Source organism: Candidatus Nitrososphaera gargensis Ga9.2 (assembly GCF_000303155.1).
Lineage (GTDB): Archaea > Thermoproteota > Nitrososphaeria > Nitrososphaerales > Nitrososphaeraceae > Nitrososphaera > Nitrososphaera gargensis.
The window spans coordinates 382,046-493,969 of the sequence record NC_018719.1 but is presented as its reverse complement, the minus strand read 5'-3'; the positions used below and the strand labels follow the sequence as shown (position 1 = coordinate 493,969).

Sequence of the window (111,924 nt, the reverse complement as noted above, 5' to 3'; positions counted from 1 at the left end):
CAGCCAGTCTATAAGGGTGTCCAGCTCCTCACAGCTTATTGTCACCCTGATCGGCCCAAGGGGCGACTCCTGCTCTTCATCGATGATCACTGCAATTCCAGCGGTTGCTGCCTGCTTGTTGAGCAAAAACCACGTGCTGTCACCGGCGCGGTTGTCAAGCAGCATCCTTCGCAGCACTCCCATCGTGGATCTGGATCGCACCTGCTCGTACAGCACCGACAAGGGCTCGATCCCGGCAGCCCTGCCTATGACCCTGCTGCCGTAACGAAACTCTGGCGAGCAACTTTCTATTATCGTTTCAATCGCGTCGATGACCTTTTGCGGATCTTCAGAGGGGTTGACAGGCGCCTCGACCTTAAGCTCTACTGGTGACCCTATTGCCAGCCTTTTCAATTGCTCTTGGCCTCCTCTAGCCACTCCTTGACGATGTCGCATACACGCTGCTTCAGCTGGTTCAGCGTCAGGCCGTTGTTAGATATCGTTTCGTCTGCCAGCGCGATCGCCTCGCTTATCCCGACAGAAAGCTCGCGCTTGTCTCGGCCGGCAAACTCGTCGCTGTTTGCCGGAGCGTCTGACCTGCCCCTATCCACCAAGTGCTTAAAGCGGGTGTCCTGCGACGCGTGTATCGCCAAAAGTTTCACGTACCCGACTTGCTTTAGAACTTCGACTTCAGGTATGCTGCGTATGCCGTCAATGACAACATTACCGCGGCTGCCGTCCCTTGCCAGCTTTTGTAGGGCGAGGTGAGCCACTGCGCCCTGTCCAAGGTCCTGCCTGAGTTTGATCATCAGCTTGCCGAGGTTGACATCGGTAGGCTCAAGTCCCTGCCTTTTCGCCTCTTCTCTAACAGCGTCGCCCATGGTTACAGCCGTAAAGCCCTTTTCCTTGAGAAATGACGCGACAGTCGACTTGCCGGCACCTGGCATGCCTGTGAGACAGATGATGAGCCTCTTGGACATAGCGATTACTACTATCTGTATTATTCTGCCGATAGGTCCCAGTATGTGGCGTCCTTGAACTCTTCCTTTGGCTTGCCAAGGGCCTTCCACTCTTTGAATGACTTGGGGTATAGCTTGACATTCTGGAACCCTGCCAGCTTGAGCGCATAGTAGGTAAGGCCGGAAAGGGTGCCGACGCTTCCACAGTACGTGATTATCTCGGCGTTGTCTGTTATGCCACGGTTTTCAATGAACCTTTTCAGCTCGTCAGCCTTGCGCAAGATATTGCCATTAGAGCCCACCATCGTGTATGGGATGTTCTTTGCGCCCGGTATGTGCTCTGTCAGAAAGTTCAGCCGCTCACGCGAATCGACCAGCAATTTGCCTGGCTGCGATTTGGCCGCCTCGACATAAGAGGCGTCTGCATAGATGTCCTTGTTGATGTTGAGTGAATGCTTGGCTCTTGGAAATGCGCGCACCTGCTTTTCAGTCTCAAGCCCAAGCTCCTTCCACTGCTTGAAGGTCATCTCAAGTAGCGCAGTATTGCTGTGGCCGACGTACTGGAACGTCCACGCGACCCTTGCTGCAAGCGCGCCAAACGTGTCGTCATATACTACGACAGGCATCTTGTCCGATATTCCAAGCTCTTCCATGATGCTGACTATTTTCTCCGGTGTGTCGTTTTCAAGCACGCGTGCAAGCGGCAGCGATACCGCAGTTGGTATGTGTTCCTGCTTGTAGTCATCTTCCTTGCGCACATCTACCACGCGGACTGTCCTTTTGCGCACCAGCGAGCGCAGCGTGTCTGCGTCGCAGACTATGGAGAGCTGCGGGACAGCAGAGCCCGCAGTAGATGCTTTTGCTGTTTTTTTCTTTTTTGCCGCACCTGGCGTCAAGCTGCGCATTCTCCTCTCGCAGTCTTGGCAGAGAAACGTGAGTCGCTGCCATAGTCCATGTAGGCGTCTGGGTCCTTGTCAGGGGCTGGCAGCTGTATCACCTGCGCAAGGGCCGCCTTCATGTCTTCAAGGTTCTTTATCGCCCCTGTGCCCTTGCCCCTTGTAATGTTGACGACCCACTGGTGCAAAGTCTCGTTTCCAGACCTCTGCTGCTTGTACAGCTCGATCACTTTCAGTACCGCGTCGATTACGCGCTTTGCCGGCACGCGCATCACCGCTTTTCCAAGTTCTCCCTGCTCGCCGGCGCTTCCTCCAAAGAGCATTGTATACGTCGGGGTCATGGAGTTGTTCATCCTCGTTGCGCCGCCAAAGAATCCGATCGTGGCGATCTCATGCTGGCCGCAAGAGTTGGGGCAGCCGCTTATCTTGATGGTTGCGTCGCGCAACGAATCGTCAGTGTCAAGCTCAAGCTCGAGGAACTTGCGCTGCACTTCCTTTGCAAGCCTATGTGAGTTTGTTATTGCAAGGTTGCATGAGGTCGTACCTGAGCATCCTACTGTCGATGCAATGGTAAGCGCGCCGGGGTTTGCAAGGCCGGCGGAAGCAAGCTTTTCGTAAAAGTCGCGAAGTTCAGTGCCGCGCACGTAGCGCACCGCAAAGTTCTGCTGGGGCGTGTTCCTTGCGACGGCCTCTGCCGAATAGTCGCGGATGGCGGAAGCAAGCACCCTTAGCTGGTTTGCGGTGATGTCGCCTGCTCCAAGAGTGATAAATACCGTGAAATAGCCTTCCTGCTTTTGCGGGACTACATTTGTGTGGAGCCAGCGCTCGTACGCCGGGCTGTCCTTTGTTAATTGTTCGTTCAGCATCGGCAGCTTTGCCATCCTCGGTGCCTTTGGCAGCTGGCGCGTGTCCTCTTGTGACTTGACATCGAACAGCTGCGCTGTAGAGTAAGAAGTGGTCATCTCTACTATCGAGCGCTCCTTCAGCACCATCTTTTGGAACCTCTCCCATCCCATCTCATGCACAAGGTAGCGCATCCTGTTCCTTGCCATGTTCTCGCGGTTGCCATGCCTGTCAAACAGCCTGACAGTCGCCATGCACGTCGCAAGAACCCTGTCTTCAGGAGTGAAATCTTCAAGCAGGTGGCCTATGAAGGACGCAGCCCCAAGGCCACCGCCAAGGTATATCTTGAATCCCCGGACCTTTGTGCCGTTCTCTACTTCCCTTATAGCTGGTACAAGCCCAATGTCTGCCACCCTTACAAGGCCGTGCTGGTCGCAGCATGCAAAGTTGATCTTGAATTTGCGCGGCAGGTTCTGGCACATCGGATTACGCAAAAAGAACCTTGCTATCGCCTTCGAATAGGGAGTGGCGTCAAATGCTTCGTTTGGGCAGACGCCAGCAAAGTGGCTGCACATGACGTTTCTGACGGTATTGCCGCACGCTTCCCGGGTTGTGAGGCCGGCCTCGACAAGCCCCCTCATGACCTCGCTGACATCCTCCAGCTGCACCCAATGTAGCTGGATGTTCTGCCGGGTCGAAACGTGAGCAGACCCTATAGAGAACGCTTCAGAAAGGCTTGCAATCTTTTCGATCTGGTCTGGTGTTATTTCGCCGCCAGGCACCTTTATCCTGACCATGCTGTAGTCCATGTGAAGGCGCGAGCCGTATGCTCCATGCTGAAGACGGAAGCGCCGAAAATCATCCTCCGAAATCTTGCCCTGCCTGAATAGCTTGACCTTCTTTGCAAAGATCTCTGTCTCCTCTTCCCTGCCCCACCTTGGGTTGGGCTTGGGTGGAGAAACGCCCTTCTCAGTAGCGACCTTTGATTTCCTCATTATACGTGTAAAAAAGCCTATATCAAATCATATATTTTTTGTGGATATAGGAGATATTCGCAGCAATTCTTAGGAGCAGCGGCAATATACAGTATCTATGGGTGGGGAGAGAAGCTTTTTAATGCAACCCGCCTGTCCATGAAGGTATGGCAAAGGTCAATCCGATTCCAAAAGGCTATCATACTTTGACCCCAGGCCTTGCTGTCCGCAATGCGGACCAAGCCATCGAGTTTTACAAAAAGGCGTTTGGGGCAAAAGAGAAGGGGCGCATGCCCGGCCCAGACGGCAAGATAATGCACGCCGAGCTTCAGATCGGCGACTCTAGAATCATGCTTGGAGAAGAAAATCCTCAGATGAACCCCTCGCCGCAGTCCCTTAACGGAAGTCCCGTAGGCCTGTATATCTATGTCAGGGATGCCGACAAAGCCTTCAACCAAGCAGTCAAGGCCGGTGCCACCATGACGATGCCGATCATGGACATGTTCTGGGGCGACCGCGCAGGCATGGTAACGGATCCCTTTGGGCACAAGTGGTGGGTTGCAAGCCGCAAGCGCAACCTCTCGCCAAAGGGGCTGAAAAAGGCCGCCGAGGAATGGTTCGCCCAGCAGGCAAAACAATAGAGCAAGCTTAAAATCACCTATCGGACGGCCGGTTACTGGAAAAAATGGGCAAGAGAACGCTGGTCCGCAGAAGGGGCCGTGGAGGCAAGCAATTCCGCGCAGTCATTGTAGGCAAGATTGCGCCTGCCAAGTACCCCAATTTCAAGCTAGAAGATCATCACATTGGTAAAGTAGTTGACATTGTTCATGAAAGGGGGCGCGACGCGCCTCTGGCAAAGATACGGTTTGACGATGGAAGGTACTCCTACGTCCCGGCTCCGGACGGGACCATAGTGGGAAGCACGATCGAGGCTGGAACAGGCGCGACGGCTAGGGCCGGCAACATCATGTCACTAGAGTCGATCCCGGACGGGACCATAGTCTGCAACATTGAAAAGAACGCCGGCGACGGAGGTAAGCTGATCAAGTCGGCCGGCTCGTCCGCTGTCGTATTTGCGCACGGCACCGAGGGCGTCACGATCAAGTTCCCTTCAGGCAAGTTCCTAACACTTAACCAGAAATGCAGGGCCATGATAGGCGCAATAGCAGGCGCCGGCCGCAAGGAAAAGCCGTTTCTGAAGGCAGGGCTCCGCGCAAAATACATGCAGGCGCACGGCAGGCTCTACCCGACAGTCAGGGGCATCGCCCAGGCAGCAGTCTACCACCCGCACGGAGGCGGAAGGCACCAGCACATCGGCCGCCAGTCGTCAGTGGGCAGGACAACCCCGCCAGGGCGCAAGGTTGGCAACATCGCCCCGAGGAAGACAGGCAGGGGCAGGATCAAGGACCCCAACCAGCAAGCCTGATCCTGATCTTTTTCTCCTTTTTTGGAAAACTGCGCGTAAAGGCTATATTCTATTCCCTATTCTACGGTTTTAATCATATGAAGGCAGAGCAGTTTTCAAAGAACGTGTTGTCGCTTGATCCTGAAATCAGGTTCGCCGGCGTCATGGAAAAGTCCGGCCACCTGTATGCCAGCGTCAGAAAGAACGGCACTGAAGAATATCTGAAGGGCAGAAGCCCGGAGATCAGCCTTGCACAGTCTGCATACATTGTGGATCTGAGAAAGATGTTCACTCAGGAGCTTGGCAACTTAAAGTCCATCATTTATGACTATGAAAAGGTCAAGCTGATCAGCATGCCTGTCAAGGAGCACGTGCTTGTCATCTCTACGGAGCCAAAAGTTAACGCAGACCATCTGGTTGAGAAAGTCATAAAGTATGTCAAGTCGGTCGAAAGCGAGCTTTCGCTTTACCCTCCAAGCAACATTGTAAACGAGGAAAAGAAGGAGACCCTGCGGAACCTGCACCACTCTGGGATCTCAGAAGACTTGATAGCCGAGCAGCTTGACCTTGACATCAACACTGTCAGGATGCTAATAGCAGAAATAAAGTAATAGTAGCAGTCTTCATCCGATCCCCTTGAATTTTTCAAGCGACTTCCACATGTACCACGTGGCGATGCTGCTGTAGGGCTTCCAGAGCTGAGCAATCTCGCGCATGCGCGCCGGCGACGGCAGCTCGGCAAGCGAGTAGACCTGTTGCATGGCTTTTCGCAGGCCGAGATCCCCTACAGGTAGCACGTCCGGCCGTCCGAGGCAAAATATCAGGAACATTTCGGCTGTCCACCGACCTATGCCCTTTACCTGCACCAGCTGCTCGATCACCTGCTCGTCAGGCATTTTCGGCAGCAAGGCGAGCTTTAGCCGGTCATCTGATACCTGCGAGGAAAGATCCTTGAGGTATTCTATCTTCCTTGCAGAAAGCCCGCAAGCGCGCAGCTTGGAATCCGGGGTCGCCAAAAGTTGTGCCGGCCGGGGGAACCTGCCGTAAATCTTGACGAACCGGCCATAGATCGCGTCTGCTGCGCTGCCGGCAAGCTGCTGATATATTATTGCCTCCACCAGCGACTGGAACGGATCTTTTCGGAGCTTGATTTCGTATGCGCCCACCGACTTGATTATTGCCGCAAGGCGCGCGTCTGCAGCCGCAAGGTGCTTCAATGCTTCTGCTTCTTCTTTTGCAACCTGCTTGGCCGTCATTGCTATTATCACATCTACACCGGAAGTGAATCAAGCACAGCGTCAAAGTTAGTCCTTGTCTGGTCACGTTTGTAGGTCTTTAGCGCGGTAAGCGCCTTTTCCCTATCGGTCTGCAATGTTCTCTTTACCATTATTTCGGCTATCGCCCCGTGCAGGAATATCGACTGCGCGGCGGCAGTCACATTGCTGGTCTTTCTGGCTGTGCTTGCGCTCTCAAAATCGATTATGTACGGTCTGTCAGATACTATGATGACGTGTCGGTTTAGCCGGCTGAGCTCGCCATGGTCAAGCCCAGCCCTATCAAGGCTGTAGCATTGCTCAAGCACTAACCTTGCCATCTTGCGCAGCCTGTCTTTTGTAGCACCTTTAACCCAATCAATTATACTGTAGCCATCGACAAACTCCATCGCTATCAGGTTCTTGCTGTGACCTTCAAGGCGCGGTCCCACGCCGGCATCATTTGCCATGGTATGGAGGCGCACCTCGCCGTCCATGCTCTTTCTGTCAGCGTCCACTCTCCTTATCTTTAAGGCACAGGCCTTGCCCCCGATCTTTGCCCGGAGCACGAGTCCGACGTGCCCCTTACCGGCCACGCGAAAGCCATTGATGGTCGTCCGGCCGCCAGGCGATATTGATGTTACGCCAAGCGACTCCATCTCGGCGATGCGATCGTTGTATTCGCTTTCTGAAAAGCGTGGGTAACATATGAGCGGCATCAGCTCTGGCGACCTGATGTCCAGCTCATCCGAAAATGAGACGCTCTGTCGAGACAACCTCGCTGATAGCCTCCTTTGCAACTCCCTTGACTTTTCTGCCGCTTCCGCTATAAATTTGGAGCTTGCCTGCAATCAGGTCTTTTGCAACTCCGCTGTTCTCTGCTTTTTGCAGTAGCGACTTGGCGAACTTTCTTGCGTCTATTGCCTTCCTATCAACCAACATGGCTACTCTCATTTCTTTATCGACCCAAGTAACGAGTGGTTTTTTCTTGCCGGCAAGAAAGCGGGCAGTATCGTTTCTCCTAAAGACTTCGGGGCCCTTTTTCTTGGTGTATGGCGGCAGCGTCATCGATTCAAGCAGGAATGCCATCGCCGCAGATTTCTTTTCATCAGTGACGCACGAGCTGCGCAGCACGGCAAAATCTGCCAGCTCTAGCTGCTTTGCTACCGCGTTCACGCTCCTCTTTAGCTGCCCCCAAACAATATCGGGGCTCCGCTCTCTATGTGAGAATTCTACTACAAGGACGTTTTGAAGTAGTTTCTTCTTAGTCTCAGGGCCTCGCTGGCTTTTCTTGAAGAACTTGATCGATGGCCTGTCAAGAAACGCCCTGGCGGCCAGCATGAACCTGCCGGCGCTCTCCGGAGAAATTGCAGTCCCAAGGTTCCTTCTACTGTCCACGGGATCGATTATGACTATTGGACTGATGAAACCCTTGACTATATCCGGGTCATAGTCGCCTACTGATACAACCTGCCGCTCCTGCCAGTCTGCCGCCGCATTCAGCACGCCCTCAAACGAGCCGTATTTCAGCACGAGCACTTCTGAAACGTAGCCGCTAAAGCCGCCAGTGGAAATCTCTGCGCCATATATCCCGGTTGCCTTGAGGAATTTTTTCAAGAGCCTTGCCTGCCGCCTTTTTTCATCGTCAAAGTTCCGGCCGATGAATTCGGTATGGAAGGGCGACCGGTCTGCCGCGCTCTGCCACTTGCCCTGCTCGACGTCATAGCATGGCACGACGTTTATCCTGACATTTTTCACAAACGCCTCTACGTATGGGTGATCAGAATAGCGCATCCTCGGCCGGTGGGCTTTCAGTGCGTCCTGACCAACAGACCTGCCTAGCTCTTCAAACTTTTCAACGGCGACCGAAGGCTTGACCTTGAAGAAAATGTCAATGTCGGCATCGCCACGGAGCCAAGTGCCCTTTGCAAACGATCCACCAAACACTACACCTACTACCATGTGACTCATGTGGGCGACCTGTTTGTCTACTAGCGCCTTTGCCTCCTGTGCAACTGCGGCTATCCGGCGCTCTTCGCTAGGCGAGGGCTCGCAGAGAGGCAGTGCCTTGGCGACTATGGCGCGGACGCTGGACATACTGGTTCATTTCTTGGCTTCTACGGTATAAATGTTCGAGTAGATGGGACCCGAGGGCGAGAGGTCGCTCTTTTTGAGGTGCACCCTTTCTATGAGATCCGAGCCAAACGTCCTGCCCAGATATTTTGCGGCAATATTGTTTATCTGGACCGGCCGGCTCCTTGCTCGAAAGAGGGTCATGTGGGGCGAGAACGGCTTGTCGGCAGAAAACCCTAGCTCGCCCATTTTTGCTATCACATCGTTTGCAAGCGCGGTCAGCTTTTGCCCGCCTTCTTGATCCACCCCGACCCAAACTACTCGGGCCAACGCCGGTTTTGGGAACGCGCCGACGCCGGTATAGGTCAGCGTGAACGGCTCAAATTGTACTTCCGCTAGCTTGGATTTTATCCTGCCAACATCGCTGTCGCTCTTCTCCCCAAGAAAGATGAGAGTGAAATGAAAATTCTGGGTCTCGACTGGCTTGATGTCTCTGGTGCTCCATCCTGCAGCAGACATTATTTCATTTTGCAGTTTGGCTATCGCGCCGGCTACTGAAGCGTCTACTGCGATAAAGGTGCGCATTGTCCTAATGATCTTGGCCCTACTATTTACATGTCATGCACTACCTTTTGGTGCTCTCCCAGCTTGTCAAGGCTGTCAAATGCCTGGCGGCAAATGTCGCACACAAGTGGGTTGAGGTTTGGGTCGTGGTAGTCCAATCCTGGCTCTCCTTGGTCCATATGTGTGACATGTCGCGATATCGGATAAAGCAGTTATAGTATTGTTGGAAAATCCTCTACCCGCAGCTCTATCTTTTATTTTCCATTATTATCATTGCAAACGTTTTTGCGAAAAGTGTGCCATTACTAGTCAATGGGAAGGGCATTGGGATATTGGGCTGCCCAAGAGCAGTATTCGATGCAGGATTTGCTAAAATTTGTCACCGAGGCAGAGAAGAGTGGGTTTGCAACGACAATGACCAGCGATCATTTCCACCCTTGGTGGCACGATGGCGCATTTGGCAACTTTACGTGGATCTGGATGGCCGCCGCGGCAGAAAATACAAAGAGGATGCAGTTTGTTACAGGCGTGACTGCTCCAGTCTATCGGTATCATCCTGCCATTATCGCTCAGGCATTCGCGTCTCTTGATGTACTTTACCCGGGTCGCATTGGGCTTGGACTTGGTAGCGGAGAAGCCATGAACGAGGCCCCGCTTGGGTTTGATTGGCCGAGGGCAAGGGCGAGGCTTGCAAGGACGAAAGAAGCGATCCAGATAATCAAGGAGCTATGGGGTCAAGGTGTAGATGATGAAGGATTTGTGAATTTCAACGGAGAGTATTTTCTAATCCGCGACGCCAAGCTGTACACTCCACCCTCTACCAAGATACCCGTGTATATGGCCGCAACCGGAAAGCAGGCAGCAAAGGTTGCCGCGCAATATTCAGACGGCCTGATAACCTACTTGCCAGCAGCCGAGGCAGGCAAGGTGCTTCACATATTTGATGCGACAGCTGAAAAAGAAGGAAGGGATAAAGATTCTTTGGAAAAGATAGCGGAATACAAGGTGTCATTTTCTGAGGATTATGACGAGGCTTTCAAGTCTGCAACTTTCTGGCGAGCTACTCTCATAAAGAACGTGTTTGACTCTGACATCAGCGACCCAAGAAGCCTCCAGCAAAAAGCGGAAAGCAAAGTCCCTGATGAAAAGATCAAGCAAGCCATCCAGATAACAACTTCAATAGAGGATTGCATAAAATCTATAGAGGACTACTTTAAAGTAGGTTTTACAAGGGTCTATGTCCACAGCACGAGCCCCGACGAGATAAAATTTATCCAGATGTTCAGCAAAAAGGTAATGCCGCATTTCAGCATAGAAGCTCGCGGCAGCAGAAAAACGACGGCCACTTCTGCCTAGGCATTGTTGTTGTTGCAACTTTTTTAATCGATATGGCGCAAGCTATATGCCATGTATGCGGGTTTACAAGAAACGAACTGGATCCCGCGATCGTTCCAAGAAGCTGCCAGGAATTTGGCAAAAGAAACAGTTGAGCGCTTTGTAAAGCCTGACCAGGTAGTTGGCCTTGGAAGCGGTCCGATGGCGGCTGCCATCGTAAGGGAGATGGCAAATTTTGACAGGAAGGATACTCTTGAGTGCATCCCAACTTCATTCCAGATAAAGCTTGAAGCCGAATGCAGCGGGCTGAAATTGGTGGGGGAGAACAGGATGCCAGAAGTTGATGTTGTTTTTGATGGCGCTGACGAGATCGATGCCAGATTCAACATGATAAAGGGTGGAGGCGGTGCCCTTTCGCGAGAGAAAATAGTCCACTCTGCCGCCAAGAAGATCGTAATTGCGGCAGAATCCACAAAATTTGTGCCCACCTTCAGCTGGCCGGTTCCGATTGAAACTCACCCTTTTGCAGTTCATGTTGTCAGGAAAAAGCTAGAAGAGGTTGGCGGCAGGCCGAAAATGAGGATGCTAAGGGAAGGCTATCCATACGTTACAGAGAACGGCAACTTTATTCTAGACACAGAATTTGACTTTCCACCATCATCAGACATCAGGCGGCAGGAAGTTGAGCTCAAAAGCATCGCAGGCGTGGTTGAAGTCGGCCTCTTTACCCGGCGCGCAGACACATACTATTATTATTACAAGGCAAAAGAGGACAGCTCTTTTGAAACTATCGAGAATCCATGACCTGACCCGGACAATAAGTGAAGACATGCAGGTCTATCCGGGAGACCCACGACCAAAATTCGAACCTCATGTGACTATCAAAGAAGACGGCAAAGCCAATGTCACCAGAATCACACTTGGCTCCCATACTGGAACCCATGTTGACGCGCCGTGGCATTTTCTTCAGGACGGAAACGGAATAGACATGGAGCCTCTTGACAAATTCGTTGGCGAGGCCGCGATTATCGATGCTTCAGGCAAAAGCAGCATAACCGCCGGCGACTTTTCTTGCAACGACATCAGAAGCGGCGACATTGTGCTTATCCACACTGGCACGGGCGACCGCCCCACCGACTTTGCCTACCTTGATGTTTCTGCAGCTAAATGGATCACAGAGCATGGAGTCAGGTGTGTAGGCATTGACACCCCGAGCGTAGAAAAGTATGGAGTAAAGGACGCGCCTGTCCACAAGATGCTTCTTGCCAGCAACATCGGGATAATTGAAAACCTTGTCAATTTGGAGCAGTTTGCAGGCAGTAGGATGTTTTTTGTGTGCCTGCCCCTGCCGCTGAAGGGGATCGACGGGTCGCCTGCCAGAGCGGTCCTGTTTGATATAGTAAAATAATTTGTTGGGCACCTGTGTGATCAATGGTCATAGTAGTAAGGAACTGGAGAAACGTCCACCCGACCATAGCCCACAAGAGCGGGCTGGACTGGCGGCTGCTTGGTATGCCCGCCAAGACTAGTGGCGATATCGAAGTTGAAGTTGACCCCAAGTTTCAATGCCTAAAGACCATCACTTATGTTTCGCTTGCCAAGTTGCAGCCGACCCTGTCGTACGAGCCGCACGACCACCAAGATCATGAAGAAGTGTACTACATAATCAGCGGGTCAGGCCAGATCAAAGTGGGCGGCGAAAGCGCCCGGTTCAGGGACGGCGACGTCATTTACATACCGGAAAAGGCGGTTCATTCGATAACAAACGACGGGAGCGAGATGATAGAGTTTCTTGCCTTTGGCGGGCTTACGGGTGGTGGCTAGGAGATATATATGCGGCAGCTTGGAATAGTCGGCCTTGGCAAGATGGGTGGGAACCTCGCCATGCAGGCCCACGAAAAAAAGATAGACGTCATTGGAAAAGCGAGAAAGAGCAAGCCGGAATTGGAAAAGCAAGGGATCAGGGTAGTGACGGACTATGACTCTTTTGCAAGGCATCTGAAACAGCCAAGGGTCGTATATCTCTCCCTGCCTGCAGGCCCCACTGTAGATACTGTGCTTGACGAGCTGGCAGCCTACCTTGCAAAAGGAGACGTGGTGATGGATGGCGGCAATTCATTCTACCTAGATTCTATCGAAAGGGAGAAAAGGATGTGGGAAAAGGGCATCTATTTTCTTGACTGCGGCACAAGTGGTGGGCTGGAAGGAGCCCGATACGGTGCGTGCTTTATGGTCGGCGGCAGACAAGAAGGCGTCAGGATAGCCGAGCCCCTTTTGACTGCGTTATCCGTAAAGGACGGATACGTGCATACAGGCCAGCCGGGAAGTGGCCACTTTGTCAAGCTGGTTCATAATGGGATCGAATTTGGCATGCTGCAATCGATAGGGGAGGGCGTTGAGCTGCTACGAAAAAGCGATTTCAGGCTTGACCTACAGAAGATTTTCAAGAACTGGTCAAACGGCTCTGTCATCAGAGGGTGGCTTGTAGAGCTCATGGAGAGAGGTTTGAGAGAGCAGGGCATCGACAAGGTGGAGAGCTACGTCGAGGACACCGGTGAGGTCAACTGGCTCGTTCAAGACGCGGTTAGCAAAGAAATCCCAATACCCATAATTTCCCAAGCCGTAATGGAGCTGTTCAAGTCAAGGATGAGCGAAAGCAACGCTTACAAGGCCATAGCGTTGATGAGGCATGGCTTTGGCGGGCATCCTTTTGGAAAGGACAAGGACATAGCAGAGGAGAGGAAAACAAGCAGAGTCCACAAGGTCTAGGCAGCCTGTGCTTCTCTTTGTGCATCCTCTTTGGCTGGGATGTCCCCGGTCTGAAAATGCTCAATTAAGATGTGCTTCTGCATGTCTCCCAGGCTGCTAAACTGCTGCCCGCACGAGCGGCACCTGTATTCTGCAAATGATTCTTTCGACAATGTCTTTCAATTAGCACATATCGCAGATAAGGATTGTAACCTAAAAAAAGAAAAGAGTGCTTACTTCAATGGATGGTGAACTCCTCTGATCTCGCCGATGCCTTGAATCCATTTGTTTCAAAAGCAGAAAGATTCATGGAAACGACTGAAGATTACATTCGCCAAGGGATAAACCCCGGAGGATACTACAAGGCAATATGGTGCAGGGACGCATCATACATACTCAGAGACTGGTTCCTAGCCGGTCATGCTGAAGCCGTGATGCGTGAACTGATGTTCATCTGGTCCCACCAGATTGCAGCAGGCCGCGAGAAGATAATCTACGGCAGGGGGTCGCCAGAGATGAGATACCTTTCACAGGTAGCCACGTCAGAAACCGAAAAGAGGTTTGAAGGGGCGCTCCCTACGACCATATTTCATGGTTTTTCCGAGGTGTACGGTCAAGACCCTGACATTGATTCGACTGCATTAATGATTTCTGCCACATCGTGGATCCTGAATGCCTATCTGAAGGCCGGGCTGGTTTCGGCGCCGCAGCTGTCTTACATTACAGAGTCGCTAGAAGCGAGGATATCAAGAACAGTATCCGACCCTTCAACCGTCATAGACTTTGTACTTCCCCGGATGCTAAAGGGAGTAGACTACTTAGTAGGCCGGGACATTGATGGCGATGGGTTGCTTGAGCAGGGCCATAACGAAGACTGGATGGACACTGTGCTTAGGTCCGGAAAAATAGTCTACAGCCAGGCATGCTGGATACTTGCCCTGAGCAACCTCTCTTCTCTTCTGGCAGAGCTTGGCAAGGACGAAGACGCCAACAGGATTATGGCGCTAGCCAATAGATCGGTAAAGGCGGTAGAGGAAAAATTGTGGCTGGAAGAAGAAGGGACCTACATCGACCTGCAGGAGGAGCATCACATAGGCGGCCCCTACAAGACGCTCACACAAGATGTTGTATTTTATATGATTGCAGTCACCGAAAACACCACCAGCGACATTCTCAGCGTCCACAAAGACAGGAAAAAAGAGCCGGCAAGCCCCGAATTTACCAAGCACGCCAGCAGCACGCTGGATGCCATTAAAGCTAGGATATGGAAGGAAAAGTGGCCGCTGGTTACAGAAGTAGAGCTCAAGACCACTGGCCCATGGGTACTTCACCCAAACGAATACCACAACCACACTTTCTGGCCTTGGATCACGGGGGCAGAGATGCTTGCAAGAAGCCGGCTTCGCAGGTTTGAAGAATGCGACCACCTGCTTTCGATCCTGATCCAAGGCGAGCACAGCGATAACAACAGCATGCTTGCATTTTACGAATGGGTCGACTCAATTACCGGCAGAGGTAATGGAGCGTTCCCCTTCAGGACAGGCATCTCTTCAATAAGGCTGGCTATCATCGATATTCTGGCAAACATGCAGAGGACAATCAGTAGCCCGTAAACTCTTTAACCTTGATCCTTTCTTCTTGCACCTGAAATTCTTGCAGCAGCTCTTGCATTGCCTTGAGCATGGCCGGCGGGCCGCAGATATAGAAAATAGCGTTTGCAATCTCGTCGCTGCCAAGGTGTCTTGTAATCATTTCTTTGTTTATCCTGCCACGCTTCCCGCTCCATGATCCTACGGCGTTTTCGTCCGTGACTGTGTAGATTATCTTTAGGTTTTTTATTGTCCAGAGCCCACCTATCAAATTCCTGTTTGTACAGGATGTTGCTTTCATTCCTGTTAGAGTCAAACATCACTATCTTGAGAGGCAAGCATCTATCTGTGGCGTATTTTATCATGCTTCTAAACGGTGTGACCCCGATCCCGCCTGACAGAAATATTGCCGGCTTTGATCGTCATGCAGCACAAACTCTCTCTACGGCCCCCATGCAAGGATTTCTGTGCCATCGGTCAGCGATGCCAGCTTTTGCTTGTACAGGCTGTCCCTTATTATGGTGATTATCAAGATGTAATCCTGCTCGGTTGGCGAGGATGCAATCGTAAAGTGCCTGATTGGCCCTTTGAGATCCCCTGAAACTCCGTCTAGCTTGAAGAACGCACATACTGTCCTGCGGCATAATCCAACGGACCTCGGGCAAGCCTGAACGTCATTATGTCTGTGCCCTGCAATTTTTCTTTTGACAGCAGCTTGAGCTGAAGTTTATCGGTTGTCTTGCGCTCTTCCTCTTCATATGTAACATATATGATAAGCTGAAAAGTATTTACAATTAAATACGCTGCAAGGTGTTTGAATAAGAGTTGGCCGGAGCTGACAGTTTCGGAGTAGAGCAGGGCAAAGCGCAAGAGATCGTCGAGTGGATGAACGCTCAGGCGAAAAAGAATGGCCAAAAGTTTGAAGCAAAACTGTCAGGCTACACGATGCAGACTACCAAATTCGGAAACTTTGAAATGATAGTCTGGACCGGTGACTGGTCCGCTGCGCGCAGCATCATCCAAAAGGCAAGCGGCAAGATGCGCGCCAAGGTGATCGAGTCCGGCTACCACGAAAAGCGCGACCTCCTGTCGGCGATGTTTGGGAGCTCCTCTGAATATGGCAAGGTATATTCAAATGGCAAGCTTGTCGGCCAGATAGAGACTGTCAAGAGATCCGGGAAATGGATGGCCAAGACAGAAAGCTTTGCGTGATATGACTGACTCTCTATTTCTTGTTCTTAAAGTATGTCCTTTTCATTTCCTCTACCCATGCATCCTTTTTTTCGTACAGCTGCTTGTGCTTCCTTGGGCTGCACACAGACATTGCGTATGAGCAGAGCAGCGGAAAGTAGACAGACGAGTCGCCATAGACGATGACGTTGCCCCTATGAGAGGTCTTGATCTTGCCCCAGCTCTTGCCCTCCTGCAGCGTAGCGCCAGAGAGCCCGCCTGTGTCCGGTCGTGCGTCTGTCAGCTGTATGAGGTAGTCCTGTCCGCCCTCCTTTATCTTTAGGATCTGGTACAGTGCAGGCCCGGTCTGCTGGAAAAAGTTCTTGGGAACCCCGCCGCCAAGCTCAAGCCCGCCTGACCTATCGCTCTTCCACAGGATGGCGGCAGACTCGGCGACATCAAGTATGACGTTTGGAAACACGCCCTTGCCTTCGAACAGGAGCGGCAGCATGTTGAGGCCGATCGACGAGTCGCTTATCGCTGGCATGTACACTGGCACCTTGTGCTCGTACGCCTTGACCAGAAATGACTTTTCCGGATGCTTGGCATTTTCCTTTGCCGCCTTGCCAAGCGCGTAGGCGATATCGGCCGTGGACGCATTGGGCGGCATGTCCTTTGCCCTCCTGATCTCCTTCTGCACTATCAGGTCCTGCGCCTGGAGCGTTCCCATCTCCTTTATGTAAACGTCATAAATCCTCACAATCTGCTTTGCGTAAAGGATGTCGTCGTCAACGTCAAAATGGCCCTGCCTCACTGGCAGGTCGTAAGCGAAATGGAGGTCATGATAGACATTGGCACCGGTCGCCACGATCCAGTCTATAAAGCCCTTCTCTATCATTTCCGAGATTGTCCGGCCAAGCCCGATCGGGGTCATTGCACCTGCGAGGGTCAGGCAGACAGTCGAGTTGGTGTCTATCATGTCCTGCAGTATCTCTGCAGCTTCGGCAAGCCGGCGCGCGTTGTAGCCGGTCGAGCCGTAAAACCTGATCAGGTCTGGAACGGTCATGTTTGCAGAAACTTTTTGGGGATCAATTTTCCTGCCGGTGAATGTATGCCTGCTGTCCACTATTTTGCTACAAAGACACCTCTATTAAAAATTCACTACTGCTTACCAAGGGCGATGTTGTTTGTGCAATTCGTCGTCGTCATTATTGGTAAAGCTGGCATTGTCAGAAGTGATGATAATGTGAGATAATAGCATGACTGATGTTCTAGCGAGTAGGGAAAAATAATAAAATCAACCTGATCCTAGCCAGGACAGGGCCAGCCAATTGGAAAAGTCTTCTTTTGATATTATTATTCTAGCTGAGGATAGTGCTATGCTTGGCTACTGAACATGTCCTTCAAGTTCTCGTCACTCTAACCATACTGCTCTTTGCCGCTAAGCTCATGGCAAGATTGGTACAGAGGATGAAGCAGCCCATAGTCTTGGGAGAGATAATTGCTGGCATCATAATAGGCCCCTTTGCCATCGGCGGCCTGTTGCTCATCGACGGGCGCCCTATAGTCATGCTTGACGAAACGGTGCTCATTATTGGTGAAATCTCGGCGATCATTATTCTTTTTGTGGCAGGGATGGGAACCACTCCAAAGGAGCTCATGAAGCTCGGTGCCCCATCGTTTACAGTAGGAGCTCTCGGGGTAGTCGCTCCGTTCTTTGTAGGCTATTTCGTATTTGTCTCAATAGGCATCGAGTCGCTGCATGTGATAATTGTGGCCACGGCCCTGATAGCCACCAACATAGCCATCTCAGTCAAAGTATTGAGCGAGCTTGGAAGGCTGCAATCCAGAGAAGGCAGGCTCATCTTGGGTGCGGCAGTCGCAGACGACGTGCTGGCTATTACAGTGCTGTCCGTGGTTCTCACCATGGTCAGGACAGGAAACATCAACCCCAATATCAACGGCGTTGCCCTGTCCCTTTTGCAGATTCTTGGGATCTATGCCGCCACACTCGTAGCTTCAGTTGTTGCAATACCACGCCTCTTGAACTTGGAAATCTGGAAGCCGCATGGAAGTACAGAAGTCGCAGCGACGGCGGCCTGTTTTGCAGTTTCCGGAGCAGCATCCTTTGCAGGCCTGTCGCCAATAGTAGGCGCTTTTGCTGCCGGCATGGCAGTAACTGCCTCCAAGGCCTTCCAGCAGATAAGGCAATACGCAGAGAAACTGGACATTGTTTTTGCCCCCTCTTCTTTGCGATAATAGGTGCCAGAGTGGATCTCAGGGGAGTCAACGTCAAAGTGTTGGCCCTAGCAGGCATCACAATCGCAGTGGCAGTTGGAACAAAGCTGGTCGACTGCGGGCTTCTATCAATAATATTTCTGAAGGACAGGAGAAAAGCGATGAAAGTAGGAATAGGCATGATATCAAGGGGCGAAGTTGGACTTATAGTTGTGGCAACAGGCGCGTCTGCAGGAGTCCTATCGACCAACCTGTTCAGCACCAGGGTAATTATGGTTGCTGTGAGCACGATAATCACGCCTGTCTGGCTCAAGCTGGCATATAGAAAGGACCCGCCGCCTGAACCAGCAGTACTGGTGGAAAAAAGAGGAAGCTAAATAGATAGCAAGAAAGACTCATTAGTCTAGGCGCCCTGACAGAGCCTGCAATGGCCGGCAGAGCGAAAAAGGATAAGGAACTTTTACGCAGCCCAGTAAGAGATTACTCGATTGAACAGAATGATGATGTCAATTCCATCTTTTCCAGCATGACCCGTTCTGGAGGCTTTGAGTCACGGAACCTTGCCGATGGCGTCGATATCCTGCGCAGGATGATAGACGACAAGAGTTGCACCAAGTTCATGTCCTTTGTGGGCGCGCTGATGTCGACTGGAGCAAGAGGCATTATCCGCGACATGGTAAGAAACAAAATGTGTGATGTCATTATCACTACATGCGGCGCACTCGATCACGACATTGCAAGGGCCTACGACAAGTACTACGCCGGCGACTTTAGAATGGACGACGGGATGCTGCTTGACAAGGATATCCACAGACTTGGCAACGTGCTGGTTCCCATGGGCAACTATGGCCCGCTCATCGAAGAAAAGATCCAAAAGTGCTTGGCAGATATGTACAAGGAAGGCAAACGCAGCGTTTCGACATACGAGATAACCGACTATATCGGGAGCACGCTTGACAAGTCATCATTCCTGTACTGGGCCCACAAGAACAGAATCCCAGTGATAGTGCCCGGCATCGTTGATGGCGCCGTAGGCAGCCAGGTCTGGTTCTTTTACCAGCAGCACAAGGACTTCAAGGTGGACATCCTGAAGGACCAGAGCAAGCTATCTGACATTGTCTTTGAAGCCAAAAGGTCTGGCGCGTTCATGATAGGCGGCGGCATTTCAAAGCACCACACGCTCTGGTGGAACCAGTTCAGGGGCGGGCTTGACTATGCTGTCTACATTACCACGGCGCCTGAATGGGACGGGAGCCTGAGTGGCGCCCTTGTAGCGGAGGCGATATCGTGGGGCAAAGTGACTGCCAAGGCAAGGCAGGTTACCATCCACGGCGAGGCAACTACGCTCTTGCCATTCATATATGCCGCGCTGATCAAGGCAAAGATGTAAGGCATTTGCAGCATCGTCTTATCATTCATTGAATATTTTTTCCTAAAGGACACCAAGCGCAAAGCCTGCCGCCATTGCGGCCAGTATTACTGCACTTACCTTGGGAAGATACTTTGCATATCTGATTACTCTACGTTCTATACGCGCATATATTTTGACGGCCAGTACGGTTGTCCCAATGAGTGAAGCAGAAACTGCAGTTGCATAGGCCAGCATCAGGAAAAGGGGATTAACGCCGCCAACTGCAAGCGTAAGGATGACAAATTCTTCCTCATGCGCAAAACCCAATGCCAAGGCAAGCCCTGCCATCGCAGCCAGGGTAGGCACGAATATCTTTTCGTGCACATGCAAATGGACATGGTTGCCGGTATCTTCATGCCAGTGCAAATGCTTGTGCTCTGTGTGTCCCATGATGTCATGATGCAGATGTCCATGCTGTGATTCTACGACATCAGTACCTTTTTCCTTCCAAAAGATGTACGCCAATACTGCCAAGGCGGCTGCTACAACATAGTTGAGGTAGAGCTGTGGCACCTCCACAAATGTTGTAACAAGAATGAACGCGACCACAACAACAATAGAAGAAAAAAAGTGTGCACCAGCAATTATTCCAGAACTGATAATGCTGCTGCGCAGCGGCGCCTTGCTGCGAATAGAATACAATACTGCAACCGTCCAGCCATGCGATGGGTTCAATCCGTGCAATAGACCAAACGCGATTATACCCAGCAGAACTGGATCTTGCTGCATATTTTGAAATTAGTTGCTCTAAATAATTAATAAATTGTTACAGAATGAGATATGGTATGGAACCTACTACTGATGAGAATCAGGTCAAGCAAATGCAGCTTGTATTAAGTGCTGATTCTATAACTCTCCATGCATCCCTGATGCCCGGCGTGCTTACCACGCAAACATTTGAAGGAACTGATTGCTACGCAAAGTTCATCAATTTTTTGAAACATGTCTCTGCAAACGGGATTCCTATCAGTGCAGAAATAACCGTCCGCTAGCCAGCATAGTATTTTACACCACCAGCAATGCTACCTGCAAATGTTTATAACATTCAGTCGTGATATATTTTTCAGCTCGATAATGAATGCATTTGACAAGCACCGGAAAAGCGTAACTGCTTGGTGTGAAGATTGCGAAGGTGTTTTCGATTCAAAGTGGCTTGCTGATCTGCACAAAGAAGAAAGTGGGCATAAAGTCAGAATCACCGAGTTTTTAATAACAGGAAGAAGGTAAAAAGAAGAGACGCGAATCATTCGTCGCTATTATTGTTACCTGTTATCTTCCAGCATATCCTGAATATTATGCAGCCATACACCGCCCTTTTCGGTTATGCACCATAGCTCACGATTATCGGACCTGATCCATTGCATGTCATGCAGAAATCTAATGAAATGGCTGATGAAGTTCTCCTCGGTGCCGAGCTCTCTAGCCAACTTTTCTGCATTGCTACTCCTTTTTTCGAGTCTCTGCAGCAATTCGATGGCTTGCTGGAGTGGAGTGTAGCGTTCAAATCCAGCAGTGTTGACGCCAATTCTGACATAGCTGCTAGACATGACAGAGGGTTTTTATCATACCTGCCATAAGTAGTAAATGGTCTAATCTTATAGAAGAAGAAGAACACTTCAATTCTGAATAAAATAAGATCATGACTTACTTCAGGCATTGCAGACAAGCACTAATGCATCAGATGCGAAGCCTGTCTGCACTAGAGATTTCTCGTCAACTGTTCCAATATTTTGTTGCTATTTTATTTCGTGAGGTTCTTTTCCGCCTGATTCCTCGACCTCTTCTGAAGATGCTGCACCTTCTGACGTCTTTGTAAGATGACTGCCATGCCTCGTAGTGCCATACCCCTTTGCCTTTTGTTCATCTGTCATTTCTTTTTCTTCAGACATGGTTTGCATTGGTCCGGAGATTATTTATGAAATTCAGAGAAAAGTACTGAATTCTCAATTCAAAGTATTATCTCATGGAAGATTGGTTTTGGCTAAAGTCAGGATTCGCCCATGGCTGCGTCCCAGTCAGTCAGCCTTTCCTAATTCCACTGAATGGGGCATTCAGCACCACCTTTCTCACCGACCTTACAACTTCAAAGATCACAGACCTTACTTCGCTTGCCGTGCTGCCAAGCAACCTTATAATGATGCCATTATTATCTGGCAGAATAGATGCGCCACCAGAGAATCCTCCAACCCTCCGGATTTCTCGGCTTATTTCTTCGTAAAGTTCCAAAACTTTCTCCGTTTCCGTAAGGACATAGACGGTGCCAAAAACATCAAGCTTTTCCAATACTCCAAAGGCCCCCATGTTGCGCTTCTTGGGCTCCAAGATTGCAACATCATAGTACCTCAGGCGCTCCTTCTGGTTCTTTGCGACGGTTTTCATGTAGCAGATATCATAATCAAAATGCTCCCCTCCTGCCACCCTACCAGGAGTCACCATCTCCGAATACACCAAGGTAGCATTATCATGGACATGTAGATTTGCAATCTGGTAGAACCTTGAATTTCTGTATGGAATTATCTGGTCTGGGATATATTCAAGGTAGCAACCTTGTTCTACTGTGATATTTACGATCTGGGTCGCAAAATTCTTTTCCATCCTATATATCCTGGTGGCCCCCTGAGTAGTAAGATGAGCCATTGCCTCCCTTCTCAGCGTTATGTCCATCCTGTAGCGGTCTCCTTGCAGTATGCCGCCTGATGGGGAAATAATGTACATGTAGGCCATCGACGGGAGTGCTTCCTCCAAATATAACGCCCTTTGAGTGTAAAGAGGGACTCTGGAATACTGTTGCTTCACGGCCGTTTTGCCCGATACTTCATCTTTTTCCAGCTTCAGTATGAGGCCACCTAGTTTGCCAGCCTTCCCCACGCCTAGCTGATCAAGCGTTGATGCATATGCCAGTACCTCCGGGGGAATGCTTGACGGTACGTAATACTCTAGCTTGTTTACATCTTCCAAGGACTTTTCAGCGTCTAGCAATGGCTTTGGGTGGCGACTCAAATAAAACATCTCTGATTAGGTGCTCTGCAACTTTGGATATGCCCTCGCCTGTTTTGCAGTTTACAAATACATGGGGCTTGCTGCCTCTGACGATCTTGGCATCTCTATCCATTACAGACAGGTCAGCCCCGACAAGTGGTGCTAGATCTATCTTGTTTATCACAAGCAGGTCGCATGTTTCTATTCCAAGGCCCCTCTTTCTAGGATACTTGTCTCCGCCCGATACATCAATAATGTAAATGAAATAATCCGCCAAGGCAGGACTAAAGGTAGTGGTGATATTGTCTCCGCCGCTTTCTATCATGATCATGTCAAGGTATCCATGCTTCAATTCCATCTCCTCAACGACTGATAGGTTCATTGAAGGATCCTCTCTTACCGCTGTGTGCGGGCAGCCCCCAGTGGCCAGCCCAATGACTAGGTCCTCTGGCATGAGATGCTGCTCCTGAGCAAGGTTTCTGCGCATTCTATCCGCATCTTCCTTTGAAACCACGTCGTTTGAAATTATGCCAACCTTGTAGCCCCTTGCAGACAGAACAGGAACCACCTTTTCTATCAGCATTGTCTTGCCTGAACCGACAGGACCTCCAACGCCGACCCTTGGAATTCTAGTTTTACTCAATTTTTGGTGCCTCCACTAAATTATTAGCATTCAAGTAATAAACATTTTACTGCTCATTCTTTCATGCGTCATCTGGATGATATCAAGTTGGGGAGCAAACTGCCAGATTCCTTCTATCGATCTGTCGATATAGGACTCGACAGTCTTTGATATGATCGGCTTTAATTCGTCAATGATCCTCTGGCCGTCGAAATGCTGCAGCATCCCTAGGCGCAGCGCTGCTCCGATGATACTCACAGAAAACGAATAGAGCATCATTATGCCGGCCTTGCGTTTTGGGATGGAAAAAACGTTTGCGGCTATGGCAAGCGCGACTGGATACGTTCCATGCCCCTTGCCTTCTTTTAGTGCAGCCAGATAGCCACCAAGTAACTTGTTAGTCTGGGAAAATGAATGGATGCATCTTAGCATCTGGGTGCCCGATCTTGAAGATGCTTCTCTGATTTCTTTGACGAGCTTCATTGCATGTATCGTATTATCTACTTCCAGCAGCATGTCAAGATTACCTTTAGAAGCATGCTCGTAGGCGTTCCCAAGCGCGGTGCAGTCCGCAGGGCCTATCTGGTGTTCGAGAAATACCTTGACCAAGTCCCGAAGTTCGTCCGGACTCATTTTTTTCCTTTCGCTGTAGAATATGGCCTCCAGCCCGCTGGAGGTTGTATACATGCCTGTTGGAAAGAAAGAATCTGCAAGCTGCATCATGCCAATGTCAGCAATATCGGTCATGGTGTGTTCGTGCTCAGTGCTCATGGACATCCATTCCCTCATCAGGTTCAAAAACCATTTTCATGCTCTTTATTTCCAAGTGGTCTTCAAGTGGGGAAAAGATCTTTCTGAACATTTCAACCTCGGATTCGGCTTGGATGGGAAAGTAGATCGTCCTCCCCTGCAATTTTAGCGGCCTGTGCAGGTTGCCTATTGCGTGGCCGATTCTTGCAGGAATCTGCACAACATGGTCATCATCGTCATGCAGATTTTTCTTTATTTCTAACGATATGACGTTCTCTGGCTCAAGCTCTATTACTATCATCTGGTTGCTTGTATTCAAGAGGATATCCCCATGCCGCAGCTTTGTCCCAGAGGGCAGGGTCAGTGCAATGTCTGTTCCTTTGTTTGAGGTTTTGCGCATCCTGACACGCTGAGACTCTATCCTGTTTATCCTCACTGATTCGGCTTGTGACTTGGACAGCATTTCATCATATTTTTTTCCGAGGCTCTTGTCTCTGTAGATGTTGCCAATTATTGAATCCACTGTTATCATTGGATGGTCACTTGTTGTTGTTGCTGTTGCTCTTGCTGGCTGGCTGCTGCGCTTCTTGTCGATTGTTGGTTCTTCTTTACGGCGCTTATCAGCTCAACCAGTCTTTGTGTGTAATCGACCTTTCCATAGTGACCGTATGATGATCGCTGCACGGTCGCAAAAAGAAGCCCATCATCATCCATTCTTACTTTTGCACCGACTGCAAACTGCTCAGCTATAACACATATTGTCACTCTATGATCGGGGTAGTCCAAGTTTAGGTGCGAGGCAGGATCGACAAGGCCAGACATTGATTCAATTTTGCCTGCTTTTACAGTCACGTGCCTTACCTTGGTCGCATCTATCACATTCATCTCCTCGTCCACGTTGTTTTCTTCGACGCAGTGCCTGATCAACATCTCTTTGCCGCTCACCTCTTTGTTTCAGACAGCGCCTGCTGGCTGAGATCTTCTGCTGCAAGATTCCTATCGATTCTCAGGACTGATTTTGCAATCTCGCCTGCTGCCTGCAGCGCCATGGTTTTGACCATCAACGGATCGATTACGCCCATTTTCCACATATCGACCGGCTCGCCAGAGTTTATGTCTATTCCAAAGCCGGGTGGAGATGCCTTTGCCGCCATGACTTTCTCCAAGCCATTAAAGCCTGCATTTGTAAGTATCTGGCGCATTATGCTTTCAAGAGCCGAAGTCACAACTTCGAGTCCTACCTGCTCTAGGCCCTTGAGCCGGAGGCTTTTCACTTTTTCAACTACGTGCAATTCCGCGGCTCCACCGCCGGGAACCACCCCCTTGTTAAGAGCCGCCTCGGCTGCGTTGACGCCATCTATTGCCGCCCGCCAGCGCTCAAGGGAAGTCTCCTTGGTTGTACCTGACACAACTATGGTGACCATGTTGCGACCTGATCCGCCCTCAAGGTAGATCATGTTGTTGTCTTCATCCTCCCTTACTCTCTCTGCTGTGCCGAGTATATCCGGTCTGCTGAGATCTTCCATAACGCGGACAGGTTTGGCTCCAGTATAGCGGGAGAGATGCTCGATCTCTTCTGTTGCGATTCTGGCCGCAAAAACTCTCTTGGCAACAAGCATATCCTCAACTGCCTGGTCGACTTCCGGAGAGGCAATGAGTATTACGTTAGCCCCAGTGGCCAGCATCGCGTCTACCATCTCCTTTGATTTTTTGATCCTGTCATTCTCCATCAAGAGGATCTCCTGATACTTGTTGTTCTCTTTTATCCAAGATTCTTTTACTGGCTTCAAGTCAAGCTTGGTTATCATTACCTTTGCGTTATGGATCTCCATCGGAAGCTCTGGATCTAGCTTTTTCCTTTCAAGGACAACTCCGTTTATTATTTGATCTTCCATGCTGGTCTTGCGGATTACCATTATGGACTTGTTGAAATCATATTGTCCATTGTAGCGCGCGTTTTCCCCGACTGTCCGCAAAGCAGAAATGACAAGTTCTGCAAGCCTCTTGCCATCAAGCTTTGATGCCAGAGAAGTCCTTACTATCTGCTCCAGTTCAACATCATTGATGGATATCCGCTTTGCCTCGCTTTCCAGCAGCTGGCACGCATGTCGAACTCCGCTGTCAATGCCTTCTACTACTTTAGTAGGATGCACCCCAAGCTCCTTTACCAGCCTCTTCCCTTCCTTTATCATCTCTGCAGACATTACTACTGCAGTGGTAGTTCCATCGCCAACAAGCTGTTCCTGCCTTTCTGCAATCTCGACTATCATCCTTGCTACAGGATGTATTGCTTTTAAGGAAAGAAGAATGGTAACGCCGTCATTTGATACATGCCTGTTCATCGCCTGATCTATCAGCAACTTGTCAAGCCCCTTTGGTCCCAGAGTGGTGCGCACAGTGTCAGCAACTGCCATCACCGCGTTGGAATTTGACTCCAAGGCATTAAGTTCAACATTTTCGGCCACGGGCCGCCATACTCCAAAATTCGGATTCGACATATGCGTACTGGATCAAAGCAGATAAAGATAAAGATTCAAAATGAGAATGAAAAAGGGTACAAGCCTGCCCGTAAGGCAGGACCAGTCCCTTCCATATGTGTTGTGTTCGCTTTTTTATGCCATGAAGTATCTCTGCGCAAGCGAGAGTTCTTCTGCCGGGTCTACAGTAGCAATCTTGCCGTCAAGCTTTACTTCATAAGTCTCTGGATCGATCTCGATCTTTGGCGTTGCATCGTTCCACATCATGTCCTTTTTGCTGATGTTCCTGCAGTTCTTTACAGGCAGGACAACCTTTTCCAACCCTAGTTTCTGTGGAACGCCCAGCTCAATTGCACGCTTGGACATGAACGTGTAGGATGTCTTGTGGACTGCTTTGCCCATGGCTCCGAACATCGGCCTGTAGTACACTGGCTCTGGCGTGGGTAGCGATGCGTTGGGGTCGCCCATTATGGACCACGCTATAAAGCCTCCTTTGAGAACCATCTTAGGTTTTGCCGGGAAGAATGCCATCGGATACATCACAATGTCTGCATACTTGCCCACTTCAAGCGATCCAAGATGTTCTGATACGCCGTGCGTGATTGCGCAGTTTATGGTTGTCTTTGCAATGTACCTCCTCGCTCTAAAGTTGTCGTTATCTCCTGTCTCCTGTGGCAGCTTGCCGCGCATCTTCTTCATCTTGTCTGCAGTCTGCCATGCCCTTATGACGACTTCTCCTATCCTGCCCATTGCCTGGCTGTCAGACGAATACATGCTGATCACGCCCTCGTCATGTAGCACGTCCTCTGCCGCAATGGTTTCGGCTCTGATCCTTGATTCTGCAAAGGCGACATCTTCTGCGACTGCAGGGTTCAGGTGGTGACAGAACATTAGCATGTCTAGGTGCTCGTCTACAGTATTCTTTGTGTATGGCCTAGTCGGGTTTGTAGAAGATGGCAATGCGAATGTTTCGCCCGCTATCTTCATAATGTCTGGCGCGTGGCCTCCACCTGCCCCCTCTGTATGGTATGTATGCACCACTCTGCCGTCAATCGCGTTTATTGTATCTTCAACATATGCACACTCGTTGATTGAGTCAGTGTGAATTGCCACCTGTGTATCCGTCATATCGGCTGCTTTTAGGGATGCGTCAAGAACCGCCGCGGTGGTGCCCCAGTCTTCATGGTCCTTCAGCCCGCATGCTCCTGCCTCGATCTGTTCCAGCTGGGTTGCCAGTGAAGGGTGTGAATCGTTTCCTTTTCCCAAGAATCCCCAGTTCACAGGGGTGTCTTCTACTGCCTCCAGCATCCTGCTTATGTTGTATATACCGGGTGTGCATGTGGTAGCATTTGTCCCGTCTGCCGGTCCAGTCCCTCCGCCTATCATGTTGCAGATGCCATTGCTGATCCCATCGATGTATTGCTGAGGGGCAATCATGTGTATGTGAGTGTCAAAGTGGCCCGGCGTGCATATGGTATGTTCGCCGGCGGTTGCCTCGGTGCAAGCTGAAACAACCATGTTCGGGTTCACCTTGTCCATGGTCAGAGGGTTTCCTGCCTTTCCTATTCCCGCAATCTTGCCGTCCTTGATGCCAATGTCTGCCTTTACTATGCCCAGTACAGGATCCAAGATCACTGCATTTGTGATCAAAAAGTCCAGAGCGCCGTTCTTGTTGGTGACTCCAGAGGTCTGTGCAAGGCCGTCCCTGAGAGTCTTGCCTCCGCCAAAGACACACTCATCTCCTGGGGTTATCAGATCTTTTTCTATCTGAATGAAAAGGTCTGTATCGCCGAGCCTGACTTTATCTCCTGTTGTTGGACCAAATAGGTCGGTGTATTGCTTGCGTGTAAGTTTGAGAACCATTTTCCTCTTTTTCCCTCCTCCTATGCTCCGTTAAAGCCAAGCTGCCTGGCTTTTTCCACTGCTGCGCGCATGACTATGCTCGAATTCAGGCCGCCCATCGTCAAGCCATTGAACCCAAAGCATATCCTCTTGCCGCCAATTTCACACAGCTCCACCTCCTTGCTATCGCCCGGCTCGAACCTGACAGAAGTTCCTGCAGGAATGTTTAGCCTGTATCCAAACGCCTTTTCCCTTGGAAAATCCAAGGCCCTATTTACCTCGAAAAAGTGGGTATGCGAGCCTATCTGGCAGGGCCTATCTCCCTTGTTGCTTACAGTGATCTTGATGGTCTTCCTGTTGCTGTTGCATAGCACGGGATCCGATGACAAAACATATTCTCCGGGGATCATCTGTGCGCTTCTGACCTCCTTCTTTTTTGTAACTCTAGTAGATTTTTTTTTGAAACTTTTTCTTTCTTTACCATATTTTTCTCATCTCTTCACCTATTGGATAGGATCATGCACAGTCACCAGCTTTGTTCCATCAGGGAAAGTCGCTTCCACCTGTACTGTATGGATAAGCTCCGGGACTCCGGGCATGACATCGCTTTTCTTTAGAATAGATCTTGCAGATTGCATAAGTTCAGCCACGCTCTTGCCTTCGCGGGCGCCTTCAACTACATAGTTTGCAATATATGCCACCGTTTCAGGGTAGTTCAGCTTGACTCCTCTCTTTTTCCGCCCTTCGGCTATCTGGGACGCCGTCCAGATCCACATCTTTTCCATTTCTCTTGGTGCGAGCATCATTTTTGCATGATACCTCTTCTTTCAGATGATTGAGCGAACTATTTTAAATTTAGAAAGGCGAAATAATACAATAACATAACAGAAACACCGGTTTTGTTTTCAGTTCAAGCAGAGAATCTACAGGTTCAATAATTAGGAAATTAGCCGACATCGGCTTATTTTTTCCGGGTTTTATGTATTCCTGATGTCATTCTGAAGCTGGCAATGTGGCGGGAGTACGACGTTAACCCAGAAATGCACCTGCTCGTATGTTCCATTCTTGTTTACTGGTAGCTTGAAATCAAATCTTCGGCCCCCTGAAGCGCTGATCGCAAGAAAATTAGCCACTATTGCCCGGCCGAACATGTTTGCAACTGCCGTTTCTATGCCCTTTCTCAAGATAATCTCTTTTATTTCAGAATACCAGATCGAATCAGAATAGTTCTCGCTCTTGACCAGTTCATCTGGCGCAAGTGAGGCCTGTTTTCTTATTTTCGAGGGGTCCGGATTTTTCAGCAGGAGAAGGTACGGATAGGGCGCAAGGCCTGCCACATAACCTACATCAGCAAATTTGGTAAAAAAGCTCTTCTTTGTAATTATGATGCGGGCCGTCGTAAAATCCAGGTAAAAATTACTCGACCAGCCTCCCTTGTTCTCTGAGCTGAGCCTGAGAATAACCTCCTCGGTTCCGTTCTTTTTGCACCAATCAGTAAAAAATTTGATCTTCTCAGAGTCGGATTTGTCCCTAAAAGCATGTCTGGACTCGCTCAGGAACTGTTCAAATGTGTTAGGGTTCATGGCTAATTTTTGATCTTCACCTAATTCTGTTTTTTCGCCTCTGCAAGTTAAAAGAAGGTATAATGGGAAGGGCTGGCCGGCCCCTCCCACCATCCGATCTTAAGGCCTTGACCAGCCTAATCCTGCAGGGATGTTCTGGAATCCAGACGTTGCGAGGAGGAATATCCATGCAGTGAATACGAATGGTCCCGTCAGTGCAGGCAGTCCCCATTGTCCAAAGAACCTCTGAAGAGCAGGCATCAAGAAGCAGCACCCTATGGTTGCGAACACTGCCATCATGAAGGATTGTGGCGTGAGAGGAACGAAACTTGTAAGCGCAATCATTACCAGAACCTGATTGAAGCCATGCAGTCCCATCCGTATTTCCGCCGTGGGAAGCTTTGTAAGTATAGCCATCGCAACGCCTATTCCTGATCCCAAGAGGGCCATCAGACCTGCCAAGTAGAGCGGCGAAAACTCGTTCCATTGGGCAGTATAGCCGTTTGTCCACCAAGGCCTATCTTGAACCCCTGCTATGAAGGGAGCCAACTCAAAAGCAAGTGTCAGCCCTACAACCCAGAATACACCCGTTTTCCAGTTTTCTACGAACGTGACCTGGGAAACCCCTTTCAGTGTTGCGATCATGAACTCTTTTGGCGTCCATTTGAACGAACCAGCGTCAGATGTCATTGGATTTCCGCTGCCAGCTATGAGCTCTTCTTTTGGTGGAGGCGCTGGAGCCGGCCATATGTCGTGGCCAAATCTCTTTGTTGCATACATGAGCGCCCAAGTGGTAAATATGAACGAGGACGTAAAGCCGGGAATTGCCCATCCTGCTGCTGTGCTGCCAAGCGCAAACATGTCGCCCATCAGATGGGCAAATGCCATCCAAGAGAATGCAGTGATTGCGGCTCCAAAGACCGAAATGAAGAATGTCGCTTTGTTCGCCTTGACGAAGGGGCCTGACCAGAAAGCCATGCCAGTCAGTATCGAGTTGTACCCAAACAGACCAAATGTTACAAGCCCATAATCAGCACCTGCGAGAATTGCAACCCCTGCACCTATCAGCCCAGCCAATACCATCATCGCGCCTGCCTTTCTTGATGCCAAGAATACACCTGCGAGAATCAATATTCCAGTAATCGGCGAACTGAATAGAGGGACTTCTGCTATTCCATTGAAGAGGGTGAAGAAGAAATCTAGCGCCGGGTCACCTGTTGAATAGGTCGGAATGGCCATCAGGATGTGAATCCATGCAAGTATTGTTTAACGATTTGTAACAGAGATCAATTTATTAGCCAGCGGAATTCTTGGCGCCTCCAATTTGTTGTTCTGCTCTGGAAACGAGTCCTAAATTCCTGAACAGAAAAATGTCTATTGTTCCTTCAAAAAATAAGCCGATGTCGGCAAACTTTTTGTCGTTATTGTTGATGATGCAACTGCGGCTAGTCCACAATGGCTATCCTACATGCCGTCAGGTTTTTGCTATTTTGCTAATTAACTCATTCTTTTAAAGATATAACGGCGAGAAATCCACCGGACACAAGTCCAGTGGATGAATCGCCACCATCACATTTTTTAGGCAACAGTACCTGTAAAATAGATGTACCCGTACTACTATTACTATTACTATTACTATTACGGCTGCTATCATCACCATGACGCTCATGACTACAAGTTCCGCCTATATATCCAACAACGAAAGAACAGGAGCTTGTGTTAGAGCAGACACTTGATGGCTGCAGGTGGATGTACAACTACTTCTTCGACAAGAATATATATCAAAAGAAGATGATGCAGTTTTTACTCTAGCTGAGTTGAAAGAGCAGAGCATCCTTGGCTCCGCAATAATTACCACAGCAAGATGCTGCAGCAGATGGTATAACACATCAGGTTGCAGCAGCTGCAAGAAAGGCTGCCAAGACAGGCAGGTTTCTTACAAGGATGCTAAAACCGTTGAGGAGGGCTCACCGTAGAGTATCTAGAAGGCAGCTTGGCAGCAGCAACTACGATAAAGCAAGACACATGCTTGCCAGGCTGTATGAAAGGATAAACAGCAACAGCAACAACAACAGACGAAGGGACTTTCTACACAAGCTGTCATCATACTACAGCAGCCGCTACGATCTCATATTCTTGGAGAAATTGCGGGTAATGAACATGACCAAGAACCACCGGCTTCTTGCAAGAAAGATACTGGATGCAAGCTGGTCTCTACTTTTAAAAATATGCTGCTACAGTACAAGGCTAATCACGTCGTGGAGGTAGAGCCTGCATATTCCTCGGTTGACTGCTCAAGGCGCGGACACCCAGTACCAAAGTCAATTGCAGTACGTACGCATGCATCATGTCAAAAATGCAGAGCAGTACTTGACAGGGACTACAACGCTGCAACCAACATCCTTAAGCGAGGGCGGGAATCGCTGATGATGTTGTTGCTACTACTACTACCGGTGGAACGCCGGGAAGTTACACGCCTGTAGAGATCGTACAACAGCGGTCGCTGAAGCAGGAACAAGAAGAGGCTATCGGACAAGTCCGATAGTAGTTCACTTAAAGGATATGTAAAGAATGAAACAATAGAAACCCGTGATTAATAGCTGAATCATTCAACCACCTAAATAGAGTTGATTTTTGGGCCTCTTGAAAGCAGTATCAATGCTGCGACGCAGGTAGGCTTGCTGATTATTGGACTCGTCATAGGGCTTCACCACTCTATAGAAGCAGACCATTTGGCGGCGGTTTCCACCATGGTTACAACAGCTAACAACAAAAGCAGCAAGTTCCGGGCGCCAATGCTTGGCATCCTTTGAGGGGTCGGCCATACGACTTCTCTGTTTATTGCAGGCATATCATGGTGCTATTGCTGGCGATCAGCATTCTTGAACGGGTCAGTGGCATGATGGAGTTTGGTGTCGGCATAATGCTGGTTTTCCTTGCAATCCAAGCGCTAGCTGGCTTCAACCTTGGCCGTTTCTTGCGCGCAGTTGTGCATTAACGCAGACATGCTCACCCTCATGTCCATGAAGATGTAGGATTAGTCCACTCACATGAACATGACCACAGGTATGGCCACAAGTCATTAATTGTCGGAATGATACACGGCATGGCAGGAAGCGGCGCCCTGATGTTGGTCTTATTGTCAACCATCAACTCTGTCCCGCTTGGGATTGCACATATTGCCATATTTGGTGCTGGCTCGATAGCTGGCATGGCAGCAATGAGTACGCTTATTGGCCTGCCGCTTGCCAAGACAAAAACCGCGTTATCAGCCTGTCGCTAAAGTATATCTCCTCGGCAACTGCTCTTACAATTGGTATTGGTATAATCTATGACCTTGCGATAGTAGAAGGAGCTTTCTTTATGCCATAGCAGCATAGCATGCACATAATACTGTGCATGCATTTCTCATAACATAAAATCAGCCTAGGATCTCTTATTGTCAGATATCTATCCATCTACTTGATTAGGACCACAGGCATGGATGCCAACCTGAGAACCTTGCTACTAACATGGCCAATCTCCTTTGCGTCGCCTAGACCAGTTGTGCCCATTGCTATCAGATCCACGCCCAATTTTTCCGCCGTTTCTATGATCTTTGTTGCAGGATCGCCCAGCTTGACTATTCTTTCATACTTTACAGAGGATCTGCTCTTTGGAAGCAGGATGCTTCTCAGCATCTTTTTTCCTTGCTCTTCCATAATCGCAGCCAGTTCATCATCAACAGATTCATCATTTTCATCCATCCATTCTATTACATTCAGAATGTACACTGTAGTTGTAGCTGTTACGCTGCCGGCGTTGGCAAGAAGGTTTGTTGATGAATTCAGCGCTCTCAGTGATTGAAGGGATCCGTCCAAAGGTACGAGTATCTTCCTATTATAGGCCGCTGATCTGTTGATGCCAGTATCGCCATAATGGTTGTTGTCGGATCTATCATCATCGGCTGAAAGCCTGTAACCGGGTCTTGTGTCAATCACATGATATCCAATCCTTTGAAGAACTTTGACAATGCCTTTTCGCGACTCTATCAGAGGTAGCAGTATGATCGCTGCCGCGGCGGCGCCAGCCCACAATACCGCAACCCCGATCCATATTGAATAGACTGTCTGGGAAAATATGTACCCAGACAAATACAGTGGCATAGGCCAAGCAACTACGAGCACAAGCGTAAGAGCTACGGCAACTTTGTACCCGAATCTAGAGGACCGTAAAAGATATTCTTCGTCATTTTCATCCTCTACCAGTCGCCTTATCTTTGCATCCACGATCAATATTTTCTGCTTCATCACCCTAAAGTCGAAATTCTCTGGTTTTATCACGCTCCCAAGCAAAGTTATGGCACCACCCACAAGGATCGACGTCAGGTTGCCTGCCAAAAGTGGAATGTTCTGTCCTGTTGAATGCACAGATATTGCGCCATAAAGCGTGTAGGCAGTCAGCAGCCATACTACCAAGCCACAACACAATCCAATCAAGGCTCCAACGGTTGCAGCAACCTTGTTGGTCTTTTTCCATACGACTGCGAGGGCGATCGGGACAACAGCCGACCCTATCAACACCCCCATAGCGAGATAGACATACTGAAGGCTTGCTCCAACCTGCAACAGAACTAGGGCCAAACTCCCCATCCCCATCCCAAAAAACAAGATTGAGAGACGGGATATCCGCATCAGACTCCTTCCCGTGGCAGACGGTCTGATGTAGGTTCGATAGACATCATAGGTTATCAAAGAAGAGACAGATACGAGTTCGGCAGAGCCGGCAGACATTACAGCCGTGAATAACATTGTAAGGAGAAGAATTGCACCCACATCACCAAGGATCTGGGATGCAGCTGTAGGGGCTACCAAGCCCATGCTTATCTGCTCAGGCATCAGTGGGGCATGGATTGCAACCGCTGCAAGGCCTAGTGCAGTGGCCAACGCGAATGGGATTGCAAACCATGCAAGTCCGCCAATCAGAAATCCCTTGAACGCGGATTTGGGCGCAGCGGCAATGGCACGCTGCCAATATGCTTGATCCACAAAAACAGTGCCGAAATTTCCGACGATGTTGATGATTCCAAAGATCAGAGCTCCAGTAGAGGCCATGGTCAGGTATGAACCAGCAAAATTGCCATCGACTGGCTTGATCGCGGCAGCCTCCGTCAGCCTGTCAAACATACCCGATATTCCCCCGACCTGCGGATTTGAAAAGTAGATCACGCTAATGAAAACCAGGACTACCGCGAAAAGGAAAACTGAATTGAGATACTCTGCAAGGAATGTCGCCTTCAGCCCTCCAAAAAATGTGTAGATAATGACACCAACAGGAATGAGAAATGCCGCGATATAGATGTCAACGCCAGTAAGGGAATTCACTACCGCTGCTCCTCCCAATACAAGCATCGCAGTCACGATTGTGTTAGTCATTAACGCGAAGAACAGGAATACTTTGTGTGAATTCTTGCCAAAGCGCGCGAAAATAATTTCTGGAAATGTATGCGATGATGGAGCTTTTCGTTTGACTTCCAGTGCAAGGATTGCGAAAAGGACAACTTGAATGCTGGCGCCGGCAGCATACCAGAACGGCCCGCTTATCCCAAACTGGTAAGCTACAGTTGAAGATTGGAGAAGCGTCGCGGCCCAAGTCCACGCAGATACTACCGATGACGCGATTAGGCCTGTTTTTACAGTTCTTCCAGCAGTTGAGAACCATTCAAAAGTTTTCCTTGTTCCAAGCCATTTGGTTTCCGCTCTGACCAGCGAGGTCACTGCCAGAGCCATGACAAGTCCCACTCCGAGGAGGATAAAGTACCCTACGCCCTCCGAAAGGACTACCATTTACTATTTGAACCGGAAAGTGGCATATAAACAAGATTATCAGGCAGGGACTTGATCGATTAGTTTTACAAGTAGTATAATATTAGTTCCCAATAATACCTATAATCTACCTTGTGCATACCTAGGTACTGGTAACAGCATGCAGGATAAGATCGACGAGCTTATTCTTTCCGCATTGAGCAAGAATTCGAAGCAGGATGTCCGCGAAATCTGGGACTTTCTGCGAGACTTTGGCTTCAATCTGAGCGAAGACGAAATTGAATCTAGGATCGCAAGGCTGGAGGAAGAGGGGGTTATAACTGGATACACTATTTCAGTCAACACAAGGAAGATACCAAAACGCGTAATCCGCGTCGTACTTGTAACATTTAGGACATCGCAGCATCTTCCGAAAAGGATTGAAGGTTTGAAAAAATATCTGGCTGATGCCCCGTTTGTTTTGTTTTCGGGACGCACAAGGGGAGGATACGACTGGATATGTGTCCAATCATTCCCATCAGAGGAAATGGCCGACGAAGAGAGCGACATCTACAGGAACCTGTTTGGAGACATCATTCAATCGTACGAGGTATACGACTTTATTCCACTCAAAGACCCATCATTCCATTCCCTTGCATATACCGACAAAGAATACAAGAAATTCCTAGATGAATGGATTCCACCATTCCTTCCTCGCTAGAATCCGGGCGTCATAATAACTCCATGCTGCATTATTGCTAATGAATTGCAGCAAGGCGGCAGCAGCAACAACAACTTCTTTACTAATTTGTATCAGAGTTGATCTTGCTCTTGAACCTGATGCTTTCATCTATCATGGAATGAATGCGTAGCCTCACGCTCATGAGGAAGTCAACTAATTCTGCCCTTTGGTCCGGTTCAACAGTGGTATGCACTTCATTGATGAGGTTATCAAGTCTCGTTAATGCAATTCTTAATGTCAAAGATGTTTTCTTTGCAATCGTAAACGACTTTGAGCGGGTCCGTGACGAGATGACAAGCATATCATCATCTATGTCATCAGCCTGCCTTAATGCACTTTTTAGCTCCCTGATCTGCCTGACAGTCAGATTGTTATTGTTCATTATATGGCTTAGCAGCTTTGGTTGTTTGTCAGATGGAACTTCTGCTATCTCTATAGCCTGACTTATGTTCAGGGACTTGCTTGCAACCTTTTGCTTGATCTCCTCTGGCAATTTTAGAAGCTGTATATGGTGCGAAACATACTCCTCGCTCTTGCCTATTTTTCTAGCAAGTTCGCTGACTCCGCCCCATCCAAAGTCAATAACGTACCTTCTGAAAGCCTCGGCCTCTTCTATAGGGTCCATTGATTTTCTCTGTATGTTTTCCGTAAGCTGGATCTCGTATGCCTGCTTGTCGGATAACTCTCTTATTTTTGCAGATATGAATCTCCACCGAAGAGTTCTGCAAGCCTGGAATCGGCGATGCCCTGCGACAATTTCAAAACCGTTTGAAAAGGGCCTTATCAATATTGGTTGCAGCAGGCCGTGTTCCCGGATGCTATTTACAAGCGTTTCGAACTCTTGGTCGTTCTTTAGAAACTTGTCACGTATTGCGAACTGTGATGGTCGAATCATTTTCATTTCGATCTGTTCAACAACACTGGAATCAACAAATTCCATAGTTCCCAAATACAGGAGCGTGTACTTATCTCTTCTTCATTTATCATAATTTTTGCAGATTATGATAGAATAACATTTAACATAGTTCTATCGAGAAGGGGAATTTTCTCAAAAATACGTATTATTTTGCTTGAATGATATACCTGTTTATGGCACATATTAGCTGGAAAATGCTTCTTGATGGCTATATTTCTCGGACTGATATAGAGATCCTATACAGCTTGCCCCTGTGGGAGAACACGCCTGTCGAACTGCTACTTTTCTTGTTTCTTCGATAGTAACCGCTCCCCAAGTGCATGTATCCGGCAACCTTGTCACTCAGGGCGGTTTTCAAGCGATGGGATTGGAAATCAGCAACATAAGTTTCGCCCACAATCGCTTCTAGTTCCGGTTCGCTGCTTGTAGGAAATGGTGAAGCAGTAACATCATTATTTATCTTGTCATCATTGCGATCTCGCGTTTTCAATTGTTGCTGCCCTCCTCAGCCAAGATTATTACGAGGGTAGTAGCGTTAAGGCGCCCATCTAAAACAGGACAAGACTGTGCAGAGGTTTTTGATGTTGTTTGCTGTCGTCCTATCATCATTTTCGATGCCTTTTCTCCGCATAAAAGATTTCTTCAGGTAGAAAGAGCTCCTGTACATCCTTTGGTAAAGTTTCATGATCCAAAGATGCTCTGCCTATTGCAAAATCCTTCAAAAATTCTTCTCCAACGATTTCTGCTAGCCTTTTGATAGGATATACATACATCTCGTCGACCCAAGATGGGTAAGATGGTCTTACATATCTGTAATCCTCCGTGAGCTTGAGGGTAAAGTACCATGCCAATCCCTCCCGCAATTGATGCGTGTGGCTCTTACTTATTACGCCATGGATCAGTTCGTGGAGATAATGTCCATATTTCGCAATATCATATCTTATTACGATTTCCTGGAGTCTATAATCGGTCATTCCTACAAATTTCGTATCACTGTAAATGGATCCATCTGAAGCTTCCTTTCTTCTAGAGATTATCTGTACCTCCATTTCCCAGCTGCCGCGACAAATCAGTACATCAAATGTTGTCACAATTCCAAAGTACCTATCAATAGTATCGTTTGCAGTATCAACCAGCGTCGAGACCTTTTGAACCTCTTCGCCACTTACATCGGTCAGGAAGTTTATTATTGATCGTTGCATCATTCGTCGATGATCAGGGATCATTAAATGAAATAAATCAGACGCATAAATATCCTCCGATTTTGTTGTGAAAAATAACTAATATATGTTTATATGATATGAATACTCGAAAATAAAAATCCCAATATAAATATGCAGCTGCTATTTTCCTGTCGATGCTAGGTCAGTTCAACAGCACGAAGGGTCTCGGCGGATACACGACCAGAATTGTTGTGATTAACTAACAAACTATCCTTTGGCAAAGTCCAACAGGTTTTTAGAGAATTTTTGTTGCATCAGGTCGTTGTTGCACATTATTGCCTCTACCACCATTTTTCCTTCCTTCTTATGCATGTAAGCAATGCCGCAAGATTCAGATTATTAGGGCAGCATACGCAATGCTGCTTCTCATATCAGCAGAGCTTGGTCTAATAATGGCAGTACATTTTAAAAGGGTAAAATACACCCAAAACGTCGATGTTGGAAGGTACCAGGCCATTGTTCAGAGCAGGGTCTTTTGAGTTTCAGACAAGGCACCTGCTGGTTATCGCGGTTCTTGCTCTTGCGTTCACCTCTGCGCTCATAATGAGGTTCTACCCCGTAAAGTATGGATTTTACCTTAACGAATTCGACCCCTACTTTGACTACCGCGCTACAAAGTATATCGTAGACAACGGTCTTGACGCGTACTGGAACTGGCATGATACAATGTCATGGTACCCAGAAGGACGCGATATTCCAGCAACTTCCCAGTCAGGTCTGCATATCACCACTGCAGTCCTCTACTCTGCATTTGGTGGCGGAAGCGACTTGCTGGACTTTACCATAGTGTTCCCAGCAGTCATTGGCTCGCTTACTGTTATTGTAATCTTTGCTCTGGTAAGGGTGCTTGGCAACACTTCTGCAGGGCTCTTTTCAGCATTGCTGTTTGCATTTAGCCCTGCAATAATCCAGAGAGGCAACCTCGGGTGGTTCAAGTCCGAGCCCCTAGGCCTCTTCTTCGGGATTCTAGCCGCGTACCTGTTTATTTCAGCCATCAAGCACAAGGAGATCAAGTACGCCATACCCAAAGCGGTCGCAGGTGGTCTCATACTCGGTCTGGCAAACGCTTCATGGGGAGGAATTCAGTACTTTAGCATCCCTATCGCGATATTCTTTATCGCACTTCCGTTCTTTAGAAGGGACCTGACAATCCCGATGTATGTTGCAATCGCATTTACGGTATTCACGCTGATAAGTGCGGCGGCATTCCCAAGACCGGGCATGTCATTTGTGCTAGGCCTTCCAGGCCTTGGCATGATTGGTAGCACCATTTTCCTAGTCATTGCCCACTTTTTGAAGAGGTTCAGCCGTTCGCAGGTGCAGCTTCGCAACACTGCATTTTTGCTGATTGCCTTTGTAGCAGCTTCAGTAGGCGTGATCGCAACCGAAGCTTATCTATCTCCGAGCTTTAGGTATCTCAATGCAGTGTTTCCGTTTCTGAGCTCACAGAACGCACTTGTAGAATCAGTCGCGGAGCACTTTACCCCGACCGTAGCAGACTACTTCGTAGACTTTTCCGTCTTGATCATGTTTGCAGGGCTTGGCGCATGGCTGGCATTCAGGCGCAGAGACGACATGTCGATATTTGCGCTCATTATTGGCATCACAGGAGTCTACGTTAGCGCCACGTTCGCCAGATTGCTGGTGTTTGCGTCCTTGGGTATAATAGTTCTGGCGGGGCTTGGATTGTACGAAGTCACTCGTAGCATCATGGCTCACAGGCAAGCCACTGCCACACCATCGGTGACTCAGAGGCCAACAGCAGCTACAAGGGAGGAGAGAAGGAAGATCGAGTTTGCAGGCAGGGGCCATCCGGCCTCCGGGCAGGCGGTAAGAATAGCATACACAGTAGTCATCATTATGATGCTTTCAATTCCAATGTTCTTCCCATCTAACTCAAACTGGCTGAGCTCTGCAGACAGCCCTGCTGCAATCGCAAACGGAGGAACGGGGTTCAGGACACAGACCAACGACTGGACAGATGCTCTCAACTGGATTGAACAAAACACTGAGCCGGACGCTGTGATTGCATCATGGTGGGACTATGGATACTGGATAACTACGCTTGGCAACAGGACTACCCTGGCGGACAATGCAACAATCAACTCGACCCGCATCGAAACGATTGCAAAGATGCTCATATCTGACGAGCAAGCAGGATTAAAGATCGCCCAAGACTTGCAGGCTGATTATATCTTGGTATACACTGTTGCGCAGGTACGGTTCCTCGGCCAGACCAACAACACTGAAACTGGTGCCACAGAGCAAGTCCCCATTTACACCCTCGGCCAAGGCGGCGATGAGAGCAAGAAGCAATGGTTCATGAGAATTGGAGGCTTTGATGAAAGCAAATACATTGAGAGCGACGGGTTCACGCCTACGCCAGAGTTCTGGAACAATACGCTCCTTGGCAAGCTCTTCCCGTTTGAACCTTCATCGTATGTGCAGCTGAGCGATGGCAGGGTTGCAAGCCAGCCCCAGCCAGAATGGGAGCCGGGCCTCACAGGCCTCTATACCCAGCATATAAAGTACCCCACAGACGGCGGAAGCGACCAGCCTCTTCACCTTGTATATGCCTCGCCCAGCTTTGAAAATGAAGAAAACATCATGTTTGGAGTGTTCATTTACAAAGTGAACCATGACTATGTGCCAAATCCACAGGGTGACCCCTATGCTGAGCCAGAGCCAACTACTGCGAATATGACTACATCAAATGAGATTGCAATCATCAATACTACACAGGGACCAATCGAGATAGAATTCTTCCCCAAGGAAGCTCCAAAGCACGTTGACAACTTTATCAAGTTGGCCAATGAGGGCTTTTACGATGGAACGCTGTTCCACAGAATAGTCCCCGGGTTTGTGATACAAGGAGGCGACCCTAACACCAAGGGAGACGATAGTGACAGAAGCACTTGGGGCCAAGGAGGTCCAGGCTACACTGTGAACGCAGAATTCAACGACATCCCCCACACAAGAGGTATAGTATCCATGGCAAGAGCACAGGATCCAAACAGCGCAGGTTCGCAGTTCTTTATCGTGCTTGACGATAATGAAAATACAAGGGCGCTTGATGGAAAATACACAGTGTTTGGCAAGGTCATAAGCGGAATGGATGTTGTAGACAAGATAGCAGCGCTCCAGACAACGATGGTTGGGCAAACCCCGCAGCCAGCCAATCCAGAAGAAGCAAGAATAATATCGATAAGCATACGCGAAAGCAAATAGTAAATGATGATATTGCTCATTAGTAGGTAAAACTAAATTAGTAGGAAGAATACAGCAATATCACTGTAAGAATGACTGAAAAGCTTCCTCGTGTAATAATTAACAAGCAATTCCTACGAAAGCGTTGGCTAGATTTTAGAAACGGTCATAGTATTTACTTGGTATTCGTATTAACATTTGTAAACTTTATACTTATTGCTTATAACTTGGCTATAGAAAAGGTTCCATTTCTTAGCAATATTTTTGGTAGTCTTAGTGCCTTTACAGTTGTCTTTATTGCCATTTATGTACCAGCAGCCATGCTCATTGGCTATTGGCATAGAAGAAACCAGTATTCTGTGGAAAACGAAGCAATGTTGCAAGAAAATTGGATATCAGCATGGTTACTGAGGCATCAAATAAGGCTTATCCAAGGAAAAGTGACAACAGAGGAGACAGAAGAAGTGTTGAGATATTTAGAGAATATCATAAAGAGAGGCAAAAGAGAAGAATTACTCCATCCTAAAGAGAAGATTCCAGAATTTCAAGGTGCCTCTCAGCAACAACCCGCGAAGAATGTGTCTTAATTATCCATTCTCGGCTTTTTTTTCCCATTACAGCACGAAAATCTAGATTTTTTGCAAGTTTGAGAAGATTAGAGCATATTTCTTCTTCTGTGAAGGAGTTTAAAATTGGGGGCTCCTCACCAAACGCTCGGATAATGTAATTTTTCTTGTAAAAGATAAGCACGGGTTTTTGGCAGCACATTGCTTCAGGGGTACTAGTTCCCCAGCTACCCAAGATGAACTGATCAAGAACTATGTCTGATGCGTTGTAATACTGAATGAGTTGGTTCTTGGGAACCGGTTTTATCCATTCAATTTTATCAGATATTCCAAGAGAACTAGCCAATCTTTTACTGTTATCCTCATCAATGCTCCAGGCTACCATTATGAATTTAGAGTTTGGTACTTCCTTGACAAACTTTGCATATGCGCGTATCATTTTATCATTGCCTTTTTCATTCCATATCTGGCGTGTAGGAGAGAATAATAGAATATCGCTTTCATTTACGTATCTTGCACGTAACTCTTTTGCGTCTAACGGTCGATATTTTTCTGGGTCTATAGCAAAGGGGCAGAAAAGAATTTTGTCTTTGTCAAGATATGGTAAGCCATCTGAAATCTCGAATGTATCAGGATTCGTTATGATGATTTTTCTTGCCTTCCTATAGCCACGCCTAGCTAATTTGTCGCGGAATCCGTTACTATACGGAAAATAGCGTATCCACCCAGCATCGTATGCCACATATGGTATGCCAGAAAATTGTGAATATATCGAAAAGGGAACATGACATTCTATTATATCATATTCTCGCATCATTCTGATCAGGTTAATCCGGGATTGTATTTTTGCCATCATGTGCTTCTTGCGGGGTACCTTGTTTAGAAAATCAAAATAGCGTATCCAGCATGGAGGATTCCACATTTTTCTTGCTGCATCGCCATCTATTGAGTAAGGATCGATTTTATCAGACATGGTGCCGTCCTCCCATTCTGGTAACGCCATGCCAAAATCAGATATATTCACAGCAAGATCAACATCCACATTCATTTTTCTCAGTTCCTTAGCAACTGCATATCCATCGTTAGCCATGTTTCCCAAGATCAGAATCCGCATGTGTTTCATATTTTCATACTTCGCTTTAACATTTATTGCAGCATATTGATTTACAGAATCCAAAAATTCGATGGCTATTATTTTGTCCTATTTTCAAGTGAATATTCAACCAATCTCTTGATTCCATCTCGTACAGAGAATTTCGGTTCGAAGCCCAACTTTTTTTTGGCCTTTGAGTAGTCATATTTCATTCTGCGTATATCTCCTTTCAGTGATTCAGTAAATCTTGTTTTTGCCTTCAGACCAGTGATATCTTCAACATGGTGCAATACTTGTTTAACAGATGTTTCCGTATTTGTAGATATTAGAAAAATGTCAGCATCATCGACAGCGCTATTCATAGCTTTTATTACACCTTGCACTGCATCTGCTACGTAAATGAGGTCGCGGGTCTGCTCCCCGTCGCCATTAATAACAACCTCCTCATTATTGAGAACATTCTTGACAAAGGTTGCTACAAGAGGTCTCCAGTTCAATTTCTCATTAACTTGCTGACGCTCGCCATATACCGTTGCAAAGCGCACCACTGCGCTACGCACTCCATGTATATTGTGATATATCTTGCAATAATATTCTGAAACTAACTTGTCAGCATCATATGGCGTGGTTGGGTTATTGATCGAATTTTCATTTATTGAGTTGCTTCCGCTTGTTGAACCATATATGCCGGAATTGCTGGTAAACACTACCTTGGCTTGAAGTTCTCTCGCTAACTCCAGCACAGCTATCATGCCTTTACAATTTGTTTCGATATCTCTCATTGGATCCTTAAGGCTCGATGACCTCGGTGCAGTGGCCAGATGGAATATTCCATCAAATCTATCTTTAAAATAAGAAGATTGGAGTTGTTCTACATTTGAAATGTAAGAAGTGATGTCGCTCTTAATGCTCTTTAGATTATCAAGTTGTCCGTTGCTGAGGTTGTCTAGAACCGTTACTTCATGTCCATCCTTGAGGAGACTCTCAACAAGATGAGAGCCCACAAATCCGTAGCCGCCAGTTACTAGATATTTCAATGTAGTACGATGGGTAAGAGTCTAATGCCCGATATAACCGTTTAACAACTATAACTCGGCAGACATTCAGGTTATCTTTAGACCAATCATGCTTACAACCGCTATTAGATGCAGTTTATTGACGCCGCCCGATAATCATAAATAAATATCCATCATGTAGTTTATTTACATAGTATTTATCAGGAATTCTGCTTAGCCAGTGTACTAGTCTATTATCAAAGACTGAAAAAAGGTAAGAGCTATAGTAAAGGTATTTTTGATTTACTATACTAAAGCCGTTGTTTTGTAATGATGCAACAACCATATCTATAGGCAATGGTGCATGATGTTCGCTTGGTTTTACTTCCAATTTAGAAACATCAGGATATTGTCTAACACCCAGCTTTCTTAGACATTCATGCATTATCGCAAGTGGTTTCGTGAAGTGTAAATGATGATCGTTAGGCTCCTGTATGAAAAGATGGCCATTAGGCTTAAGGATACGCTGGGTCTCTTTGACAACGTTCTCTAAGTAAGGAAAGTGGTGGAGTGCACTGCTAACAAAGACAGCATCAAAACTTTTATCAGAATAAGGCAGATACTCCATATCTGCTTGCACGCATTGAGAACAGCGTGTTTTTGCTTTTTTCAACATATTGTATGCAAAATCCATACAATATCTGTCAAGGGTTGTGTCAGCTGATAATATGCCAGATAGGTATGCGACACCACATCCTAACTCCAAAATCCGGCCACCTTTTGTATGCCGATTAATAGTTTTGGCGAAATTCCTATACATGCATCGAGCGAAATGAGTTCTGTGATAAAGATAATCGTATATATGAGCAGTCGAATCCTCTGCAGACATATCTTGAAGTTTCCATGATGTTCCCTCCATCATACTAGCTAGGAATTTCACGATCGTTTATTTGTGTTCTTCGTAGCTATCAGCTCCGTTAACTTAACCACCATCTCTGGCCAGAAACGATACAAATCGCACTCTGTCTGCTCCCATGTGTGCAAATATATAGCATGAATGACCTGAGCCAGTTCCGCACATGTGCTGCCTATCACAGTTCTCCTTTTTCCTACATGGAAAATAATGGTCATCGAAGCTTACGTTCTGTCGTCCTTGATATTCTGTATAAACCGCTCCATCAAATTTTCTTCAGTTCAGTGCCATAGACACATGGTGTGCTGCAACCTGAGAGCCACCTGCATGCATCATTGTGTACCACATGGCGCCGTCTGTGATGAATATTGGCTTCCTGCCATACCTCCTTTGCAGCTGCTTGAAGAACCGGTAACATACAAACACAATGTTCTCTCACGAGAAACAGGTGCATCATCAAGCACACGCGTCTATGGCAGGTTCATATGCAAAAAATCCATAGCCAGTAGTAGTCACGACTGTCTCTATCTGAAGCAATGTTTCGTCTACAAATATCACCCTGACAAGGCGCTTGTCTGTCCGAAACCTGTCTGCAGCCATGTCGTCAGAGCATATATCTCTGTACCCATTTCCATACTGCAACGTGGCTCCTTCTCTTTTCGATGGGTTACAATGATTTTTGGCTGCTGCCAGCATGAAACTCCTAGAATTATTAAAATGCATAAGTACAGCGCATATCCCTGATATTATTATAACTGGGTCCCTCTTTTTCTCTGTCCTGTATCTTCTCATGCCAATGAAAAGCTATAGGACAGTCCTAGCTATACGAATTACGCTAACAGTCCCCTATCACAAGATTCAATATTAATCCTAAGGCTCTAAACGACTTAGCTTCTACCTCACCGGCACGGCTTTGTGTAAAAATTAGATAATACCTAAAGATCTGAAGCAGCTTTGACCAGCATTTTTGTCAGTATTGGATACAAATTTTCATTCCTGTAGTTGAACCTGAATTCTATTTCTTTCAGATACAGATGAAAGTCTACTACTACTGTTTCGGTACAACACCACGGTGATGGTACACATCCATGTCTTGGCATAGCTCCAGAATCCTTCAATTCCTCCATTGATGTGTGAGTGCCTTCTCCTCTAACGTACTCTTCCCGGCTATGAGCAATGACTTGATGATGCTTGCCAATCAGATTCAGTGTGGCATATGCAGTATGGTCGTCTGAATAATATATAACGAGCCTTTTCCGGTATGCTGTCGTATCAGCGGAATCAACGTCTTCTCCTTTCTCCTGTCAGATACGGGAAACGTGATAACCTTGCCATTCCTTCTTCTGTAAATGCCAAACACGAGTGTCTTTTTTCCCTCAGCGCCCCAGCCGCGTTTACAGCCCTTTCTTCGACCACCAAACATGGCTTCGTCCAGCTCTATATGGCCAGATAGCTTGCTTGATTTCCTGTAGCTCGTACAAAAGGAGAAGATATAATCGTAAATAGATCTTCTGTCGGAAGATTCGAAACACGCGTTCTATGGTGGCCAGGCTGACTGGAACATACCACATCTGATTCTCTGTAGGCAGGTAATCCAATCCAAGTACAAACAGGTAAAGAAGATGCGAAACTACGTCTAGTGGTACTCACAGTTTTCCAACGTAAGTACCGGTAAATTCACCAAAAGTGTATCTGCAACGCTTGCAGCCATATCTGTCATCACCACCTGTCAGATAGTACAGCAATCGATATGTGCATTTGGGACAGATTCTTTTACCATTCCATCTAGCATGACGAAAATAGGCCCACTTTTCTTACTGCTTGATGCTAATTCTACTGGACTGAATTTACGCATGCAGCACGCATGGCTAACCAGAAATTATCCTTTGACTGCTGCTTCAAATCTTGGGGCATTACCAAAAGTAATAATCCATAAAAATAAAGGCATGCACTCAGACAGCTATCCAAGCGTGTTTTTACGACTTTTTATACAAAGCCCACCGGCACGATAATGTCGAAAACCATATCTTACACGGTTCCCAACAGCATCTGTGATTAGAAAAGGCATCTTCTACTTAATAATAGTAGGACTTCTATTAGGATTTGTGGGATATAATTGGCTGTTATTTGCATCAGAATGGTCTGAAACTGTATTGCGAATAACAGTAGTAATATTTGTCTTGGCTCTCTTGATTATAATAGGGACTATTTTTGGGGCCATGGCATCTTCTTATCCAGCATCAAAGTCATTGGAATGATGATTTTATAGTACACTAATCAGTTGTTGATATTTTCTTGCCACTACTTCAGGCCCATGCATTCTTTTTACCCATTCTCGGCTCTTCTTTCCAACCTCTTCTCTAAATGAAGGGCTTTCTATCAGCATTTTTAAATTTCTGTAAATATCTTCGATTGAAAGTGAGTGCACGGCATACGGTTTTTCCCCCACGTATCTATCCACTCCCTCTAGATCATAGTACATAAGCAATGGTCGGCCGCACGACATTGCTTCCAATGCAGCTGTTCCCCATGGACCCCAGATCTGATGCTTGTCTGATGGTTCGGCGAACTGATCCAGAATGATATCAGCTGCATTGAAATACTCAATCAGCTTTGGCTTTGCAACTGGCGGGAACCATAACACTTTATCTACGAGCCCAAGTTCTTGGATGAGAGATTTGCTTTTTGACAGATCCTTACCCCACTCTGCTGCCCATAATTTGACGTTATCATATTCCGTTGATAATTTCTTGAGTGCTTTGAAGACTTTATCATTTCCTTTATATTCCCAGTGCTGCCTTGAAGGGTTTAAAAGAATTATTTCATTGTCCTTTGCCACCTTTCTTCTAAGCTCGATCATATCCATTGGACAGTATCTTTCATAATCTATGCTAAAAGGCATGTACAACACCCTATCCTTACCTATGTAGTCAAGTGAATCAAAAATTCTCCACATGTCAATATTTGTCACAAGTATTCGGTCGGCTTTTGCATAGCCTCTGCAGGCCAAAAAGTCAGAATACGTGTTTCCACGCGGGAATTCTCTTATCCAACCAGCTTCATAGACCAAAGTTGGGACCTTGAAAAATGGAGACATTATGGGAAATGGAACATGCAACTCTAAAATATCATAGTCAGCAATAATATCGTAAAATTGCAGACCTTCGAACCATCTTTTAAAGAGTGTCTGGCGATTTTTAAAAAGCCAAGTATCGTAATACTTTACCCATTTTGGCCTATCCCACAGCTTGCCTGCAGCAACGACAGTCTCAAAACTAAAGTTGTCTTGACTAATCTCAGGCCCAAATATGCCTTCTTCCCATTCTACGGCCGCAAACGGGTTTAAAACAGAGGATGTAATTATAAGATCTACATCCATTCCAAATTTTCTCAATGCCTTTGCAGTATTGTAGCCATTGTTGGCCATGTTTCCGATTATTCCCATTTTCAATGATCTCAAATCCTCTCAGAATTCTGGCCATTTCGAAAGTGCTCATATATTTCACTCATTAGATGTAGATCAGAGTTATCCAGAATTTCTAACATCTCAACAAGAGCATCCTGAGCTCCAAACTCCTTTGTATTGCGTTGATCTTCTAAAAAGTCAACATTGTGGTAATTTGGTCGATAAGTATTGTAATAAAAATCCAGTGAACAGGTATTTGTGAAAACATGGGAAGGATGAAAATCGTAAACATATACCGTGCTACTTTTTTGTTGTTCTCTTAGAACACTGGAATCGAATCTTAAAGACTTGCCAAATCTCATTATTTCTATATCCATCCAATAGATTGGGATCTCAAGAACTCCCGGATAAATGATGTATGGTTTGATTCCATCTTGAAATGGCATTATATAAGAAGAGTCGTATTTCAGCCCTATTTTTGGCAAAAACAAAAGCATGTCTGTGCAGACATTTAGACCATGTGACCTCATGCCTATTGCCTGTGGAAAGGTCTTCTTCAATTTTTCTGCCGTTTCAAGTGAAGTATGCCGCTGATATTTTTCCTTGTTGTATGTGGTTTCAAGGTTTGGATGTAAGGCAATTTCATGATGTCTTCCGTCGATCTCGTGTGTTGCAAAAATAGTAATTGTTGCATCATATTCGTCAAGTATATCAAGAAAATAATTCAGGATTTTTTCTGGAACCCAATCAGTATCAGCAGTGAGCGCGATCATTTACACTTAATTGTAAATCGAAGCATATATAAACAAAATTGAGAAAAACGATAACGATCCAAATTATGAAAGTTGAGCTACAGAGATTTTAGCTCGTTCAACCTTTCCCATGTCATAGTATTTAGTGTGATATTACTTCGCTAGGGCACGAGCATTTATCCCTCTAGAAGTTGACTTGTTCTGAGTAAACAGTACTTTTAATATGACATGCTTTGACTATTCCCCATTGTTAAGGGTACTTTTTTTGGGCACCCGCCAGCTGGGCTACGAAGGACTGAAGGCCATCATTGACAAGGGACATAAGGTAGTTGCAATTTGCACTGAAGATTATGCAATTACCGAAGGATATTCATATAATCATTTTCAAGAGCTTGCTGCAAAATATGGAATTCCATTCTTCAAGACTGATAAGATAAATAACGACAAATATTACGCGATTTTTAAATCGCTCAAACCTGACATTGGTGTTAGTCTCTATTGGAGGAGACTAGTAAGGGAACCGGTAGTCTCGTTGCCAAGGCTTGGCTTCATTAATGCACATCCTGCTGATCTGCCCAAGTACCGGGGTTTTGCTGCCACCAGTTGGTCAATACTTTTGGGTGATGATATCACCTGTATGTGTATTCACAAGATGGTGGACAATCCACAAGCAGATGTAGGCGATATTTACAAGAAAGGCTATGTAAAGATAGACAAGAATACGACGATCAAAACCCTGTGGGAAAAGCTGGTTCCGCTGACTATAAAATTAACACTTGAGGTAATGGATGAATTGGAAAAGGGGACAGCAAAAGCAGAGAAACAAGATGAATCAAAAGCGATTAATGCATATCCCCGGCTGCCAAGAGACGGGGAGATCAACTGGTCTCTTTCTGCAGTAGAGATCGACAGGTTGATCAGAGCTGTCACATCGCCATATCCCGGCGCGTTTACATTCTATACTGGACCTTTTGTAGAGAATGCAAGAGAAAGGTCCGATATTAGAAAAAAATTGTTCATTTGGAAAGCGCATGTCCTAGAGAACCCTCCCAAATTCGTTGGAATGCCGGGTCACGTAGTAAGGCTGAATGATGATGGGACGGTCTGGGTAACGACAGGCAATGGAATACTTGTACTTGATGAAATTCAACTCGATGGAGGCGATATTATAAAACCAACGGAGCTGCTAAAGAGCGTTCAGATCAGATTTGGTTTAGAAATAAGTGAAGAGATTATTTTACTTCATGAGAAAATCCAATCTTTAAGAGCAGAGATAGCAGAATTAAAGAGAGAAAAAGGAGTGAATAGCAATCAAGATGACTAATAATGGCAATATCAGGTCAAAGGATTTTAGAGTTATTGAGCGTCTCATCTTTTCGCTATGGATAGTACCCAACCCACTTAGATACATCATAATGAATTTGCCCAGATCAAGATTAAGAAACATAACAGGACTTGCAACCTGCATTACAATTGGAATACTGAGCCTTTTCTTCTTACTATCGCCAGAAACATCTAGTGCCGCTGCAAAAGTAGTGGTCTCGGCTATTATGGGAATATTTGTTCTACTGATAATATTTTTTCTTCTCAGACGGGTCAGATTAATGAAATAACCTATGACCGCTATATCATTGTCAATTTTCTAAATAATCTCTGCTTTTGCAGGTTTCTGATGAACTCTCTAAGCTCGGGGTCGAAATACTGGAAATAAGGGTCATCTTTCCATTTTCCTTCAAACAAGTAGTCAAATAACATGCGTAGGCTTGCGCTCTTGGATATTCCTGTTTTGTTAGTCAGAATATTCCTCACTACACGCGCAAGAACAAAAATGGGGTGATATCCTAAGCATCTCATGGCTGGTCCATATTCAATAAATTGATGACCTACACCAAATGTTCTTTTGTGCTCATACTTAAGATCGGCTAATTTTCTTATACGGTACCCCATCTGAAGTGCTTTGTACAGTATCCAAGGCTCATACCCGTAATAGGGAGGGTGTCTGTATCCTATCTGGCTAAAGAATGAGACCCTGATTAGTCTCCCAGCACCTTCCGGTAGAGAAATGAAATCGGATTGTGCCAAGCCTCTGTTGCCAGAGACCACGGCAAGTTTTGGATCTATTGACATCTCTTGTATCAATCTCTCCACATATTCTTTGGGAAGCACTACGTCGTCACTAGATATCAATAAATAATCATATTCTTTGCCAGATTTCTTTACGTAATCGCATGCGATATTCCAGTTATGGACAATTCTTCTACTGTCATAACCTTTGTCCTCCAAAGTGATTATGTGGATATTTTGGTAGCTATCCTTTAATTTGAATAAGAGGTTGGATGTCGAGTCTGTTGAACCATCATTTACTACGCAAACAAGGGACGGTTCAACACTTTGTCTCATGATTGATTCAAGTGATTCTACAATTGTCATTTCGCCATTTTTTACTGTTACAAGCGCCCAATATCTAGGACTTTTGTAGCTCAATGTCGTTTATAATCAAATTCAATAATATAGGTCTATGCCATCTAGTACGACGCAATCGCAAAGGGGTCATAATTTTTGTCTTGAATTTAGGCTCTTGCTGATAAATAGGCGATACCAAATTTCTAAAGCTAGGATAGACAGCATTTTATTGATGTAACGATGTCTTAGGTCAGAGTTCTTCTCCTCGAGTTTTCGGGTTGATATTGTTATCCAATCTTTATCAATAATTTTATTTCTAACTACTTCACTTTCCGCATTTACATATGCTGATACTATTTCTTTTGCATGTCTGTTCCATAGAGAAATCAAGTCTATAGAAAACCCTTTTTTTACAGGCTCCATCATTTTTTCATTGCCCTTATGTTTAATCAAAATCGAACGTAACGGTAGCTTCCCAATTCTCGTTCTTAGATCATACTTTTTATCTGGTGGAATATGCGTAGCAAAATCGATCATAGTGCTTGTCAGAAATATCGATTCAATCCTAATTTTTAGGAAATCTGCAAATGCGAAATTCGCTGGCAACCAATCGTAAAGCAATTTTCCGTTGAAATCAGCAAAAAAAATTTGATTCAAAGGTTCAAGATCATTACTAAAATAAGGCCTAAACAATTCATAGATCTTTTCCCATGAAAACTTGACTGCCGACCCAAACATCTTGTTTTGATCCGGGACCCAGTCGCGTTCGTGACATGACAAGTATAGCTTGACCTTTGTCTTCCATCCTTTATCTCTTGGCAATAATGAAAGAAATTTGTGATAACGAAATGTATATCCCCCAAATAATTCGTCGCCGCCATCTCCCGTATAAAAGACATTTGAATACTTTTTGCCATGCTCAAGTGGGTAAAACTGGTAGAGGTTCCATTTAGGCTTCTTCACTATCGCTATCAATTTTGGCAAGTCTGACAAAACCTCATCTAAGATTATATTATGAAAGTTGCAATCGTAAACTCTAGAGATTTCTTTTGCCTGTGAAACCTCATCTTCTTTATCGCCAAAACCAACACTTATGCAATCGATTTTGACATCTGGCAAAACAGTTCTTATCATTGCAAGGGTTAACCTAGAGTCTACACCTGCGCTCAGCGCTAGAGACACATTCTTCAACTTGAGCTCATCGTACTTGTTCAAAAGTTCTTTTTTGATTAAGTCTAAGATACTGGCTTCAACATCCTCTCCATATGAACTGTAAGGTGTAAAATCTGAAGAGATTAGAGGTTTTCTTACTGGTTTCTCAAGAGGATCGTATCTAAGGGTTAAAACTCTTGAAATGCTATCCAAATCTGATTTCATAAGGACTTTTAGCATAACTATCTTACGTATAATACTATAATATAATTTGAATTGTATTATACTATGCGAAAAATTCCCTAACTGAGGAGATATTATGCGAAAAGTCAAAGTTGATTGAATGGTTATAAAACACGCTTTGACCACTCAGACAAAAAGAATAAACGACTAGGAAACTCACAGCCTATGCTGGTTATCAATCGTTCATAGACTGTTAATCATTGAACAATGATCCATAATAGCAAATTCCCACCTTAGCTTTGAATAAAAAGAGGCCTACCTGTTTCTTCCAGAAGCTCATTAAAGCGTTGTCGATATTCCTTTGTGGGTTTGCTTCTTAACTTCATGTTACAACAAGGACACCTCAATCCCTGCCACTGCACATACGTCTGGCAAATGCTGCACCATCGGATCCATTCAAAGTACTTACCCAGATTCTGTCTATAGGTATGTCCAGTACTCTTGTTGTCCTTGTATTTCTTTGAAGCCTTGTATTGAGAGCATAGTTGATGACAACCGGGTGCCATTCATTGCTACTATTTGTCACTTTATTATAAAGTATACTTGGTTCTATAAACCCAATTATACTAAGAGTTAAGGAGAATTAGATGACCAAGACAAATACCAATACCTAGTCGTATAATTAATTAAGCGGGGACACTCCTTCAGTCAGATATTTCCTCATATCAAGATAGAAGCGCCTTGTCCGAAAGCAATGCCGCAGTATCCTCCTACTCCTCTTCTTCTTCAAATCACCAAATGATGGATAATAGTACACACACGTTGTCATGACAAGCAGGCTTGTCCTTTGACAGCTGCGGCCAGCATATGTTTCCAGTACCTGAACTCTGGCGACGCTGTTGGCATCCAGACTGGTGGTACGGTATCGGGATGTCTTTGTGATCATGGAAATATCTCTTTTACTTCCTCTGATTTGTGATGCTGTCGTGCCTTGTCCAGAAAGAGGTAGCACCTTGGAAACGTCCTGTGTGTATCTGCTTGAGAGATAGTCCAGAAAAGTATCTTCTTCATCGAACCAGTCATATATACTGCCTGAATAGTTGTTGTGTCTTCCGTCCAATCTGATGGCTCCAAACAGAGGCATGAGCGCGTGTAGAAGCCCTTCACCCTGACAACCAGCCTTGCATTTCTGTATATACATCCACCTTCTGCGCGCACGTCAAAAGTTAAGAACGATCCATATCATCTTCAGATACTCTGCCGTGAACCCGCCGGCGGGCGGTCTAGGATTTGCTTAGACTTTTTTGGAGGTCTCCTTCTTCTACCTTCAGTACCAGAGCAGTAGCCAGCCTTTCCTTTACCCCGGGTCGGATTCTGCCTTGTACAGGCGTTCCATTTCTGATATGTCAGAAGCCATGTCTCAGATGGCAGGAAGAAGCTATGATAGCTGTTCCTGTCAAAAGACGACAATCACCTCAATGTATGCCAGCATACTTGTGCTACTTGGTATAGTTCTTTCTTGGCTTGGGGTGGTTATGTATGTCAACATCTTTACCGCTTCAGAGTTATACATTTTGCCCAATGCTATTTCGACCAAGACATCATGATGGATCAATTACGTGCAAATGCCGAGATCAACTAAATAGTAGCCAAGGCTCACAATATGGGCAAGGCGGTTCAGGCGATCATTGCGAGCATAGCATATCCAATGAGGCGCAAATAAGTGTTCAATCTAGTTATTCAAAATAACCACACTGTCAGCAGCTGTATGACTATGAGAGCGATGATTAGGAGTTCTATTATCACTGCGCAGATTGTCGCAAGATTTTTGTACTGAAAAGAAGTTATGACAGCGAAATAATGTCTGCGACAATTTACACACTTACAAAGAGATCATACAACCTCATCCTGCAAAAGACAGCGAAAAAACTCACAGATGGTAAGCGGGCTCTCTTTCCTGATCAGGCGAAGATCATCAGGTGCTACCAGTGCAAAGAGCCATTGATCATTGGGAAAAAGATAGTAAGCAAGACATTCGGCTGCCAGTATCGTATTCACTATTGCATTTCATGTGCCAGGTTGCTAAAGATAATCTGAAAAACAGAGAGCGAACCTTATGTATATTTGATTATAGGTATTGTAATCCTGCATCATTATAGCTTCTGCCAGAAAATATTGTTAATATTTTAGTTGCATGATTGCATCGCCTGTGCTGCCAGTCATTCAAAGAAAAACTGCGGCAACCGACTTTTGAGAGGCTCATGAAATAGTGAAGAACTTCACAGTAACGCAAAAAGTCATTTCTTTGTCGTCCCTAGCTGGCTTACTCGCGGTTAAGGATCCGGACAGGGCATGCAGTAACAAGTTGTTTAAACTTTGTCGCGTCCTGATCGCTACCGACTATTGACCCATAATGCATCGGGATCGCCAGTTTCTTTGGCTTGATCTTTTCGTTCACTGCCCTGGCCGCTTCTTCTGCAGTCATGACGTACGTCCCCGATACAGGCACCAGCGCTACGTCCGGTTTGGTCGCGCTCATTTCAGGAATGTCGTCTGTGTCGCCCGTGTGATATATGCGCATGTTACCGCCTACAGTAAATACAAACCCCACCTTGCCGTCTTCCTTTGGATGGAACTTTTTGTTGGTATTATATGCTGCAATGACCTCTACGGGCAAGTCCTGAACAGTCAGTCTATCGCCCGGCGCGACTCCCTTTATTTCTGCGGCGCCGGCAGCCTTTAGCTGCTCAATGCATTCTTTGGCAGCCACGACAGTGGTCTTTTTGCCAATCACGTGCTTGAGGTCATCCATACTGAGGTGGTCAAAGTGGTTGTGCGAAATGAACACAATATCGGCATCGTTTTTACTGTGCTGCGCTCTTGAAAGCTGATATGGGTCGGTATAGATGGTCTTGCCACCGGCTATTATTTTAAAGCCGTCATGGCCAAGCCAGTGAAAGCTGACTCCGTTAAAGTCTAGCATACACATTATTTTAAACTACAAAAATTTATAGATTGACACCCCCTCTCCCTAAGTAGCTTCTGCCATTACATACTACCGCGATTTTTTGTAAAAATAGCCTCCATGTTAAAAGATATATGCTTCGCAATTGTAAGTTCAGACTTCATCCAACTAATCAGCAAGCAGCCAAGCTCATGAGTGCATTAGACGCATATGCAGGTGGGTCTATAACCGTTTTGTCAAACTTACAGGCAACAGAATTCTATCACGCAATGATATGAACTACATATGCTTACTGAACTAAAGGAACAAGAACCTTGGCTGAAAAATTATCATAGCAAAATGCTTCAGATGTGATCTCTACCAGATTAGCAGTATGTAAAAAGATATTGGAGCAAATGAAAAAGAAAGGATACAGAGTAAGTGGACTCAATTTTTATGATCTTGAAAACTTCAACTCCTTCACGTATATAACCAATCCGGATTCAAGATTGAGAGACATGGTAATACGGATCTGTTATGGCTGTCAAAGATAGGTTTTACATAGAGATCAGGATACATCTACAAATCTACAACATCAAACAGACAACTATCATAACAAAAAGGGTAAGAAGTGGTATGCAATTATCTGTTGCAAAGTTGTGAAACCTTTTAGATTTATTGATCCAAGAAAATTAGTGAGAATTGATGCTGGAATGATTAAATTCTGCCAAGATTCAGACAGCCATTCCATAGCGAATTCTCTCTCTATCTAAACAGGATGCTTAAGCCGTTGGGAAGAGGTATCCGTACACTATCCCGTAGAAAGAAAGATAGCCAGAACTGGAAAAAGCCAAGACCAGATTGCAGATGTTACATGAGCACATAAGGAATAAACGATTATTAGATTTCCAGCATAAAGCATCTTAGAAAGATATGACATAATCTTCCTAGAACGACTGTGAATCCTAAATATGGTAAAGAATCGTCATCTCGCATGCCATGTTTTAGATTCTGGCTGGCGGCTATTCAAAGGATTGTTAAATTACAAGTCAAAGATCGTGATAGAGGTTGAGCCGGCCCATACGTCAATTGACTGTTCAAAGTGTAGTAATAAGATACCGAAATCTTTAGCTGTTCGCATCCACAGATGCGATAGGTGTGATATAGTAATCGACGGGGATTACAATGCAAGTCTGAATATATTAAGAAAAGGTTTGCTTTTACTGCTACCGCAGAGACTGCGGGAAGTTACGCCTGTAGAGATTCCAAAGGAGTCGTTGAAGCAGGAAGAAGCTATTGAACAGATAGCAAGTTCACCTAAATCTGATTCTTTTGCTTTGGCTTTGGGTTTGCGACGATCAGCCTATCCTTGCTGAGCGTGAGCACCAATACATCACTTGCAATGAGCCTGCGGCGAAGGTTAGTATCAATAGTTGCAACAGCGCACTTGTGCTTGATGGCGTAATCAATTATCGAATCATCGACGTGTTGTGCCTTTGCTACTTTCACCATCTTGAATTTCGCCTGGGCAAGCTCGAGCGCTGTCTTGGCAAGCGTGGACCTCTTTGGGCCGGCCTTTTCAACAAGGCGCTCAAGCTCGTCTTTTACAATGTCCGGCACAAGGAAGTCAAGCCGACCAAGCTGCGACTCTATTTTATCAACCTGCTTGATAGGCTTTGAGACAAGGACCATCAAAAAGCTAGTATCGCAGAGGATGTCCATAATATTATTACACGGCTATCCCTGACCCAATGAGGCGCCACCTCTCGGCTATCCTCCTGCTGAGGGCGACCCTGCTCTTTGGCATCAGGCATACCGGCTTTTTCAGCTTTACTTCAATCTTGCTGTCCCGCACATTTGTCACTGTGCCGACACTCGCGGCCGTGCCGATGTTGAGCCTGATAGGCTCTCTTACCTTGATCGGCTCTACCTTGACCATCTCGGCAGTGCCAACGGCTGTATCAAATAGGTGTGTCTCCACTGTGATGTCTTCAACGGCTTTTGGAAGCATGCCAGGCTTGCCTACCAGCGAGCCTATGAGCGAGTCGCTCTTTGTAAACGTAGGATCTAGTTTCGTGCCTATAGCCACAAGACCACCGGGCTTGACTGCGTCGACCAAGCCGGCTCCGGTACCAAGTGTTGAAATTTGGGAGGTTATGGGCTCGTACTTACCTTTCTTTTCGTCCAAGAGCCCGGGGCGGACCTCAATTTCGTCGCCAACGTTGAACTCGCCCTGCACTAGCGCACCCCCAATGATGCCGCCCTTGACTTGTTTGATAGACGTGCCGGGCTTGTTCACATCAAATGAGCGCAGGACATGCATTATTGGCTCGACATTCTTGGTTCTCGCCGGCGTCTTGATGTTGTTTTCAATAGCCTCAATAAGTGCGTCGATGTTGAGTTTGTGCTGGGCCGATACTGGGATAATTGGAGCTTTTTCTGCAACGCTTCCCTTTACAAAGTCCTTAATCTGTTTGTAATTGTCAAGAGCCTCGTCGTACTCTGCAAGATCAGCCTTGTTCTGAACAAGCACTATCTGCTGGATACCAAGGACAGAAAGTGCAAGTAAGTGCTCCCTTGTCTGCGGCTGCGGCACCTTTTCGTTTGCCGCTACTACAAGTATCGCGCCATCCATGAGCGCTGCGCCAGAGAGCATGTTAGCCATTAGGCTTTCATGACCAGGCGAATCAACAAAACTTACCACCCGCTGGAGCTCGCTCTTGCCGCCGCAGTTGTTGCATTTTGGCTGTGTGCCGTAGGCTTCGGGGGTCGGGCATTTGGGACATTTGTAAAACGCCGCATCGGCATACCCGACCTTGATCGTGATACCCCTGCGCAGCTCTTCGCTGTGGGCGCTGGTCCAGACGCCTGTGATGGCTTCTATAAGCGTGGTCTTGCCATGGTCAACGTGGCCCGAAGTGCCGATGTTAACGCAGGGCTGGTAGCCATATTCCTTGATATACCAATCCGGCAGAGTCTCTTTCCAGTGCAATGGTAGTAACTATCGTAAAATTCTCAGGGATATTAAGGTACGGAACTGCCACTACTTCTTTTTCTTTGCCGACTCGGCGGCTGTTATTGTCTCTGGTGCTGCTGCAGCTTCAGTAGCCTGCTGCTTTTGAGGCAGAGTGCCTTCAATCAGCATGCAGTTCAGCTGGTAGATCTCCTCTGTGACCATGTTTCCCCTTACCAGCTTTCTCATCCTTGCCTCGCTTCTGTTGCCGACGCCGGTCGAGAGTAGGACATATTTCTTGACGCCACCGTGGACGTCGCCGCGCATGGGCGTGCCGGACTTGTCGCTGCCACCTGTTATCTTGAGCTTGCCACCGGCCACCCCAATTATCGAGGCATCAATGATGCTGCCTATCCTAGAGCCCACCAGTGGCTGTGCAGCCCTGTCCTTGAGCTCCTGCGAAATTGTTCTGCCTTTTGTGTCCGAGATGACCAGTTTGAACTGGGCCAAAGTAAAGTTCAGGCGCCTTCAACGTTTAATTAACCTTTGGGCACGGCATCTTCCCCACCAATATACTGATGCGTTTTTAGTCTAGGATGATGCGCAAAAATATCAATTTAAGGACATTTTAGATGCGAGAAAGTGTTTTGGCGAAATGAACCTTGAAAATAGAACTAAAAAGATCTCCTGCTGAAGATCATATTTAAGGCTTTGCTCAGGCAGGGTTTTATAGATTGCTACTTTTTACACACAAAGCCCTCAGGCAGTTTCTATCGACAGAAACAATGTTGCGGCTCTACTACTAGTCATTTTTGAAAGTAACACGTATGTGTTACTTAGTCATTACCAAACATATATGCCGCAGAACATCAAGAACTCCTTAAAATTAGCAATACTCAAAACCATCTATGAAAGTGATTCATGGATATAATGGAGTTACCTCTACAACTATGATGCACTACCTAGTTTCCAAAGGATTTTACTTTTCTCCAAGGGCCGTTGGGATGGGACTGATGCGCTATGCCAAGCGCGGATTGCTTCATAGAAAAAGGATTGGCCACGAATTCATGTATATACCAACGATAGAACGTTCGCTGCATATGAGTATTATTATTTTGGCCATCCTCCACCTCCGCAGAAAATTAGCCTGTTCCTACATCTTGTCATGTAGCATATATGCTCGCTTTTACACCATTCATCTGAAATTCAGTCCAAGGTCACAGATAACGATCGTCTTGGCAGTATAGTTGGCTTGTGCTCAATCGAGGTATTAATGTATAATAAATAAAAAATATTTCATATTCAGGCTGAAAAAGATTAAAAGCTCCAATAGCCAAGCCTATGCATTGGAAGCTGAGAAGCAAGTCATTGAGTGTCCCCGCTGCGGGTTTGAAATGAGGAACCTTACAGCATGCCACATGATCTGCCAGAACTGCGGCATGCACCTCGATTGTAGTGATAAAGGCAGTGTCTGGTAGTAGCTAGAAAGGATTCCTGTCCCAGCTTGCCTGAAAGTTGTCGGCAATATCGACTGCCTTGCCCTTCATTATCTCGATATAGTCATCATAGGTAGCAGAAAAGCCGCAATGCCCACATTTTACCTCGGACATCTCGTCGTTCACCTGCGCCTTTCTGCCACACTCTGGGCACTTTGCCTCAAGCATTGACATGATGACTTTATGCGTATTGTTAATAAATTGTTGTTTCCCTTGGATAACTGTTGACAAAGATAGGTGACGCTTACCGGAGGCTCCATGGCATGGTAACAGACAGGCCCACCAACTTTAGCTGGGTCATAGAGGGCAAGCTGGCAGGTTGTGGCCTGCCAGTATCTGAGGACGAGTTTGGGTGGGTGATCGACCAAGGGATCAGGTCTATCGTCACCGTGAGAGAAGTCCCGCTGCCGTCAGATTGGTTTAATGGGAGCGATATTGACTACCTGCATCTGGCAGTCGAAGACTTTGGCGCGCCTAGCATCGAAGAGCTCGCGCAGGCAGTCGACTTTATCGACCAGCAGATAAGCAGTGGCCGGCCCGTAATGGTTCACTGCGCCGCCGGCAAGGGCAGGACTGGCGCTGTGCTTGCTGCGTACCTTGTCAAAAAGCAGAACCTTGCCGCGGATCAGGCCATTGACATGATAAGGAACATGAGGCCCGGCTCGGTGCAGTCGATATCACAAGAAACCGCGGTGTTGATGTACGAGAAATACCTGAAGAGTAAAAAGTAATGAGCCATATATTATATCATTCTGGAATGGAATCGACCTGCATCTGGCCGCTCTGGACTTTGACTGGCAGCTTGTGGTCATCTTTGAATATGAGCGTGATTTCTCCGCTACCCTCTTCAACGCTTTGCAGCTCCTGACCCTTTGCAGTGTTGCACGCTGCCAGATCGACTACCAGATCGCCGCTGTTGACCTTGATAAACAGGTACCTGTTATCCTTGAAGATTAGCGTGAGCTCGTCCTTGGTCTTTTCAAAATCGAGCAGCTCCTGCCCCTTTATGCCGTCAAACTTTGCCATTTCAGCTATAATGGAAAAACCAGATCTATTTAGATTTACTAGTCCACGATCTCTTGATCAAGACTTTCAAGGCAGAGTGACAGCAGCTCGTTACTCCTCTTCATTATCCACTCAGGGAACTGCTCAAAGGTAAAGACGAACTGCTGCTGAAAGTTGGGCGGGATAAAGCCGCCATGCGTAATGACCTGCACGACGACATACTGCTCGTTGACCGTGGCGATTTCTTCTTCTGCAGAGTGATCCACTTCCTCGATGGTATGCCGATAAAGCACCACCGGCTTTCCAGTCCTGCTGGCTATTATCGATGCCCTGCGAAGCCGGTCCCTCAGCCTGCTCATGACCCAGCTGTCAAGGGTTACCTGTTCGTTGGTGGTCAATCAGCGTACCGTACGAAAATATCTATTTAGAATAATATGCCAAGAATTATTGACTTGTCAAGCAATAATTTTTTTACTTGTACAGTAGGTGGCAATATTTTTACACCCCTACTCCCCTGTATCCAGACAATAGAAACGAGCAATATTACATTATAGCAGCAAAATTACGCGCCAACTTGTAAAAATTATTATTCCACAGATATTCTGAATTCCCTGCCGTCAATCTCGACAGTTTTATAGTTTACCTTGTTATCTAGGGGTTCTTTTGACAGCGAGACATTTTTCACGCGCACAAGGTATGTCAGCTCGTCCTTCATGGCGGATAGGGCCGCGATCTCTTCGGCTTCAAGGCCAGCGACATACGCTGCGTCGAGGATATCTGTCGGGTTGTACTGCCTCTCTTTGCGCAGCTGCTGGAGCTGCCTTGCCAAATCTCTTATCAGACCCTTGACCATCAGGTCCTTGTCTCGAGTAGTAGAGATGAAAACCACTAGATCGCCTCTTTCAGACGACGAGTATCCTTCGGCAGCCTTGTATGCAACCTCAACATCGGACGGGGACAGCTCGACTGTTTTGCCATCGTCGTAGGTAAGTGAGTAATTGCCTGACCTGAGCGAACCGAGGAGACGCAATTTATCTATGTTTTCAAACGCCTGAACAACCTTGCCTATATCGGCCTTGACCCTTGGCGCAACGTTCTTTCTTACAAGCTCCACACTGACAGAGATCGGCATCTTGCTGTCAAGCAGGCCGGCCACCTTCTCTAGCTGTGAGCCTGTAGAGATTTCCACTAGCCTGTACTGGCCCGCGTTGAGCTGGCTCTTTAGCGCGTCTGAAACGCCCTCGATATCAAGCGACTGCAGGCCTTGGCCGCAGATAATGACTTCCCTGATCGGCCAGCGCCTCTTGAGGCCTGCAAGGTTCCTTGCAGCATTGGCAAGTGATACAATCTCTTTGATCCTATCAAATGCCGATTCGATCTTGGCATTGACAAGTTTCTCATCGCGTCTAGGCCAGCTCTCAAGCAAAACACTCTTTTTCTTACCAAAGAAGCACGTCAGGTAGAGGTACTCTGTGATAAAGGGCGATAGCGGGTGAAGCATGATGTCGATCTGCATCAATACGTGGCCGAGGACAGAATACACTGCAAGGCGCCGGTCCAGATTCTCGGCGCTGTCATCCCATATTACGTTGCGGGTAAGCGGGATGTAGGTCTGGCTGAGGTGGTTTATAATAAATTCGTCTATAGCTTTGGCACCTTCATGGAAGCGGCAGCGAGCAAAAGAGTCAGTCACCTCGGCTATCAGCCCTTGCAGCTTTGAAAGGAGCCATACTTCAGTCTGACCAAGCAGGTTATTGTCTGCAACCCATTGCAGAACGTGTTTGCCCTGATCGAACTTGTCAAATTCGCTGTTCTGCTTAAAGTAGACGTGTAGATTGTGGAGTGTGCTCAGTATCTGGTAGGACCGTGTCCTCATCTCGTCTAGGCTAAAGTTCAGCGACTCGATGGGCGATGATTTCCACATAAAGTACAGCCGCACGAGGTCGACAGGGTTGTCGCTCAAGAGTGTGCGTGCTTCGATCACGTTGCCAAGGCTCTTGCTCATCTTGTTGCCCTTTTCGTCAAGCACGTGCCCCTGAAAGAGAAATGACTGGAACGGCGCCACTCCTGCTTGGTTCATGATGACGTTTTCCATCAGGAGCGTGTACGCCCAGCCCCTTGTCTGGTCGATGCCCTCTGTCAGAAAGGTCGCAGGTATAAGGTCATGGTATTCCTCATCGGTGAGAGATGCATAAGGGGCAGCGCCGCTGTTGTGCCAGGTGTCAAGTACGAATGGCTCGCGCTGCATGGCCGCGCCGCACTTCTCACACTTGATCTTGATCCTGTCAATCCAAGGGCGGTGGAGCTCAAAATTCGGCCCGTCGGGAAGCTCGATCGCATTCTTCACGATCTCTGCCCTTGAGAAGAGGGCATCCTTGTGTCCGCACTTGGCGCATGACCACACGGGGAGTGGGGTGCCCCAGACGCGCTCGCGTGATATGCACCAAGGGTGCTGCTCCCTGATTATTTCCACAAACCTGTTCTTTGGCGGCTCGAAAAAGTACTCGACATTCTGCGCAGCCTGCAAGGGCTTGTCGCCGAGCTTTTCAATAATGTAGAAATATTCGCGCCGGGCAAGCCACACGACCTTGTGGTGCGAGCGCCAGCACGTAGGGTACTGATGCTTTATCTTGCCCAGCTTGACAGAGGCACCGGCTTCCTTCATCGCTTGCACGACCTTCATGTCGGCGTCCCTGACAAAGAGATCCTTGAACGAGCCTGCCTTTTCTGTGAAAATGACCCTGTCGTCTATTGGCACAAAGATCGGGACGTTCCTCTTTGCCGCTACCTCAAAGTCCTCCTCGCCGTTTGCCGGCGAGAGGTGCACAAGGCCGCTGCCGGTGGCGGTATCTACGAAATCTTCTGCAACCACAAAGTGGATCGAGCCGTTGCTTGCAAGTTCCGCAAGTCCGGGTATCATGTGCAACAGCGGATGGATATAGTGCTTGCCGTCAAGCTCGCTCCCCTTGACAGTCTTTTCCACCGCGTAATCTTCAATCCGCAGCTCCCTCATCAGGTCCTGCATCCTGTCGGCTCCTACTACCCACCGCTCGCCGTTGGCGCGGACATAGTTGTAATCGGCCTTTGGATTTGCCCCCACCATTTCGTCCGTGACGATCGTAAAGGGCATCGTAGTCCATACTATCATGTACGCGTCTTCGTCTGCTAGTTTTACTTTGTAGTAGAACGATGGGTCTTCGACGGTTTCATAGCCTTGGTTCACTTCAGCGTTTGAAAGGGACGTCTGGCACGACGGACAGTATGCGACTACCCTGAACCACTCTCTTAGCACCCCGCTCTCCCACGCCTTTCTCATGTACTGCCACTCCCGCTCTATGTACGAGTCCCGGAATGTCCAGTACGCCTTTTCATAGTTGAACGATATGCCAAGCAGCTTGTCAACTGCGACCCACTTTTCGTTGTAAAAGTGGATTATCTTTTTGCAGGTTTCAACTATTTTTTCTACGCCTACCTTGCTGATATTTTCTGCCTTGCTGCCAGTCAGCCCAAGCTCCTTTTCCGCCTGCAGCTCTACCGGCAGCCCCTGCGTGTCCCACCCGGCTCGAAAGATCACTTTCTTTTTTTGCAACGTGTTAAAGCGGTACCAGAGATCCTTGATTATCCTGCCGCGGAGGTGCCCCGCGTGGGGCTCACCATTCATTGTCGGCGGCCCCTCTATGTAGCCGACGAGCTCTTTGCCGGCAAGCTCGTTCTCAAGATGAGCCCTTAAATCGAGATTATCGAGATAATTGCGAACCTCGTTTTCGATCGCCTTGGCGTCGAACTTGGTGCTAAATTCCATCTATGCGAATGTCGATAGCGCGGCCTGTGTTTATATTTTTGGTCGTGTGTGCTAACAGCTCGCCATTGAAGTTTGCAAACAGTAGAGCACCAATATGATGCTGCTGCAGCAGATCTAGTCCAACCGCACAGTATATGAAGCCAGCATACACTTACCTCTTCAGTGGCAGACTACCAGAAGATGTGCGATGAAGTCCTCCATCTGGACAGATCTATACGGTATGTAGGCTTGGCCGATCATCTTGGCAGCCTGATTGCTACCGTGTACAAGCCGGGCCTTGTCCCTCTATCCACCAAGGAAGAAACAGAAGCATACACCATACAGGCCATCCAGCGCATGGGCGTCATTCAGGGAGGCCCCAAAGTTGGAAGGCTGAAATACGTGGTGGGCAGGTTTGAGAACCTCATCAGGGCGACGATCCCAGTAGTGTCTGCCGGACACGACAAGTTCTACCTTATGCTGTCCATGGATCTGGCCTCTGATCCAATCAAGGTGATTGAAAACAAGGTGCTCCCCCGCGTAGAAAAGAGCATGATGCAGATCTAGCCCAAGAATTGAATTGAACTGAACTAAAGCGCCAGTATCGCGATAAATACTGGCACAAACACTATCGCGACCGTATTGAGCAGCTTGATGACAGTGTTGAGCGCCGGCCCGGCCGTGTCCTTGTACGGGTCGCCTATGAGGTCGCCAACGACAGCAACAGCATGGGCCTCTGTCTTTTTCTTGCCCTGCATTTCGATGTACTTTTTGGCGTTGTCCCACGCGCCTCCGCTGTTTGCAAGATGGTATGCAAGGAAGAGCCCGCTAACTACTGCGCCCATCAGCACGCCTGCCACCGCAGTCGGCCCAAGAAGTATGCCAGTTATGATCGGCGCAGCCACGGTTACAAGCGCCGGCTTCCACAGCTCCCGCAGGCTTGCGCCAGTCGCAATGTCGACGCACTTTGCATAATCAGGCGTGGCCTTGCCATCAAGTATGCCGGGTATTTCCTTGAACTGCCTTCTCACCTCGTCTACCATCTTTGATGCGGACCTGCTGACCCCTGCGATAAGCTGGCTGGTTACAAAGAACGGAATGAGCCCTCCTATCAAGAGCCCTATAACGAGCCCAACATCTGACAGCGAATATTCAAACGTCATTGCTGGGAATATCTTGTCTGCCTCGTGCTGGAACGCCTGTATCATGGCAAGCGCCGCAAGTCCTGCACTGGCTATTGCAAAGCCCTTTGTGATCGCCTTGGTGGTGTTGCCAGCCGCATCTATCTTGTCGGTTATCGCGCGGTTCTCCTCGCCCATACCGGTCATTTCCACGATGCCGCCGGCGTTGTCGCTGATTGGGCCGAAAGCGTCGATGCAGAGCACGATTCCCGCAAGGCTGAGCATGGCCATCGCCGCCATCGCTGTTCCATAGATGCCCACGAGTGGATCCTGTGTTATTCCAAACGTGATGCCGTATGAAATCCCAAGCACCACCACTATTGACAGCATGAAAGGCCCGGTCGACTGCATGCCCATAATTATTCCGGCAAGTGTGTTTGAGGCATAACCCCACTTTGTCGAGTCAGAGATCTCTTTCACAGGCTTGTACTTGTAGTTGGTATAATAGTCGGTAATCCTCTGTATGACTGGCACTAGTATCACACCTACGACCGTGGTCGCAAACAGCGCGTAGGACAGCACGTTGTAGCCAAGGAAACTTGTCGTGAAGAAAAAGTTGAGCGCGATCGCTATTGCGGCGCTCACCATGAAGGCGATATCAAGCGGCTTCATGGGGTCGGATATCTTCCTTGAAGTTATTGTCATGGCGCCGATTATCGACGCGATCAGGCCCGACGCCCCGATCAGCATCGGGTATATGACAAGCGGGTTTACCTCAATGCCAATTATTGGAAGCGTTGTCAGCGCAAACCTATCGCCGCCTATTGCCTGAAGCGATGTTGGGACAATGAGCGCGCCAAGCAGCATGGCGGCAAGTATCGTGACGATGTACGATTCATAGACATCAGAGCCCATGCCTGCTGCGTCGCCTACGTTGTCGCCGACGTTATCCGCGATTGTCGCGGGGTTCCGGGGGTCGTCTTCAGGGATTCCGGCCTCTACCTTGCCCACAAGGTCGGCTCCAAGGTCTGCTGCTTTTGTGAATATGCCTCCGCCGGCCCTGATGAAAAGCGCGATCAGGCTTGCACCGATTCCGACCCCGGCTATGGTTAGAGGGTCTGGAAACACAAAGAAAAGCACGGTGATCGCGATCAGCGCCATTGCCGGCACAGACAACCCTACTGTCGCGCCACCCCTAAACGCAGCTGCAAAAGCCGGCCCCAGACCCTTGGAAGTTGCTTGCGCAGCCCTCACCGCCGCCTTGACGGTGATTCTAAGCGCAATGAGCCCTGCGAGGCCGGATAGAGCAGCGCCTACCGCAAAAGCTGCGCCGTTTGAAAAGCCAGAGGCAAAGCCGATTATTACTGCAAGTGCAACTGCCACTGGTATGACTATCTTGAACTCGCGCCTCAAGAAGGCCATCGCTCCCGTCCTGACCGCCGACGATATGCTCATCATCTTCTCGGTGCCGCTGTGCTGCCTGCCAACCCAGCCTGCAAGGCCGGCCGCGACCGCCATTGACGCTATGGATGCGCCGATAGGGAGCATGTCTTCAAAGGCCATGTTCGCTGATTGTCAATGAACTAAATATATAAAGGCTGATGCGACAATGGTCGAAACTACAAGGTGAATATTATCCAACTTGAATTGTGAACTACCCATTACTGAGCTTCATACCTCCTCAAAGCAAACTTGCTTATCCGTTTGACAAGTAGAGGCGCTCTGCTGCTTCTCAGCATAGGCCTGTTCCAGACCCAATTTCAGAATATTAATAGCTGCATTCCAGTTCCTATCAATGACTAGACCGCAGCTATGACATTCAAAGATACGTTCGTCAAGGTCAAGCTTTTCTTTAGCAACTGTCCCGCATCTTGAGCATTTCTGCGAGTACCATTTGGATTGACAAGAATAACTTGTCCGCCGCGCTTTTCTACGTTGTAGGCAGTGTATATTCGCGCAGCTCTGCCCAAGTGGCATATATATCCATTATTGCTGATGCTAGAGAATGGTTCTTGACCATGTTATTGATGTTCAGTTTTTCAAATACAATGAGCGTATATCCTTCATCTGACAACATCTTCGATGTCTTGTGTACGAAATCATCACGCTGTCTTCTTATCAGCTTTCTCCATGCTTTTGACAAGGCTATTCTTGCCTTCTCTCTACTCTTGGAATCCTTTTGTTTTGTTTTCTAGATAGGATTCTCTGTAATCGCTTGATCTTCTTTACTTGAGCTTTAAAGTCTAGTGTATTTTGAATCTTCTTTCCATCACTCAAAGTCAGCTAGTTCAGCAGACCAACATCTATTCCAACAGGCTTTTTGTTTGTACCATGATCTGTAATAGGCTTGTCAATTCCGTCATCGATAATAATTACGCAGTACCACTGATTGACATCTCGAATTATAGTACATCTCTTCAATGTTCCAACAGGAATTCTATACATCTTGATCTTAACAGCACCTAAACAGGATGGTACTGACTTGCATTCTTTGAATCTCCAACTATTACCATACTGCGGATATGTAAAAAAGAGTTTTATCCTGATGGAGGGTACGGGAACCAAAGAAAACCCACGCCTTTTCAAGGGTGGGATGAATTTGGTTCCCGTCAATGAATCTTTTCCTCTACCCCACCCCACCCCGCCCTCCCGCCAAAGTGCCTGAGACGTTAAATAATAGAAGTAGCAATAGTGCTATGTAAAAAAATAAAATGACGCTTAACTACAAGTTCCGTCTCTATCCAACGAAAGAGCAGGAGCTTCTGTTAGAGCAGACACTTGATTGCTGCAGGTGGGTGTACAACTACTTTCTCTCACTACCATCGCCAATGTCAGAATATGACATGAACTATATTCTGACTGAATTAAAAGAGCAGCACCCTTGGCTTCACAAATACTACCACTCTAAAATGTTGCAGATGGTAGCAAAGCAGGTTGCAGCAGCTAGAAAGGTCGCTGTTGGCAGGCTTTCTTACAGAAAGGATGAAGATTTCAACGCTTTTACATACAACCAGTCTGGCTTTCGGATTGAGAAAGACAAGCTCGTGCTTTCGAAGATAGGTAGTATAAAGATTGTACTACATCGTCAACCTGTCAATGTCAAGCAGGTCACTGTATGTCGCAGTAAGACGGGAAAGAAGTGGTACGCAGTTGTAGCCTGCGATGTACTGCGCAGGCCATTTTCAACGATAATCAAATACACAAAACCAGCAGTAGGCATTGATGTAGGTATAACAAAGTTCTGCCATGACTCTGACAACCATGCAGTGGAAAATCCGCAGTTCCTGACAAAGATGCTAAAGCCATTGAAAAGAGCCCATAGAAGGCTATCAAGAAGGCAGATAGGCAGCAGCAACCGGGAGAAAGCAAAGCGCATGCTAGTCAGACTGTATGAACGCATCCATAACAAGAGAAAGGACTTTCTGCACAAGCTGTCAACGTACTACAGCAGCCGCTACGACCTGATATTTTTAGAACGGCTGAAAGTAGCAAACCTCACAAGGAACCACCGTCTTGCGCGCAGAATCCTGGACGCAAGCTGGTCTACCTTCAAAAATATGCTGCAGTACAAGGCCAACCGCGTTGTAGAGGTAGAGCCAGCATACACATCGGTTGACTGCTCGAGGTGTGGACACCCAGTACCAAAGTCACTGGCTGTACGTACACATGTTTGTACAGAGTGTGGTGCTGTGCTTGACAGGGACTACAACGCTTCTCTTAACATCCTCAAGCGAGGGTTAGAATCACTGATGATGACGATGTTGTTGCTACCGGTGGAACGCCGGGAAGTTACGCCTGTAGAGATTGCAATGCAGTCGAGGAAGCAGGAAGAAGAAGCCCACGTCTTAAGACGTGGGTAGTTCACACTTCTCTTTCCGTTTGAATCTTGGATATTTGGCTAGCTTTTTGAAGAATGCCTGATACGCTTTGTCTAGCCTGAGTAATACATCTTGCAGCACTTGGCTGTGCACCTGCTTGTTATCCTGCTTTCTCAAAGGTAGAAGATACATCTGATCCCAATACCCGCAAACTCCAATCGCAGCTTCTTTCATAAAGTGAATCATTGTATAGATGTCTGCAAGTTTCAATAGTATCAGTCATCATTTTTACTTGCTGCCTTTTTGGATATAGACGAAACCAGTATGTTCTGATCATATTATGCCTTGCTCTGATGATTATGTAATTCATCGTGGGAGGTATCTAAAATATCCGGTACTGACTTTATTGTTTTTATCCTACGGCGAAAGTCGAGGTTTTCTCATAAATTATAAGAGGGATACAGGTATGCCTAAACTACTTTGCATATTCCGCATTTTGTTCATACAAAAAATCTGCCCAGTGGCACCCCTGACGAGATCAACGTAGTGATCGAGGTCCCAAAGGGCAGCAGCATAAAGTACGAGCTGGACGCTGAAACCGGCGCAGTATTTGTAGACAGGCGCCTGTTCACGACTATGGTCTACCCCTGCAACTATGGGTTCATTCCGCGCACTCTAGAAGGCGATGGCGATCCCGTCGATGTCCTTGTGCTGGGCGACTACCAGGTAGTCCCGATGTCAGTTATCAGGGCGACTCCGGTAGGCGTGCTCTTGACAGAGGACGAAGAGGGCCCTGACGCAAAGGTGATAGCGGCGCCGATTGCAAAGATAGATCCAAGTTTTGCAGGTGTCAAAGACATCGGCGACGTCCCGCGCTACATCTTGAACCAGATCGAGCACTTTTTTGAGCACTACAAGGAGCTTGAAGATGGCAAGTACGTCAAGGTAAAGGGCTGGAAGCCCCAGCAGGTGGCCAAAACAAAGATATCAGAGGCCATTGAAAGGTTCAGGGCGCAAGAAGAAAAAGTAGTTAAAGCGCCTTGAACTGGTCGCTCCACCGCATGTAGGCCCTTATCATGTCGATGCTGACGGAGGGCTTCCTGATCTTTAGGATCTCCTTAAAGTCGAGCATGTTGATCGGCCTTGGGTTGGCGCCGGCCTCCATAGCCTTGCCGCTTTCAAACAGCTCGTTGACGACTCTGAGCTGCACCGACTGGCAGATATCCTTGATGTCGCTTGCACTGTAGCCTTCGCTCACCTTGGCAAGCTCCTCGACGCGCAAAGTGCCTTCCACGTTCAGCGGTCCCGTGTACTGTGCAAAGAGGTTGGTCCTCGACGCGGTGTCCGGCAGCGTGACATAGATGCGCTTTTGGAACCTGCGCAGGAATCCCGCTTCAAGGCTCCAAGGCTTGTTGGTCGCGCCAATGACGTACAGCTGCGACTCTTTGCTCTTACCGTTGATGCCGTCCATTTCGGTCAGGAACTGGTTCTTGACGCGGACTTCGCCCCCGACTTCGCTGTTGCGTGTGCCCAGAAGCGAATCGATCTCGTCTATGAACAGAAGGACTGGCACGCCCTCGCTCTCGTTCAGGTTGCGCGCCATCTTGAACAGTTTTGAAATGTTCTTTTCAGCCTCGCCTAGCCACTTGCTCATCATCGAAGCCGCATCAACATTGATGAAGTAGCCGTCGATCTCTGCGGCTGCCGCAGCTGCAAGCAGGGTCTTGCCGCATCCCGGTGGCCCATAGAGCAGTATCCCACGTGGCCACCCAAGCGGGAACAGGTCTGCCCTCTTCATTGGGTAGACGATCGATTCTCGGATCGCCCGCTTGGCGTCTTCAAGGCCGATCACCTCGTTCCAGCTCACCTTAGGCTTTTCCTTCATGACCAGATCGTCAAAGTCCGCCTTGAGCGTCTCCACGTTGGCCGACTTGCTGCTGCCGGACGATGATGCCGCCGGCTTTGTCCCGTGCCCGTTTGAAGGCTCTTGCTTGCCGCTGCTGTTGTCTATATGGGTCGGCGGCCTTTCTTCCTCTTCAAGGCCGTGCGACATCTGGAGGGCTTTGATCCTGTTCTGGTAGGCGTTTGCTCTCTCCATGTAGACCTTGTTTAGCTTGTAATCTGGGTAGATCTGGACCAGCTTGACCAGCGCCTCTATTGCGCGCTGATACGATTGAATCGCCATCCCCCGTGACCCCTGAGAATCCAGCCGGATTGCCTCGGCTGCATACTTGCTAGCGCTATTTTCCAGTTCCTGTGGTGCGAGACTCATAATTACAGTTCAAGGCAGAATTGACTTGTGGCTTTGAATTACTTGGGTGTAAATCTATCTTGCCTAGCTAACAAAATTATTTGCACCTATGCCGGAACGCTTTCCGGCTCTTCTTCTTCCTGTTCCGGCACGGCCGCCGTTTTTTCTTCTTTTTCTTCCTTTGCCTCAATTACTGCCGCGCTGGCGTTGCCTGCCGCGATCGCTGCGACCGCTTCGGCAAGGATCGCTGGCTCTATCTCCTGCCTCAGGTCAGCCGGGAGCCCCGACGACACTTTGGAGATCGCGTCGTGCATCTCTTCCAGCGCTGCTTCGGCCGCCGGCATCATCTGCTCGATGTCATCCTTTATCTCGCTGACTGATGACGCAGCGCTGTCCATTATCATGACAAACTCCTCCAAGAAACGGGCAGACTCGATCTTTTCAGACATTTCGTGCAGGATCATCTCGCCGTTCTTGACCAGCTCAAGCACCCTGGTCAGCTCTTGACAGCTCTCTGTGCTGCCTTTTTCGTTGAGGGTAAAGTTGATCCGCGACTCGAGCCTTGAGCGCAGCATCCCCATGGCGTAGGCGTTTCGCTGGAGGCTGGCAAGCGCAGCGTTCGCTCTCTCCTTTATCGAAGCGTTGTTGCTCTTCTTGAACAGCAAATGATATGCTACTGCGGCGCAACTATGAAAAAATGAGGAAAAAGAGCAAAGTCAAAAGATGTTGGCAGTTTAGCTTTATAGCTTGCCTAGCCGGCCCAGCCATGAAGCCGGCCTAGGCAAGTTTCTGGGGTATCACCGGCAGATCGGGGATGCCGGGGAACTCGTCCTTCATCTTTTGCTCCACTACCGCAGATGCCTCTTCTATGAGGCGCACAGCCTCCTCGTTCGCAGTCTCGAAGTTGATAGTGTAACCGCCCACTTGGCCGGCATCGACCAGTATCCCGCTCAAGAGCTCAGAGATGACGCCAAGCTCGCCCTCCATCTCTGGCACGTGCGGCGTAAGGGACGACCTCAAGTTCTTTACCACCGCCATCGCCGGGCTCAGCACGATCACCAGATCGCCAAAGTCTGAAGCAGAGGACAGCCTAGCTACCAGCTTCTCAAGCGCCACCTTTGAAAGAAAGACCACCCTTGACACTTGCCTTGCCCTTGCAAGCTCTGACGACAGCACCGTCGAGTACTGGGCGTTGTTCTCCTTTATCGAAGTCACCAGCTTGCGGAATGCCTCCTCGTCCTTTGACTTGAGCACCCCGTGCAGCTCCTCAAGCCTTGAGATCTGCACCTGTATCTTTTTCTGCACCGCGTCGAGCCTCGGCTTTAGCGGACCGCCCGGCTTTGGCGGTGAAATGGTTTGATCGTCATTACTGCTGAGTATTGACTCGGATTTTACCCACCTTGAATTCATCATACTGCTGGTTGCATATGGCAGTTGAAATAATACTTGTCATGTGCCGGAAAGTTTTGTAACCGCGGTAACAGGGTCGGGCGGTAACAGCTTGACATTTTTTCGAACTTGGGCGCAATCTATTTGACCAATCGTTTTACCTTCATTTTCCTTTCTGATAGTATGGACGTGCTTACCACTACTGACAGTAATAATAATAGTAGCGATCTTCCAGACAGCCTTGAAGAATTTGGGCTTTCAAAATACGAAGCAAGGGCGTATCTTACAATGATAGGCAAAGGCTCCCTTGCGGCAAGCGAGATAGCGTACTATGCCAACCTGCCGCGTACAAAGATCTACCAGACGGTAAAAAAACTGGAAAAAAAGCGGCTGGCAGTGGTCTCGAAGCAAAAGCCGCTTATCTGCAGCGCCATCCCGCCAGAGGAGGCGTTTGCCGAGATAGTCAACCTGCATGAGCGCAGGGTAAAGAACATGAAAAAAATAGTCGACCGGCTGCAAAAGATAAATGACGAGGGCCAGCGCCCCAAGGGCTCCGAGGAGCGGCGGTACTTTATCTTAGATGCAAACTCTGCTCTGGAAAAGTTAGGTAGCCTGATAGCTGGGTCGCGCTCGTCAATAACTGCAACGCTTGACCAGTGGGGCCTAAGGTTGATCTCGCAGTGCAGGCCGTCCCTTGTCAGGGCGGTGACAGCAGGAGTGCGAGCCCGCTTTATACTCGGGCAACAGTGCATAGGCAGCGAAAGCATTTTCCAGCTGCCCGAAGGGATCGAGCTGCGGACAGGCGACGCGGCGATAAACGTAATAATAATCGACTCGACGCACATGGTGTCAGTCGACAGCAGCAACGGCAAGGCGGCACTCTTTTCCTCGACCGACTCGTTTGGGGCGCTCCAGTCAAAGAACTTTGAGGAGGCGTGGAGCAGAGCTGGCGAGGTAAAGTACCTGCTTGATACAGAGCCGGCAGTCGCCGCAAAGGCAGTCGAGCTTGCAAGGATTGTGGAAAACGGCCTATCGCTCAGGATGCTTGAATATGCTGTGGGCGGTGCGGATATGATGCCAGCCGAGCTTGTGCAAGACATTGAGGAAAGGTACGGCTTGAAGATATCGGACATGAGCGCTGCAGAGGTGATGGACCTTGTGGACTCGGCGCTAAAGATAAGCTGCCTTGGAGGGTTAAAGCATGACAGGAGCAACAACATCGTGAGCCTCCAGTCAAAGGTGGACAGCAAGCACGTACTTCCGTGGGCGCTTGTGCTCGGCTCGTACTTTAGGCGCGCCGGCAACGAGCCCCGCATCATGCAACAGGGCAAGAGCGCGCAGCTTGTGCACCTCCGATTATCGAGGCCGGTTTGACGTCAACTACCCATCGCTATAGCATGTGGGCTTGTTCCTGCTTAGGCGACTCTACACAGAGTCTCCACAGACGTGACTTTCCCATGTTGAATGGGTAGCTTTCTCAATGGAAGACCGAGCAGTTTCATCCCTCTCTGCTCGATATTGATGCCAGAGTTATGGTCGCGGTCAAGGACTGCGCCGCACCTGTTGCATTCATGGATACGCATGGCAAGCGTTTTTGGAACAAGGCTGCCGCATCTTGAGCATTCAACAGATGTATTATAAGGCTCAATCTCAACAAGTCTGTTAGCTTTGTACTCTAGCATTTGCTTGAAAGTGCCCCAGCTTGAATCCATAATGTGTCTTGCCAGATAGTGGTTCTTGTTCATATTCTGCAGCCTTAATTTTTCTATAAATAAATATCAAGTCGTAGTTTCTGCAATACCATGTTGATAGGTTATGCAAGAAATTCTTGCGCTTGTTAGCTATTCTCATATGCAGGCGCTGCAGCCAAGAAACAGCTTTTTTGTAATTCTTTGAACCTTTCTGCCTCCGCGGTACTTTCCTTTGCGCTCTTCTTAATGGCTTCAACTCCTTGCTCATGAATAATGGATTATCAATATGATTGCCATTAGAGTCGTAGGCATAGTTAGTTATTCCAACGTCAATGCCAACTGGCTTTTCATATCTGATTGTTGAATGTCTCTCAGGATTTCGCACGCTACAACAGCATACCACCTACTATCAGCTTTTGCCTTACAATAGTTACTCCTTTGATGTTAATTGGTCGCCTATGAATCCGTATCTCAATATGACCTATCTTTGCAAGCCAGAGCAAACACTTGCAAAGTTCTGATAAATGTTAAAACCAGACTGGTTGTACGTAAACGAGTGGCATTCACCGCCCTTTAACAATTGCAACCTACCAATGCCAGCGGCATGTCCTCTTTTCTTCAGTTCTTCCAGAGCATCACGCTCCTGCCACCTTTGTAGATATCATTTGAAGCATCTTGCTATGATAGTTTCAAGTATTGGCTGCTGCTCTTTTAGCTCTGTCAGGCATGGCTCATATCATTTCTGCTACGAAAGTGGTTAAGAATAAAATAGTTGTACACAATGCAGTTCACTTCTAGGACGGCTTCAAGCCTGGCTTCTTGCTCCCTTGTAGGATAGAGGCGAAACTTGAAGTTGAGCAATTATAGTTAGCAATTGTTGTCAATGGTTCCTAAAATAGGCTCGCTTTCAGAGAGCTAAGCATTTAGGTTTTCCTGCTCGCTAAGTAATAAATAGCGAGTGCACGTACTTTACCGGTAGTGCGCACAACCACGATAGTCGTAATCGTCGCTGCGGCAGCTGCCGGGATTATCGCCGGAGCGGTCCTGCTCGTCACTCCAGTTGCGCGCTCGGCTGAGCAGGCGGACAGTCCGCAAGAGATCATTATAGGCGGCGAGAAGACTCCGGATAACAGCACCGATGATGGCTACAGGCAGGTCAATGTCACCGTAAACGGCGTCAATCTGGTGGCCGATGTGGCTGAGACCAACGAGCAGAGGTCAAAGGGACTGACTGTCAAAGACACCCTTGGCGAAAACGAATCCATGCTCTTTGTGTTTGAGACATCACAAAAGTATCCATTCTGGATGCCGCCTGAAATGAAGTTTCCAATCGACATCATGTGGCTTGACAGCAACAAGACAGTAGTCTACATCGAAGAGAGCGCGCAACCCTGCGAGATCTACCCGCCTATTTCCTGCCCCAACTATGTGCCTGACGAGGACGCGCAGTATGTGCTAGAGACAGTAGCCGGCTTTGCTCGAAAATACAACGTCATTGAGGGCACGCAAGTCAAGTTTGATGATGCTTGAACAATTTTACCAGCTTCGCCATCGAGTTTATAGCAACAAAGAACACCCCCCAGGCGATAAGGGAGCTTGCCATTGATGCTTCGTAGGGCTGATTCCCAGCTTGAAGCAGCCAGTACTGCATCGCCACCTTGGTCACCGAGTATATCACCTCGGAGACGGAAAAGGCGGCAAAGAGCTTTTTTATGTCCTGCATTATCTGGCGCGAGTCGCGCCTACCGGTAGCAGGGTCGACGTACTTGCTCCGGTTGTTGATGTAGAACAACATTGCAAAAACCGGGATGTAGATCCCGTACTCTACTACAAGCGCAAGTGCAGAGTTTGCTAGGTCGTTGCTGTCATACTGCGCATACAGCTCTGACACATAGGCGCTTGCGAAAAAAGAGCCGGCACCGGCAATTATCAGGTTCCTGTTAAAGAGTATGGAATCCATGTACTTGCGAATAAAGCCGGCGGCCTTGGTCATTGGCGAATTTCTGAAGGAATCTACTGCTATTAATCATTCGTCTCTGTTTTCTTCGTCGTTTTCTTCAGCGCCTTCTTCCTCAGCAATAGCTTCTGCTTCGACCCTTTCCTGAAGCTTCTGCACCTTGCGCGCAAATACGAGGTACGTCGTATGCCCGATCATCCTCATCGACGGCCGGGTCATGCCCTCTCTTGCTTCTATGTTGCGGATCATCAGCTCTACGCAGTCAATGTCGGCATAGCCGCTCTTTTTCAGCTCTGTCGCCGTTTTTTCAATCTGGTTCATGGTCGGGCAAATGGCTACAAACGCGCCGCTGCCTTTCAGCGCATCGTGCACTTGATCAAGCACGGTCCACGGGTCTCCAAGGTCGACTATTGCAATGTCGGCGTCCCGGACATCGACTCCTTGGTGCGGGTCGTGCTGGTGCAGGGTCACGTATTGCGACATGCCGGCCTTCTCCAAGTTGCGCCTTGCTATATCCATGAATTCCGGGTTGACGTCAAAACTGTAAATGTGGCCGTCTGGCTTGACGATGCTTGCCATGAATGTCGCAAGTGCGCCGCTGCCGGTGCCGACTTCGAGCACCTTGGAGCCGTTCTTGAGGCCGGTGCGAGCGGCGATGTATCCCAGATCTTTTGGGTAGACTATTTGGGTCCGACGCTCTGACTTCATGATAAAGTCATGGATCGTGGGCTCTATGAGAAAGACCAGCTTGCCCTCAGTGGTCCGGATGGCCGACCCGTACTCCATGCCAATTGTGGCAGAAATGTCGATGATGCCAAGATGGGTGTGGAGCTTTTTGTCCTGCGTCACCTTGGTGAGCCACTTTTTGCGCGGCGTGTGAAACAGCAGCACGTATGAGCCTTCCTCGATCTTTGCCAAGATATTCATTCGGATAGCAAGCAGAGAGAGAATAAAAATCAATCTAAAAAGCGTAGATGCGCTATAGTTTCTATTCACATAACAAATAACTAATGCCTGCAGGGGTTTGTTGCAGAGATGTCCTGTAGGAGCTTTTGTAAAACCCACCCAAACTATGTGCCGGTGAAAAAGATCGACTACTCGAAGGGGATGAAGGTCTGCATCACCTGCGACAGGGCGATATTTATGGGCCTCAAGGACTACCACTGCCCCTGCTGCAACAAGAGCCTGCGCACAAAGCCGCAGTACTACGGCGAAAACAGCAAGGCTGCAAGGGAATCGACATTGCGCCGGTACTGACTGACTACTACATGTGGTCAAGCGCGGTTATGCCCAGCACGTCAAGCGCGTTTTTCAGCGCAACTCCAAAAGCCTTGACAAGGGCAAGGCGCGCCATCCTGATGTCAGCGTCCTGCTCTTTCAACACGGGCACCTTCTCATAGAACAGGTTGAATGTCGTCGCAAGGTTGTAGGCATAGCGCGCAAGCGACTTGGGCGACAATGATTTTGCCGCGTCCTCGACAACAAGGTCGAGCTTGGCTATCTCTTTTATCAGTGCTATCTCCGATTCGTGAGCGAGCCGGTCAAAGGCAAAGTTGCTCCCTGCGATATCCTGACCTGATTTTTCCAGTATGCGCTGCGAGCGCGCATAGGCGTACTGCAGGTATGGTCCGGTGTCACCTTCAAGGCTCAGCGACTCTTTTACGTCAAAGGTGATTATCTTATCAAGATCCTGTTTTATCATGTTGTAACGTATCGCCGATATCGCGATCTCTTCTGCTATGGCGTTCAGCTGCTCTTCTGTAAAGCCAGGGTTCCTCGTCTTTACCTCTTCGTACGCTTTGGTGTGCAGTGTGTCAAGCACATAGTCGGCGTTGACATAGATGCCCTTTCTGCCAGACATGTGCATGAACTGCCGGTCGCCGATGTCGATCCCAAACGCCTTGGCGGTTTCTGAACTGAGGGTCACCGCCTCGTAGCTCAAGTGGAAGTATTCTTGGGTGCCGGCACCGATCTTTGAGAGCACCTGTGATATTATCCTCTGCAGGCGGGCCTGCCGCGAGTCAATTATCGTAATGACGCGCTCGCCCCCGTTGAATTTCTTGGCTGCTGTAGGCTTGTCGCTACCCCCAAGCGTAGTGGCATAAAGCATCGAGCCGTCCCACTGCCCGAGATACTCCCGGTAGGAGAACGGGTCTTCGATAAGCCCCAGCTTCCACGCGGCATAGGGGATGTCCTTTGCAATGTACGTGGCCGTGCCGTCGCTCCTCACAAGGACCTTGTCCTCCTCATCCTTGGCCTCTATGACCCAGCAGCCCTTGTTCTTGCCCTCCTCTTCAAAATGAGTGAGCCTTTCTTTCTTTAGCAGCTCAAACGTCTTGCTCCACAGTTTCGATACGACGATGTGCGACTCGAAATTCAATAGGTCGTACCGCGCCTTCATGCGCCAGCACGTCTTCAACTGCTCGTTCAGCACGCGCAACGTAATATCCGTGGCAAAGCGTGCGATCTCTGACTTGCCCTCCTCTATCTCCTTGAGCACCAGCTTGCGCTTTTCTGCCAGTAGAGGGTCCTTCTCATACATCTCGTTTATCTTGACGTACACCTCGTCGCCGCAATAGTGGTCAAACTTTTTGCCCTTGGGCGGTTCGACATTAAAGCCGGAGAACTTGAAGCCCACTACAATGTCGGCGACCTGCAGGCCGGAGTCGTCAACGTAGTTGAGCACCGTCGTCCGGTGGTTCGTGGCCTTCATTATGCGGTAGAGCGTATCGCCGATTATCACGTTGCGCATATGGCCCACATGGAGCGCCTTGTTCGGGTTGACGCTTGTATGCTCTATGACGATGTGCCGGCCCTGCCCCGAGTCTGGGTAGCCATAATTTTCTGGGCTCTTGAGCACCTGTCCAAGAGTCGCTGGCGACAGGCGCGAATAGTCGGCCTTGAAGTTGATGTGGCCGCCGGCAGTCTCTGCCGACAGGACGCATGTATCCTTGATGTTCAGCCTGATCGCTTCGACCAGTTCAGCCGCTATCTTTTGCGGTGGCTTTTTGGCGTGCCTAGCCAGAAGGAACGCGACGTTGCATGACAGGTCGCCAAATTCTTTTTGCGGTGGTTCGGACACGTCAAATTCGACGGCAGGATACCCTGCATTATCTAGAGCCTGCTTGACCAGTCTGCGCACATCGTTCCTGAACAGCCGGAACGTCATTGCGCCTTCTTCACCCCAAGGTAGTTGAACGCAACGTAATCTATGGCTTCGGCAAGGCCGGCTCCTTCACTGCCGGCGACCACGTGATCAGCCTTTTTCTTGACGCTTTCCTCGGCGTGCCCAAGCGCAATGCTGCAGCCGCAAATACCGTACATCGGCACGTCGGTTTCGCTGTCGCCTATCGCGACCGTCTCTTCCGGGTCTGCCTTGAGCATCTTCAAAGCCTCTGCAAGCCCGTATCCCTTGTCGACCCCTTTTTCGTTGATGTGAAAAGCGTACTTGCTGTCTGACAGATACAGCGGCAGGTTATGCTCTTCCAAGATTTTCTGGCCCTCTTTCAGGTCAAACGTGCGCAGCAGAACCACTTCGGTCATCCTCGGAAACACCGGCTTTATCTGCACGCCGTCAATGCTCTTTTTCAGCACTTCATACCCCTCCATGCACTTTTCCCTGCTTGCCAGCAACTTGTGCTCCTGTGGCGCGATTGTTATTGCGCCACCGTTTTCTCCAACCGCAATTCTGGTGGTGCCGCCAAATACTGCAAGGACATACGCTTCGATCGAAGACCTGCCGGTGACATATACAACGTTATAGCCCAGCCTCTCAAGGTAGCGGAGCTTTGCTAGAGCCGCCAGGTGTATCGCACCTCCCCCGTTTTCAGTAAGGGTGCCGTCAATGTCCACCGCGAAGACCTTGATTGCTGCCAAGCGCGGGAATAAAGCGGCCTATGAACATTATAAGTGTTTGAAGTAATTGCAAATCGTAAATTGGAATCGGACTTACATTCGTTTGGCAAAATAGCTTTAGAAATTGCTCCTGCCTTTTGTTAGATTGTCCAAGTTCGTGAACCAATAAATGTCCTACATGCTCCTATCTTTTGGACAACGCCGGTTGCTTCGGTGTACAGCAGAAAGCAGGCAAAAAGCAGAGGAGGAAGATGATGCCTTGGCGGCAGCAACAGAGTATGGTAATTAACTTGAGGCGATGACGACAGGCATGACAGTATGCATCTGCGGGCACAGTGACTGGCAGCATTCGTTTACAGGCAAAAGATGCCTCGCCACTGACGCCAAAGACAAGGAAATGAGGTGTCAGTGTACAGGTTACAGCACCGATCAACTAGGCACTTAGGCCATGTCCATCGTGATCGAGCCTTTCAGCATTTCGCGAAACGATGCAATATCCTGCGGCGTTACCAAGGTGGTGGCGGCTGCTGCCAGCGGAGCGAATTGCGGCGCTTCCGCCTCCGCCGGCTCGGCCGGCGGCTTTTCAGCCGCCGGCTTTGCCGTCCTGCCTGGCCCCCTTATCCTCCTATCGGTAAGCGACTTTTGGCGCTTGACATCTATCTTGATCTTGAACCCATAGTGGCCGCTGTTGCTCCACTTGTCCACTTCGACAATGTCGCCGGTGCCAACCAGTCTGTCGCCTTCGCCCGTGACGACCGTAAAGTCCGTCTTGTCGCCCCGTTTTATTGTCAGTATCTTTTCGTAAAAGTGCTGCCAGTCAAGTGGGTTTGTGATGAGCGCCTGCACCGTCAGCATGTCGCCAACTGAAACGTCCTTGATGTAGCTTGATAAAATTTCAATGTTGCATAGTTTTGCGTACACATTTAGTTAAAGGCGCTTCTAGAATAAATAACTTTTGGAAATATATGCAGTAGCTTGAAAGAAGCTTGGTTTATTCTTGAGCAAATGTGAATAATTTAGCGTATTATATAATTTAGTGTAATTTCTGTGCATGGCCAATGAGCAATGCTTGGAGCCTTTGCTATTCTACTCCCCCTCTTAGCTCTTGCTGCACCTTTTCCTCGAGCAGTGGGTAGCTTTCGCCTGTGACCCGTTTTTTCATATCCCTTTTGTTCAGGTGCCTTTCATCCGCACTGGTTGGTGCCACTTTATAGTCTTCGTCGGATACCTGCTCCAGCGTCTTGTCTTTCTGCTCGCCCATGCACTACTCTTTGCGCGGCATGTTTCTTTATTCTATCATATCCTGTAGCTTCTTTGTCTTGATGTCCCAAGCTGCGTCTTCTATATATCTAAAATTCTGACTACGAAAAAAGCGAGCACCACAAAGAATGTCGATACTGAACGATCATGCGTCCAAGATTGTGTCCAGTATTATGTCTTAAACAGAATCAATTGGAGTGATAGAGCTAACTGAGATGACTCCTGCCACATCTGCTGCCGCAAATTCCTCAGGTATCTCTGGAGAAAATTTTCCAGTAACTTGAAAATGCCCCTGTTTGATCAGGCTCCTTAAATCCTTAGTATCGTGGTCTGTGAGTACAAAATAATTGCCATCGTCTGACCGGAATCCCGGATAGCATATCAGCAGCATCTTGGTTGGTGCACACTCTTCAAACGTTCCCCTTACCGTAATTTCTTGCCCGTTCATGAAAAAGAATGGAATCTCTGTTATTGAGAAAGAATCATCGGCACCGAATGAGAAGATGGTCATGAAAAGCGCAACAGCTGCCACTGCGGCAATGCTGCCTATAATCGCTAACTGCCTCTTTATCAGAAGCGAGCTTCTTCCTCTTTCCATGTTATGGACAGGCTTCTGATAGTTCCACATCCTTCTTTTGTATTTTTACCTAAATGCCATAATGCTTTTGAGCCTTTGGCTACGTTGCTAGCTTCATAAGTAGCATTATCCATCGTGGACGAAGCATTCATCTAGATATTCGCTTGTTCACCATTTCCAATATGGTTTCGTTCTTGATTAATTATGCAAACCAAAATCTCCTCTTCTTCTTTTCCTTCAGCTCTGGAAATACTTGTTTCACCGCTTCCTTTACCTCGTTGGGCATGTTCTTGTCCTCCAGTATCTTGTTCAGGTCTTTCTCATTCATTGCCAGCCCGCTTGGATTGATTTTATATAGCCACTCGATATCTTGCTCGCTAATAATTTCAATGGGCTTGCCGCATCCTTTCATCCCGCAATATTGTAGTTGTTTTGCAAAACTGATGTGGCCGTCCGGGCACCTATAGATCATGCTATCATCATCTTCTTCTGCCCTTTCTCTTTTCTCTAGCGTCATAAATTACTGTATCTCCAACTTTTCGGTACACCAGTGTCCCTGCCAGCTCTTTGCCGCACCCGCAAACAAGCTCCCTGATATTATGGATATTTCGATAGCCACAGTTGTCGCAATGGAATGAATAAAGCTCGGCTATCCTCTCCTCTTTCTGGCTGCTACTAAAGTCATTTCCAATATTCTTTCGGAGTTTGTTGTACTGATCGTCTATGGGCGACAGATATATGTCTCATAGACTATATCATATACCGGGTCTTTAATGCTTCTCTGCTTTTAGGTTCTGAATGGGACTCTTCTTCTTTGCCCGCTGCCAATTGCTGAGGAACCTTTACTTCTTGTACCAGCCATCACGTCGCTTGTCAGCTTGTGCACTTCGTCAGGATTAATGCCATTGTTATTATTGACGGCTGCAGCAGGCCGCTCTTCAAAAGGCGATACTGGCACTGGATGCTCCCACATCTTGTGGCGCTCAACCTCTGACTTGCTCATGAATGACTTGCCGCATTTGTCGCATCTTTCTATTGCCATTCTTTTTATTCCTCCCGTAGATGTTCCTGCTGGCTCCTTTCCTCTGCTCTCTCCCATTTTATATCGCGCAGACTTTCCATGAACTTTAGCATGCCCTGCTGCGCCAGCCATGCTCGCGATATGGACATTTCTAGCACAGGCAGCCTGACTATCGGATCATGCTCTGCTGGCGGTATCCCTCTTATCGTCTGGCGCATGTACGCAAATTCGTCGATATGCAAGGCAGGGCTGCATTTGAAGTGTATTACCGATGGATGGTGTAACCTGATAAATGCCTGCCAGCCTACAAAACTCAGAGCAGCAATACTGCCAACCAGGTAATAGATGCTATAGATCGAAAATGCGCCCCATAATGTCAGCAACGCAGCCGCGCCGACTACAGCAAGCCCAGCCGAGGATGTGTCAGTAAACACGTTGAAATTATGCTTGACGTTTCTTGCAAGCCTGACGCCAACGTCCCGGCCACATTTCTTGCCTATTTCATCTAAAAGCTCTTGGTACTTGTTCCACCGCTCTATTTGTTGCTGGTAGTCCACCTTGTCCACTTTTTGTTCTGTCACGCTTTGCAATTGCTGGAGAATGTTCGTACTGCTACCATCTTGGCAGATGTTGAGGATATGGTTGAGGTTGTTTTGTTTCCCTCTCATAAGCCAAGAGAGGGAACCGAAATTATGCTAGTTATGGATTGAGTAGCAATCGGACTATAGAAGAGACAAGAATCTGATTTTGGTTTTGCAATATATATTATGCGTACACTTCAAGAATTGCAATTTGAAAACTATTCTTCCTGTTTCTAGCCTTTTATCCGAACGCAATCTTTCATATATGAGCAAATTCAACGAGGTATTCAGGGCCCGTCGCCTAGTCAGGCAAGCAAATTGCCATAACCGTTTCCATGTTTTTTCAGCCCGTCCGGCTCTTTCGTTTACAACTTAATCATCACTTTTGTATTTAAAAATTCTGTCAGAAATTACTGGTGAAGTCGTGTCTAGCACGCCCTTCGCGAACAAGAACAAAATGAATGGATGAACAAATTATGTATCCAGAAATGGATTAAAGCAAGTTCAAGCTAGGCTTTTCAATGCCGTGGATAACAAGGGGCGGTAGGCCTCAATTCGTAGGGGACTGGGGAAGCTTGTCTGACGGCGAAAGATGGGCTGCTATTCACAACCGCAATGCTGCAAGGGAAGAATCAGAAAGCTGGGGAGAAGAAAAGGACGAAGTGACCACCTACGAGTCATCCGAAGCTATCAAGAGACTGCGGCTAGAAAATTATGGCTACTTTGCGCTCAGAAGGCATTCTTCATGGAACTATAGTATAGACATAGAGTCAAAAGACATGCAGATTGTGTATGCTCTAAAGTTTAGCAAGGATCAGGTATTTGCAATGATTGACGAGATAGAACAGGAGATAGTCGGTCCAAAGCAGGAGTTGCACCCAAAGAAGATCAAAATAAAGCTTGAAAAGGACAGAGAGGGCTACCTTCTTAATGTCGAGCTGGACTCGGTATCGGCCCTATTGCCATTTCAAAACATGAACGATGTTGTCCATTTTCAGAGCGAGCTGAAGAGCATAACGTCCTGGACAAGAGACAACTCTAGCCTTGTGCCGCAAAAGGTCCTTGATTATCTGAATCAAAATAGCGATGCCGGCATAGCGGATGAAATAGTAAGCTTTGTCAAAAACGAATACCCAAAGGAGAAACTTGCGTTCGCAGGGAATTACGACTTTCCTTCGATGATCAGAGGATTTTGGAGCAGAAAGGGATTAGATCGCGGTGACTTTCACAGATATCCAGATGAAATACGCTCGAGGATAGATTCTGCAGAAGCCCTTGCAAGTAAAGAGTTGACCAAAGTGGCGTTCGTTCACAAACTAGAGCTATTTGAGAGCCTCATCAGCGAGGGGGTAAAGTATGCAGGAGAGATTGGAAGGCCAACTCTAAGACTCAAGGATTTAGACGCGCTTTTAGCCAAAAAGGAGGTCCATCTGAACACAAAGCTAAAGCAGTTGCTTTTTGCAGTCGTTAATAACCGTCTTCTTCCCGCAGCGCAATAATCTTTCAAGATTTGGAAGGCTCTGCTGCGACTACCCTACTGCAAATTTAGTATTCTTTGAAACGACTATGGCACTGGCATTTTTCGGCTGAACGTCTGCGACATCAAACACAAACGTAGTTCCATCAAAGGAATACCAGATTCGCTCTCCAACTGCCAGCGGATTATCTTTGATGGCAAACGGTACATACTCCATGACTCTGGCCGAAATCCCTGGTATTATCTCCTCTACTGGCTTTAGAATTACTCGCTCTCCGGCAAGCGGCGTAACTTTTTCAATGACTACCGTATCTCCAATTGAAACATCGGCAATATTTCGCATTGCAGCATCCAGTCCAATTCCATTTTGGCTTGAGTTGTTACTGTAGCGCATCGAGTACGCCCAAGCAGAGGCCTTGCGCTTGCCGGTTATCACGAGGCAGTCCTGCTGTTGCTGGTTTAAACCAAGTAGCTGGATGTCAGAATCTTCAAGAAAAGCCAACTTCTGCTCCTTGTTTCTTCCATAGGACTCGACGACTCTACGAGATATCCTGTTCTCGCTCAATATCAGCTTCGGAGAAAATTGCCTAGACTTAAGGTTTCTGTTCCCTTGAACCAAAACGACTTCTTAAAAGGCTAGCATAACCTATTTGTCAAGGTTGTGATATTATACAAGTGTATATTACACAACAATGTATAAGTTTAAATAGTTTTACTGCTAAAGAAGTATGACAATAACAACAATGAAGATGTTGGACATGACGACGCCAGCTGTATCAAGGAGTGGTAGCGGTCCCTTTTCTGGAAGAAGAAGGGGCTTGGGGACCGGTAGGACAACGAAGAGAGGAGGAAGGAGCGCTGGCTATCATGAACCGACATTGCCTACCATCCAGATGGTTGAGGCGGCCATAAAGGAAGCAAAAGAGTATCCATCCAAGTACAAACTCTGGAGAAGCCTGCCAAAGAGCATGCAATACCAGACTCTAGAGAAGGTGCTGAATTATCTAGAAGCAAGCAACAAGATAATGATAGACAACAAAGATGGTGCGATTATCTGGGTATTTGCAGACAACCCGAAACTGGAAAAGCTGCTTGAAGAGTCAACCAGGCTTCTCTAGCTAACTGGTACTATAACCAAATAATTTGTCATACTCTTTGTGAGTTAGAGCGTCAAGTAATACCGAGGTTGTTCCGTTTGGCCTGCCAACAATAGTGTACGTGAGCCTGTAGCCTCCACCGAGGCGATATCTAAACAGGTTGTTAATGCCATACTTTTTGACATATTCTTTTGGCCATAGTTGCTGTTGTATTCTTTCGCCTTTCAGAGGATCCTTCTTTAGCTCTGAAATGGCGTTGTCGATATCCTTCTTCAGCTGACTTGTGCGGGGCAACGACTCGTACACTTTCATAAAGTCCTTCGAGCCTTCGACAAAGAACTCTTTTTTAGGCAACTAGCCGGATGTCACGAAAAGGTACAATAAAAATGGCATTAGCTTTTGACCGTCTTCTCTGATTAGGTTAGCAGGGCATGGCTATGGTCTGCCAAAGCTTGGGCAGCTTCCTGTTTGTAAATATCGACTTCATAGATTGACATTGCCAAGGTTTCTTGGGCCAGGACCCTGACATAGCGGCAGTCGACGATGTTGAACTCGTACGTCGTCCATTGGTTTGATGGCGGCTTGACGTTCCTTGTCAGCAGGTCAGTCCAAGAGCTTGCGTTATTGGAGTGCTGGACCTTGTAGTTGGTCGGGGTTTCGTTAGAATTGCCCCAGAAAACCCTGATCGCACCTGTTGGCTTGCTTGTAGAGGCAACCTCGACATAAGCCCATGGATTAGCCTCATTCAATGATGTCCACTTTGTCGATGTGTTATTATCCTTGATATTAGCGCCTGAGCCAAAGATTATTTCGATGTTAAAGTCATGCGAGGTGTCTGTTATGTTCCAAGCGCCAGAGTAGCCTTCACGGTGGCCGCCGGCATAGGTATTACCAGACCCTGTGTGGACTCCAACTTTGATGTAATTGGAAGCGTCGCCAGATGGATATTCGACTGCTATACGGCAATCTTCATTTGGAGTCAGCGTGTTTGCTGGGAAATTGAAAGTGTGACGCGTGTAGGATGATTCAGAAAGAGAAGATGCAGCTATAGGGTTTGTGGCCGTCGCAACTATTGAATCGTCAGAGACTTTTCTAATCCTGCATTCGACATTTCCAGTCGGGCTGCCGCCTTTTGCCAGATACCATTTGACCGAAACCAGCGCCTTGTTCCGAAGCGACGTATCGGTTATCCGCTCTGCCTCGCGCTGGTTGTAGTTGGCCGACATCGAATAATAGTTGTCAGGCGCGTTTGGGTTGCAAACGACAGTTTCCGAGCCCCCTGAAGAAACCGTCACAGAGACTGGATCAGTCCAGTCCAAAGAATCAGGGGAAGAAAAGGTCACCTGCTTTGGGTTGGCTTCTTGGTTCATTCTTGCGATTTTTATCCATGCTGTGTTCTGCGAATTGCGGATATAGAGGACATCAGCCTCCAAGTTGTTGATGCCGCCAGCCTGAGTGCAGTAGACGCGCATGCCGGCGTACGTGGTTTTGATTGCGTCGATCTGTGTTGCAGTCCCGGTAAAGATGTCTTTTTGGTTGAGCCTGTCAACGCTTACATAGTCAGCCGGGTCCCACTGCAAACCTGATTGGCCCATTACGACAACAACCCATGCCCATGATTTGCTATTGCGTCCTCGGTGACTCGTGTATAGTAATGGAACTCGTTTATCCTCATTGCCAGCGTTTCCTGAGCTATCACTCTGACATACCGTTTGTAGACAACGTTGAACTCGTAGGTTGTATAGGCACCCAAAGCTGGCTCGGCAGTCCTGCTCAGTACATCAGCCCAGGTGACAGCATCGTCCGACACTTGGATCTTGAAGGAGTTCGGCGTCTCGGCTGATGTGCCGCCCCAATAGATCCGGACGGCACCGAGCAGGCGAGTCGCCCCTGTGTCGATTCTGGCCCATGGGTTTGCCTCGTTGTTTGAGAGCCAAGACGTACCGGTGTTGTTGTCGCGCATATTGTCCGGCGACGCACCAGAAGAAACGGCTATCGTCCCGGCACCCGGTATGGTAAAGTCAGCTGATGTTGGCGTTGAAAATTTTACTAAATTGGCGTTTACAGCGCCTGACAGAGCGCCGACAGCGTTCCAAGCAGTGTTGGCTGCATTTCGCTGGTAAAGCGTATCTACTGTGAATCCTGAACCTGTTGCAGTGCAAAATGCTTGTTGTCCCGGATAAGTCGGAGAAATGCCAGCTATCTCTGCGCCTGTCCCTACCAATTCGTCCTTTTGGTTCATCCGAGCGGCGCTGATATAGTCACCGACATCCCAAGCAAGGCCGGCTGTACCCATTAGTCTTTAGCCAGCGCCCCCATCAGGATGTTGACAGCCAGAAACGGCCACAAGTCAGCCGTGCATTGCAAGTCGCCGCCGTATAGAGAACTTTTGCGGCAGTTGTCACAAAGCAGGCTCTGCTGGATGTCAAGCAGTCGCTTCAATGTGCCTGGACCGTGGCCGGTACACATTCCCAAGACCTTGAGCTGGTATTCCTTTATCTTCAGAGCAAGCTTGAGAGGAACTTGGCCTATGGTCAGCATTACAGGCGCGTCTGGCGGCCTGCCTGCGTAGTCAGCCTTGATGTCTGCAATTTCCTTTAGAATTCTAGCGCGCTTTTTTCGAATATACCTATAGTTTTTCCTATCGCCAATGATAATTGGCCGCTCTCTTGGCGTGACGACAGAGACGGTGCCTTCCCCTTGAGACTGGACATTTGCGCTCCTGTCAATGTTCTCAAACTTTGGCTCAGGTGTCATGCTGCAACGTCACACAGTCCAACTCGCCCGGGTAAAGCAACTATTGACAGCTTGTTGGCCCAAAGGTTGCCATATTCTGTGGTCGACAAAACCTTGCTCTGCCAGTACCTAAAGTCGTCGATGTATCCCTTTGTCCGGCCCGAAGTAGTGTTGTTTCCTTGGCGGCCTATTACAAGGTCTGTGGTCCCTGAATTGAAGCCCGGCACGCCGCCGACGTTTGAATAAGCGACATTGTTGACAACAATCGTTGGAGTGTTAGTGGAGTTCTGCCACAAGCACACGATAAGGTTCCAGGCGTTCAAGAGCAGTGCGCCAGTCGCGCATCTTGCCGAGTAGCCGACCCCTGCCTTCTCCACAACATACTGGATGCGGGCCATGTCATCGTATGTAACCTGAAAACCGTTGTTGGCATCCTCAAATTTGTGGACGCAGCGCCGGGACGTGCCGCCGTCTAGGCTGAGATCCGTTGGGTAAAGCCAGAGCGAGAACGACTGGTTCTGGTTTACGACAAGGTCAGAGTCATGCGCCCGCCTAATGACTTCGGTGCCGTTGCCGGTGCAGTAAAACGACTTGGACAGGCGCTTGCCGGCAGTGTAGTTGGCCACGATTTTATTTTCGAGTTTGACACCAGAGCCAAGCTGGACTGTGCCGTGACGCCCGCCGCCGGAGTGATCCGTCATGACGTTTGGAGTATCGCTTGCTTCGTCCATCGTGTACCAGAGATACAGGTTGGTTCCGTCCGGCTCGGTGACTTGGAATTGGCCGGAATTGTTCAGAAAATGCTCTTCGTGGTTTTCCCAGATCAGCTTGGCAGTGTCAATCCGGCCGATCCTGCCAAGGATCATATCGGCATCGATAATTTCAGACGCTTGGAATTCAGCCAGCTTTTCAGCCAGGTTCTTGACTATGGCCGCGTGTCGGCATATCTTCTGAGGTTGCGGAAGTGGGAGCTCATAGCGAGGTCGCTGCAATAACCTGTGTGATTGTATACACTGTCACGTTCTGCGTGTGACCGATAACGTCATCGTAGAGCGTATGATAAAGCATGACGCCGCCACTAGGCCCGTCAAAGGCCCCAGACTCTCAGACATTGGCTGTCGCTATCGACTTGGGAAAGAAGCCGCCCATTTTGACATAAATGCCTTGGCTCACTCTGTAGCCGGAAGTTGACAGTGAAACGCGGGCATTTTCAGCAGCTAAAACTGAATCATCAGTTGTTTCCCCTGTTGTGCCAGTGCCGCTCGCCATATGGGTAAAAGAAGTTGTGGATTCGCCAACAATGAGCTGTGCTATCCTTTGAAGACCAGGATTGACAACTAGGTCTTCCTTGTAGACGACTTCTAAAGGCTCGGCCTTTAGCTCCTCTTTGAAGTCGACAGTTTGGTCATTATAGACACGCAGTAGCTTTTGGTCGAATGATTCAGCATACGAGCGCCTTTGGGAGTTCTTGAGAATGATATCGCCATCGCGAGCGTCCCATAAAGCACTGAGACTGTAATCTTGAAAGCTGATCTCGGCTAGACATCCTTGGTTTAATGACAAAGAGTCGAATTGCTACTTTTCTAATTAAAACAAAAAGAACTACTTACATTCCTCAAAAGTCAGAAAAGACTCAAAAGCATGAATCAAAACAATCAAAATGATGTCAGATAGTTTAGCAGTGTCTGTAGCTGCTGGTCTTGCAATTGGAATTGGATTTGTGTTGTTACTGATTTTGGTATTTGGAAAAACATCGTCTTCCATACCGACAGTGCCGGCATTGATGGAAGTTCAAGTTATAGACATGATGAAAGCAGACATCAAAAATAGAGTTGGCGATAATGTGACAGTATACCTCTATCTCAGAGATTCTCATGACCCAGCTAATGTCAATAGACCTCTTCCACTGATTTACTATGACCAAGAGAAGAATTTGCTGTACTTTATCAATGGAACTTCGTATACAATATCTAGTTCTTGTACTCCCTCTCTGGCTTGCTTTAATATTCAGAATATGGACATAGCTAAATCAGTTGCAGGAAGATTAGTGTATTTTCTTGATGGAAGCTATTCTGGAGAAGGAAAAAGTGCTCCTGCTTACTACTTTATTGATGCTATGAATGGGGAAGTTGTTTGGTCATATATTGGAGAAGACATTTATCCAGACCTAAAAAAGTAAGCAAAACCTCAAAAGCAACTTCTGTTTTCAACTTAATTAGTAATGGGCTATCATACTAGTGTTTCTGATAGTGCAGAGCTTCACTCATTTGTCAAGCTGGCTATTGCTTATCTTGGTATCATGGCAGGTCTAGCTGTTCTGGGTTTGGGGTTCTATGTTGCAGCTGCCAGAGTTGAATTCGCAGGTGATTTGGCCGTACAGCCTGAGAGATATTATACAGTCGTCACATTCTATGTGGTTTTGGTAGCTATTTCACTTGCAGGTTTAGCACGACTTGTAAGAAGAAAGCGGGACGGTGCGTACCTTGCTTTTGCTGCTCTTGCAATCTCTATGCTTGCTCCTGCTCCAAACCAAGTAAACCAAGCTCCGTATGCTATTGTATGGTGGCTTGCGATACCAAACGCAGTGGTAGGTATTCTTCTCTTCAGGTCACTTAAAACGCTGACTCATTAAGGCATGAGGAGCCAAAGGCTCAAAAATAGCAGCTATCATGTCTTACAATCGTGAGCAATAGCATAACAGTACCCGTCATTGCTGGTCTAGCTGTTGGTGTAGGCTTTTTCATTCTATTTTCGCTCAGTTTAGCAGGTACGCCAAAAGAACCAATAATGTACCTAATAACCGCTGATGGAAATGGTCATAGAGCGTACAATAATGTGTATTGTGGTGAGGCATGCGATTTTCTCGCTTACGCCAGGGTCGCGCCAAGAAACACACCAACAATTCATATCGATAAAGATTCGGATTTTGGGTTGAAAACTACTAACACACCAGAACAGCCTATCGCGGTCATGTTCATTGTTCAAAGTCCTGAAAATGGCTCTAGTAGCGGCAGCGGTACTTTCTCTCTGCCTATGAGAAATGGTAACTATTTCGCCGGGTCTTTAGAATCAGGCGAGTATATTTTAAGTGTGATTGCTGAATGGGATAATGAACAGCCAAATCTGATCAGGTCATTGCATCAATTCAAAGTCGTAATCATCTGATCAGCAGATTTGCTCGAGAGAGCTGGCAAAGGCGCCGCTTTCGAAAAATTAAAATATTTTTTGTTGCTATTGTAGTATGCCTGTGGGCGATTCCGTCCGTTGCGTATGTTAGGTAATGACTTGACGTCCGTTTCGTCCGTTATCGCTCACAGGTGCTCCGCCACCGTCACTGTCTCGTACATTGCTGGTGGCGGGGCTCTTTACAGTCGTAATTTTATTGTGTTAGGCAGGTTTATCCAAGATTGGAAGTATGCCAATGCGTCCTTGATATTCTTCACTTCAATAACCTTCATGCCGTAGTTTTTCTCTGTATACTCTGAAAGCGATTTTTGCTCGGTTCTGCAGGTTTGATAGATAAAAGGCCCTTCCTGTCTCTTTTCACAAGTCTGCTCGTTATAAACTGCCTGACCTGAAGGAACTAGAAAAATCTTGGCACCGTATTGGCCGGCTGCAACAGCTTTTTCAGGCACACCGCCAACCAGGCCTACTGTTCCGTCCGGGTTTATCGTTCCAGTCATGAGCACATCCTGCTTTAATTCTGCATTATTGCCAAGCTCTGCAGCAAGCAATACAGTCATTGCGGCGCCGGCGCTTGGACCGTCCACAGCTTGAAGGTCGCTTGCAGTGCTATTCTCGCCTTTTGCCTTGATTGAAAAGATGACATCTTTTCTACTCAAATCTGCACCTGTCATTGATTGAGCTACCTTGACTGCAGTTCTCGCAGATGTTTGAAAGTCTACGCCTGTCGGTATCTCTGTATTCACTAGAACAAGACCTCTTCCGTCTCTGATATCGACAGTTATGTCCATTACGGTTCCCTGATACCGGACAGTCTGAAAGAATCCATCAGATACAGGTACTGCCTTGACGGCAACTGCCGTGATTGACTGGCTTGTCATATTTGCTAGCTTGTTATTGCCCTGTTGAAGCGAGCCTGAGAAAGATGGTAAATTTCCGGTAATTGTTGATGACGATCCTATTGAAGAAGAACTTTGGTTATTATTATTCTGGGCATTAGCAAGATCATCCTTGAGTTCCTCATTTGTCGCTTGGAGCTGAGAAATTGTGTTCTCAAGGGATGTAGTTTTTTGGTAAAGGTAAACATTGCCGGCTGCAGAGGCAAGAATAAGAATACCCAGTATAACTGTAATTTTTGCACTCATTGAATTTGCTCATCATCTTGTGTTAGCTAGTCTTCTTGTCTTACTGTTAGCTGCAACAGCAAGCAATATTCTTTTCTTGGATTTTGGATTACGCGGTTTTATCCTCAATCTGAAATGGCAGCAGGGGCACCAAAGGTCGTTCCACTCGATGAACATGCTGCATACTTGGCATCTCTTCTGTCCTATCCCATATCGCCCGCCTACATGAGCCGGCGGCTTTGGTGCCTTGTATCTGACGCACAGCCCTTTGCATGTCATATTATGTTAGCGACCTGCTCCCGGGGAAGTTCTGAAAGCTTCCCCTCGTTCTGGCTGCTGAACTTCCTGTCTTTATTTTGTCCATTGCAGATTCAAAGTGTTTCATCGAGATCCTTAGCTTCTTGTTACCACCATTTTTGCTGCTGACATGCTCCTTTATTGCAGACATGGCTGCTGCATTGACTATGCTTGCAATGTCCGCTCCTGTCATGCCTTCTGTCATTTCAACCAGTTTGTCTAGGTTAACATCAGAATCGAGCGGCTTCCTTCTTGTATGCACTTGGAATATCTGCTTCCTTGTTTCTTTATCTGGAATTGGAACTTCAAGTATCCTGTCGAACCTCCCGGGACGGAGCAATGCCTCGTCGATGATGTCTGGCCTATTCGTCGCGCCAATTACTACTACACCTTTCAGATCCTCCAAGCCATCCATCTCTGTCAGCATCTGACTGATGACGCGCTCTGTCACATGCGAGTCGCCTTCAGAGCCTCCTCTTCTTGGGGCAATGGCATCAAGTTCGTCAAAGAACACGACGCATGGCGCTGCCTGCCTTGCCTTTCTAAAGACCTCCCTTACACCTTTTTCTGACTCGCCTACCCATTTGCTTATCAGCTCAGGCCCTTTTATGCTGATGAAATTAGCCTCCGATGTTGTCGCGACAGCCTTGGCTATCATTGTCTTGCCAGTTCCCGGCGGGCCATACAGCAGTATTCCTTTTGGGGGCCTGACGTCTGCCTCTGTGAACAAGTCTGCATGCTTGAGCGGCCATTCTATTGCTTCTGCGAGCTCTTCCTTGACCTGTCCGAGACCGCCAATGTCTTCCCATTTTACATTGGGCTTTTGGACCAAGACTTCCCGCATTGCAGAAGGCTGAACATCTCTTAACGCTTCTTCGAAGTCCTGCCTTGTTACTTTAATCTTGTTCAATATTTCAGCAGGTATCCGAGCCTCCTCTAGATTGATTTCTGGCAGTATTCTTCGCAGAGAGCGCATGGCCGCCTCTTTGCTCAATGCCTCAAGGTCAGCTCCGACAAAACCGTGCGTTACTCGGGCTATTGCCGCCAAGTCAACATCTTCAGTCAATGGCATTCCTCGTGTATGGATTTGCAGGATCTCGAGCCGCCCTTGCTCGTCCGGTATGCCGATCTCTATTTCTCTATCAAATCTGCCAGGTCTTCTTAGAGCAGGATCAATGGCATTTGGTCTGTTCGTCGCGCCAATGACAACTAGCTTGCCCCTTGACTTTATGCCATCCATCAAAGTTAGGAGCTGCGACACCACTCTCTTTTCGACATCACCGCTTACTTCTTCTCTCTTTGGCGCTATCGAGTCAATTTCGTCGATGAATATTATCGAAGGCGCATTTTCTTCTGCTTCCTTGAATATTTGCCTGAGCCTCTCTTCGCTTTCGCCGTAGAACTTGCTCATAATTTCAGGACCGCCAATAGAGTAAAAGCCGGCATTGGTCTCATTGGCTACTGCCTTTGCAAGCAATGTTTTGCCTGTTCCCGGAGGACCGTGCAAGAGTACGCCTTTTGGAGCTTCGATCCCAATGCGCTCAAAGATCTCTGGATGGCGCAACGGAAGTTCTATCATCTCCCTTACCTTCTGCACTTCATTTCTAAGACCGCCAATATCTTCATAGGACACTCGTGGAACGCCCTTTGCCGCCGCTTTTGGTACTGCTCCAATGACAAAGTTGGTATTGCTGTCAATCAACGACGCAGTATCAGATGGCGAAGTGTTTGTAACAGCAAAGCCGATTCTCCTGCCCATGATATTGAGTGGAATTACGTCGCCCTTCGCAACTACACGTCCTTCAAGTAGTTCTGGCAGGTACTCTTCAAGCCCGACAATGTTAAGCTCCTCAGTTGGGGCGAGGACTACTTGCTCTGCCTTTTTGACAGATACTTTTCGAATTGAGACACTATCGTCAATCCCAACGCCAATGTTATTTCTGGTATAACCATCAATTCTGATCAAGCCTTTGCCATAATCTTCACTCTGGCTGGACCAGAGAAGCACATAGCTTTTCTTTTTGCCAGTAATCTCTATAACATCGCCTGTTGAGAGACCCATCTCTTCCATAACTCTTGGATCTATGAGTGCCATGCCCCTTCCAACGAACTTGGGGTTTGTTTCTGCTACTTTTAATGTGACTTTAGCATCATTTTTCATTTCTCAATTTTTCACCTCACAACAAAAATTTAAGGGATGTACAATCTTCCCTTCTTTTACTCAACCTGAACCTCTGTCTCCTTTGGCTTTGGAGGAGCCTTCAGCTTTATCTTCAGCTCCAGAATGCCGTTCGAGTAGGTTGCTTTGGCTGACTTGTCGTCCAGTTCGACATCAACAGGTATGTCGGTGTGGTACTTCTTGTCCCCTTTCTCAGCATGTATTGAGACATATTCTGGTGACACTTTTACCTTGATGTCCTGCTTTGTGACACCGGGCATCTCTGCGGTTATGGTCAGCGTGTTGTCTTTTTCCTCCAGCTTCGTGTCGACCAATGGTTCTCTGACGCCGCTCTGCTCAACCAGTCCCCTAGCTGATGGTCTGACATTGCCAAACTCTCTTACATGGGGCTTGCCATCTGGACCTATGGTTATCTGGTAGCCATAGTAGTAGGGAAATGTACCAGCAATGTCAGATGGGTTCATCTCACGTACGGTTCTGAACATCCTGTTCAGCATCTCCTCAGCATCTCTGAATTCCCTGTCAATGTCTTCAAACAGCCTTCTTGTTGTTCCGAATCCTAAATCGAAGTCTCTCCACATAGTAAGGTCACCTCTGTTATAGAATACACTAGGAGATATTTATTGATTACTCACAAGATGTGTGTAACCAAAGAAACAGCCAACAGAAAACCCGATTTTATATATATCACTCCAATGATTGCAATCTCTTAAAACACGATTTGCAGTAATAACAAACATTGAAAGGTTCTATTTTTTCTTCTCCTTCTTCAATTCTGTATGAAATGGTCTTATCGCACAGTTCACATTGAATTACTTTTTTATAATATCCTGTCAATTATTGCTAGAACCTAGCTGCCGTACAGACGATAGGAAACGGTCTGCATTTTCTTCATATTGCTTCCTGCCTTCTGCGCCGCCAACCTTTTCTATCTCTACAGAATCAACCATCTTTTTAACATCATTTTCTTTGCCTTTTAAGCGCCTTTCTGTTATTATGAAAAGTCTGGTATCCTCTTTCAATATGTGCCTGTCTATGTGGTTAACGTATGCTTCACAATATTGGATTATTTTTGACCTTGATTCTTCGCTCTTGTCTTGAATATGAGATTCAACTGCATTTTTTATATGCTCGGCAATCTTTCTGGCTTCTTCATACTCCCTTAGCATTGTGCCAATAACACTATTTTCCCGGGGCATGCCAGTTGCTTCTAATGCCGGAAAGAGTCCCTGTTCTTCTTTTGCATGGTGGCATCTGTCGATAAAGTTTGTAATAAAATCGACAGTATCCAGCAAAATGGCAGGCGGTATCTCCTTGCCTTCTTTTAGTAATTTTATGCAAGCATCGGTAGCTTTCAAGACCTTCTTGATAATGTCATGGTCTTGCCTGAGGCTTGCGGTGACTTGGCCTGCTGTTGATGACGGTGGTTGAGGAAAGAAGCTCATAGTATCCTTCTTTCTCACCTCACTGCATTTTGTCTTGTTGTGTCACTACTTCAGTTTTCCAAACAAAAGCTGCGCATTGTCTTTGCCCATCTTGCCTTTCATCTCCTTTATGAGACCCTTCACACTGGACTCTTTTTCATCCATAAAGGTTGCCAGATCGGCGATAGATCTTGGGGACTGCTCTACTATCTTGTAGAGGAGTCTCCTTTCTTCTGCATCAAAGCCGTCCATCCCAATTTCATGAAGCTTACGTAGCACTACCTGCTTCAGAGCATACAAGTCAGTCAGACGAGATTCCAATGTTGAAATCTCTTCTTCTATATCTGCCAGATTCTGCTTAAGTAGGGACAATGCCTCTCCGGCTTCTTCTGGGATTGAATCTAGGCTCTCATAGTATTTCTTTGACTCTTTGTGTCGTAATTGCTTGATCTCGTGCTTTGATACTGTAAAGTCGTCTTCGGATAGGGATACAGTTAAGACAAACGAGGTATTGAGACGATAGTACTTTCTTTCAGGTGCTCCAAATTCGCTTTTTTTGCCATATGTTTCAATGAGACCAATATCTTCCAGTGCTTGCAAGTGTCGAATAATGGCTTGCTGTCCTATGCCTATCTCCTTCGCAAGCTGGTTAAAGTACATAGGCTCCTCTGAGAGTACAGACAAGATCTTTCTCCTGGTATCGTTTCCTAATATGTCAAGAATTGTATCCGAGTCCAACTGTGTTTGTTGCGCCACCTATCCTTTCACCTTGCCGACATAAAAAGAAATTGTAGGACATGCTTCTCTTACATGTCCATGTCGCTGCCGCCCATGCTGCCGCCACCATGGCCACCGCCGGGTTTGGGCATATCCTTTGACTTTGAAGCGGCTATCACCTCGTCTATCCGCAGTATCATGCATGCTGCTTCTGTTGCAGCATTTATGACCTGCTCCTTGACAGCAAGGGGCTCGTAGATGTCCTTTGCTGCTAAATCCGCTACCTTGCCATTGAGAACATCAATGCCATAGCGCGCCTTTCCAGTACTGCTCTTTGAGCGCAGCTGCGCCTGTGTGTCGAGAGGATCCATTCCTGCATTTTCCGCTAGCGCAAGAGGTATGGTTTCAATTCCGTCTGCAAATTTCTCGGCAGCCAACTGTTCTCTTCCTGACAGAGTCGCGGCCCATTCCCTGAGCTTGAGCGATGCCAAAGCTTCTGGAGCGCCGCCGCCAACAAGAACATATGGATATTCGACAACATCCTTGACAGCCATTATCGCGTCGTGCACCGACCTCTCCGCCTCATCAACTACTCTCTGCGAGCCTCCGCGCACAAGGATGGACACTGACTTGGGGTTCTTGCATTCTTCAACAAAGACCCACTTGTCTGTCTCTACCTTGCGCTCTTCGACCAGCTTGGCATATCCAAGGTCGTTTGCAGTCAGCTCATCCAGGTTATTGATTACACGTGCTCCGGTTGCCCTTGACAGCTTGTACATGTCGCTTTCCTTTATCCTGCGCACCGCAAGAATCCCAGCCTTTGCCAAGTAGTGCTGCGCAATGTCGTCGATTCCCTTCTGGCACAATAGCACGTTTGCGCCAGCAGCTGCTATCTTGTCCACCATTGCCTTCAGCATGCGGTTCTCTTCGTCAATGAACTGCTGCATCTGGTGCGGGTCTGAGATGCGGATCTCTGCGCTCATTTCTGTCTTTTCAATCTCCAGAGCCGCATTGACCAGAGCTATCTTTGCGTTTTCAATCCTCTTTGGCATCCCTCCATGCACAACTTCTTTGTCAAGCACTATGCCATGAATGAACTTTGTGTCGTGTATGCCTCCACCTGCCTTCTTTTCCACCTTGATGTTGTCTACATCTACTTTATACTGGTCGCCGGATTTTTCAGCAACCGCAAGAACCGCGGAGACGACCATGTCTGCTAACTCTTTCGAATCTGCCGCAACCATTTTGGAAGCCATTGAGGTCCTTGCTATCTTGCTCAGAAATGCCTTGTCGACAGGGTCTACCTTCATAGCAATATCCTTAAGAGTATCGATTGCCTTCTGAGCAGCCTTTTTGAATCCATCTACCACAACTGTCGGGTGCACGTTCTTTGTGATCAGCTCTTCAGCCCTTTCTAGGAGTGAGCCAGCGAGAACAACCGTTGAAGTTGTTCCGTCGCCAACCTCATTGTCTACGGATTTGCTGATTTCCACCATCATCTTGGCAGCAGGATGCTGGACATCGATCTCTTTTAGAATCGTTGCGCCATCATTGGTAATGGTCACGTCACCAAGGGTATCTACCAACATCTTGTCCATTCCACGAGGTCCCAGCGATGTGCGGACAATTTCTGCAATTGTCTTTGCTGCGGTAATGTTATTGCGTTGCGCCTGATTGCCCTTTGTTTCTGATGTCCCTTCCTTTAAAACTACTATAGGAACTTGTCCAGGTGCCATCGACATGTTGTTCACCTACATAGTTAGTAACAATATGTGTGTAATGGGACTATTTATGTTTTATTTCATGACCGTACTTTGGGGTACATGTTAAGGCTCCACGAAGGATTCAGTCCCTCTTACTTTTTTTGCAAAAAGTCTTGCAATTTTTGCTTTCCCTTTTCTGTCAGCATATAGCCACGTTCACTTTTCTTGACAAGACCTTTACCTTCCAGTGTCAGTATCTGTCTTCTTAGCGTAAAGGAATCAAAGCTGCCTAGAGCGCTTATCAATTCATCAACTGACATGATTCCTCTACCGTTCAAATATGAATCCTCGATTATTTTCATCAGCTGCATTTCAATCTGTAGAAAGCGGTAACTATCGGTCCCTTTCTGTTGTTGGCTGTGATGGCCCTTAATTGACTCCAAGGGAACCACCTCCTACACATGACTATGGATAATTATGTGAAAAGATTTATTAAAGGTTGGTTACAACGAGTGAGTAACCAATAAATATTTCCAAATTGAAATTATTTATGGCCATTGGGAAGGACCTGACGCGCATCTAAGCAACAGCGTATCTGCGATGCTTCTATGAATTTGCGTCAAGGCTTTGGCTAACATTTTCTTCCTTTCCCGTGGTCCTAGGACAATAAACAGGCTCATTTATCGCAATGAATAATATCAGAAGCGTCAATTATTTTCTGGTTATTAGTGCCTGATTCATCCTCGATAACTTGGAATTTTCCTCTTCCAAGATGCCTTACACGAACCCTTACCTGTTTACCATCAAGAATTGCCGTGCACCAAGAAGAAAGTTTCAACATTCTGACGTTTGACAGTTTTTTGTTTAGCATATTTTTGCAATGTACATTATTATTCCATTCCGCAATTTAAAATTTTATCGCGGCTATGATATCGGTTCTTTTATTATCTCTCTGATTTTTCACCTTGATGAAATATTAATCCGTAATGCCATTATTATTTTTGCCATCGTATGAAGTACAGAAGCAGGACTGACATAACCGCACAGATTCTAGAAGCTGCGAACGGCGGCTGTACCAAAGCCAAGATAATGTACAGGACGTTTCTGTCATATGTGCAGCTCAGACATTACTTTGTACTGCTGGTTGAAAAAGACCTTCTGGAATATGATGGAGCTACCCAGACGTACAAGACCACTGACAAAGGCCATAGGTTTATCCAGGCATATAACCAGATAGGCGGGTTTATTGCGGCGAGGCAAGAGCGAAGAGGACAGCAATATCAAAGAGCGTTCAAAACGAGATAAAAACCGCCACACTTCGCAACCACTCAATATCTTTTTGAAGCGCTGAAGATTATAAACCACGAAAATAAAATTACGCATTCAGATGGACAGTCAGTAACTTTTAGACTTTTTAAATCAAAATGACAAGACAGATACATCTACAAAGAGCTAGGCCAAATTTATCAGCAAACAGGAGCCAATGGTATATGAGTTAAAAAGAGGTGCGAATTTCGGCCGGCTCCAGCATAAAGCTCTTGCGGATTTCCTAATGCATTTAAGACCTAGGTATCTTTGCCCGGCTAGCTCTTGCTTCTTTTTCTATCTTTTATTTTACTGATATGCGAATTTCGCTTGAAAACAATGCAAAAATTTAGCTTTTGACATACTAAATATGTGCAAGGATGAGAATTCGCATCAGCGCTCGACCCCAAGGCAAGTCTCCAAAGCAGCTGGATGAGCTGGTATGGGGTTATAACCGAGAATTTCTGCTCTACTGGGTTGATACAATAATTGAGACGGCAAACCAATTGTATACTGAAGATGTAAAAACGGTTGTTGAAAAGAACGAGCAAGAGGGCAGAAACGACGTTGCGTATTGCCTTCAAAAACCAATTCATTTAGCTACGCGATTATGGGATATCAACGGTTATGCGCCAATAGAAATCGAAGTCCCGGACGCCAAAGGTTACAAGTGTGTTAGCGAGGCTATTTCTCTACATATAGCGAACATGCCACTAACGATAAGAGAGATGTTTGCAAATATATCGCAGATTGCAACTGCAACTGAAGCATAAAGGATATTCTAATTCATTTAGGTGTTTTGTTAACGGATTCATAAATAACGCTGAAATGCCCTGCTTTGCAAGATAGTATATCTGCCCTCAAAAAATCAAACAAGTCAATAAATGCACTACTCAGACCCGCAGCAATAGACCGTAATTGTTAAAAATTCAAAATTCGATCGATAAATTACCATGTGCAATTATTGGTGTAAAGCTCATGGCTATGGTTGCGATTCAGAAGGAGACTGGCAGACGCACCTTTTGACCTATCCACACAAGGGCGCAAATGTTATCATGCCCGGAAGGGAAGGAAAACCAGAAGAGGTTACTCTGGCCGCATAGTAGCATCTGCGGTATAATAGGATAATAACAGACAAAAACATGTAAAGCTTGGCCACACAGCCTCCAGTCTACCTGTTGTTTTATGCTGCTTCTCTTTCTAGGGCTTCCATGACCTCTCTAGTTATCTGGGCCATTGTTTCGCTGTTCTCCCTGACAAATGCGACGATATCTGTTGCACTGACAATGCCGACTGGCTCTTGTTTATCTGCTTCATCTGTAACAACTACAACATGGCGGATTTTGTTCCTGACCATGATATCTGCGACTTTGTCAATAGGAGTCTTTGCCGGCACTGTCTTGAGTGGTGCAGATATGACATTTTGAATAGTCACAAGACGGCTCGGTATGTCTTTAGTACAAACTCGCCTTACCAGATCTCGCTCAGTTATTATTCCCACGGCCTTGCGATCATCGTCAACAACCAAAAGCGAGCTGACATTTCTGTTTGTCATCATGATAGCAGCGTCCTTGGCGCTACCTAGCAGGTTGATGGTCTCCAGCCTATCACTCATTATCTCGCTAATGCTCGTATTCTTACGAGTAGTTGTACCTGTTGGCTTGCGAGACATCGTGGGATATACTCTGAATATGATCCATAAAATATGTTATTTATTTTTTCATTCTACTATGATCAAATCTACTTGAATCGAGTAAAGAGCAAAAAGAAATAGAGATTATTATTTTAATCTTGAAGTTAGATTTGCTGGCTGACCTGCCGATCTAGGCTATTTTCTTCCTTTTCCTTGCCGTACGACCTCATTAGAAACGCAGAGAAGGTCATGGCGGCGCCCGCTACAGCTGCGGTGACTGTGTTTGCCACTGGCAGATTCAAAAGTGAACCTGCCATTATTGCTATTCCTGCGGCCACTGCGCTTAGAGGCAGCCAGCTAGTAATTGCACGTGACATTCTATTCTTCAACATCATATGCAACCGACCTCCAAATCCATAATACTAAAATTCAAAATAAAAATTTTTTGTCCAATATAATGATGGATGTAGAAGAGCTTATCTTGCAAGGACATACTGCACCAGTGCCCTATGCATGTGCGGCGAGTCTCTTTCTCTTAGGCAGCTGTCGCACCTCCAGCGAACTGGTTCGTTGCATCCTTCGCACAATTCTACAATCCCAAGTTCCGATCCACATGCCCTACAAAGCGATTCTGGCATTTCCTAGATACTCACCTCTATATGGTTGGTCACAATATGTGTGTGACTGGTATTTATTTCTAATTCTAGGGCGACTATCAAGGAACGAATTTCTGAAATGCGCGGGCCAGATGATTCATGCAGAAAAAGAGAAAAATATCAGCCAGCAACAGTTGTGCTGGCTGGATGGTCGTATTTGATGTGCTCCTCTAGATCAAGAGTGCTCGGGTAGGCCCTATGGCACCTAGTGCATTCAAATTTTGGCCGAGACGTTTTGTGGACTCTCACCTCCTCTTTTATCATCTTTACCATATCATTTTTTCACCTAGAGATAGGTGCACACAGGAACGATTTATACTTAGTCACAGGCAGTGAGTAAGCAATAAATTTGAAAATTGGCAGCTGTATATAGTGGAGGCGATTTATGGTATATGGCCGCTATATGCATAGGAGATAGGATACAGTGCAAGGATGGGGTAGAAGGAACAGTAACCGACTTTCACAAATATGGCAATGAGCACCATATTGTTATCAAGACAGACAAGGGCGAGGAAAGGGACCTAAAGCTGTCTGACTACTGCAAGAACTGATACATCTATTTCCTTGAAATCTAAAAAGCGTTCGCATCAATATATCGATATATCTGAACCTTTAGGGCATGCGGTGGGGGAGAACATATGTCAGGTTATTGTTCAGGCTGATAAAGACCTAAACTCAGGTCCTTATTGTGTTTGCTTTTGCATATGGGTGCCTGATATGTGCTCTGCCATAGTGCTGTCTTGTCTTATCACTGACCTGCAATATGGACACACCGCTTCTTTTTCGGCCACCGAACGTGAAGATTCTAGCTCTGCCAAGTTGATGTTGTGGCTGGGCATGTTGCCTATCACTGTCTTTAGGGTTACAAGGCCAATCACTTCGTCTCGACTGTTTACAACTGGAAGTCTCCTGATCCGCTTTGACTCCATCAAACCTATGGCATCTCTAACAGAAGCATCTTCACTAATTGTTACAAGGGGAGAACTCATGATTCGGCCGAGGGTTACCTTGTAGGGTCCCCTGTTTTCTGCCAACACTCTATATAATATGTCCCTTTCTGTAAGAATGCCGACGTACTGTTTCTTATGCGACAAAGAAACAGTGGAGGGCGCAGGAGATGCATCATCAAGTACAATGACTTTCTTATCGGGCTTTGACACCAAAATGCTAGAAACATCTTTGTCCCGCATCACCTTTACTGCCTCGCCGACCAGCATGTCCTCCGGCAAGCAAATGAAATCAGGTTCGGCAACATCCCCCACTCGTTTGGTAAGACCGCTTGCAATAGTTTGTCGTTGTTGTAGGGTCATGGCCGGCCGGCTTTATCGTTGTTCTACTGGGCTTCTGATGTGCTGGCAGCACCGGGTTGCCGTTGCTTTCCTATCTCCCCTTGCTCATCTCCCAGCTTCTCTACGGATTCTCCTGTAGGCAGCGGCGCATTCCTGTCAACTCTGTACTGGAATACCTCTGGATAGTTCATGCCCAGAATGACGTTCCTCCCAACGGCGATTATCCTTGACTTGGGGACGTCAAACCGCCAGTCATAGTGGCCCCAAATGACGATCATATCGTCAGTCTCTTTCATTACATGTCCAACGTGCTCTTCATCCTGCGTTCTTACACCCTTGTTAAAGAGCGAGTTTGGATAGCGGCCCTCATAAGTCGCAAGGTCAACATCTGGTGGCCACTCTTTTGGCCAGGGCGATATGGGTGCAACATCAGTCGGTAGAGGTTCGTCTCTGCTGACCTTGTATTGCCTTACTATCTCATAGAACGGCAGGTCTATCAGGACATTTCTGCTGGCAAACCTAATCTTGTCCTTTGGAATGTCAAACCTGTCATCGCCTTCTCCGAAAACTACAATCTTGTCATTGGTTTCTCTTACTACCCATCCTATATGAGGAGCATCTAAAGTCATTACACCTTTATTGAAATATCTGGTTGTTGCTGCGCTCATTCAGCATCACCTGTCATCATAAAACCTGATCTAAAATATATTCATTGCTCACTGAGTGTGAGTAACATTAACACCAAGATTTGCACGGTCAGCTAAGCTGCTGACACAATTCGTTTGCCAGCCCCGGTAGGATTCTTCTGTCAGAGAAAAAAATGCCAATTTCTGATACTGTGCTTTTAAGAAGAGAAAGAAAAATCTGTATTAAGTTTCAATAGCAGATTTTCGTTCTTAATAGAATTGTCAGAGAGCCTTCCAAGAATTATTGCAATTGACCATATATTGCAGTTCAGCATTATAGATCATCACTGTAGGAAATTGATAGAGAGAATGATAGGATATGCCTTCGCAGATGGACAATATCATAATGGCTATACTAAATTCTCTTGGAACGTCAGGCTATCCCGCACTCCAAATGTGCGTATTTCTCCTATGGAGCAGTAAGAAGGAGATTATTTCGACGCTAAAGAACAAGATGTTCTTTTACACGCTTGGCTTTGCATGTTTGGAAATGGTGGCAGAGTTCCTGTGAGAAAAAGATCCGCAATTCTCCAATTTTTTATTTCTAATGCGTATGGTTTGCAATTGAAAAAATTTGATAGACCAAGATTATACTCGTCACACTTGGCGGTTATGTTCGGAATGTGTCATCCTATCCTGCTCGTTGACCAGGATTGCCCCGCACGAATAGCAGACAAACCTTGACATGATACTTCTGATTCCCTTACGAATGTCTGCCAGAGACATTCTGCCTGTTCGAAACTTGTAGCCGAGGTCTTCATGATCTTTAAAGTAGCCGTAAGAGGTCGTCATCACAAGCTACCACCCCTCTACCGCAAATTACCTCAAAGAATTATTTATTGATTTACTGTGGGAACGTAAAAAAAGTTTATGGGAATGTCTCGTCGACAATGTGGCCTGTTGCCACGCTGTGTTTTTCCGCAACTACCGGGTTGTCTATGTAGATTACGCAGTTCCTGCAAAAGAATATTTCAGGTTTCCTTCCGTAGCGGTCAAGCGAAGGATATGGAGATGGCCTCCTGCTGGTTCGTTGCCGGGTATTCCTTTCTGACCATTCATCAGTCGTAACGGTCCCGCGCATATACAGCTCTCACCATATGGTCGCTAACATAATGTGTGTAACAAGGAATTTAAGTTTTATTAGCCTTCCTTTGTCCATAATTACAGCTGAAGATTTGTCCAATCAGCGTTAAAGAAAATAAAAGGGAAGTAAGACGGTGGTTTGTTCTACATAACTTGCCCTTCTAGCAGGCTCTGCGCTGATGCAACTGCGTTTCTAACATTTTCTGACAGCATTGCGAATATCCCTGACACACCCTCAACTACGTATGAAAATCCATTGACGATGGCCTGATAGCTGACAGGATACGCCATCATGGCAATTGCTGCCAGCGCTATTGACGCAGCGCCTGCGATTGCGACGGTAGTAATCCGCTTCTTCTTTGGAGTCATTTGCTCAAGACGAAGCATTTTGCTACCTCACCGATCTTAGAATTTAGACAGCCAGATATATACGTTAATCACACCAGGTGAGTAAGTTTCTAATATCTGATCCTTCAATAATAAATACCGAGCAATCAAGGAGGGCAGAGAAATTGCTCGCAACAACACTCTCATTACCAAGAACATCGGCCCAAGCCATAGAACAGTTCTATATGGAAGCTAGGCGCAGACTAGAGAATCTCAGACAAGAAATGATACAGAAAATAAAGAATGAACTTTGGGCTGCAGGAGACAGGACTGCCGCAAGAATCCGTCAAACAATAGGACAGGCGCAGACGCGATAGTCAGGCTCTCTCTTTTTTATTTGAAGACAACGCCTGCCTCAGGGAATAAACATATTTCTTTTAGGCAGCAGCGGTCCCGTGAAAGTCTTGCCTTGCTTTTTGGTAAGCATCAAGATCTGTCTTGTGTCGAACCTGCTCTTTCGACAAGATAGCGCCGATTATTCCTTGGATACTTTCAATGTATCTATCAAAAGAGAATGGAGAAACTATGTCGCTGACCTTCTCCCTCTCTTCCTGCGAAGCATTGAGAGCCGATGATATCTTCATTGCGGCATCTTCTAAGGAGCTAAATCGATATTTTTCTGGTACAAAGTCTGTGTGACCTCCGATGTCTGGTACGATCGGAATCAAGCCAGCGCTCATAGCTTCCGCTATAGAGATTCCAAATGGCTCGCCGGGCATAGGATGAAAGTAAACCTTTGCTTTACGCATAATCGATTTGAGGATATCAGATGTCGCATTGACCTCAAGTGCTATGTAATCGGACAAATCACAACTTTTTATCATTCTTAGAATATGATCGTGGTAGTTTCTGTCTTCTGGCATTAGCCCTCCAACTATTATCATCTTTTTGCCAATCTTTAGCTTCTTTAGCACGTGAGCTAGAGCTATGGCATTTTCCAATTTCTTGCTTGGATTGAACCTTGATATGACAACTATGAAATTGTCCCTTTCCCTGGAATACAATGCAGCTCTGCGAAACTCTTCAACATTAACAGGCGGTGGAATGACTATTGGATCGGCCATAGAGCGGGTGGCTGCTATGTTGTTATTGCCATAAGGTGCTCTTGAAAGTACTTTTAGAATCGCATCTCTGCTAAAGGTGGAATTCGTTACAATGGTAGAATGTTTTAGCATTGCCAGATAGCTTTCTTCGAGTTCTTGCCAGAGACGAGATACACTATTTTGTGTCCTGGAGCGCATGTCGTTATTGCTGCCCGCCCTCGCCCCGTCCATCTTTATCAATCCAAGATCCCTCAGATACTGGAGGTAAGCAAGGTCATGTACTCTGCTGAACTCTGTCACTAGCGGATAGTGGCAGTAAGTAATAGCATTTGAGCTTGAAAAGGTGGAAAGGTAGTATGGCAGCATGTCTCCATGCGTATTTATGGTGACTACTTCATCGTCAGCCGCATCACGATCCTTGCTTTCAACAGGCAGCCTATGGAATAGATTTAGTCGTCTTATGCGATGATAAAATGCGTCTATTCTTTCAGAGCCGAACGCCTTCTTGAGCCGGGAGATATCTGGAATTCTTGCAGTGGTAAGCTCGACATCAATATCCATTTCAACCAGCGCTTGAATTGTGGCAATAGCTACCTGCTCGGCCCCTCCACACGGGTTCAAGTCCATATGTACAACATTTGCTTTCATTGCTGTTCTCACCCCAGAGAAAGCATCCAGATTGCGCTTCTATTGATAGAGCCTAGCTGAAGGCAATTGTTGATGCTTTATATTAGATCTGAGTACAACATTACTTACTCATTTGCAATATTTATGCTTAATCACATTATGTGTGCAACAAGTAAAAATTTCTGTATTATCATATAGAAGTATCTCGACAACAATGCCAAATCTATGAAAACTTTTATTTTGCTTTATTATCGTCGGGAGCTTTGCTAGGTTCTTGCTCCGCTGCCGCTCTTGAAAGATGATAATCAAGCGAGCCAATGTTGCTCTTTAGGAATTCCTCGAACTCTTTCAATGCCAGTGCAGGCGATCTATCCCTGCATTTTTCCTCAGCGTATCTTTCATTGATTTCTTTTTCAAGTGTCCTTGCAGAGCGAGCGCCAATTTTCAAGATAAATGCCATGTCATTTTCTTTATCCAGTGATTTTTCGACCTCTATTATCTTCAGCTGGAGTGCCAATTCATACAATTCTTTTGTGATCCGCTGCACGTCTTCAGCCTGCAATTTTGGCAATTCCTTCTGAGTCATCTGAACCAGCTCATGCAGCCAGAACCTTTTTTCTTGTCTGGTATTTGTAAGAATCACCTCTTGTATTATCCGCTCAAAAACTCGCGACAGCATCCTGCATATATGCGACGTAGGAGCTATTTTGAAGCCTTCAATTTGTCCCCGAGATTCTGTCTTTTCAAATAGGCTCTTTCTCAGCTTTTCATCCCTGTGCAGCTGTCCTTTCCTGATGAGCTTTCCTGTCTGTTCCCCGTCGGCGGAACCTGTTAAATTGAATAGTTTCAGCGTGAAGCGGAACAGGTCGACAGTCCAAAGGCAAACAGGCTCATTATTATCCTGCAAAGCCTTGCCTACTTCCTCAATATCTTGTGAAAGGCCGCAGATTACATATTCGATGTCTGCAATTTCGCCCCCAATTTCATCCTCTAATTCCTTTTTGTAGTCTTGAACATTTTTAATCTGATCTGCAAGGGGCGTCAAAACACTCTTGCGTGCGTCGCCTATCGATGATTTGCATTCAATCATGATTGCCCTCTTTGATTCCCTATTGTAGATTACAAGGTCAAAGATCTTGTTGCCCTCTCTCTCCTCTATACCTGTAGAGCGGATCAACTGTAATGAAGTGATATCCAGTGGATGTCAGCGGCCCGCTTTCGGAGAATGCAGATGCGCACATGTTTACAATCATGCTATGCACCTGATCCCGCTGTATTTCATTTAAAAAGGACTTTTTGCACTCTGCAGAGTGTTTTTGAAGAAGGTTATCTAAAATAGTTCGCTGGTCTTTTGCAAGCTTTTCTCGGTATTTGCTGAAATCTTCCGAGGACATCGGTGCAGCATTCCATCCTAGGGAATAGTACTTGCTCTAATCTCTGCTTTGAGGTCCAGTCGCTCAGTTATCATTTTGTAGAATTGCATCATTGAATCAAAGTTAGTGTCTTTCCTTGGGCTTAGAGTTATCTTCTCCGAGTTGCCGGTTATGTTAAATCCAATATTCTTGTTCCTGTCAACTATGGTCCCGCTTAGGTGGATGCTGCCAGGCATCAGCAGCATGTCGAATATCTCAAAGTTGAAATCCTCTCCTGACATATTGTCAACAAGTCTTTCTACTTCGCTGAAGTCAATTTCACGGCTAAATACAATGTCTACGGGAATTACCTTTGGCAGCTTTACCTCCTTCCTGCCCATGTTGACAGGGATAAATTCGATCTTTGCCTTTTCGATAAGCGCCTTTGTCTCTAGAACTTTGGCCAATACCTCGTTGATTATATTAAAGAGAAAGTCAAGGTCGCCATGAGCGAACGCAAACCTTCCCATGTTCGTAATCCTGAATTTGCAGACATTTAGTATGTTGAATAGGATTGAAGTCGGCAGAACTCCGTATGCTTTGCTCAGCTCGTCTAGCGTGAATCTTCCGTCATCTGCCATGTACTTGAAGTATCGCTCTTCGTAATTCGGTCTAATGACGTCCTCTCCGTCCATTTTGTATCGGTGAGCATGGAATTCGCTAATGATAGAGTCCGGATTTTTGCTTTGAATCTCCCGGCGGATCTTGTCAAATGTGATGGGATGTATCCATAGCGGAAATATGCCATTTGTATGGTTGACAAATCTGTCCATTGTTCTACCCGCTTCTTCCAGTGTGTCGGTGGTAAAGCATAGCAGTAGACCCCTTCTGCGGTTAAAGTGGCAGTAGTACGTGGAGGTTGTTGAGGTTTGTGCTGATACAGTTTCAGAGTCGCTTGATTCTTCTTCTCTTGGCTTGGACTCAGAATCAGATGACCGTTCGATCCTTACTTCTACTATCTCGCCCAGCTCGGTAACATGGAAAGTTGGAAATCTCTTCATAGAGTCAAACAGCCTTTCAGGCGTCAGGTTTGATACATATGCAAGGATGCGGATCTCTTCATTTGTGTCTCTATGGTGTACTTTAACCAAGAAACTCTCAAATGTGTGCTTTCCGGTCAATCCTTGAAGCGGCATATCTCTAGATAGTATCTCTTATCTGGA

General features: G+C 47.1%; 132 protein-coding genes and 3 pseudogenes (1 of these 135 running past the window's edge). 40 read left to right on the top strand and 95 right to left on the bottom strand.

Annotation, left to right across the window (positions count from 1 at the left end; genetic code table 11):
• The 4 genes in view from NGAR_RS02990 to NGAR_RS02975 are tightly spaced (at most 20 nt apart) and all read right to left on the bottom strand, a layout consistent with a single transcriptional unit that may run on beyond the window.
• Positions 1 to 393, bottom strand: the 5' portion of a protein-coding gene (locus tag NGAR_RS02990; RefSeq protein WP_015018136.1) for an RNA-binding domain-containing protein. It extends 15 nt beyond the left edge of the window; 393 of the gene's 408 nt are visible here — the first part of the coding sequence; the start codon lies at positions 391 to 393; its stop codon lies beyond the left edge, outside the window.
• Positions 390 to 959 (bottom strand): AAA family ATPase, encoded by a 570-nt coding sequence (locus NGAR_RS02985; protein ID WP_015018135.1) that lies wholly within the window; start codon positions 957 to 959, stop codon positions 390 to 392. The genes NGAR_RS02990 and NGAR_RS02985 overlap by 4 nt, the downstream gene beginning before the upstream one ends.
• A gap of 20 nt (positions 960 to 979) precedes the next feature.
• A complete protein-coding gene (locus NGAR_RS02980) occupies positions 980 to 1,843 on the bottom strand; it encodes a sulfurtransferase (protein ID WP_015018134.1) in 864 nt (287 codons plus the stop codon).
• Positions 1,831 to 3,672, bottom strand: coding sequence for a nitrite/sulfite reductase (locus NGAR_RS02975; protein WP_015018133.1), 1,842 nt, complete (start codon positions 3,670 to 3,672; stop codon positions 1,831 to 1,833). The genes NGAR_RS02980 and NGAR_RS02975 overlap by 13 nt, the downstream gene beginning before the upstream one ends.
• A 146-nt stretch (positions 3,673 to 3,818) precedes the next feature.
• Between NGAR_RS02975 and NGAR_RS02970 the strand changes: the two genes are divergently transcribed.
• The 3 genes from NGAR_RS02970 to NGAR_RS02960 all read left to right on the top strand — a co-directional run bounded on the left by NGAR_RS02970 (position 3,819) and on the right by NGAR_RS02960 (position 5,667).
• Complete coding sequence (locus tag NGAR_RS02970) at positions 3,819 to 4,292, top strand: VOC family protein (RefSeq protein WP_015018132.1); 474 nt, start codon at positions 3,819 to 3,821, stop codon at positions 4,290 to 4,292.
• A gap of 44 nt (positions 4,293 to 4,336) precedes the next feature.
• Positions 4,337 to 5,077, top strand: coding sequence for a 50S ribosomal protein L2 (locus NGAR_RS02965; protein WP_015018131.1), 741 nt, complete (start codon positions 4,337 to 4,339; stop codon positions 5,075 to 5,077).
• 77 nt (positions 5,078 to 5,154) lie between these two features.
• Positions 5,155 to 5,667 (top strand): DUF6659 family protein, encoded by a 513-nt coding sequence (locus NGAR_RS02960; RefSeq protein WP_015018130.1) that lies wholly within the window; start codon positions 5,155 to 5,157, stop codon positions 5,665 to 5,667.
• Positions 5,668 to 5,679: 12 nt separating this feature from the next.
• Here the strand turns inward: NGAR_RS02960 and NGAR_RS02955 are convergent, their stop codons facing one another.
• From NGAR_RS02955 to NGAR_RS18665, 5 genes are read right to left on the bottom strand one after another with little or no spacing between them, the layout of a single operon-like run.
• Positions 5,680 to 6,324 (bottom strand): DNA-3-methyladenine glycosylase family protein, encoded by a 645-nt coding sequence (locus tag NGAR_RS02955; RefSeq protein WP_015018129.1) that lies wholly within the window; start codon positions 6,322 to 6,324, stop codon positions 5,680 to 5,682.
• Between the two features lie 2 nt (positions 6,325 to 6,326).
• Positions 6,327 to 7,085 carry an RIO1 family regulatory kinase/ATPase domain-containing protein gene (locus NGAR_RS02950; protein ID WP_148680880.1) on the bottom strand — a complete coding sequence of 253 codons (759 nt, stop codon included), beginning with the start codon at positions 7,083 to 7,085 and terminating at the stop codon, positions 6,327 to 6,329.
• A complete protein-coding gene (cca, locus tag NGAR_RS02945) occupies positions 7,054 to 8,406 on the bottom strand; it encodes a CCA tRNA nucleotidyltransferase (protein ID WP_015018127.1) in 1,353 nt (450 codons plus the stop codon). The genes NGAR_RS02950 and cca overlap by 32 nt, the downstream gene beginning before the upstream one ends.
• Before the next feature lie 6 nt (positions 8,407 to 8,412).
• Complete coding sequence (gene thpR, locus NGAR_RS02940; RefSeq protein ID WP_015018126.1) at positions 8,413 to 8,967, bottom strand: RNA 2',3'-cyclic phosphodiesterase; 555 nt, start codon at positions 8,965 to 8,967, stop codon at positions 8,413 to 8,415.
• 26 nt (positions 8,968 to 8,993) lie between these two features.
• Entirely contained in the window at positions 8,994 to 9,125 is a 132-nt protein-coding gene (locus NGAR_RS18665) for a hypothetical protein (protein ID WP_266190384.1), read from the bottom strand.
• A gap of 133 nt (positions 9,126 to 9,258) precedes the next feature.
• Here NGAR_RS18665 and NGAR_RS02935 point away from each other — a divergent pair, with 133 nt between their 5' ends.
• The 6 genes from NGAR_RS02935 to NGAR_RS02910 all read left to right on the top strand — a co-directional run bounded on the left by NGAR_RS02935 (position 9,259) and on the right by NGAR_RS02910 (position 14,642).
• Positions 9,259 to 10,302 (top strand): TIGR03557 family F420-dependent LLM class oxidoreductase, encoded by a 1,044-nt coding sequence (locus NGAR_RS02935; protein WP_148680879.1) that lies wholly within the window; start codon positions 9,259 to 9,261, stop codon positions 10,300 to 10,302.
• Positions 10,303 to 10,416: 114 nt separating this feature from the next.
• Positions 10,417 to 11,085 (top strand): ribose 5-phosphate isomerase A, encoded by a 669-nt coding sequence (gene rpiA / locus NGAR_RS02930; protein ID WP_266190383.1) that lies wholly within the window; start codon positions 10,417 to 10,419, stop codon positions 11,083 to 11,085.
• Positions 11,063 to 11,689 carry a cyclase family protein gene (locus NGAR_RS02925; RefSeq protein WP_015018123.1) on the top strand — a complete coding sequence of 209 codons (627 nt, stop codon included), beginning with the start codon at positions 11,063 to 11,065 and terminating at the stop codon, positions 11,687 to 11,689. The genes rpiA and NGAR_RS02925 overlap by 23 nt, the downstream gene beginning before the upstream one ends.
• 23 nt (positions 11,690 to 11,712) lie before the next feature.
• Positions 11,713 to 12,105: a cupin domain-containing protein gene (locus tag NGAR_RS02920; RefSeq protein ID WP_015018122.1), complete on the top strand. Its 393-nt coding sequence runs from the start codon at positions 11,713 to 11,715 to the stop codon at positions 12,103 to 12,105.
• 9 nt (positions 12,106 to 12,114) lie between these two features.
• Complete coding sequence (gene gnd, locus NGAR_RS02915) at positions 12,115 to 13,050, top strand: phosphogluconate dehydrogenase (NAD(+)-dependent, decarboxylating) (protein WP_015018121.1); 936 nt, start codon at positions 12,115 to 12,117, stop codon at positions 13,048 to 13,050.
• A 287-nt stretch (positions 13,051 to 13,337) separates the two neighbouring features.
• A complete protein-coding gene (locus tag NGAR_RS02910) occupies positions 13,338 to 14,642 on the top strand; it encodes a GH116 family glycosyl hydrolase (RefSeq protein ID WP_228369266.1) in 1,305 nt (434 codons plus the stop codon).
• Here the strand turns inward: NGAR_RS02910 and NGAR_RS02905 are convergent.
• Both NGAR_RS02905 and NGAR_RS19215 read right to left on the bottom strand, forming a co-directional pair.
• A complete protein-coding gene (locus NGAR_RS02905) occupies positions 14,629 to 14,889 on the bottom strand; it encodes a ferredoxin reductase domain-containing protein (protein WP_015018118.1) in 261 nt (86 codons plus the stop codon). The genes NGAR_RS02910 and NGAR_RS02905 overlap by 14 nt on opposite strands.
• A 31-nt stretch (positions 14,890 to 14,920) precedes the next feature.
• A pseudogene (locus NGAR_RS19215) lies at positions 14,921 to 14,983 on the bottom strand (hypothetical protein); the annotation flags it as partial.
• A gap of 460 nt (positions 14,984 to 15,443) precedes the next feature.
• On the opposite strand from NGAR_RS19215, the gene NGAR_RS02900 reads away from it, so the two are divergent.
• Complete coding sequence (locus NGAR_RS02900) at positions 15,444 to 15,830, top strand: hypothetical protein (RefSeq protein ID WP_148680877.1); 387 nt, start codon at positions 15,444 to 15,446, stop codon at positions 15,828 to 15,830.
• Positions 15,831 to 15,843: 13 nt separating this feature from the next.
• On the opposite strand, the gene NGAR_RS02895 is transcribed toward NGAR_RS02900, so the two are convergent.
• Positions 15,844 to 16,914: a homospermidine biosynthesis protein gene (locus tag NGAR_RS02895; RefSeq protein ID WP_015018115.1), complete on the bottom strand. Its 1,071-nt coding sequence runs from the start codon at positions 16,912 to 16,914 to the stop codon at positions 15,844 to 15,846.
• Positions 16,915 to 17,171: 257 nt separating this feature from the next.
• On the opposite strand from NGAR_RS02895, the gene NGAR_RS02890 reads away from it, so the two are divergent.
• From NGAR_RS02890 to NGAR_RS02885, 3 genes are read left to right on the top strand one after another with little or no spacing between them, the layout of a single operon-like run.
• On the top strand, positions 17,172 to 18,047 hold the full coding sequence (locus tag NGAR_RS02890; protein WP_266190382.1) for a cation:proton antiporter: 876 nt from the start codon (positions 17,172 to 17,174) through the stop codon (positions 18,045 to 18,047).
• A gap of 11 nt (positions 18,048 to 18,058) precedes the next feature.
• Positions 18,059 to 18,403, top strand: coding sequence for a cation:proton antiporter domain-containing protein (locus tag NGAR_RS18660; protein WP_015018113.1), 345 nt, complete (start codon positions 18,059 to 18,061; stop codon positions 18,401 to 18,403).
• A 50-nt stretch (positions 18,404 to 18,453) separates the two neighbouring features.
• The gene (locus NGAR_RS02885; protein WP_015018112.1) at positions 18,454 to 19,416 is read left to right on the top strand and encodes a deoxyhypusine synthase; all 963 of its coding nucleotides are present in this window, start codon (positions 18,454 to 18,456) and stop codon (positions 19,414 to 19,416) included.
• A 42-nt stretch (positions 19,417 to 19,458) separates the two neighbouring features.
• Here NGAR_RS02885 and NGAR_RS02880 read toward each other — a convergent pair whose 3' ends face one another.
• The 14 genes from NGAR_RS02880 to NGAR_RS02820 all read right to left on the bottom strand — a co-directional run bounded on the left by NGAR_RS02880 (position 19,459) and on the right by NGAR_RS02820 (position 30,908).
• The gene (locus NGAR_RS02880; protein WP_015018111.1) at positions 19,459 to 20,166 is read right to left on the bottom strand and encodes a nickel/cobalt transporter; all 708 of its coding nucleotides are present in this window, start codon (positions 20,164 to 20,166) and stop codon (positions 19,459 to 19,461) included.
• A gap of 533 nt (positions 20,167 to 20,699) precedes the next feature.
• Positions 20,700 to 20,984 carry a hypothetical protein gene (locus NGAR_RS02875; protein WP_015018109.1) on the bottom strand — a complete coding sequence of 95 codons (285 nt, stop codon included), beginning with the start codon at positions 20,982 to 20,984 and terminating at the stop codon, positions 20,700 to 20,702.
• Between the two features lie 189 nt (positions 20,985 to 21,173).
• A complete protein-coding gene (locus NGAR_RS17110) occupies positions 21,174 to 21,326 on the bottom strand; it encodes a hypothetical protein (RefSeq protein ID WP_187147631.1) in 153 nt (50 codons plus the stop codon).
• A gap of 130 nt (positions 21,327 to 21,456) precedes the next feature.
• Positions 21,457 to 22,395: an urease accessory protein UreD gene (locus NGAR_RS02870; protein ID WP_228369265.1), complete on the bottom strand. Its 939-nt coding sequence runs from the start codon at positions 22,393 to 22,395 to the stop codon at positions 21,457 to 21,459.
• A gap of 7 nt (positions 22,396 to 22,402) precedes the next feature.
• The gene (ureG, locus tag NGAR_RS02865; RefSeq protein WP_015018107.1) at positions 22,403 to 23,059 is read right to left on the bottom strand and encodes an urease accessory protein UreG; all 657 of its coding nucleotides are present in this window, start codon (positions 23,057 to 23,059) and stop codon (positions 22,403 to 22,405) included.
• A 30-nt stretch (positions 23,060 to 23,089) separates the two neighbouring features.
• Positions 23,090 to 23,809: an urease accessory UreF family protein gene (locus tag NGAR_RS02860; RefSeq protein WP_187147630.1), complete on the bottom strand. Its 720-nt coding sequence runs from the start codon at positions 23,807 to 23,809 to the stop codon at positions 23,090 to 23,092.
• Positions 23,799 to 24,320 carry an urease accessory protein UreE gene (locus NGAR_RS02855; RefSeq protein WP_015018105.1) on the bottom strand — a complete coding sequence of 174 codons (522 nt, stop codon included), beginning with the start codon at positions 24,318 to 24,320 and terminating at the stop codon, positions 23,799 to 23,801. Before NGAR_RS02855 ends, NGAR_RS02860 begins: the two co-directional genes overlap by 11 nt.
• Positions 24,317 to 24,733: a hypothetical protein gene (locus NGAR_RS02850; RefSeq protein ID WP_015018104.1), complete on the bottom strand. Its 417-nt coding sequence runs from the start codon at positions 24,731 to 24,733 to the stop codon at positions 24,317 to 24,319. Before NGAR_RS02850 ends, NGAR_RS02855 begins: the two co-directional genes overlap by 4 nt.
• Positions 24,730 to 26,286, bottom strand: a complete 1,557-nt coding sequence (locus NGAR_RS02845) for a TCP-1/cpn60 chaperonin family protein (protein ID WP_015018103.1) — start codon at positions 26,284 to 26,286, stop codon at positions 24,730 to 24,732. The genes NGAR_RS02850 and NGAR_RS02845 overlap by 4 nt, the downstream gene beginning before the upstream one ends.
• Positions 26,287 to 26,400: 114 nt before the next feature.
• On the bottom strand, positions 26,401 to 28,128 hold the full coding sequence (gene ureC / locus NGAR_RS02840; protein ID WP_015018102.1) for an urease subunit alpha: 1,728 nt from the start codon (positions 28,126 to 28,128) through the stop codon (positions 26,401 to 26,403).
• Between the two features lie 20 nt (positions 28,129 to 28,148).
• Positions 28,149 to 28,517 carry an urease subunit beta gene (locus NGAR_RS02835; RefSeq protein WP_015018101.1) on the bottom strand — a complete coding sequence of 123 codons (369 nt, stop codon included), beginning with the start codon at positions 28,515 to 28,517 and terminating at the stop codon, positions 28,149 to 28,151.
• 93 nt (positions 28,518 to 28,610) lie between these two features.
• Positions 28,611 to 28,913, bottom strand: a complete 303-nt coding sequence (locus tag NGAR_RS02830; protein WP_015018100.1) for an urease subunit gamma — start codon at positions 28,911 to 28,913, stop codon at positions 28,611 to 28,613.
• 171 nt (positions 28,914 to 29,084) lie between these two features.
• Positions 29,085 to 29,783 carry a hypothetical protein gene (locus tag NGAR_RS02825; RefSeq protein WP_148680874.1) on the bottom strand — a complete coding sequence of 233 codons (699 nt, stop codon included), beginning with the start codon at positions 29,781 to 29,783 and terminating at the stop codon, positions 29,085 to 29,087.
• 6 nt (positions 29,784 to 29,789) lie between these two features.
• Positions 29,790 to 30,908 carry an urea transporter gene (locus NGAR_RS02820; protein WP_015018098.1) on the bottom strand — a complete coding sequence of 373 codons (1,119 nt, stop codon included), beginning with the start codon at positions 30,906 to 30,908 and terminating at the stop codon, positions 29,790 to 29,792.
• Positions 30,909 to 31,272: 364 nt separating this feature from the next.
• Between NGAR_RS02820 and NGAR_RS19505 the strand changes: the two are divergent.
• The 4 genes and pseudogenes from NGAR_RS19505 (at position 31,273) to NGAR_RS17100 (ending at position 32,952) form a co-directional block, all read left to right on the top strand.
• Positions 31,273 to 32,214 (top strand): annotated as a pseudogene (locus tag NGAR_RS19505) (RNA-guided endonuclease InsQ/TnpB family protein).
• An 82-nt stretch (positions 32,215 to 32,296) separates the two neighbouring features.
• Positions 32,297 to 32,482, top strand: a complete 186-nt coding sequence (locus NGAR_RS02810) for a hypothetical protein (protein ID WP_015018095.1) — start codon at positions 32,297 to 32,299, stop codon at positions 32,480 to 32,482.
• Between the two features lie 50 nt (positions 32,483 to 32,532).
• On the top strand, positions 32,533 to 32,667 hold the full coding sequence (locus NGAR_RS18655; protein WP_266190379.1) for a hypothetical protein: 135 nt from the start codon (positions 32,533 to 32,535) through the stop codon (positions 32,665 to 32,667).
• 129 nt (positions 32,668 to 32,796) lie between these two features.
• A complete protein-coding gene (locus tag NGAR_RS17100; RefSeq protein WP_187147628.1) occupies positions 32,797 to 32,952 on the top strand; it encodes a hypothetical protein in 156 nt (51 codons plus the stop codon).
• A 175-nt stretch (positions 32,953 to 33,127) separates the two neighbouring features.
• Here NGAR_RS17100 and NGAR_RS02805 read toward each other — a convergent pair whose 3' ends face one another.
• On the bottom strand, positions 33,128 to 35,494 hold the full coding sequence (locus tag NGAR_RS02805) for a sodium:solute symporter family transporter (protein WP_015018094.1): 2,367 nt from the start codon (positions 35,492 to 35,494) through the stop codon (positions 33,128 to 33,130).
• A 139-nt stretch (positions 35,495 to 35,633) separates the two neighbouring features.
• Here NGAR_RS02805 and NGAR_RS02800 point away from each other — a divergent pair, with 139 nt between their 5' ends.
• The gene (locus NGAR_RS02800) at positions 35,634 to 36,173 is read left to right on the top strand and encodes an Lrp/AsnC family transcriptional regulator (protein WP_015018093.1); all 540 of its coding nucleotides are present in this window, start codon (positions 35,634 to 35,636) and stop codon (positions 36,171 to 36,173) included.
• An 82-nt stretch (positions 36,174 to 36,255) separates the two neighbouring features.
• Here the strand turns inward: NGAR_RS02800 and NGAR_RS02795 are convergent, their stop codons facing one another.
• From NGAR_RS02795 to NGAR_RS02785, 3 genes are all read right to left on the bottom strand, one after another.
• Positions 36,256 to 37,134, bottom strand: coding sequence for a ParB/RepB/Spo0J family partition protein (locus tag NGAR_RS02795; RefSeq protein ID WP_015018092.1), 879 nt, complete (start codon positions 37,132 to 37,134; stop codon positions 36,256 to 36,258).
• 184 nt (positions 37,135 to 37,318) lie between these two features.
• The gene (locus tag NGAR_RS02790; protein ID WP_015018091.1) at positions 37,319 to 37,600 is read right to left on the bottom strand and encodes a hypothetical protein; all 282 of its coding nucleotides are present in this window, start codon (positions 37,598 to 37,600) and stop codon (positions 37,319 to 37,321) included.
• A 115-nt stretch (positions 37,601 to 37,715) separates the two neighbouring features.
• Positions 37,716 to 38,315 (bottom strand): hypothetical protein, encoded by a 600-nt coding sequence (locus NGAR_RS02785; RefSeq protein ID WP_015018090.1) that lies wholly within the window; start codon positions 38,313 to 38,315, stop codon positions 37,716 to 37,718.
• Between the two features lie 453 nt (positions 38,316 to 38,768).
• Here NGAR_RS02785 and NGAR_RS02780 point away from each other — a divergent pair, with 453 nt between their 5' ends.
• Together NGAR_RS02780 and NGAR_RS02775 are read left to right on the top strand one after the other, a co-directional pair.
• Entirely contained in the window at positions 38,769 to 41,561 is a 2,793-nt protein-coding gene (locus NGAR_RS02780; RefSeq protein ID WP_148680873.1) for a peptidylprolyl isomerase, read from the top strand.
• Positions 41,562 to 41,632: 71 nt separating this feature from the next.
• Positions 41,633 to 42,127, top strand: coding sequence for a hypothetical protein (locus NGAR_RS02775; RefSeq protein WP_148680872.1), 495 nt, complete (start codon positions 41,633 to 41,635; stop codon positions 42,125 to 42,127).
• Here NGAR_RS02775 and NGAR_RS02770 read toward each other — a convergent pair.
• The 8 genes and pseudogenes from NGAR_RS02770 to NGAR_RS02735 all read right to left on the bottom strand — a co-directional run bounded on the left by NGAR_RS02770 (position 42,063) and on the right by NGAR_RS02735 (position 49,286).
• Positions 42,063 to 43,283: a glycosyltransferase family 4 protein gene (locus NGAR_RS02770; protein ID WP_015018088.1), complete on the bottom strand. Its 1,221-nt coding sequence runs from the start codon at positions 43,281 to 43,283 to the stop codon at positions 42,063 to 42,065. The genes NGAR_RS02775 and NGAR_RS02770 overlap by 65 nt on opposite strands.
• A gap of 14 nt (positions 43,284 to 43,297) precedes the next feature.
• Positions 43,298 to 44,236 carry an NAD-dependent epimerase/dehydratase family protein gene (locus tag NGAR_RS02765; RefSeq protein WP_015018087.1) on the bottom strand — a complete coding sequence of 313 codons (939 nt, stop codon included), beginning with the start codon at positions 44,234 to 44,236 and terminating at the stop codon, positions 43,298 to 43,300.
• Positions 44,237 to 44,351: 115 nt separating this feature from the next.
• On the bottom strand, positions 44,352 to 45,113 hold the full coding sequence (locus NGAR_RS02760; protein ID WP_228369333.1) for a class I SAM-dependent methyltransferase: 762 nt from the start codon (positions 45,111 to 45,113) through the stop codon (positions 44,352 to 44,354).
• 450 nt (positions 45,114 to 45,563) lie between these two features.
• A complete protein-coding gene (locus tag NGAR_RS02755; RefSeq protein WP_015018084.1) occupies positions 45,564 to 45,803 on the bottom strand; it encodes a hypothetical protein in 240 nt (79 codons plus the stop codon).
• Positions 45,804 to 46,311: 508 nt separating this feature from the next.
• A complete protein-coding gene (locus NGAR_RS02750) occupies positions 46,312 to 46,599 on the bottom strand; it encodes a transposase (RefSeq protein ID WP_407637193.1) in 288 nt (95 codons plus the stop codon).
• Between the two features lie 154 nt (positions 46,600 to 46,753).
• A pseudogene (locus tag NGAR_RS19210) lies at positions 46,754 to 46,900 on the bottom strand (transposase); the annotation flags it as partial.
• 470 nt (positions 46,901 to 47,370) lie between these two features.
• Positions 47,371 to 48,552 (bottom strand): glycosyltransferase family 4 protein, encoded by a 1,182-nt coding sequence (locus tag NGAR_RS02740; protein WP_015018081.1) that lies wholly within the window; start codon positions 48,550 to 48,552, stop codon positions 47,371 to 47,373.
• A gap of 11 nt (positions 48,553 to 48,563) precedes the next feature.
• Positions 48,564 to 49,286: a polysaccharide deacetylase WbmS family protein gene (locus NGAR_RS02735; protein WP_015018080.1), complete on the bottom strand. Its 723-nt coding sequence runs from the start codon at positions 49,284 to 49,286 to the stop codon at positions 48,564 to 48,566.
• Between the two features lie 226 nt (positions 49,287 to 49,512).
• Here NGAR_RS02735 and NGAR_RS02730 point away from each other — a divergent pair, with 226 nt between their 5' ends.
• Positions 49,513 to 50,589: a methionyl-tRNA formyltransferase gene (locus NGAR_RS02730; RefSeq protein ID WP_015018079.1), complete on the top strand. Its 1,077-nt coding sequence runs from the start codon at positions 49,513 to 49,515 to the stop codon at positions 50,587 to 50,589.
• 299 nt (positions 50,590 to 50,888) lie between these two features.
• Here the strand turns inward: NGAR_RS02730 and NGAR_RS02725 are convergent, their stop codons facing one another.
• The 3 genes from NGAR_RS02725 to NGAR_RS02715 form a co-directional block, all read right to left on the bottom strand.
• A complete protein-coding gene (locus NGAR_RS02725) occupies positions 50,889 to 51,749 on the bottom strand; it encodes a glycosyltransferase family A protein (RefSeq protein ID WP_148680868.1) in 861 nt (286 codons plus the stop codon).
• A 66-nt stretch (positions 51,750 to 51,815) separates the two neighbouring features.
• Positions 51,816 to 53,060: an asparagine synthase-related protein gene (locus NGAR_RS02720; RefSeq protein ID WP_148680867.1), complete on the bottom strand. Its 1,245-nt coding sequence runs from the start codon at positions 53,058 to 53,060 to the stop codon at positions 51,816 to 51,818.
• A 625-nt stretch (positions 53,061 to 53,685) separates the two neighbouring features.
• Positions 53,686 to 54,123: a hypothetical protein gene (locus tag NGAR_RS02715; protein WP_148680866.1), complete on the bottom strand. Its 438-nt coding sequence runs from the start codon at positions 54,121 to 54,123 to the stop codon at positions 53,686 to 53,688.
• Positions 54,124 to 54,863: 740 nt separating this feature from the next.
• On the opposite strand from NGAR_RS02715, the gene NGAR_RS18250 reads away from it, so the two are divergent.
• Positions 54,864 to 55,100: a hypothetical protein gene (locus NGAR_RS18250; RefSeq protein WP_015018074.1), complete on the top strand. Its 237-nt coding sequence runs from the start codon at positions 54,864 to 54,866 to the stop codon at positions 55,098 to 55,100.
• Positions 55,101 to 55,326: 226 nt separating this feature from the next.
• Here the strand turns inward: NGAR_RS18250 and NGAR_RS02705 are convergent, their stop codons facing one another.
• A complete protein-coding gene (locus NGAR_RS02705; RefSeq protein WP_015018073.1) occupies positions 55,327 to 55,986 on the bottom strand; it encodes an MBL fold metallo-hydrolase in 660 nt (219 codons plus the stop codon).
• 116 nt (positions 55,987 to 56,102) lie between these two features.
• Here NGAR_RS02705 and NGAR_RS19055 point away from each other — a divergent pair, with 116 nt between their 5' ends.
• Entirely contained in the window at positions 56,103 to 56,246 is a 144-nt protein-coding gene (locus NGAR_RS19055; protein WP_323444717.1) for a helix-turn-helix domain-containing protein, read from the top strand.
• A 672-nt stretch (positions 56,247 to 56,918) separates the two neighbouring features.
• Positions 56,919 to 57,323 carry a zinc ribbon domain-containing protein gene (locus NGAR_RS18245; protein ID WP_015018072.1) on the top strand — a complete coding sequence of 135 codons (405 nt, stop codon included), beginning with the start codon at positions 56,919 to 56,921 and terminating at the stop codon, positions 57,321 to 57,323.
• On the opposite strand, the gene NGAR_RS02695 is transcribed toward NGAR_RS18245, so the two are convergent.
• The 4 genes from NGAR_RS02695 to NGAR_RS02680 all read right to left on the bottom strand — a co-directional run bounded on the left by NGAR_RS02695 (position 57,265) and on the right by NGAR_RS02680 (position 60,564).
• Positions 57,265 to 57,669, bottom strand: coding sequence for a PIN domain-containing protein (locus tag NGAR_RS02695; RefSeq protein ID WP_228369262.1), 405 nt, complete (start codon positions 57,667 to 57,669; stop codon positions 57,265 to 57,267). The two genes, NGAR_RS18245 and NGAR_RS02695, sit on opposite strands and share 59 nt — an antisense overlap.
• Positions 57,670 to 57,676: 7 nt before the next feature.
• Entirely contained in the window at positions 57,677 to 58,939 is a 1,263-nt protein-coding gene (locus NGAR_RS02690; RefSeq protein ID WP_015018071.1) for a translation initiation factor IF-2 subunit gamma, read from the bottom strand.
• A 51-nt stretch (positions 58,940 to 58,990) separates the two neighbouring features.
• A complete protein-coding gene (locus tag NGAR_RS02685) occupies positions 58,991 to 59,410 on the bottom strand; it encodes a S6e family ribosomal protein (protein ID WP_015018070.1) in 420 nt (139 codons plus the stop codon).
• Positions 59,411 to 60,381: 971 nt separating this feature from the next.
• Entirely contained in the window at positions 60,382 to 60,564 is a 183-nt protein-coding gene (locus NGAR_RS02680; RefSeq protein WP_015018069.1) for a zinc-domain-containing protein, read from the bottom strand.
• A 56-nt stretch (positions 60,565 to 60,620) separates the two neighbouring features.
• On the opposite strand from NGAR_RS02680, the gene NGAR_RS02675 reads away from it, so the two are divergent.
• A complete protein-coding gene (locus NGAR_RS02675) occupies positions 60,621 to 61,127 on the top strand; it encodes a dual specificity protein phosphatase 23 (RefSeq protein ID WP_015018068.1) in 507 nt (168 codons plus the stop codon).
• Between the two features lie 16 nt (positions 61,128 to 61,143).
• On the opposite strand, the gene NGAR_RS02670 is transcribed toward NGAR_RS02675, so the two are convergent.
• From NGAR_RS02670 to ileS, 3 genes are all read right to left on the bottom strand, one after another.
• Positions 61,144 to 61,422, bottom strand: a complete 279-nt coding sequence (locus NGAR_RS02670; RefSeq protein ID WP_015018067.1) for a hypothetical protein — start codon at positions 61,420 to 61,422, stop codon at positions 61,144 to 61,146.
• A 38-nt stretch (positions 61,423 to 61,460) separates the two neighbouring features.
• Positions 61,461 to 61,799 carry a hypothetical protein gene (locus NGAR_RS02665; RefSeq protein ID WP_015018066.1) on the bottom strand — a complete coding sequence of 113 codons (339 nt, stop codon included), beginning with the start codon at positions 61,797 to 61,799 and terminating at the stop codon, positions 61,461 to 61,463.
• 188 nt (positions 61,800 to 61,987) lie between these two features.
• Positions 61,988 to 65,203, bottom strand: coding sequence for an isoleucine--tRNA ligase (gene ileS, locus NGAR_RS02660; protein ID WP_015018065.1), 3,216 nt, complete (start codon positions 65,201 to 65,203; stop codon positions 61,988 to 61,990).
• Positions 65,204 to 65,365: 162 nt separating this feature from the next.
• On the opposite strand from ileS, the gene NGAR_RS02655 reads away from it, so the two are divergent.
• Positions 65,366 to 65,749: a hypothetical protein gene (locus NGAR_RS02655; protein WP_015018063.1), complete on the top strand. Its 384-nt coding sequence runs from the start codon at positions 65,366 to 65,368 to the stop codon at positions 65,747 to 65,749.
• A 23-nt stretch (positions 65,750 to 65,772) separates the two neighbouring features.
• Here NGAR_RS02655 and NGAR_RS02650 read toward each other — a convergent pair whose 3' ends face one another.
• The 4 genes from NGAR_RS02650 to NGAR_RS02635 all read right to left on the bottom strand — a co-directional run bounded on the left by NGAR_RS02650 (position 65,773) and on the right by NGAR_RS02635 (position 68,943).
• Positions 65,773 to 67,866: a sodium-translocating pyrophosphatase gene (locus tag NGAR_RS02650; protein ID WP_015018062.1), complete on the bottom strand. Its 2,094-nt coding sequence runs from the start codon at positions 67,864 to 67,866 to the stop codon at positions 65,773 to 65,775.
• A gap of 108 nt (positions 67,867 to 67,974) precedes the next feature.
• Positions 67,975 to 68,280 (bottom strand): zinc ribbon domain-containing protein, encoded by a 306-nt coding sequence (locus tag NGAR_RS19205; RefSeq protein ID WP_148680864.1) that lies wholly within the window; start codon positions 68,278 to 68,280, stop codon positions 67,975 to 67,977.
• Positions 68,234 to 68,446, bottom strand: a complete 213-nt coding sequence (locus NGAR_RS02640; protein WP_015018061.1) for a transposase — start codon at positions 68,444 to 68,446, stop codon at positions 68,234 to 68,236. The genes NGAR_RS19205 and NGAR_RS02640 overlap by 47 nt, the downstream gene beginning before the upstream one ends.
• Positions 68,447 to 68,586: 140 nt before the next feature.
• Positions 68,587 to 68,943: a hypothetical protein gene (locus NGAR_RS02635; protein ID WP_148680862.1), complete on the bottom strand. Its 357-nt coding sequence runs from the start codon at positions 68,941 to 68,943 to the stop codon at positions 68,587 to 68,589.
• Positions 68,944 to 69,014: 71 nt separating this feature from the next.
• Here NGAR_RS02635 and NGAR_RS02630 point away from each other — a divergent pair, with 71 nt between their 5' ends.
• Positions 69,015 to 70,163, top strand: coding sequence for an RNA-guided endonuclease InsQ/TnpB family protein (locus tag NGAR_RS02630; protein ID WP_148680861.1), 1,149 nt, complete (start codon positions 69,015 to 69,017; stop codon positions 70,161 to 70,163).
• 118 nt (positions 70,164 to 70,281) lie between these two features.
• Here the strand turns inward: NGAR_RS02630 and NGAR_RS18240 are convergent, their stop codons facing one another.
• Positions 70,282 to 70,404 carry a hypothetical protein gene (locus NGAR_RS18240; RefSeq protein ID WP_266190405.1) on the bottom strand — a complete coding sequence of 41 codons (123 nt, stop codon included), beginning with the start codon at positions 70,402 to 70,404 and terminating at the stop codon, positions 70,282 to 70,284.
• A gap of 197 nt (positions 70,405 to 70,601) precedes the next feature.
• On the opposite strand from NGAR_RS18240, the gene ppa reads away from it, so the two are divergent.
• Positions 70,602 to 71,165 carry an inorganic diphosphatase gene (ppa, locus tag NGAR_RS02620; protein ID WP_015018056.1) on the top strand — a complete coding sequence of 188 codons (564 nt, stop codon included), beginning with the start codon at positions 70,602 to 70,604 and terminating at the stop codon, positions 71,163 to 71,165.
• On the opposite strand, the gene NGAR_RS02615 is transcribed toward ppa, so the two are convergent.
• The 3 genes from NGAR_RS02615 to NGAR_RS02605 all read right to left on the bottom strand — a co-directional run bounded on the left by NGAR_RS02615 (position 71,152) and on the right by NGAR_RS02605 (position 73,785).
• Complete coding sequence (locus tag NGAR_RS02615) at positions 71,152 to 72,393, bottom strand: AAA family ATPase (RefSeq protein WP_015018055.1); 1,242 nt, start codon at positions 72,391 to 72,393, stop codon at positions 71,152 to 71,154. The two genes, ppa and NGAR_RS02615, sit on opposite strands and share 14 nt — an antisense overlap.
• A gap of 86 nt (positions 72,394 to 72,479) precedes the next feature.
• The gene (locus NGAR_RS02610) at positions 72,480 to 73,037 is read right to left on the bottom strand and encodes a hypothetical protein (protein WP_015018054.1); all 558 of its coding nucleotides are present in this window, start codon (positions 73,035 to 73,037) and stop codon (positions 72,480 to 72,482) included.
• Positions 73,038 to 73,149: 112 nt separating this feature from the next.
• On the bottom strand, positions 73,150 to 73,785 hold the full coding sequence (locus tag NGAR_RS02605; protein WP_015018053.1) for a Snf7 family protein: 636 nt from the start codon (positions 73,783 to 73,785) through the stop codon (positions 73,150 to 73,152).
• Between the two features lie 120 nt (positions 73,786 to 73,905).
• Here NGAR_RS02605 and NGAR_RS02600 point away from each other — a divergent pair, with 120 nt between their 5' ends.
• Positions 73,906 to 75,135 carry a TrmB family transcriptional regulator gene (locus tag NGAR_RS02600; RefSeq protein ID WP_148680860.1) on the top strand — a complete coding sequence of 410 codons (1,230 nt, stop codon included), beginning with the start codon at positions 73,906 to 73,908 and terminating at the stop codon, positions 75,133 to 75,135.
• A gap of 41 nt (positions 75,136 to 75,176) precedes the next feature.
• On the opposite strand, the gene NGAR_RS18235 is transcribed toward NGAR_RS02600, so the two are convergent.
• The 3 genes from NGAR_RS18235 to NGAR_RS02590 form a co-directional block, all read right to left on the bottom strand.
• The gene (locus NGAR_RS18235) at positions 75,177 to 75,506 is read right to left on the bottom strand and encodes a transposase (protein WP_228369260.1); all 330 of its coding nucleotides are present in this window, start codon (positions 75,504 to 75,506) and stop codon (positions 75,177 to 75,179) included.
• Positions 75,424 to 75,837, bottom strand: coding sequence for a transposase (locus NGAR_RS18230; RefSeq protein ID WP_015018051.1), 414 nt, complete (start codon positions 75,835 to 75,837; stop codon positions 75,424 to 75,426). Before NGAR_RS18230 ends, NGAR_RS18235 begins: the two co-directional genes overlap by 83 nt.
• Positions 75,838 to 76,172: 335 nt before the next feature.
• Positions 76,173 to 76,313 (bottom strand): helix-turn-helix domain-containing protein, encoded by a 141-nt coding sequence (locus NGAR_RS02590; RefSeq protein ID WP_015018050.1) that lies wholly within the window; start codon positions 76,311 to 76,313, stop codon positions 76,173 to 76,175.
• 117 nt (positions 76,314 to 76,430) lie between these two features.
• Between NGAR_RS02590 and NGAR_RS02585 the strand changes: the two genes are divergently transcribed.
• Positions 76,431 to 76,982: a DUF192 domain-containing protein gene (locus tag NGAR_RS02585; protein ID WP_015018049.1), complete on the top strand. Its 552-nt coding sequence runs from the start codon at positions 76,431 to 76,433 to the stop codon at positions 76,980 to 76,982.
• Here NGAR_RS02585 and NGAR_RS02580 read toward each other — a convergent pair.
• Entirely contained in the window at positions 76,963 to 77,445 is a 483-nt protein-coding gene (locus NGAR_RS02580; protein ID WP_015018048.1) for a hypothetical protein, read from the bottom strand. The genes NGAR_RS02585 and NGAR_RS02580 overlap by 20 nt on opposite strands.
• A gap of 33 nt (positions 77,446 to 77,478) precedes the next feature.
• A complete protein-coding gene (locus tag NGAR_RS02575) occupies positions 77,479 to 78,336 on the bottom strand; it encodes a tRNA (adenine-N1)-methyltransferase (RefSeq protein WP_015018047.1) in 858 nt (285 codons plus the stop codon).
• 108 nt (positions 78,337 to 78,444) lie between these two features.
• On the opposite strand from NGAR_RS02575, the gene NGAR_RS02570 reads away from it, so the two are divergent.
• The gene (locus NGAR_RS02570) at positions 78,445 to 78,666 is read left to right on the top strand and encodes a hypothetical protein (RefSeq protein ID WP_148680858.1); all 222 of its coding nucleotides are present in this window, start codon (positions 78,445 to 78,447) and stop codon (positions 78,664 to 78,666) included.
• A gap of 7 nt (positions 78,667 to 78,673) precedes the next feature.
• Here NGAR_RS02570 and NGAR_RS02565 read toward each other — a convergent pair whose 3' ends face one another.
• From NGAR_RS02565 to NGAR_RS02530, 8 genes are all read right to left on the bottom strand, one after another.
• Entirely contained in the window at positions 78,674 to 80,578 is a 1,905-nt protein-coding gene (locus tag NGAR_RS02565) for an arginine--tRNA ligase (RefSeq protein WP_015018045.1), read from the bottom strand.
• Positions 80,575 to 81,285, bottom strand: coding sequence for a phosphoglycolate phosphatase (locus NGAR_RS02560; RefSeq protein WP_015018044.1), 711 nt, complete (start codon positions 81,283 to 81,285; stop codon positions 80,575 to 80,577). Before NGAR_RS02560 ends, NGAR_RS02565 begins: the two co-directional genes overlap by 4 nt.
• Before the next feature lie 420 nt (positions 81,286 to 81,705).
• A complete protein-coding gene (locus NGAR_RS17090; protein WP_015018043.1) occupies positions 81,706 to 82,185 on the bottom strand; it encodes a hypothetical protein in 480 nt (159 codons plus the stop codon).
• A 160-nt stretch (positions 82,186 to 82,345) separates the two neighbouring features.
• The gene (locus NGAR_RS02550) at positions 82,346 to 82,525 is read right to left on the bottom strand and encodes a hypothetical protein (protein WP_015018042.1); all 180 of its coding nucleotides are present in this window, start codon (positions 82,523 to 82,525) and stop codon (positions 82,346 to 82,348) included.
• 177 nt (positions 82,526 to 82,702) lie between these two features.
• Positions 82,703 to 83,122 carry a hypothetical protein gene (locus tag NGAR_RS02545; RefSeq protein ID WP_148680856.1) on the bottom strand — a complete coding sequence of 140 codons (420 nt, stop codon included), beginning with the start codon at positions 83,120 to 83,122 and terminating at the stop codon, positions 82,703 to 82,705.
• Between the two features lie 181 nt (positions 83,123 to 83,303).
• Positions 83,304 to 83,618, bottom strand: coding sequence for a hypothetical protein (locus NGAR_RS02540; protein ID WP_015018040.1), 315 nt, complete (start codon positions 83,616 to 83,618; stop codon positions 83,304 to 83,306).
• A 270-nt stretch (positions 83,619 to 83,888) separates the two neighbouring features.
• A complete protein-coding gene (locus NGAR_RS02535; RefSeq protein WP_015018039.1) occupies positions 83,889 to 84,143 on the bottom strand; it encodes a zinc finger C2H2 domain-containing protein in 255 nt (84 codons plus the stop codon).
• A 5-nt stretch (positions 84,144 to 84,148) separates the two neighbouring features.
• Entirely contained in the window at positions 84,149 to 84,790 is a 642-nt protein-coding gene (locus NGAR_RS02530; RefSeq protein WP_015018038.1) for a hypothetical protein, read from the bottom strand.
• A 434-nt stretch (positions 84,791 to 85,224) separates the two neighbouring features.
• Here NGAR_RS02530 and NGAR_RS02525 point away from each other — a divergent pair, with 434 nt between their 5' ends.
• Positions 85,225 to 86,202, top strand: a complete 978-nt coding sequence (locus NGAR_RS02525) for a hypothetical protein (protein WP_015018037.1) — start codon at positions 85,225 to 85,227, stop codon at positions 86,200 to 86,202.
• 30 nt (positions 86,203 to 86,232) lie between these two features.
• Here NGAR_RS02525 and NGAR_RS02520 read toward each other — a convergent pair whose 3' ends face one another.
• Complete coding sequence (locus NGAR_RS02520; protein ID WP_015018036.1) at positions 86,233 to 86,745, bottom strand: ATPase AAA; 513 nt, start codon at positions 86,743 to 86,745, stop codon at positions 86,233 to 86,235.
• A gap of 163 nt (positions 86,746 to 86,908) precedes the next feature.
• Between NGAR_RS02520 and NGAR_RS18225 the strand changes: the two genes are divergently transcribed.
• Positions 86,909 to 87,298, top strand: a complete 390-nt coding sequence (locus NGAR_RS18225) for a hypothetical protein (protein ID WP_015018035.1) — start codon at positions 86,909 to 86,911, stop codon at positions 87,296 to 87,298.
• Here the strand turns inward: NGAR_RS18225 and NGAR_RS02510 are convergent, their stop codons facing one another.
• From NGAR_RS02510 to NGAR_RS02485, 6 genes are all read right to left on the bottom strand, one after another.
• A complete protein-coding gene (locus NGAR_RS02510; protein WP_015018034.1) occupies positions 87,299 to 87,631 on the bottom strand; it encodes a type II toxin-antitoxin system RelE/ParE family toxin in 333 nt (110 codons plus the stop codon).
• 62 nt (positions 87,632 to 87,693) lie between these two features.
• Positions 87,694 to 88,872 carry a discoidin domain-containing protein gene (locus NGAR_RS02505; RefSeq protein ID WP_015018033.1) on the bottom strand — a complete coding sequence of 393 codons (1,179 nt, stop codon included), beginning with the start codon at positions 88,870 to 88,872 and terminating at the stop codon, positions 87,694 to 87,696.
• Positions 88,872 to 89,573: a discoidin domain-containing protein gene (locus NGAR_RS02500; protein WP_015018032.1), complete on the bottom strand. Its 702-nt coding sequence runs from the start codon at positions 89,571 to 89,573 to the stop codon at positions 88,872 to 88,874. The genes NGAR_RS02505 and NGAR_RS02500 overlap by 1 nt, the downstream gene beginning before the upstream one ends.
• Positions 89,573 to 90,034, bottom strand: a complete 462-nt coding sequence (locus NGAR_RS02495; RefSeq protein ID WP_015018031.1) for a hypothetical protein — start codon at positions 90,032 to 90,034, stop codon at positions 89,573 to 89,575. The genes NGAR_RS02500 and NGAR_RS02495 overlap by 1 nt, the downstream gene beginning before the upstream one ends.
• On the bottom strand, positions 90,031 to 91,005 hold the full coding sequence (locus tag NGAR_RS02490; protein ID WP_015018030.1) for a LamG-like jellyroll fold domain-containing protein: 975 nt from the start codon (positions 91,003 to 91,005) through the stop codon (positions 90,031 to 90,033). The genes NGAR_RS02495 and NGAR_RS02490 overlap by 4 nt, the downstream gene beginning before the upstream one ends.
• Positions 91,006 to 91,117: 112 nt before the next feature.
• Positions 91,118 to 91,576, bottom strand: a complete 459-nt coding sequence (locus NGAR_RS02485) for a hypothetical protein (RefSeq protein ID WP_015018029.1) — start codon at positions 91,574 to 91,576, stop codon at positions 91,118 to 91,120.
• Positions 91,577 to 91,673: 97 nt separating this feature from the next.
• Here NGAR_RS02485 and NGAR_RS02480 point away from each other — a divergent pair, with 97 nt between their 5' ends.
• The 3 genes from NGAR_RS02480 to NGAR_RS02470 all read left to right on the top strand — a co-directional run bounded on the left by NGAR_RS02480 (position 91,674) and on the right by NGAR_RS02470 (position 93,178).
• Positions 91,674 to 92,192 (top strand): hypothetical protein, encoded by a 519-nt coding sequence (locus NGAR_RS02480; RefSeq protein WP_015018028.1) that lies wholly within the window; start codon positions 91,674 to 91,676, stop codon positions 92,190 to 92,192.
• Between the two features lie 120 nt (positions 92,193 to 92,312).
• Positions 92,313 to 92,645, top strand: a complete 333-nt coding sequence (locus tag NGAR_RS02475; protein WP_148680854.1) for a hypothetical protein — start codon at positions 92,313 to 92,315, stop codon at positions 92,643 to 92,645.
• 50 nt (positions 92,646 to 92,695) lie between these two features.
• Positions 92,696 to 93,178: a hypothetical protein gene (locus NGAR_RS02470; RefSeq protein ID WP_015018026.1), complete on the top strand. Its 483-nt coding sequence runs from the start codon at positions 92,696 to 92,698 to the stop codon at positions 93,176 to 93,178.
• A 200-nt stretch (positions 93,179 to 93,378) separates the two neighbouring features.
• Here the strand turns inward: NGAR_RS02470 and NGAR_RS02465 are convergent, their stop codons facing one another.
• The 7 genes from NGAR_RS02465 to NGAR_RS02430 form a co-directional block, all read right to left on the bottom strand.
• A complete protein-coding gene (locus NGAR_RS02465; protein WP_015018025.1) occupies positions 93,379 to 94,341 on the bottom strand; it encodes a S16 family serine protease in 963 nt (320 codons plus the stop codon).
• Positions 94,342 to 94,600: 259 nt separating this feature from the next.
• Positions 94,601 to 96,778, bottom strand: coding sequence for a CDC48 family AAA ATPase (locus NGAR_RS02455; protein WP_015018023.1), 2,178 nt, complete (start codon positions 96,776 to 96,778; stop codon positions 94,601 to 94,603).
• A gap of 56 nt (positions 96,779 to 96,834) precedes the next feature.
• Positions 96,835 to 97,377, bottom strand: a complete 543-nt coding sequence (gene hsp20, locus NGAR_RS02450) for an archaeal heat shock protein Hsp20 (RefSeq protein ID WP_015018022.1) — start codon at positions 97,375 to 97,377, stop codon at positions 96,835 to 96,837.
• 252 nt (positions 97,378 to 97,629) lie between these two features.
• Entirely contained in the window at positions 97,630 to 98,259 is a 630-nt protein-coding gene (locus tag NGAR_RS02445; RefSeq protein WP_015018021.1) for a hemerythrin domain-containing protein, read from the bottom strand.
• A 27-nt stretch (positions 98,260 to 98,286) separates the two neighbouring features.
• Positions 98,287 to 98,976: an ArsR/SmtB family transcription factor gene (locus NGAR_RS02440; RefSeq protein ID WP_015018020.1), complete on the bottom strand. Its 690-nt coding sequence runs from the start codon at positions 98,974 to 98,976 to the stop codon at positions 98,287 to 98,289.
• 50 nt (positions 98,977 to 99,026) lie between these two features.
• Positions 99,027 to 100,673, bottom strand: coding sequence for a thermosome subunit beta (thsB, locus tag NGAR_RS02435; protein WP_228369258.1), 1,647 nt, complete (start codon positions 100,671 to 100,673; stop codon positions 99,027 to 99,029).
• A 119-nt stretch (positions 100,674 to 100,792) separates the two neighbouring features.
• Positions 100,793 to 101,083 (bottom strand): hypothetical protein, encoded by a 291-nt coding sequence (locus tag NGAR_RS02430; RefSeq protein WP_148680851.1) that lies wholly within the window; start codon positions 101,081 to 101,083, stop codon positions 100,793 to 100,795.
• 568 nt (positions 101,084 to 101,651) lie between these two features.
• Between NGAR_RS02430 and NGAR_RS02420 the strand changes: the two genes are divergently transcribed.
• Both NGAR_RS02420 and NGAR_RS02415 read left to right on the top strand, forming a co-directional pair.
• Entirely contained in the window at positions 101,652 to 101,945 is a 294-nt protein-coding gene (locus NGAR_RS02420) for a winged helix-turn-helix domain-containing protein (RefSeq protein ID WP_015018016.1), read from the top strand.
• 380 nt (positions 101,946 to 102,325) lie between these two features.
• Positions 102,326 to 102,718 (top strand): hypothetical protein, encoded by a 393-nt coding sequence (locus NGAR_RS02415; protein ID WP_015018015.1) that lies wholly within the window; start codon positions 102,326 to 102,328, stop codon positions 102,716 to 102,718.
• Positions 102,719 to 103,128: 410 nt separating this feature from the next.
• Here the strand turns inward: NGAR_RS02415 and NGAR_RS02410 are convergent, their stop codons facing one another.
• Entirely contained in the window at positions 103,129 to 103,617 is a 489-nt protein-coding gene (locus NGAR_RS02410; RefSeq protein WP_015018013.1) for a CBS domain-containing protein, read from the bottom strand.
• A 125-nt stretch (positions 103,618 to 103,742) separates the two neighbouring features.
• Complete coding sequence (locus NGAR_RS02405) at positions 103,743 to 103,916, bottom strand: hypothetical protein (RefSeq protein ID WP_187147625.1); 174 nt, start codon at positions 103,914 to 103,916, stop codon at positions 103,743 to 103,745.
• Between the two features lie 710 nt (positions 103,917 to 104,626).
• On the opposite strand from NGAR_RS02405, the gene NGAR_RS17085 reads away from it, so the two are divergent.
• Entirely contained in the window at positions 104,627 to 104,785 is a 159-nt protein-coding gene (locus tag NGAR_RS17085) for a hypothetical protein (protein WP_015018011.1), read from the top strand.
• 132 nt (positions 104,786 to 104,917) lie between these two features.
• Here NGAR_RS17085 and NGAR_RS02400 read toward each other — a convergent pair whose 3' ends face one another.
• Positions 104,918 to 105,544: a CBS domain-containing protein gene (locus tag NGAR_RS02400; RefSeq protein ID WP_148680849.1), complete on the bottom strand. Its 627-nt coding sequence runs from the start codon at positions 105,542 to 105,544 to the stop codon at positions 104,918 to 104,920.
• 23 nt (positions 105,545 to 105,567) lie between these two features.
• Positions 105,568 to 106,191: a hypothetical protein gene (locus NGAR_RS02395; RefSeq protein WP_015018009.1), complete on the bottom strand. Its 624-nt coding sequence runs from the start codon at positions 106,189 to 106,191 to the stop codon at positions 105,568 to 105,570.
• Between the two features lie 337 nt (positions 106,192 to 106,528).
• Here NGAR_RS02395 and NGAR_RS02390 point away from each other — a divergent pair, with 337 nt between their 5' ends.
• On the top strand, positions 106,529 to 106,720 hold the full coding sequence (locus NGAR_RS02390; RefSeq protein WP_015018008.1) for a hypothetical protein: 192 nt from the start codon (positions 106,529 to 106,531) through the stop codon (positions 106,718 to 106,720).
• 86 nt (positions 106,721 to 106,806) lie between these two features.
• Here NGAR_RS02390 and NGAR_RS02385 read toward each other — a convergent pair whose 3' ends face one another.
• From NGAR_RS02385 to NGAR_RS02355, 7 genes are all read right to left on the bottom strand, one after another.
• The gene (locus tag NGAR_RS02385; RefSeq protein ID WP_148680848.1) at positions 106,807 to 107,001 is read right to left on the bottom strand and encodes a hypothetical protein; all 195 of its coding nucleotides are present in this window, start codon (positions 106,999 to 107,001) and stop codon (positions 106,807 to 106,809) included.
• Between the two features lie 76 nt (positions 107,002 to 107,077).
• Entirely contained in the window at positions 107,078 to 107,290 is a 213-nt protein-coding gene (locus tag NGAR_RS02380) for a hypothetical protein (protein WP_148680847.1), read from the bottom strand.
• Positions 107,291 to 107,436: 146 nt separating this feature from the next.
• Complete coding sequence (locus NGAR_RS02375; RefSeq protein WP_015018007.1) at positions 107,437 to 107,679, bottom strand: hypothetical protein; 243 nt, start codon at positions 107,677 to 107,679, stop codon at positions 107,437 to 107,439.
• 377 nt (positions 107,680 to 108,056) lie between these two features.
• Positions 108,057 to 109,370, bottom strand: coding sequence for a glycosyltransferase (locus NGAR_RS02370; protein WP_148680846.1), 1,314 nt, complete (start codon positions 109,368 to 109,370; stop codon positions 108,057 to 108,059).
• Positions 109,371 to 109,584: 214 nt separating this feature from the next.
• Positions 109,585 to 110,526, bottom strand: coding sequence for a hypothetical protein (locus tag NGAR_RS02365; RefSeq protein ID WP_015018004.1), 942 nt, complete (start codon positions 110,524 to 110,526; stop codon positions 109,585 to 109,587).
• Positions 110,477 to 110,743 (bottom strand): hypothetical protein, encoded by a 267-nt coding sequence (locus tag NGAR_RS02360; RefSeq protein WP_148680845.1) that lies wholly within the window; start codon positions 110,741 to 110,743, stop codon positions 110,477 to 110,479. The genes NGAR_RS02365 and NGAR_RS02360 overlap by 50 nt, the downstream gene beginning before the upstream one ends.
• Positions 110,744 to 110,760: 17 nt before the next feature.
• A complete protein-coding gene (locus NGAR_RS02355) occupies positions 110,761 to 111,882 on the bottom strand; it encodes a hypothetical protein (RefSeq protein ID WP_228369257.1) in 1,122 nt (373 codons plus the stop codon).
• Between the last annotated feature and the right edge of the window lie 42 nt (positions 111,883 to 111,924).

Coding starts and splice junctions, on each gene's coding strand:
- NGAR_RS02985 (WP_015018135.1), bottom strand. CDS start 959: ATGTCCAAGAGGCTCATCATCTGTCTCACAGGCATGCCAGGTGCCGGC.
- NGAR_RS02980 (WP_015018134.1), bottom strand. CDS start 1,843: ATGCGCAGCTTGACGCCAGGTGCGGCAAAAAAGAAAAAAACAGCAAAA.
- NGAR_RS02975 (WP_015018133.1), bottom strand. CDS start 3,672: ATGAGGAAATCAAAGGTCGCTACTGAGAAGGGCGTTTCTCCACCCAAG.
- NGAR_RS02970 (WP_015018132.1), top strand. CDS start 3,819: ATGGCAAAGGTCAATCCGATTCCAAAAGGCTATCATACTTTGACCCCA.
- NGAR_RS02965 (WP_015018131.1), top strand. CDS start 4,337: ATGGGCAAGAGAACGCTGGTCCGCAGAAGGGGCCGTGGAGGCAAGCAA.
- NGAR_RS02960 (WP_015018130.1), top strand. CDS start 5,155: ATGAAGGCAGAGCAGTTTTCAAAGAACGTGTTGTCGCTTGATCCTGAA.
- cca (WP_015018127.1), bottom strand. CDS start 8,406: ATGTCCAGCGTCCGCGCCATAGTCGCCAAGGCACTGCCTCTCTGCGAG.
- thpR (WP_015018126.1), bottom strand. CDS start 8,967: ATGCGCACCTTTATCGCAGTAGACGCTTCAGTAGCCGGCGCGATAGCC.
- NGAR_RS18665 (WP_266190384.1), bottom strand. CDS start 9,125: ATGGACCAAGGAGAGCCAGGATTGGACTACCACGACCCAAACCTCAAC.
- NGAR_RS02935 (WP_148680879.1), top strand. CDS start 9,259: ATGGGAAGGGCATTGGGATATTGGGCTGCCCAAGAGCAGTATTCGATG.
- NGAR_RS02920 (WP_015018122.1), top strand. CDS start 11,713: ATGGTCATAGTAGTAAGGAACTGGAGAAACGTCCACCCGACCATAGCC.
- gnd (WP_015018121.1), top strand. CDS start 12,115: ATGCGGCAGCTTGGAATAGTCGGCCTTGGCAAGATGGGTGGGAACCTC.
- NGAR_RS02910 (WP_228369266.1), top strand. CDS start 13,338: ATGGAAACGACTGAAGATTACATTCGCCAAGGGATAAACCCCGGAGGA.
- NGAR_RS02885 (WP_015018112.1), top strand. CDS start 18,454: ATGGCCGGCAGAGCGAAAAAGGATAAGGAACTTTTACGCAGCCCAGTA.
- NGAR_RS02880 (WP_015018111.1), bottom strand. CDS start 20,166: ATGCAGCAAGATCCAGTTCTGCTGGGTATAATCGCGTTTGGTCTATTG.
- NGAR_RS02875 (WP_015018109.1), bottom strand. CDS start 20,984: ATGTCTAGCAGCTATGTCAGAATTGGCGTCAACACTGCTGGATTTGAA.
- NGAR_RS17110 (WP_187147631.1), bottom strand. CDS start 21,326: ATGTCTGAAGAAAAAGAAATGACAGATGAACAAAAGGCAAAGGGGTAT.
- NGAR_RS02860 (WP_187147630.1), bottom strand. CDS start 23,809: ATGAGCACTGAGCACGAACACACCATGACCGATATTGCTGACATTGGC.
- NGAR_RS02855 (WP_015018105.1), bottom strand. CDS start 24,320: ATGATAACAGTGGATTCAATAATTGGCAACATCTACAGAGACAAGAGC.
- NGAR_RS02845 (WP_015018103.1), bottom strand. CDS start 26,286: ATGTCGAATCCGAATTTTGGAGTATGGCGGCCCGTGGCCGAAAATGTT.
- ureC (WP_015018102.1), bottom strand. CDS start 28,128: ATGGTTCTCAAACTTACACGCAAGCAATACACCGACCTATTTGGTCCA.
- NGAR_RS02835 (WP_015018101.1), bottom strand. CDS start 28,517: ATGATCCCCGGAGAATATGTTTTGTCATCGGATCCCGTGCTATGCAAC.
- NGAR_RS02830 (WP_015018100.1), bottom strand. CDS start 28,913: ATGATGCTCGCACCAAGAGAAATGGAAAAGATGTGGATCTGGACGGCG.
- NGAR_RS02825 (WP_148680874.1), bottom strand. CDS start 29,783: ATGGTGGGAGGGGCCGGCCAGCCCTTCCCATTATACCTTCTTTTAACT.
- NGAR_RS02820 (WP_015018098.1), bottom strand. CDS start 30,908: ATGGCCATTCCGACCTATTCAACAGGTGACCCGGCGCTAGATTTCTTC.
- NGAR_RS17100 (WP_187147628.1), top strand. CDS start 32,797: ATGTTGGTCTTATTGTCAACCATCAACTCTGTCCCGCTTGGGATTGCA.
- NGAR_RS02805 (WP_015018094.1), bottom strand. CDS start 35,494: ATGGTAGTCCTTTCGGAGGGCGTAGGGTACTTTATCCTCCTCGGAGTG.
- NGAR_RS02800 (WP_015018093.1), top strand. CDS start 35,634: ATGCAGGATAAGATCGACGAGCTTATTCTTTCCGCATTGAGCAAGAAT.
- NGAR_RS02795 (WP_015018092.1), bottom strand. CDS start 37,134: ATGGAATTTGTTGATTCCAGTGTTGTTGAACAGATCGAAATGAAAATG.
- NGAR_RS02785 (WP_015018090.1), bottom strand. CDS start 38,315: ATGATGCAACGATCAATAATAAACTTCCTGACCGATGTAAGTGGCGAA.
- NGAR_RS02780 (WP_148680873.1), top strand. CDS start 38,769: ATGTTGGAAGGTACCAGGCCATTGTTCAGAGCAGGGTCTTTTGAGTTT.
- NGAR_RS02775 (WP_148680872.1), top strand. CDS start 41,633: ATGACTGAAAAGCTTCCTCGTGTAATAATTAACAAGCAATTCCTACGA.
- NGAR_RS02760 (WP_228369333.1), bottom strand. CDS start 45,113: ATGGAGGGAACATCATGGAAACTTCAAGATATGTCTGCAGAGGATTCG.
- NGAR_RS02755 (WP_015018084.1), bottom strand. CDS start 45,803: ATGCTGGCAGCAGCCAAAAATCATTGTAACCCATCGAAAAGAGAAGGA.
- NGAR_RS02740 (WP_015018081.1), bottom strand. CDS start 48,552: ATGGGAATAATCGGAAACATGGCCAACAATGGCTACAATACTGCAAAG.
- NGAR_RS02735 (WP_015018080.1), bottom strand. CDS start 49,286: ATGATCGCGCTCACTGCTGATACTGATTGGGTTCCAGAAAAAATCCTG.
- NGAR_RS02720 (WP_148680867.1), bottom strand. CDS start 53,060: ATGCTAAAAGTCCTTATGAAATCAGATTTGGATAGCATTTCAAGAGTT.
- NGAR_RS18250 (WP_015018074.1), top strand. CDS start 54,864: ATGTCTGCGACAATTTACACACTTACAAAGAGATCATACAACCTCATC.
- NGAR_RS02705 (WP_015018073.1), bottom strand. CDS start 55,986: ATGCTAGACTTTAACGGAGTCAGCTTTCACTGGCTTGGCCATGACGGC.
- NGAR_RS19055 (WP_323444717.1), top strand. CDS start 56,103: ATGCTTCGCAATTGTAAGTTCAGACTTCATCCAACTAATCAGCAAGCA.
- NGAR_RS18245 (WP_015018072.1), top strand. CDS start 56,919: ATGGTAAAGAATCGTCATCTCGCATGCCATGTTTTAGATTCTGGCTGG.
- NGAR_RS02695 (WP_228369262.1), bottom strand. CDS start 57,669: ATGGACATCCTCTGCGATACTAGCTTTTTGATGGTCCTTGTCTCAAAG.
- NGAR_RS02680 (WP_015018069.1), bottom strand. CDS start 60,564: ATGCTTGAGGCAAAGTGCCCAGAGTGTGGCAGAAAGGCGCAGGTGAAC.
- NGAR_RS02670 (WP_015018067.1), bottom strand. CDS start 61,422: ATGGCAAAGTTTGACGGCATAAAGGGGCAGGAGCTGCTCGATTTTGAA.
- ileS (WP_015018065.1), bottom strand. CDS start 65,203: ATGGAATTTAGCACCAAGTTCGACGCCAAGGCGATCGAAAACGAGGTT.
- NGAR_RS02650 (WP_015018062.1), bottom strand. CDS start 67,866: ATGGCCTTTGAAGACATGCTCCCTATCGGCGCATCCATAGCGTCAATG.
- NGAR_RS19205 (WP_148680864.1), bottom strand. CDS start 68,280: ATGCCACTTGGGCAGAGCTGCGCGAATATACACTGCCTACAACGTAGA.
- NGAR_RS02630 (WP_148680861.1), top strand. CDS start 69,015: ATGACGCTTAACTACAAGTTCCGTCTCTATCCAACGAAAGAGCAGGAG.
- NGAR_RS18240 (WP_266190405.1), bottom strand. CDS start 70,404: ATGACTGATACTATTGAAACTTGCAGACATCTATACAATGATTCACTT.
- NGAR_RS02615 (WP_015018055.1), bottom strand. CDS start 72,393: ATGAGTCTCGCACCACAGGAACTGGAAAATAGCGCTAGCAAGTATGCA.
- NGAR_RS02605 (WP_015018053.1), bottom strand. CDS start 73,785: ATGATGAATTCAAGGTGGGTAAAATCCGAGTCAATACTCAGCAGTAAT.
- NGAR_RS18235 (WP_228369260.1), bottom strand. CDS start 75,506: ATGAACAAGAACCACTATCTGGCAAGACACATTATGGATTCAAGCTGG.
- NGAR_RS02580 (WP_015018048.1), bottom strand. CDS start 77,445: ATGACCAAGGCCGCCGGCTTTATTCGCAAGTACATGGATTCCATACTC.
- NGAR_RS02575 (WP_015018047.1), bottom strand. CDS start 78,336: ATGAATATCTTGGCAAAGATCGAGGAAGGCTCATACGTGCTGCTGTTT.
- NGAR_RS02570 (WP_148680858.1), top strand. CDS start 78,445: ATGTCCTGTAGGAGCTTTTGTAAAACCCACCCAAACTATGTGCCGGTG.
- NGAR_RS02565 (WP_015018045.1), bottom strand. CDS start 80,578: ATGACGTTCCGGCTGTTCAGGAACGATGTGCGCAGACTGGTCAAGCAG.
- NGAR_RS02550 (WP_015018042.1), bottom strand. CDS start 82,525: ATGGGCGAGCAGAAAGACAAGACGCTGGAGCAGGTATCCGACGAAGAC.
- NGAR_RS02545 (WP_148680856.1), bottom strand. CDS start 83,122: ATGGAAAGAGGAAGAAGCTCGCTTCTGATAAAGAGGCAGTTAGCGATT.
- NGAR_RS02540 (WP_015018040.1), bottom strand. CDS start 83,618: ATGACGCTAGAGAAAAGAGAAAGGGCAGAAGAAGATGATGATAGCATG.
- NGAR_RS02535 (WP_015018039.1), bottom strand. CDS start 84,143: ATGGCAATAGAAAGATGCGACAAATGCGGCAAGTCATTCATGAGCAAG.
- NGAR_RS02530 (WP_015018038.1), bottom strand. CDS start 84,790: ATGAGAGGGAAACAAAACAACCTCAACCATATCCTCAACATCTGCCAA.
- NGAR_RS02525 (WP_015018037.1), top strand. CDS start 85,225: ATGCCGTGGATAACAAGGGGCGGTAGGCCTCAATTCGTAGGGGACTGG.
- NGAR_RS18225 (WP_015018035.1), top strand. CDS start 86,909: ATGACAATAACAACAATGAAGATGTTGGACATGACGACGCCAGCTGTA.
- NGAR_RS02505 (WP_015018033.1), bottom strand. CDS start 88,872: ATGGGCCAATCAGGTTTGCAGTGGGACCCGGCTGACTATGTAAGCGTT.
- NGAR_RS02500 (WP_015018032.1), bottom strand. CDS start 89,573: ATGGGTACAGCCGGCCTTGCTTGGGATGTCGGTGACTATATCAGCGCC.
- NGAR_RS02495 (WP_015018031.1), bottom strand. CDS start 90,034: ATGACACCTGAGCCAAAGTTTGAGAACATTGACAGGAGCGCAAATGTC.
- NGAR_RS02480 (WP_015018028.1), top strand. CDS start 91,674: ATGATGTCAGATAGTTTAGCAGTGTCTGTAGCTGCTGGTCTTGCAATT.
- NGAR_RS02475 (WP_148680854.1), top strand. CDS start 92,313: ATGGCAGGTCTAGCTGTTCTGGGTTTGGGGTTCTATGTTGCAGCTGCC.
- NGAR_RS02465 (WP_015018025.1), bottom strand. CDS start 94,341: ATGAGTGCAAAAATTACAGTTATACTGGGTATTCTTATTCTTGCCTCT.
- NGAR_RS02455 (WP_015018023.1), bottom strand. CDS start 96,778: ATGAAAAATGATGCTAAAGTCACATTAAAAGTAGCAGAAACAAACCCC.
- hsp20 (WP_015018022.1), bottom strand. CDS start 97,377: ATGTGGAGAGACTTCGATTTAGGATTCGGAACAACAAGAAGGCTGTTT.
- thsB (WP_228369258.1), bottom strand. CDS start 100,673: ATGGCACCTGGACAAGTTCCTATAGTAGTTTTAAAGGAAGGGACATCA.
- NGAR_RS02420 (WP_015018016.1), top strand. CDS start 101,652: ATGAAGTACAGAAGCAGGACTGACATAACCGCACAGATTCTAGAAGCT.
- NGAR_RS02415 (WP_015018015.1), top strand. CDS start 102,326: ATGAGAATTCGCATCAGCGCTCGACCCCAAGGCAAGTCTCCAAAGCAG.
- NGAR_RS02410 (WP_015018013.1), bottom strand. CDS start 103,617: ATGTCTCGCAAGCCAACAGGTACAACTACTCGTAAGAATACGAGCATT.
- NGAR_RS17085 (WP_015018011.1), top strand. CDS start 104,627: ATGGCCGCTATATGCATAGGAGATAGGATACAGTGCAAGGATGGGGTA.
- NGAR_RS02400 (WP_148680849.1), bottom strand. CDS start 105,544: ATGACCCTACAACAACGACAAACTATTGCAAGCGGTCTTACCAAACGA.
- NGAR_RS02395 (WP_015018009.1), bottom strand. CDS start 106,191: ATGAGCGCAGCAACAACCAGATATTTCAATAAAGGTGTAATGACTTTA.
- NGAR_RS02390 (WP_015018008.1), top strand. CDS start 106,529: ATGCCTTCGCAGATGGACAATATCATAATGGCTATACTAAATTCTCTT.
- NGAR_RS02385 (WP_148680848.1), bottom strand. CDS start 107,001: ATGACGACCTCTTACGGCTACTTTAAAGATCATGAAGACCTCGGCTAC.
- NGAR_RS02380 (WP_148680847.1), bottom strand. CDS start 107,290: ATGCGCGGGACCGTTACGACTGATGAATGGTCAGAAAGGAATACCCGG.
- NGAR_RS02375 (WP_015018007.1), bottom strand. CDS start 107,679: ATGCTTCGTCTTGAGCAAATGACTCCAAAGAAGAAGCGGATTACTACC.
- NGAR_RS02370 (WP_148680846.1), bottom strand. CDS start 109,370: ATGAAAGCAAATGTTGTACATATGGACTTGAACCCGTGTGGAGGGGCC.
- NGAR_RS02360 (WP_148680845.1), bottom strand. CDS start 110,743: ATGTCCTCGGAAGATTTCAGCAAATACCGAGAAAAGCTTGCAAAAGAC.